88 protein-coding genes and 1 pseudogene (1 of these 89 running past the window's edge) are annotated in these 115,343 nt (G+C 70.1%); 39 read left to right on the top strand and 50 right to left on the bottom strand.

Translation table 11 applies throughout. The features are described from left to right. Nucleotides 1-1,347: the 3' portion of an AMP-binding protein gene (locus ACIGAQ_RS29225; RefSeq protein ID WP_399787981.1), read on the top strand. The gene continues 249 nt to the left of window position 1, outside the view; 1,347 of the gene's 1,596 nt are visible here — the last part of the coding sequence; the start codon falls outside the window, past its left edge; the stop codon is at nt 1,345-1,347. 105 nt (nt 1,348-1,452) lie between these two features. Here ACIGAQ_RS29225 and ACIGAQ_RS29220 read toward each other — a convergent pair whose 3' ends face one another. After that, nucleotides 1,453-3,942, bottom strand: coding sequence for a SpoIIE family protein phosphatase (locus ACIGAQ_RS29220; RefSeq protein WP_399788461.1), 2,490 nt, complete (start codon nt 3,940-3,942; stop codon nt 1,453-1,455). Nucleotides 3,943-4,359: 417 nt separating this feature from the next. Here ACIGAQ_RS29220 and ACIGAQ_RS29215 point away from each other — a divergent pair, with 417 nt between their 5' ends. Both ACIGAQ_RS29215 and ACIGAQ_RS29210 read left to right on the top strand, forming a co-directional pair. Continuing rightward, nucleotides 4,360-4,821, top strand: a complete 462-nt coding sequence (locus ACIGAQ_RS29215; RefSeq protein ID WP_362283662.1) for a MerR family transcriptional regulator — start codon at nt 4,360-4,362, stop codon at nt 4,819-4,821. A 5-nt stretch (nt 4,822-4,826) separates the two neighbouring features. Beyond that, nucleotides 4,827-5,894: an NAD-dependent epimerase/dehydratase family protein gene (locus tag ACIGAQ_RS29210; protein ID WP_399787977.1), complete on the top strand. Its 1,068-nt coding sequence runs from the start codon at nt 4,827-4,829 to the stop codon at nt 5,892-5,894. Between the two features lie 153 nt (nt 5,895-6,047). Here ACIGAQ_RS29210 and ACIGAQ_RS29205 read toward each other — a convergent pair whose 3' ends face one another. The 5 genes from ACIGAQ_RS29205 to ACIGAQ_RS29185 are packed head-to-tail and all read right to left on the bottom strand — an operon-like array spanning nt 6,048 to nt 15,010. Beyond that, entirely contained in the window at nt 6,048-9,026 is a 2,979-nt protein-coding gene (locus tag ACIGAQ_RS29205; RefSeq protein WP_399787974.1) for a glycoside hydrolase family 2 TIM barrel-domain containing protein, read from the bottom strand. Nucleotides 9,027-9,077: 51 nt separating this feature from the next. After that, nucleotides 9,078-11,810 (bottom strand): alpha-mannosidase, encoded by a 2,733-nt coding sequence (locus ACIGAQ_RS29200; protein WP_399787971.1) that lies wholly within the window; start codon nt 11,808-11,810, stop codon nt 9,078-9,080. Between the two features lie 44 nt (nt 11,811-11,854). Next, nucleotides 11,855-12,661, bottom strand: a complete 807-nt coding sequence (locus ACIGAQ_RS29195; RefSeq protein ID WP_399788458.1) for a carbohydrate ABC transporter permease — start codon at nt 12,659-12,661, stop codon at nt 11,855-11,857. 47 nt (nt 12,662-12,708) lie between these two features. Continuing rightward, entirely contained in the window at nt 12,709-13,662 is a 954-nt protein-coding gene (locus ACIGAQ_RS29190) for a carbohydrate ABC transporter permease (protein ID WP_399787968.1), read from the bottom strand. Nucleotides 13,663-13,669: 7 nt separating this feature from the next. Further along, nucleotides 13,670-15,010, bottom strand: coding sequence for an ABC transporter substrate-binding protein (locus tag ACIGAQ_RS29185; protein WP_399787965.1), 1,341 nt, complete (start codon nt 15,008-15,010; stop codon nt 13,670-13,672). A 168-nt stretch (nt 15,011-15,178) separates the two neighbouring features. Between ACIGAQ_RS29185 and ACIGAQ_RS29180 the strand changes: the two genes are divergently transcribed. Continuing rightward, the gene (locus ACIGAQ_RS29180) at nt 15,179-16,180 is read left to right on the top strand and encodes a LacI family DNA-binding transcriptional regulator (protein ID WP_399787962.1); all 1,002 of its coding nucleotides are present in this window, start codon (nt 15,179-15,181) and stop codon (nt 16,178-16,180) included. Between the two features lie 347 nt (nt 16,181-16,527). After that, nucleotides 16,528-17,106, top strand: coding sequence for a dienelactone hydrolase family protein (locus tag ACIGAQ_RS29175; protein WP_399787959.1), 579 nt, complete (start codon nt 16,528-16,530; stop codon nt 17,104-17,106). A gap of 97 nt (nt 17,107-17,203) precedes the next feature. On the opposite strand, the gene ACIGAQ_RS29170 is transcribed toward ACIGAQ_RS29175, so the two are convergent. From ACIGAQ_RS29170 to ACIGAQ_RS29155, 4 genes are all read right to left on the bottom strand, one after another. Next, nucleotides 17,204-17,860 (bottom strand): hypothetical protein, encoded by a 657-nt coding sequence (locus ACIGAQ_RS29170; protein WP_399787956.1) that lies wholly within the window; start codon nt 17,858-17,860, stop codon nt 17,204-17,206. Between the two features lie 48 nt (nt 17,861-17,908). Further along, nucleotides 17,909-20,113 (bottom strand): glycoside hydrolase domain-containing protein, encoded by a 2,205-nt coding sequence (locus ACIGAQ_RS29165; protein ID WP_399787954.1) that lies wholly within the window; start codon nt 20,111-20,113, stop codon nt 17,909-17,911. 224 nt (nt 20,114-20,337) lie between these two features. Further along, nucleotides 20,338-20,712 carry a hypothetical protein gene (locus ACIGAQ_RS29160; protein WP_362283617.1) on the bottom strand — a complete coding sequence of 125 codons (375 nt, stop codon included), beginning with the start codon at nt 20,710-20,712 and terminating at the stop codon, nt 20,338-20,340. Between the two features lie 101 nt (nt 20,713-20,813). Continuing rightward, nucleotides 20,814-21,185 carry a hypothetical protein gene (locus tag ACIGAQ_RS29155; RefSeq protein ID WP_399787951.1) on the bottom strand — a complete coding sequence of 124 codons (372 nt, stop codon included), beginning with the start codon at nt 21,183-21,185 and terminating at the stop codon, nt 20,814-20,816. A gap of 576 nt (nt 21,186-21,761) precedes the next feature. On the opposite strand from ACIGAQ_RS29155, the gene ACIGAQ_RS29150 reads away from it, so the two are divergent. Continuing rightward, nucleotides 21,762-22,940 carry a Cmx/CmrA family chloramphenicol efflux MFS transporter gene (locus ACIGAQ_RS29150; RefSeq protein ID WP_399787948.1) on the top strand — a complete coding sequence of 393 codons (1,179 nt, stop codon included), beginning with the start codon at nt 21,762-21,764 and terminating at the stop codon, nt 22,938-22,940. A 142-nt stretch (nt 22,941-23,082) separates the two neighbouring features. Here ACIGAQ_RS29150 and ACIGAQ_RS29145 read toward each other — a convergent pair whose 3' ends face one another. The 3 genes from ACIGAQ_RS29145 to ACIGAQ_RS29135 form a co-directional block, all read right to left on the bottom strand. Continuing rightward, a complete protein-coding gene (locus ACIGAQ_RS29145) occupies nt 23,083-24,123 on the bottom strand; it encodes a YncE family protein (RefSeq protein WP_399787945.1) in 1,041 nt (346 codons plus the stop codon). A gap of 993 nt (nt 24,124-25,116) precedes the next feature. Beyond that, the gene (locus ACIGAQ_RS29140; RefSeq protein WP_362283605.1) at nt 25,117-25,542 is read right to left on the bottom strand and encodes a hypothetical protein; all 426 of its coding nucleotides are present in this window, start codon (nt 25,540-25,542) and stop codon (nt 25,117-25,119) included. A 781-nt stretch (nt 25,543-26,323) separates the two neighbouring features. Beyond that, nucleotides 26,324-27,232 (bottom strand): GNAT family N-acetyltransferase, encoded by a 909-nt coding sequence (locus ACIGAQ_RS29135; RefSeq protein WP_399787941.1) that lies wholly within the window; start codon nt 27,230-27,232, stop codon nt 26,324-26,326. A 218-nt stretch (nt 27,233-27,450) separates the two neighbouring features. On the opposite strand from ACIGAQ_RS29135, the gene ACIGAQ_RS29130 reads away from it, so the two are divergent. After that, nucleotides 27,451-28,251 (top strand): class I SAM-dependent methyltransferase, encoded by an 801-nt coding sequence (locus ACIGAQ_RS29130; RefSeq protein ID WP_399787939.1) that lies wholly within the window; start codon nt 27,451-27,453, stop codon nt 28,249-28,251. A 337-nt stretch (nt 28,252-28,588) separates the two neighbouring features. On the opposite strand, the gene ACIGAQ_RS29125 is transcribed toward ACIGAQ_RS29130, so the two are convergent. Continuing rightward, a complete protein-coding gene (locus ACIGAQ_RS29125; protein WP_399787936.1) occupies nt 28,589-29,437 on the bottom strand; it encodes a helix-turn-helix transcriptional regulator in 849 nt (282 codons plus the stop codon). Nucleotides 29,438-29,573: 136 nt separating this feature from the next. Here ACIGAQ_RS29125 and ACIGAQ_RS29120 point away from each other — a divergent pair, with 136 nt between their 5' ends. Next, nucleotides 29,574-30,428 carry an NAD-dependent epimerase/dehydratase family protein gene (locus tag ACIGAQ_RS29120; protein WP_399787933.1) on the top strand — a complete coding sequence of 285 codons (855 nt, stop codon included), beginning with the start codon at nt 29,574-29,576 and terminating at the stop codon, nt 30,426-30,428. Nucleotides 30,429-30,844: 416 nt separating this feature from the next. Here ACIGAQ_RS29120 and ACIGAQ_RS29115 read toward each other — a convergent pair whose 3' ends face one another. Beyond that, complete coding sequence (locus ACIGAQ_RS29115) at nt 30,845-31,255, bottom strand: hypothetical protein (protein WP_399787930.1); 411 nt, start codon at nt 31,253-31,255, stop codon at nt 30,845-30,847. 671 nt (nt 31,256-31,926) lie between these two features. Here ACIGAQ_RS29115 and ACIGAQ_RS29110 point away from each other — a divergent pair. Continuing rightward, nucleotides 31,927-32,652, top strand: a complete 726-nt coding sequence (locus ACIGAQ_RS29110; protein ID WP_399787928.1) for a dienelactone hydrolase family protein — start codon at nt 31,927-31,929, stop codon at nt 32,650-32,652. 102 nt (nt 32,653-32,754) lie between these two features. Here the strand turns inward: ACIGAQ_RS29110 and ACIGAQ_RS29105 are convergent, their stop codons facing one another. Then, on the bottom strand, nt 32,755-33,915 hold the full coding sequence (locus ACIGAQ_RS29105; protein ID WP_399787925.1) for a DUF418 domain-containing protein: 1,161 nt from the start codon (nt 33,913-33,915) through the stop codon (nt 32,755-32,757). A gap of 358 nt (nt 33,916-34,273) precedes the next feature. On the opposite strand from ACIGAQ_RS29105, the gene ACIGAQ_RS29100 reads away from it, so the two are divergent. Continuing rightward, the gene (locus ACIGAQ_RS29100; protein ID WP_362283582.1) at nt 34,274-34,492 is read left to right on the top strand and encodes a hypothetical protein; all 219 of its coding nucleotides are present in this window, start codon (nt 34,274-34,276) and stop codon (nt 34,490-34,492) included. Nucleotides 34,493-34,568: 76 nt separating this feature from the next. Next, nucleotides 34,569-36,356 carry an ABC transporter ATP-binding protein gene (locus tag ACIGAQ_RS29095; protein WP_399787922.1) on the top strand — a complete coding sequence of 596 codons (1,788 nt, stop codon included), beginning with the start codon at nt 34,569-34,571 and terminating at the stop codon, nt 36,354-36,356. Nucleotides 36,357-36,555: 199 nt separating this feature from the next. Here the strand turns inward: ACIGAQ_RS29095 and ACIGAQ_RS29090 are convergent, their stop codons facing one another. From ACIGAQ_RS29090 to aztB, 6 genes are all read right to left on the bottom strand, one after another. Then, complete coding sequence (locus tag ACIGAQ_RS29090; RefSeq protein WP_399787919.1) at nt 36,556-37,668, bottom strand: sensor histidine kinase; 1,113 nt, start codon at nt 37,666-37,668, stop codon at nt 36,556-36,558. Then, entirely contained in the window at nt 37,665-38,324 is a 660-nt protein-coding gene (locus ACIGAQ_RS29085) for a response regulator transcription factor (RefSeq protein WP_311679261.1), read from the bottom strand. The genes ACIGAQ_RS29090 and ACIGAQ_RS29085 overlap by 4 nt, the downstream gene beginning before the upstream one ends. Nucleotides 38,325-38,575: 251 nt before the next feature. Beyond that, the gene (aztD, locus tag ACIGAQ_RS29080; RefSeq protein ID WP_399787916.1) at nt 38,576-39,778 is read right to left on the bottom strand and encodes a zinc metallochaperone AztD; all 1,203 of its coding nucleotides are present in this window, start codon (nt 39,776-39,778) and stop codon (nt 38,576-38,578) included. Between the two features lie 90 nt (nt 39,779-39,868). After that, on the bottom strand, nt 39,869-40,846 hold the full coding sequence (gene aztC / locus ACIGAQ_RS29075) for a zinc ABC transporter substrate-binding protein AztC (RefSeq protein ID WP_399787913.1): 978 nt from the start codon (nt 40,844-40,846) through the stop codon (nt 39,869-39,871). Beyond that, nucleotides 40,843-42,078, bottom strand: a complete 1,236-nt coding sequence (locus ACIGAQ_RS29070; protein ID WP_399787910.1) for a hypothetical protein — start codon at nt 42,076-42,078, stop codon at nt 40,843-40,845. The genes aztC and ACIGAQ_RS29070 overlap by 4 nt, the downstream gene beginning before the upstream one ends. A 21-nt stretch (nt 42,079-42,099) precedes the next feature. Further along, nucleotides 42,100-42,960, bottom strand: a complete 861-nt coding sequence (gene aztB, locus ACIGAQ_RS29065; RefSeq protein ID WP_399787907.1) for a zinc ABC transporter permease AztB — start codon at nt 42,958-42,960, stop codon at nt 42,100-42,102. Nucleotides 42,961-42,975: 15 nt separating this feature from the next. On the opposite strand from aztB, the gene aztA reads away from it, so the two are divergent. Together aztA and ACIGAQ_RS29055 are read left to right on the top strand one after the other, a co-directional pair. Further along, nucleotides 42,976-43,719 carry a zinc ABC transporter ATP-binding protein AztA gene (gene aztA, locus ACIGAQ_RS29060; RefSeq protein ID WP_399787904.1) on the top strand — a complete coding sequence of 248 codons (744 nt, stop codon included), beginning with the start codon at nt 42,976-42,978 and terminating at the stop codon, nt 43,717-43,719. 269 nt (nt 43,720-43,988) lie between these two features. Then, entirely contained in the window at nt 43,989-45,257 is a 1,269-nt protein-coding gene (locus ACIGAQ_RS29055; protein ID WP_399787901.1) for a cation:proton antiporter, read from the top strand. A 30-nt stretch (nt 45,258-45,287) separates the two neighbouring features. Here the strand turns inward: ACIGAQ_RS29055 and ACIGAQ_RS29050 are convergent, their stop codons facing one another. Next, a complete protein-coding gene (locus ACIGAQ_RS29050; RefSeq protein WP_311678354.1) occupies nt 45,288-45,668 on the bottom strand; it encodes a nuclear transport factor 2 family protein in 381 nt (126 codons plus the stop codon). 60 nt (nt 45,669-45,728) lie between these two features. Then, nucleotides 45,729-47,618, bottom strand: a complete 1,890-nt coding sequence (locus ACIGAQ_RS29045; protein WP_399788455.1) for an NAD-binding protein — start codon at nt 47,616-47,618, stop codon at nt 45,729-45,731. Between the two features lie 405 nt (nt 47,619-48,023). Between ACIGAQ_RS29045 and ACIGAQ_RS29040 the strand changes: the two genes are divergently transcribed. The 3 genes from ACIGAQ_RS29040 (at nt 48,024) to ACIGAQ_RS29030 (ending at nt 51,851) form a co-directional block, all read left to right on the top strand. Then, the gene (locus ACIGAQ_RS29040) at nt 48,024-48,539 is read left to right on the top strand and encodes a hypothetical protein (protein ID WP_399787897.1); all 516 of its coding nucleotides are present in this window, start codon (nt 48,024-48,026) and stop codon (nt 48,537-48,539) included. Nucleotides 48,540-48,689: 150 nt separating this feature from the next. Further along, nucleotides 48,690-50,222, top strand: coding sequence for an SPFH domain-containing protein (locus ACIGAQ_RS29035; protein ID WP_399787894.1), 1,533 nt, complete (start codon nt 48,690-48,692; stop codon nt 50,220-50,222). Nucleotides 50,223-50,789: 567 nt separating this feature from the next. Then, nucleotides 50,790-51,851 (top strand): PucR family transcriptional regulator, encoded by a 1,062-nt coding sequence (locus ACIGAQ_RS29030; RefSeq protein ID WP_399787891.1) that lies wholly within the window; start codon nt 50,790-50,792, stop codon nt 51,849-51,851. A 272-nt stretch (nt 51,852-52,123) separates the two neighbouring features. Here ACIGAQ_RS29030 and ACIGAQ_RS29025 read toward each other — a convergent pair whose 3' ends face one another. The 4 genes from ACIGAQ_RS29025 to ACIGAQ_RS29010 all read right to left on the bottom strand — a co-directional run bounded on the left by ACIGAQ_RS29025 (nt 52,124) and on the right by ACIGAQ_RS29010 (nt 55,740). Next, on the bottom strand, nt 52,124-52,987 hold the full coding sequence (locus tag ACIGAQ_RS29025) for a universal stress protein (RefSeq protein ID WP_311678363.1): 864 nt from the start codon (nt 52,985-52,987) through the stop codon (nt 52,124-52,126). A gap of 5 nt (nt 52,988-52,992) precedes the next feature. Continuing rightward, nucleotides 52,993-54,015, bottom strand: coding sequence for an alcohol dehydrogenase AdhP (gene adhP, locus ACIGAQ_RS29020; RefSeq protein WP_311678364.1), 1,023 nt, complete (start codon nt 54,013-54,015; stop codon nt 52,993-52,995). 40 nt (nt 54,016-54,055) lie between these two features. Next, nucleotides 54,056-54,961, bottom strand: a complete 906-nt coding sequence (locus tag ACIGAQ_RS29015; protein ID WP_399787888.1) for a universal stress protein — start codon at nt 54,959-54,961, stop codon at nt 54,056-54,058. 149 nt (nt 54,962-55,110) lie between these two features. Then, the gene (locus ACIGAQ_RS29010) at nt 55,111-55,740 is read right to left on the bottom strand and encodes a hypothetical protein (RefSeq protein ID WP_399787885.1); all 630 of its coding nucleotides are present in this window, start codon (nt 55,738-55,740) and stop codon (nt 55,111-55,113) included. Nucleotides 55,741-56,011: 271 nt separating this feature from the next. Here ACIGAQ_RS29010 and ACIGAQ_RS29005 point away from each other — a divergent pair. Then, nucleotides 56,012-56,993 (top strand): annotated as a pseudogene (locus ACIGAQ_RS29005) (Acg family FMN-binding oxidoreductase). A 231-nt stretch (nt 56,994-57,224) separates the two neighbouring features. Here the strand turns inward: ACIGAQ_RS29005 and ACIGAQ_RS29000 are convergent. The 6 genes from ACIGAQ_RS29000 to ACIGAQ_RS28975 all read right to left on the bottom strand — a co-directional run bounded on the left by ACIGAQ_RS29000 (nt 57,225) and on the right by ACIGAQ_RS28975 (nt 65,378). Beyond that, the gene (locus ACIGAQ_RS29000) at nt 57,225-58,982 is read right to left on the bottom strand and encodes a GAF domain-containing protein (protein ID WP_399787882.1); all 1,758 of its coding nucleotides are present in this window, start codon (nt 58,980-58,982) and stop codon (nt 57,225-57,227) included. A gap of 122 nt (nt 58,983-59,104) precedes the next feature. Continuing rightward, nucleotides 59,105-60,130 (bottom strand): type I glyceraldehyde-3-phosphate dehydrogenase, encoded by a 1,026-nt coding sequence (gap, locus tag ACIGAQ_RS28995; RefSeq protein WP_399787878.1) that lies wholly within the window; start codon nt 60,128-60,130, stop codon nt 59,105-59,107. Nucleotides 60,131-60,295: 165 nt separating this feature from the next. After that, entirely contained in the window at nt 60,296-60,994 is a 699-nt protein-coding gene (locus ACIGAQ_RS28990) for a response regulator transcription factor (protein ID WP_362284537.1), read from the bottom strand. A 93-nt stretch (nt 60,995-61,087) separates the two neighbouring features. Further along, complete coding sequence (gene pflA / locus ACIGAQ_RS28985; RefSeq protein WP_362284697.1) at nt 61,088-61,840, bottom strand: pyruvate formate-lyase-activating protein; 753 nt, start codon at nt 61,838-61,840, stop codon at nt 61,088-61,090. 5 nt (nt 61,841-61,845) lie between these two features. Further along, entirely contained in the window at nt 61,846-64,104 is a 2,259-nt protein-coding gene (gene pflB, locus ACIGAQ_RS28980) for a formate C-acetyltransferase (RefSeq protein WP_399787875.1), read from the bottom strand. A gap of 329 nt (nt 64,105-64,433) precedes the next feature. Further along, nucleotides 64,434-65,378: a universal stress protein gene (locus ACIGAQ_RS28975; protein WP_399787872.1), complete on the bottom strand. Its 945-nt coding sequence runs from the start codon at nt 65,376-65,378 to the stop codon at nt 64,434-64,436. A gap of 230 nt (nt 65,379-65,608) precedes the next feature. On the opposite strand from ACIGAQ_RS28975, the gene ppdK reads away from it, so the two are divergent. The 4 genes from ppdK (at nt 65,609) to adhE (ending at nt 72,433) form a co-directional block, all read left to right on the top strand. Then, nucleotides 65,609-68,305: a pyruvate, phosphate dikinase gene (gene ppdK / locus ACIGAQ_RS28970; protein ID WP_399787869.1), complete on the top strand. Its 2,697-nt coding sequence runs from the start codon at nt 65,609-65,611 to the stop codon at nt 68,303-68,305. Nucleotides 68,306-68,440: 135 nt separating this feature from the next. Continuing rightward, nucleotides 68,441-68,827 (top strand): hypothetical protein, encoded by a 387-nt coding sequence (locus ACIGAQ_RS28965; RefSeq protein WP_399787866.1) that lies wholly within the window; start codon nt 68,441-68,443, stop codon nt 68,825-68,827. A 90-nt stretch (nt 68,828-68,917) separates the two neighbouring features. Continuing rightward, nucleotides 68,918-69,565, top strand: a complete 648-nt coding sequence (locus tag ACIGAQ_RS28960) for a CBS domain-containing protein (RefSeq protein ID WP_311678382.1) — start codon at nt 68,918-68,920, stop codon at nt 69,563-69,565. A 225-nt stretch (nt 69,566-69,790) separates the two neighbouring features. Continuing rightward, nucleotides 69,791-72,433 carry a bifunctional acetaldehyde-CoA/alcohol dehydrogenase gene (gene adhE, locus ACIGAQ_RS28955; protein ID WP_399787863.1) on the top strand — a complete coding sequence of 881 codons (2,643 nt, stop codon included), beginning with the start codon at nt 69,791-69,793 and terminating at the stop codon, nt 72,431-72,433. A 515-nt stretch (nt 72,434-72,948) separates the two neighbouring features. On the opposite strand, the gene ACIGAQ_RS28950 is transcribed toward adhE, so the two are convergent. Continuing rightward, nucleotides 72,949-73,860, bottom strand: coding sequence for a universal stress protein (locus tag ACIGAQ_RS28950; RefSeq protein ID WP_399787860.1), 912 nt, complete (start codon nt 73,858-73,860; stop codon nt 72,949-72,951). 668 nt (nt 73,861-74,528) lie between these two features. Here ACIGAQ_RS28950 and ACIGAQ_RS28945 point away from each other — a divergent pair. Continuing rightward, entirely contained in the window at nt 74,529-75,314 is a 786-nt protein-coding gene (locus ACIGAQ_RS28945; RefSeq protein WP_399787857.1) for a DUF1963 domain-containing protein, read from the top strand. 144 nt (nt 75,315-75,458) lie between these two features. Here the strand turns inward: ACIGAQ_RS28945 and ACIGAQ_RS28940 are convergent, their stop codons facing one another. The 5 genes from ACIGAQ_RS28940 to ACIGAQ_RS28920 all read right to left on the bottom strand — a co-directional run bounded on the left by ACIGAQ_RS28940 (nt 75,459) and on the right by ACIGAQ_RS28920 (nt 80,567). Further along, nucleotides 75,459-75,584, bottom strand: a complete 126-nt coding sequence (locus ACIGAQ_RS28940) for a hypothetical protein (protein ID WP_399787855.1) — start codon at nt 75,582-75,584, stop codon at nt 75,459-75,461. Nucleotides 75,585-75,807: 223 nt separating this feature from the next. Beyond that, nucleotides 75,808-76,479 carry a hypothetical protein gene (locus tag ACIGAQ_RS28935; protein WP_399787852.1) on the bottom strand — a complete coding sequence of 224 codons (672 nt, stop codon included), beginning with the start codon at nt 76,477-76,479 and terminating at the stop codon, nt 75,808-75,810. A 12-nt stretch (nt 76,480-76,491) separates the two neighbouring features. Then, nucleotides 76,492-78,735: a glycoside hydrolase domain-containing protein gene (locus ACIGAQ_RS28930; RefSeq protein WP_399787849.1), complete on the bottom strand. Its 2,244-nt coding sequence runs from the start codon at nt 78,733-78,735 to the stop codon at nt 76,492-76,494. Between the two features lie 185 nt (nt 78,736-78,920). Next, entirely contained in the window at nt 78,921-79,325 is a 405-nt protein-coding gene (locus ACIGAQ_RS28925; RefSeq protein ID WP_399787847.1) for a hypothetical protein, read from the bottom strand. A gap of 183 nt (nt 79,326-79,508) precedes the next feature. Next, nucleotides 79,509-80,567, bottom strand: a complete 1,059-nt coding sequence (locus ACIGAQ_RS28920) for an ArsR/SmtB family transcription factor (protein WP_399787844.1) — start codon at nt 80,565-80,567, stop codon at nt 79,509-79,511. Between the two features lie 1,104 nt (nt 80,568-81,671). On the opposite strand from ACIGAQ_RS28920, the gene ACIGAQ_RS28915 reads away from it, so the two are divergent. From ACIGAQ_RS28915 to ACIGAQ_RS28905, 3 genes are all read left to right on the top strand, one after another. After that, a complete protein-coding gene (locus tag ACIGAQ_RS28915) occupies nt 81,672-82,487 on the top strand; it encodes an SAM-dependent methyltransferase (protein WP_399787841.1) in 816 nt (271 codons plus the stop codon). A 727-nt stretch (nt 82,488-83,214) separates the two neighbouring features. Continuing rightward, nucleotides 83,215-84,540 (top strand): alpha/beta fold hydrolase, encoded by a 1,326-nt coding sequence (locus ACIGAQ_RS28910; RefSeq protein ID WP_399787838.1) that lies wholly within the window; start codon nt 83,215-83,217, stop codon nt 84,538-84,540. A 692-nt stretch (nt 84,541-85,232) separates the two neighbouring features. Continuing rightward, the gene (locus ACIGAQ_RS28905; RefSeq protein WP_399787835.1) at nt 85,233-88,028 is read left to right on the top strand and encodes a glycosyl hydrolase; all 2,796 of its coding nucleotides are present in this window, start codon (nt 85,233-85,235) and stop codon (nt 88,026-88,028) included. Between the two features lie 180 nt (nt 88,029-88,208). Here ACIGAQ_RS28905 and ACIGAQ_RS28900 read toward each other — a convergent pair whose 3' ends face one another. Beyond that, nucleotides 88,209-89,975, bottom strand: coding sequence for a lysyl oxidase family protein (locus ACIGAQ_RS28900; RefSeq protein WP_399787832.1), 1,767 nt, complete (start codon nt 89,973-89,975; stop codon nt 88,209-88,211). A gap of 414 nt (nt 89,976-90,389) precedes the next feature. Here ACIGAQ_RS28900 and ACIGAQ_RS28895 point away from each other — a divergent pair, with 414 nt between their 5' ends. The 10 genes from ACIGAQ_RS28895 to ACIGAQ_RS28850 all read left to right on the top strand — a co-directional run bounded on the left by ACIGAQ_RS28895 (nt 90,390) and on the right by ACIGAQ_RS28850 (nt 102,725). After that, a complete protein-coding gene (locus ACIGAQ_RS28895) occupies nt 90,390-90,650 on the top strand; it encodes a DUF6368 family protein (protein WP_362284583.1) in 261 nt (86 codons plus the stop codon). After that, the gene (locus tag ACIGAQ_RS28890) at nt 90,560-90,835 is read left to right on the top strand and encodes a DUF6368 family protein (protein WP_399787829.1); all 276 of its coding nucleotides are present in this window, start codon (nt 90,560-90,562) and stop codon (nt 90,833-90,835) included. The genes ACIGAQ_RS28895 and ACIGAQ_RS28890 overlap by 91 nt, the downstream gene beginning before the upstream one ends. A gap of 178 nt (nt 90,836-91,013) precedes the next feature. Then, the gene (locus tag ACIGAQ_RS28885) at nt 91,014-91,775 is read left to right on the top strand and encodes an isocitrate lyase/phosphoenolpyruvate mutase family protein (RefSeq protein WP_399788451.1); all 762 of its coding nucleotides are present in this window, start codon (nt 91,014-91,016) and stop codon (nt 91,773-91,775) included. A 522-nt stretch (nt 91,776-92,297) separates the two neighbouring features. Next, entirely contained in the window at nt 92,298-93,224 is a 927-nt protein-coding gene (locus ACIGAQ_RS28880; RefSeq protein WP_399787826.1) for a LysR family transcriptional regulator, read from the top strand. 215 nt (nt 93,225-93,439) lie between these two features. After that, entirely contained in the window at nt 93,440-94,651 is a 1,212-nt protein-coding gene (locus ACIGAQ_RS28875; protein WP_399787823.1) for an MFS transporter, read from the top strand. A gap of 319 nt (nt 94,652-94,970) precedes the next feature. After that, the gene (locus ACIGAQ_RS28870) at nt 94,971-95,903 is read left to right on the top strand and encodes an NAD-dependent epimerase/dehydratase family protein (RefSeq protein WP_399787821.1); all 933 of its coding nucleotides are present in this window, start codon (nt 94,971-94,973) and stop codon (nt 95,901-95,903) included. Between the two features lie 393 nt (nt 95,904-96,296). Continuing rightward, nucleotides 96,297-98,207 carry a BTAD domain-containing putative transcriptional regulator gene (locus ACIGAQ_RS28865; protein ID WP_399788448.1) on the top strand — a complete coding sequence of 637 codons (1,911 nt, stop codon included), beginning with the start codon at nt 96,297-96,299 and terminating at the stop codon, nt 98,205-98,207. A gap of 153 nt (nt 98,208-98,360) precedes the next feature. Further along, entirely contained in the window at nt 98,361-100,223 is a 1,863-nt protein-coding gene (locus tag ACIGAQ_RS28860) for a nuclear transport factor 2 family protein (protein WP_399787818.1), read from the top strand. 190 nt (nt 100,224-100,413) lie between these two features. Beyond that, on the top strand, nt 100,414-101,457 hold the full coding sequence (locus tag ACIGAQ_RS28855) for a TetR/AcrR family transcriptional regulator (RefSeq protein ID WP_399787815.1): 1,044 nt from the start codon (nt 100,414-100,416) through the stop codon (nt 101,455-101,457). A gap of 365 nt (nt 101,458-101,822) precedes the next feature. Further along, entirely contained in the window at nt 101,823-102,725 is a 903-nt protein-coding gene (locus tag ACIGAQ_RS28850; protein WP_399787812.1) for an alpha/beta fold hydrolase, read from the top strand. A gap of 46 nt (nt 102,726-102,771) precedes the next feature. Here ACIGAQ_RS28850 and ACIGAQ_RS28845 read toward each other — a convergent pair whose 3' ends face one another. The 3 genes from ACIGAQ_RS28845 to ACIGAQ_RS28835 form a co-directional block, all read right to left on the bottom strand. Continuing rightward, nucleotides 102,772-103,512: a class I SAM-dependent DNA methyltransferase gene (locus tag ACIGAQ_RS28845; protein ID WP_399787809.1), complete on the bottom strand. Its 741-nt coding sequence runs from the start codon at nt 103,510-103,512 to the stop codon at nt 102,772-102,774. A gap of 449 nt (nt 103,513-103,961) precedes the next feature. Continuing rightward, complete coding sequence (locus ACIGAQ_RS28840) at nt 103,962-104,546, bottom strand: DinB family protein (protein WP_399787806.1); 585 nt, start codon at nt 104,544-104,546, stop codon at nt 103,962-103,964. Between the two features lie 200 nt (nt 104,547-104,746). Beyond that, complete coding sequence (locus ACIGAQ_RS28835) at nt 104,747-105,121, bottom strand: hypothetical protein (protein WP_362284613.1); 375 nt, start codon at nt 105,119-105,121, stop codon at nt 104,747-104,749. A gap of 226 nt (nt 105,122-105,347) precedes the next feature. On the opposite strand from ACIGAQ_RS28835, the gene ACIGAQ_RS28830 reads away from it, so the two are divergent. Both ACIGAQ_RS28830 and ACIGAQ_RS28825 read left to right on the top strand, forming a co-directional pair. Beyond that, nucleotides 105,348-106,577: an NlpC/P60 family protein gene (locus tag ACIGAQ_RS28830; RefSeq protein ID WP_362284615.1), complete on the top strand. Its 1,230-nt coding sequence runs from the start codon at nt 105,348-105,350 to the stop codon at nt 106,575-106,577. 235 nt (nt 106,578-106,812) lie between these two features. Then, nucleotides 106,813-107,049: a hypothetical protein gene (locus ACIGAQ_RS28825; RefSeq protein ID WP_399787803.1), complete on the top strand. Its 237-nt coding sequence runs from the start codon at nt 106,813-106,815 to the stop codon at nt 107,047-107,049. Between the two features lie 180 nt (nt 107,050-107,229). Here the strand turns inward: ACIGAQ_RS28825 and ACIGAQ_RS28820 are convergent, their stop codons facing one another. The 3 genes from ACIGAQ_RS28820 to ACIGAQ_RS28810 all read right to left on the bottom strand — a co-directional run bounded on the left by ACIGAQ_RS28820 (nt 107,230) and on the right by ACIGAQ_RS28810 (nt 111,006). After that, entirely contained in the window at nt 107,230-108,252 is a 1,023-nt protein-coding gene (locus tag ACIGAQ_RS28820; protein ID WP_399787800.1) for a CU044_5270 family protein, read from the bottom strand. Continuing rightward, nucleotides 108,249-108,845: an RNA polymerase sigma factor gene (locus ACIGAQ_RS28815; protein ID WP_399787797.1), complete on the bottom strand. Its 597-nt coding sequence runs from the start codon at nt 108,843-108,845 to the stop codon at nt 108,249-108,251. Before ACIGAQ_RS28815 ends, ACIGAQ_RS28820 begins: the two co-directional genes overlap by 4 nt. A 382-nt stretch (nt 108,846-109,227) precedes the next feature. Next, nucleotides 109,228-111,006 (bottom strand): FAD-dependent oxidoreductase, encoded by a 1,779-nt coding sequence (locus ACIGAQ_RS28810; RefSeq protein WP_399787794.1) that lies wholly within the window; start codon nt 111,004-111,006, stop codon nt 109,228-109,230. Nucleotides 111,007-111,296: 290 nt separating this feature from the next. Between ACIGAQ_RS28810 and ACIGAQ_RS28805 the strand changes: the two genes are divergently transcribed. Next, nucleotides 111,297-111,662, top strand: a complete 366-nt coding sequence (locus ACIGAQ_RS28805; protein WP_399787791.1) for a hypothetical protein — start codon at nt 111,297-111,299, stop codon at nt 111,660-111,662. Between the two features lie 237 nt (nt 111,663-111,899). On the opposite strand, the gene ACIGAQ_RS28800 is transcribed toward ACIGAQ_RS28805, so the two are convergent. Genes ACIGAQ_RS28800 through ACIGAQ_RS28790 form a run of 3 tightly spaced genes read right to left on the bottom strand, consistent with a single transcriptional unit; the run spans nt 111,900 to nt 114,695 of the window. Next, on the bottom strand, nt 111,900-112,922 hold the full coding sequence (locus ACIGAQ_RS28800) for an SDR family oxidoreductase (protein ID WP_399787788.1): 1,023 nt from the start codon (nt 112,920-112,922) through the stop codon (nt 111,900-111,902). Between the two features lie 10 nt (nt 112,923-112,932). After that, nucleotides 112,933-113,649 (bottom strand): DUF998 domain-containing protein, encoded by a 717-nt coding sequence (locus ACIGAQ_RS28795; protein ID WP_362284631.1) that lies wholly within the window; start codon nt 113,647-113,649, stop codon nt 112,933-112,935. Further along, nucleotides 113,646-114,695, bottom strand: coding sequence for an aldo/keto reductase (locus tag ACIGAQ_RS28790; RefSeq protein WP_399787785.1), 1,050 nt, complete (start codon nt 114,693-114,695; stop codon nt 113,646-113,648). Before ACIGAQ_RS28790 ends, ACIGAQ_RS28795 begins: the two co-directional genes overlap by 4 nt. Before the next feature lie 76 nt (nt 114,696-114,771). Here ACIGAQ_RS28790 and ACIGAQ_RS28785 point away from each other — a divergent pair, with 76 nt between their 5' ends. Then, on the top strand, nt 114,772-115,314 hold the full coding sequence (locus ACIGAQ_RS28785; protein WP_399787782.1) for a TetR/AcrR family transcriptional regulator: 543 nt from the start codon (nt 114,772-114,774) through the stop codon (nt 115,312-115,314). The last annotated feature ends 29 nt before the right edge of the window (nt 115,315-115,343 follow it).

Here is a 115,343-nt window from a genome sequence, read left to right as displayed (position 1 = left end):
GTCGTGCCGCTCGGCCCGGGCTCTCCGCTCGCCCGCAACGCACGGGTGACCACGGCAGCGGGCCTCGACGTGATCCTCACGGACGGCTCCTGCGACCACGCCGCGCTGTTGCCCGCGCCGGTCCTCACCCTCACCGCGACGGAGCCGGACGCGCTCGCCGCCACCCGACCACCGGGCCCGCCGGCCTTCCGTGCCGGGCCCGACGACCTCGCCTACGTGCTGTTCACCTCGGGCTCCACCGGCAGGCCCAAGGGCGTGCCGGTCAGCCACCGCAACGTCTGCGCCTACCTCACCCACGCCGTCGCGCACTACAGTCCCGGCCCGGGTGACCGCGTCTCGCAGACCTTCGACCTCACCTTCGACCCGTCGGTCCTGGACCTGTACGCGGCCTGGGGCACCGGCGCCACCCTCGTCCCCGCCACCCGTGCCGACCTGCTGCGCCCCGTCCGGTACGCCGCCACCCGCGCCCTGACCCACTGGAACTCCGTGCCCTCCGTCGTCACGCTGGCCCAGCGGTTGCGGGCCCTGAGACCCGGCAGCCTGCCCGGCCTGCGCCGCAGCGTGTTCTGCGGCGAGCCGCTGACGCTCCCCCAGGCACGGGCCTGGGCGCTGGCCGCCGAGCACAGCACCGTGGACAACGCCTACGGCCCGACCGAGCTGACCATCACATGCACCGGCCACCGCCTGCCCCGGGACCACGCGGCCTGGCCCCGGCCCGCCAACGGCACGGTGCCCATCGGTGCCCTCCACCCCACTCTGGAGGGCCGGCTGCTCGACGGTGAACTCTGCGTGCGCGGGCCTCAGCGCTTCGCCGGGTACCTCGACCCGGCCGACAACGCCGGCCGCTTCCTCACGCCCGACGGCGCCCCCTACGATTCTGCGACGCCGCTGACCGACGCCCACTGGTACCGCACCGGGGACCGTGTCAGCCCCGCCCGGGCCGCCTCGCCCCCCGCCGACGGGCCGCTTCCTCCGGGGACGGTGCTGGTCCATCTCGGCCGGGTCGACCAGCAGGTGCAGGTGCACGGCTATCGGGTCGAACTGGGTGAGGTCGAGGCCGCCTTGCGCACCCTGCCCGGCGTTCTCGACGCGGTCGTCGTCGCCCTCCCCACCCCGGACGGCAGCACCGAGCTCGCGGCCGTGCACACCGGCATGGACGGCCCACCCGCCGCAGCGCCCGGCCCGGACCTACGCGAGGCACTCCGCGAGCTCCTGCCGCCCTACATGGTGCCCTCCCGGGTGACGGCGGTTGCCGCCATCCCCCTCACCACGAACGGAAAGACGGACAGACAGGCCGTGCAGAGACTGCTCACCTCTGATGATCCCAGGCCCGGCGAGGGTTCCTGAACCAGTCGGGCTGAGACGAGCTGCGGGTTCAGCGGCCTGGTCCGCCTCCGGCAACCGTGACGAGGCGGCCTCGGCAACCGGCCCACGGCCAGCCGGCTCACCTGTTCATCGCTCGTCTGCCGACGGGCGGGTGACGCGGTTCCGCTCGCCCGACAGCGCCCCCTCGGGGAGGGCTTGTGCGCACCAGATCGTCTTGCCGTTGGTCATGTGCCGGGTCCCCCATCCCTGGGTGAGCTGGGCGACGAGCAGCAGACCCCGGCCGCCCTCGTCGAAGACACGGGCCCGGCGCAGGTGCGGAGCGGTGTTGCTGGCGTCCGAGACCTCGCAGATCAGGGAAGTGTCACGGATCAGCCGTAGCTTGATCGGTGGTTCGCCGTATCTGATGGCGTTGGTGACCAGCTCGCTGACGACGAGCTCGGTGACGAAGGACGCCTCCTCCAGGCCCCAGGCGTCCACCTGGTCGACGGCGAACTTCCTGGCGAGCGGCACCTGGGCCGGGTCGGGTTCGACGTCGCAGTCCGCGACATGGTCGGGATCCAGGCCATGAGTGCGGGCGAGCAGCAGGGCGGCGTCGTCGGTGCGGCGCTCGGAGAGCAGGGCGTCCATCACCGTGTCGCAGAGGGCCTCCAACGAGGTCGCCGAGTGGTTCAGCACCTGCTGCAGTCGGGCGAACCCCTGGCCGGTGTCGCGTTCGCGGCTTTCCACCAGTCCGTCGGTGTAGAGCGCGAGCAGGCTGTCCTCCGGCAGTTCCAGTTCGGTGGCCTCGAAAGGCAGCCCACCGATGCCGAGCGGGGGCCCGGGCTGTGCGGCCACCAGGGGCCTGGTGCCGTCCGGATGGACGACGAGGGGCAGGGGGTGGCCTGCGCTGGCCAAGGTGAGGCGCCGGGAGACAGGGTCGTAGACGGTGTACAGGCAGGTGGCGCCGGACTCGCCGGTCGGCTGGAAGTGGCTGCCGGGCTGGAGATCGCTGGCGAGGTGGAGAACCAGGTCGTCCAGGTGGGTGAGCAGTTCGTCGGGGGGCAGGTCGACGTCGGCGAGGGTGCGAACCGCGGTGCGCAGCCGGCCCATGCTGGCCGAGGCGTGCAGGCCGTGGCCGACGACGTCGCCGACGACGAGGGCGACCCGGGCTCCGGACAGGGGAATGACGTCGAACCAGTCGCCGCCCACTTCCGTGTCGGTCCCGCTCGGCAGATAGCGCGACGCCACGTCGACCGCCTCCTGGTGCGGCAGCCCCTGCGGCAGGAGGCTGCGCTGCAGGGTCAGGGCGGTCGTGCGCTCTCGCGAGTACCGGCGGGCGTTGTCGATGGCCACGGCTGCCTTTGCGGCAAGTTCTTCGGCGAGGATCAGGTCGTCGGCGGTGAAGGCCTCAGGCCTGTCCAGGCGGCAGAAGGCGACAACGCCGAGCAGCGCACCGCGCGCCTGAAGCGGCACGGTGATCCGCCCGGTCAGGCCTTGCGCGGCGAGGGACTCGTCGATCACCGGGTTGCCCGGCGGCCAGTGCGCCGGGTCGGCGGCGAGCCCGGGCCCGAAGGCCCACTCGCTGCCCTGGCCCGGTTCGGCGGCGAGTTCGACCGTGGACCTGCGGGTGGCCATGCAGCGGGCGGCGACCGAACCGGGAGCGTGCGTGACCGGTGTGGTGGGCCCCGCGTCCCGGTCGGCGTCCTCCTTCGAGGTGTATCGGGCGGCACGGCTGAGTCTTACCGTCTCGCCGGGAGTGAACGCGGACGCCGGGGGAGGCTCCTCGCCCCGCAGAACCTCGTCGAAGAGATCCACGCTGACGAGGTCGACGAAGCTCGGGACCGAGGTCCGGGCCAGTTCCTCAGCGGTGCCGGTCACGTCGAGTGTCCGGCCGATGCCGCCGCTGGCCTCGTTGAGCATGAGCAGGCGTTGCCGAGCCCAGTACTCGGCGCTCATGTCGAACCCCCAGTTGGCGACCGCGCGGATCCTGCCCTCGCTGTCTCGGACCGGCCAGATGCTGGTGGCCCAGGCGTTGGCGTAGTCACTGCCGCGGGGGCGGAAGACGGTGATCAGACGCGCGGGCTCACCCGCCCTCGCCACTTCGGAGAGCTTGTCGGTGTAGGGCTTGTCGTCCCGTTCGGGAAACAGTGTGCGGTCGAATTCGGGCAGCACCTCGCGGTACTGCCTTCCGAGTACTTGCTCCTCGGAGTGCGCTATCACCCGGCCCGAGGAAGCGTTGATCCACAAAAACCGCAGGTCAGGGTCGTAGACGCCGAGAGCGAAGGGGCACTGTTCGAAGGCTCGGTCGGCGATCAGCGGGCGGCTTTCCCAACGCTGGAAGGTCACCACGTGGCCGATGGCCCGCCCGTCGGGGCCAGCCAGCGGTTGAGTCGTTACCACGGTGTCCACGGCGGACCCGTCCCGGTGGCGCAGAGCGATGATCTCCGCGTGGCCGGTGCCATGGCCCTCGGGGAGGCCGAGGGCCGGGGGATCGACCAGCAGGTCGGTCACCGGGCGTCCCACGGTGTCCTCCGCCGTCCAGCCCAGGAGCAGGCGCCCCCCTTCGCTCCAGCCGCTCACCGTGCCGTCCGCGTCGATCACTGCGACGGCAGTCGGGGCGTCCCGCTGGTCGGCCATCTCCACGCGCCATGCCTCCGTCCGGGCAGCCGTACACGTGAGGGCTGGTTCCAGCCTAAATCTGCGCCCGCTTCACTGCCTCCGGCCGGAGCCCGTTGCCAGGCACCGGAACAACCGGGGCCTGGGCCCTTCGCTCCCCTCCGGATCGCAGCCGCGGTGTGCCCGGGCCGGTGATCTGGGCTGAGGCGGTGGCCGCGACCGTGAGGGACGGCCGATCCCCCACCTCCTCCCCCCTCCCCACCATCGAACGGATATTCGATCTCGCGTGAGGTGGCCCGACCTCTAAGACGGAGTGACCTGGTGTGACGGAGCGCTTCTTCGGCAGTTGAGCACGCAAGTCGGACCGTGAGCGGCTGCTCCAAGCCGCGGAAAAAACGAGCTTGACTTCAAGCGCTTGAAGTACCGGAGGCTGTGAGCATGGCGGGAGCACGCAGGGAACCGAGCAGGGATCTGACCATCCAGGAGATGGCGCAACGATCCGGCTTCAGCGAACCCACGCTGCGCTACTACGAGAAGATCGGCCTGCTGGGAGAAGTGGCCCGGGACGAATCGAGCGGGCATCGTCGCTATACACCCGCGACCGTGGAGCGCATCGAGGCGCTGTCCTGCCTGCGCTCGGCAGGAATGACGGTCAGCGGGATGCGCCGCTATGTGGACCTGCTGGCCCAGGGCGATTCCGCCGCTGTTGAGCAGCGGGACCTGTTCGCCTCGCAGGCGCAGAAACTGGCCGCCGACATCGAACAACTGCAACTGCGCCTGACGTATCTGCGCCGGAAGGCCGACCTGTGGGACGCCCGTGTACGCGGGGACCTGGACGCCGAGCAGCAGGCAGTCGAAGCCGTCGTACGCGTCATGGACCAATTCATGCTGAAGGACTGAACACATTGAGCACTGCAGATTCCACCGTCTCTCCGTCGCACCACGGGACGGTACTTGTCACGGGTGCTACCGGGTTCGTCGGCAGCCACTCGGTCGCCCGGCTGGTACGTGAGGGGTATCGGACCCGGGTGACGGTCCGGGAGCCCGGGCAGCAGGCCGACGTCGTGGCCGCACTCCGGCAGGCGGAGGTCGACCCGTCCGGGCGGCTGGAGTTCGCCGTCGCCGACCTCTCCTCCGACCGCGGCTGGCAGGACGCCATGGAGGGGGTCAGCCACGTACTGCACCACGCATCGCCCTTTCCGACCACCCCGCCCGAGAAGGAGGACGACGTCATCCTTCCCGCCCGCGACGGTGCGCTGCGCGTCATCTCCGCGGCCCGCGACGCCGGCGTCCCTCGGGTCGTGATGACGTCCTCGTACGCTGCGGTCGGTTACACCCTCAAGCCCGACAACCACTACTCGGAGGCCGACTGGACCGACCCGGACACCGAGGGCCTGCCCGCCTATCACAAGTCGAAGGTGCTGGCCGAGCGTGCGGCCTGGGACTACGTCCGTGCCCATGGAGACATGGAACTGACCGTCATCAACCCGACCGGCATCTTCGGCCCCCAGCTCAGCGACCGACCGTCCGCCTCCGTCGGCCTGGTCGGAAACATGCTGGCCGGACGGATGCCGGTGGTGCCGATCATGTATTTCGGCGTCGTCGACGTACGCGACGTCGTGGATCTGCACCTGCGCGCCATGGTGCACCCGAAGGCCGCAGGCGAGCGCTTCCTCGCCGTGGGCGGACCATCGGTGAGCCTCTTCGGCATGGCGCAGATCCTGCGCGAGCACTTCCCCACGGCCGCCGATCTCCTGCCCTCCGTTGAACTCACGGTCGAGCAGGTGCAGGAAGCGGCGAGGACCACGCCTGCCCTGCGGGACGCCGCAGCCCTGCACGGCCGGATCCCTGTGATCAGCAACGAGAAGGCCCGATCCGTACTGGGCTGGGAGCCCCGGGACGTCCGCGAGACGATCCTGGCGACCGCGGACAGCCAGCTCCGGCTGGGCCTCACCCTGTCCAACGGAAGCTGACCCTCAGGCCACGGCTGCGCCGCGCTCGGTGCCACACTGCGCCTCGGTCAACTTGCCGGCCGCCGGGTGCCGCGCCCGATCCGTGGAATGCCGAGCCGAAATGCCGTTCCGGCGGGCACCGCTGTCGCCGGGCGCGTCATCTGACCGGCGGGTTCACCTCGGTCCGCTGATCTGCAGCCGGAGCGTGTACGCCTCCGGGCGCAGGGCGAAGTCCGGCCAGACATCCGGACCGCAGGCCCGCGAGCCCAGTCCGTGCTGGGCCGCGTCGATGTGAAGGTGCGTCGCGACGGACGCGGGGAGTTCATGGGGGTGATCGGCTGCGGCGATCTCCTGGGGCGTGTGCCGGCTGAGGACGAAACCGGGCCGACGCCCACGGGTGTCGGGCAGCGCGACGAGGTGCAGCACCTCCATGCCGCCACTCGTCAGCGACAGCTCGCGCAGTGCGGAACGGTGCCCTGTCTCCTGGGGGCGGGCGTAGTCGACCGACAGGTCGCGGACGGAGGCGGAGAAGCGGCCGGTGCGTGCCGCCCGGATGCTGTCGGGATACGACTCCAGAGGGCCCAGCCCGAACCACTCGGCGCCGTCGATGGGCTGTGTTCCGTCGGGCAGGTCGAAGCGGATTCCGACCCGTGGCCACACTGTCGGCCAGCCGCTTGACGGCTCGATCTGCGCGCGCAGTTCGAGCTCTCCCCCGTCGAGCGTCCAGACGCACTCCACCATGACGAACAGGGCGGAGTTCGCCGCCGAGACTTTGTCGACGGTGCGCAGGGCGTCCGCGGCCTGTTCGACACGCACGCGCCGCGTCGTCAGCCGGTGCAGTCCCTCACGCCGCCACAGTTCGGCGTTCGAGACGCCCGGCACGGCGGCGTCGCTGTGCTCGACCTCGTCGGAGGCGCCCTCGTCGTTGTCGGTCGGTGCCCGGAACAGCTCCAGCCGTGGACCCGACGCGGCACGGTCGGCCAGGCGGACCAACGACCCGCCGACGAAGTCCGCCACGCCCAGGGCCAGGGTTCCGGTGCCCGCCCGCCACTCGGGTCGGGTCCGTGCGGCGGGGACGCGACGGCGGACCGAGCGGTCGACCTGGGCCGTCGCCACCACGTGCCCTTGCGGAGCCCAGGCGGTCTCCGCGGCCAGGACCGCCTCGACGGTGAGCCATGTTTCGGCGTCCGGGGCGACGGTGACCGGCGGCAGCGGCACCCGCCCCGACACTCCCGCCGCGGTGACGGGGACCTCCAGCTCGCCCGACTCCACGACCCTGCCGTCGTGCTCGACACGCCATCGGAACCGCAGGTCCGAGGTGTCGGCCGAGTGCCGCAGATTCGTGACGGCGACCTTGTCCGCCTCGAAGGAGAACATGACGGGCTGCACGACCGCCTTGAACTCGTGCAGGCTCGGCGTGGGCGTGCCGTCGCTGAGCACCATGCCGTCCATCACGAAGTTGCCGTCGTGCACGGCTTCACCGAAGTCACCGCCGTAGGCGTAGAACGGCCTGCCGTCCGCGGTCCTCGCCAGGATGCCGTGGTCACGCCACTCCCACACGAACCCGCCGTGCAGTCTGGGGTGCGCACGTACCAGCTCCTCGTACTGGTCGAAAGCGCCAGGACCGTTACCCATGGCATGGGCGTACTCGCAGAGCAGGAACGGTTTCGTGCGCTGCCGTGCTCCCTGCGCAGGGGTGCAGCCGAGCAGCGGCACCCGAGAGCCGTCGGTGCCGATCGCCTCGGTCTCCGGCACGGACGCGTACATGCGGGAGTAGACGTCCGTGTACTCACCGGCATGATCGCCCTCGTAGTGCACGGGCCGGCCGGCGTCGCGGGAGTGGACCCAGGAGGACATGGCGGCCAGGTTGCTGCCGGTGCCCGCCTCGTTGCCGAGCGACCAGAGCACGATGCTCGGGTGGTTCTTGTCCCGTTCCACGGTGCGCCGGATGCGGTCGAGATACGCCTCGCGCCACGCCGGGTCGTCGCTGGGATTGCCCTTCCAGTCGACCTTGTGAAATCCGTGCGTCTCCAGGTCGCATTCGAGAACGACCCAGAAGCCGAGCTCGTCGGCGAGGTCGAGCAACCGTGGGTGGGGCGGGTAGTGGCTGGTGCGGATGGCGTTGACGTTGAACCGCTTCATGAGGGCGAGGTCCTCGCGGGCGTGTTGCTCGTCGAAGACGCGACCGCGCTCGGGGTGTGTCTCGTGGCGGTTCACGCCGTGGAAGACGACGCGCCTGCCGTTGACCAGGAACTGATCGCCCCGGATCTCGACGGTGCGGAAGCCCACGCTCAGGGAAAGGGTCTCGGCCGCATTGGACACCGTGGCCCGGTAGAGGTGGGGGCGCTCGGCCGACCAGGGCGTGACCTCGGGGATGTCCAGGGGCGCGACGTCGTCTTTCGTGGCCCATACCTGTTCGACGCCGAGTTCGGGGATGCGCAGCGTGATCGGGAAGGCCGCAGCGTCGGCGACCACCTCGGGGTCGATGTGCCCGCGACCGGAGTCGAACCCGGTCCGCAGCCAGACGTCATCGATGCCGGCCGCAGGGCGGGCGAGGAGGGTGACGTCGCGGAAGATGCCGGGAAGCCACCACTGGTCCTGGTCCTCGACGTAGCTCGCCGCCGACCACTGGTGCACTCGCACGGCGACGACGTTGTCCCCCGGACGCACCGACGACGTCACGTCGAACTCGTGGGCGAGACGGCTGCCACTGGCGCTGCCGATCTCCACCCCGTTCACCCACACCCGGAACAGTGACTCGACACCGTCGAAGCGCAGCACGACCCGCTCCGCGTCCGTCCACCCTGCGGGCAGCTCGAAGACGCGCCGGTAGTCCCCGGTCGGGTTCTCGTCGGGGACGTGTGGCGGATCCATCGGGAACGGGAACTGGACGTTGGTGTAGATCGGCCGGCCATAGGCACCGTCACCCTCGAGCACCCAGTGCGAGGGCACCGCCATGTCCTCCCAGTCGTGGTCGTCGAAGTCCTCGACGGCAAAGTCCTCCGTCACCGACGCCGTCGGGGACAGCCGGAACCGCCAGGAGCCGTTCAGGGACAGGGAGGGGGCGTCGGAGTGGAGCCAGGAGCGGGCCGGGCGGAGTGCGCCACGCCCCGGCGTGACGTCCGACACGAGGTCGGTGAGCTCGGAAGGCAAGAGTGACAACTTTCTGCTGGCAACAGGCGTGTGGGGTGGGGGACTTGACGGTCACCTGAGCACGAGGGTCCGGATCTCCCAGGGGCCGAGGGAGAGTTCCAGGCCGTCGCGCGCCACGGGTACGGGTGCGAGGACTCTGCCGAGCAGGTCAACCGTGGTGGCCTCGGTGAACGCCCCGGTGAGCCGGGCCACGGACGCGGTGTCGCGCATGCAGGTCAGGCGGATCTCGGTGCCCGCGCCGAGGGTGTCGTCGGCGACGCGACGGACGCACGAGACGTGGATGTCCTCACCGTCGACCTGGATCCCGGTCGCGGCAGGCGGCAGCTGTCCGCCGGCGGGTCCGCTTCCGCGGGCGACGAGCACCTCGTTGCGGAACTCGTCGGCGAGGCCGACGGCGTGGGCGCCCTGCCAGCCTGCTGCCGCGGGGACGACGGCAAAGCGGTGCTCGATGCGCATGCCGAGTTCCTGCGCCCCGGGCGCGGGGATCTCGCTCGCCGCGGGTTCGTCACGCAGCGGGTGGATGTTGACACTGATCGAGCCGATGGCGCGCAGCAGGGTGATGGCGAGGGCGGCCCCGTCCTCCACCACTTCGTACTCGGTGGAGTGGTCGAGCAGCACGGTGGCCGGGCCCGCCGACACGAAGGTACTGGCGGGGAAGGTCGGCAGGGGGTACTCGCCCCAGCCGCCCTCAGCGGTGAGACCACGATCGGTGACGGCGAACTGCCCGGCGGCCGCGGAGCTGTTCACACGCTCGGGCAGCGGCACGTGCAGGCGCAGCCGGTGGTCGGCGCAGCGGTTGAGGAACGAGGTGGAGACACGGATGAACGGTTCCCCGGTGCGTACCTCCACGAGCATCTCCACCGGTGTCGGCACGTTCTGTTCGCTGCGCACGTCACGATCGCTGGACAGGCCGGCCGGCCATGCGAAGACGCGCGTGACGCGCAGTCGGGCGCGCAGCGGACCGCTTTCGAGGACGTCGACGACGACCCGAACGGGTTCGGACACGAGGACGTCGGCGGCCGGGGGTGCGTAGTTGTAGCTGTCGCCCCGGTCACCGCCGTCGACGAGTCGGCCGACGCCGTACAGGATCGTCCCGTCGGGACCGGTCACGTCCAGGGTCCCGTCGGAGGCGACTTCGACCTCGACCAGTCCGTTGGTCAGGGTGCGCGACGTGGCGGTGGCGGGGACGACCGGCGTGTCCGGGGCGGCGGACGGCTCGCTCGCCTCGACGCGGAAGCTCGTCAGGCCGAGGGCCGGGACGCGCACCGGGACCAGCGCGCTGGCGCGGGCCTGCGTCAGCGTCCGCACCTGCCACTCGCCCGGGTGTGCGGCGGCTGCGGCGGCGACGTCCCGACGCAGCACCATGAGGTCGAAAGGACCGCTGGTGGGGACTTCGGCGAGGTGGAAGACGAGCGAGTGGGGGGTGAGCTCGTACCGGTCGATGAGCCGGCCGAACAGCTCGCGGCGGTGGATGCGGCGCAGTACCCGCTCCAGCTGCGAGGCGTCCATGCGCTCGTCGCTGAGCACGGTCGGGGCCTCGGAGACCAGCTGCACGGGCTGCGCGGACCCCTCGGCCGAGCGTGCGACCAGGACCGATCCTTCGACGGGCGCCACGACGTCCACCTCGACCAGCGCGGTACGCGCCGACGTCAGCGGGTTCACGACCAGGTGTCCGTCCGCGGGCACCAGGGCGGCGGGCCCGGCGAGCGCGGCGTCCCGCACCGCACGGGCCGTCTGGGCGGCCTCGGCGAGGCGCGCGGCGACCTGTTCGCAGGTCTCGTCGGTGCCGGAGCCCACCACCGAGTCGTGTGCCGTCGATTCGACGATCTTGTGCCAGGCGAGGGTGAGGAATGCGGAGTCGTCCCGCGCGGAGCACATCGCGTTCATGCGCTCGGCGTGGTCGACGGTGCGTTCGGCGAGCGCCATCCGCTGCTTGAGGCCGAGCCGCACCGACAGCACGCCGGGCAGGATGTTCCCGCGCACGTGGCTGCGCAGTTCACCGGTGACGACGGCGCTCACTTCGTCCCGCACGTGCTGGCGGATGTATTCGTCGAGCGTCGCGACGGTGATGGCACGACCCTCCTCGGCGGCCCGCCGGAGCCAGGACGCCAGGCGCGGATCGGGGGCGCTGTGATCGGTGCCGGCCATGGCCAGCACCGGGTCACCGCCCCACCGCCGGGCTGTCATCTCCGCATACTCGCCGAGCGCGGTGCCGATCCGGTCGGGCACGAGAAGGACGTCGAGGCCGTTGTCGTAGCCGTCGAAAAGGAACTCGGTGCGGACCTCCGAGCCGTCGGGGGCGCGCCAGCGGAAGGCGTGGCCGTCGACGGTGCCGGGCACGCCCCGCCACAGCGCCGCGTGTTCGATGCCGGCGCGAGCCAGGATCTGGGGCATCTGTGCGACGTGGCCGAACATGTCGGGCAGGTAGCCGATCGGCATCGCGCCGCCCAGGCGTTCAGCGGCTGCCCATCCCATCCGCAGGTTGCGCACGATGGTCTCGCCGGAGCAGAGGAATTCGTCGAGGAGGATGAGCCAGGGGCCCACGGCGAGACGTCCCTCGCGGACCAGCGCCGCGAGCCGGTCCCGGTTCTCGGGGCGCATCTCCAGGTAGTCCTCGACGGCGGCCATCTGCCCATCGACGGTGAACCGGAAGTCCGGATCGGTCTCGGCCGTCTCCAGGACGGTGTCGAGGGCCTGGACGAGCCGGTGCCGGAAGACCTGGAACGGCTCGTACCACTCCCGGTCCCAATGGAAGTGGGGCACGAACACGGCGGAGTCGGGCATCGTCGGGGACCTTCTGTGTGCGGGGCGGGCGGTGGGGTGTGCTGTCACTTGAGCGATCCGGCGGCGAGTCCCGAACGCCAGAACCGTTGCAGCAGGACGAAGACGATGATCACCGGCACGATCGACACCAGGGAACCGGTGATCACGGACTGCTGCAGCAGGGGGGCGCGTGCCGTCTGGCCGTTCCACTGGTACAGGCCGAGCGTGAGGGGGAAGAGCGATTCCTTCTGCAGCATCACCATCGGCAGGAAGAAGTTGTTCCAGATGGCCACGAACTGGAACAGGAAGACGGTCACCAGGGCGGGCGTCATCAACTTCAGGGCCACCGAGAAGAAGGTGCGGAACTCGCCCGCGCCGTCCAGCCGCGCCGATTCGATCAGTTCCTGCGGGACTGCGGCGTTGGTGAAGATGCGTGCGAGGTAGACGCCGAAGGGACTGACGATGCTGGGCAGGAAGACCGCGAGATAGGTGTTGACGAGTCCGGTCGCCGAGAACAGCAAGAACAGCGGAAGAGCGAGCGCGGTCGTGGGGACGAGGACACCGCCGAGGATCACCGAGAACAGGAACTCCCGCCCCCGGAAGGGGAATGTGGCCAGGGCGTACCCGCACAACGCGGAGATCAGCGTCCCCACCGCGGCGCCCAGCACCGCGTAGAGGATCGTGTTGAGCGCCCACCGGCCGAAAATGCCGTCACTTCGGGTGAACAGGATGCGCAGGTTCTCGAACAGGTTGAAGTGCGAGAAGGCCAGCCCGTTGGTGGAGGCGAGGTCACCTTGCGGCTTGGTCGCGGCGACGATCAGGAAGTAGACCGGCAGCAGGAAGTAGACGGCCAGCAGCAGCATCAGCGCCATCACTGCCGTGCGGCTGACACGGCTTTCCCGCATCGTGGATCGCGTGCTCACAGCCCCGCCCTCTTCGAGGTCAGTCGCATGAAGCCGAAGCTCAGGACGAACGTGATGACCGCGATGACCACCGAAATGGCCGCGGCCTGCTGGTAGTTGTTTCCGGACGCCACCGCATAGGCCAGCATGTTCGGCGTGAACGTGCTGGAGATGTGTGAGGAGATCTGGCGCAGCACGGCCGGCTCGGCGTACAGCTGGAGCGTGCCGATGATCGAGAAGACCGTGGTCAGGACGATCGACGGGAGGATGATCGGCACTTTGATGCGCCAGGCGATCGTCCAGTTGGTCGCACCGTCGATGCGGGCCGCCTCATACAGCTCCTGCGGAATGGACTGCAGCGCCGAGTACATGATCAGCATGTTGTAGCCGGTCCACAGCCACGTGGAGACGTTGGCCGCCGACCACAGCACCGCGCCCGGACCGAGGAAGTCCGCCTCGACGCCGATGCCCCCGAGGAGTTCGACGACCGGGCTCAGCTGCGGCGAGTACAGGTACGACCACATGATCGCGGCGATCACACCGGGCACCGCGTAGGGCATGAAGGCAGTGATGCGGAAGAAGGCCTTGAACCGCAGCAGGGGGGTGTCCAGCAGCAGCGCGATGATCAGCGCGGTGAACAGCATGACCGGTACCTGGACGATGCCGAACAGCCCGATGCGGCCGATGCTGGCCCAGAACTCGCTGTTCTGGAAGACCTGCCCGTACTGCTCGAAACCGCCGAAGGTCGTGTAGGAGGTGCCGTACTGGCCACCGGTGCGCCGCACGACACGGAAGCTCTGCCAGAGCGCGTAGCCGACCGGCACCAGGTAGAACAGCACGAACGGCAGGAAGAAGGGGGTCACGAAGGCGAGGACGGTCCCGGCCCGCGGGCCGCCGCTGAGGCGGCGAGGGCTCTTGGGCGGGTGCACCGCACGGAGGGTGTGGCCGGCCTGGGTGGCGATGTCGGTCATGCCGAGGTCACTTGCCCGCTGCGGCCGGGATGGCCTGGTCCTTCATGGACTGCAGTGCGGTCGCCTGCGCCTTGGCGAGAGCGTCCTTGAGGGTCCCGTCCCCGGCCGTGGCCTTGGCCATCGCGTCCTGCAGGGCCAGGTTCACCGTCTTCTGGGTCGGGCCCCAGGCGAAGCTGGTGTCGATCTTCCGGGACGAGTCGGCGAAGACATCGAAGATCTTCTCGTTGCCGTAGTACGGAACGCCCTTGGACAGGGCGGGCAGTCGGAGCCCCGCGTGCGCAGCGGGGTAGAGACCGCCGAGCTCGTTCTCCATCGCGAGGGCTTCGGGGTCGCTGTTGAGCCAGGTGTTGAACTTCACCGACTCGTACAGGTGCCTGCTGCCCTTCATGAACGCCACGGTCGAGCCGCCCCAGTTGCCCGAGGAGTCGTTCGAGCCCCATGTCGGCATGGGCACGATCGACCATTTGCCCGCCTGCTTGGGCAGGTTGTCGCGGAACATGCTGTAGCCCCAGGCGGCGCCGACGTAGCTGGCGATCTGGTCCTTCTGGTACGCGGCGTACATCTGCGTGGAACCATGGGCCAGGTCGGTGCGCACCAGCTTGTCGGAGATCAGTTTCTGCCAGTAGTCGGCGACCTGCTTGCTCTGCTCCGAGTCGACGGTCACGTGCCACTTGTCGCCTGCGTAGCCGTACATCTTTGCGTTGTTCTGCCAGAGCAGGCCGTTGAACCACTCGGCGTTGTTCGGGTCGAAGAACGTGATGTCCAGCTTGGGGTCCGCCTTGTGCAGCTTCTGCGCAGCGGTGGCGTATTCGGCCCAGGTCCTGGGGATCGCGACGCCGTGCTTCTTGAAGAGGTCACTGCGTACGAACAGCGCCATCGGGCCGGTGTCCTGCGGCAGCGCGAACACTCCGGTTCCGCCGAAGCTGGTCTGCGACCAGGTCCAGGGGACGAACTTGGACTTGGCGGCGATGGCGCTCTTGCAGCCGGAAGCATCGACGAAGGCGCTCTGCGTGCGCAGGCTGGGCAGCTGGTCGTAGCCGACCTGCGCCAGGTCGGGCGCCTTGCCCGCCTTGAGGGCGTTGCCGAGGATCCCGTACTGGTCGTTGGAGATGTTCTTCGTCTCGACCTGGATGTTCGGGTTCTTCCGGTTCCACAGCGCGACGACCTTGTCCATGCCGGGAACGGTGTTCCAGTACTGAAGGACGACCTTCCCCTTGGCCGGGGCACACGACGCTGCGGAGGCGTTGTCCGAGCCCGTGGGCGAGGAGGAACAGCCGGCGAGGAGCGCGGCGATACCGGCGGCTGTGGCAAGGGCGGCGAGACGCGTGCGCGTAACTGTGTTGCTCATGTTTTCCGTTCCCAGAGAACGACTGGCGGCGGATGCCTGGGCGGGTTGGAACCAACGGCCGTGAGCGGTAACGTGAGCGCTCACGGGAGCTAAACGATTCAGAGTTTGCGCTTATGTGCGGACAAGAGTCAAGGCTCTGGAGTGGCACCGAACGGACAGGGGTGAGTGATGGCGTCGTCTGCGGGCGGTCCACGCAGGGTGACCATCGACGATGTGGCGCGGGCCGTCGGCGTATCACGGCAGACCGTGTCACGGGCGCTGAACGACAAGGGCGAGATCGACGCCTCCACAAAGCAGCGCGTACTGGACGCGGCCCAGGAGCTGGGCTATCGGCCCAGCCGCTTCGCCCGGGGGCTCGTACGCCAGGACTCCATAAGCGTCGGTCTGGTGATCCCCGACCTGCTCAACCCCTTCTTCACCGAGGTCGCCGCCGCGGCACTGGAGGCCGCGCGCAAGCGTGGCTGGCACGTCGTCGTCTACGACACCGGCGACCGCGCGGAGGAGGAAAGGGGCACGCTGGAGGTGATCGCCTCACAGGTGGACGCCGTCGTGGGCTACCTCAGTCTGCCCGAGGACGAGATCGACAAGCTGCTCCGCGGGCTGCCTGTCGTACTCATCGGCCGTGAGCACCGCGCCGAGCGGTTCAACGCCATCAGGATCGACGGTGAGGCGGGCGTCCACGACGCGATCCGGCACTTGGCCGACGCAGGACACCGCCGCATCGGCATGCTCGACCATGCCGCACGCTCCGAACCCAGCATCCGCTACCACTGGTACACCGCCTCCATGGCCGCCTGCGGCCTGGAACCCGCTGCGGTCAGCCGTGCCGAACAGAGCGTCGAGGGAGGACGACACGCGCTGCGTGCGCTCCTCACCGACCACCCCGACGTGACCGCCGTGTTCACGTTCAACGACATCATCGCCATCGGGGCACTGCGCGCCGCGCGCAGCCTCGGGCGTCGGGTTCCGGAGGACCTGGCGGTCATCGGCTTCGACGGCCTCCAACTCGGCACCCTCGTCGAGCCCGCTCTGACCACCGTGGCAATGGACACGCGCGAACTCGGCGCACTGGCCGTCGAGCAGGCCGGACGACTGCTGGCCCGCAGCGGACCGCTCAGCCATGACGAAGCGACGGTCAAAGCCACACTGCGGCTACGCGAGTCCGGCTGAGCCGATGCCGGGCGAGGAGCCTCATCCCGCTGCGGGCGCCGCGGGATGACCCGCGTGCGCGTGGTGCGTCGGTACACCGGCCGGAATCGTGGCCGAGCCACCCGGCAGCGATCGGCCACCCGTGCATCTCGAACCACACACAGCGCCCCGACCCTCACGCCGGCGCCCTCGCGGTGGACGAGCGAAGCCGGGATCGGCCCGGCGCAGCGGGCGGCCCGGACCGACCAGCGCGCCGGGATGAGCATCGGTCTGCACAGGAAGGCCCGGCCGAGGCGCGTCGATGTCAGTGCTGCGGCCCATACTTGTGCAGCGGCGCCGCCAGGGCATCGCAGCGCGAGGGGAGCATCATGGCTGAGGTGCTGGTCTTCCACCATGGACACGGGCTGACCGCCGGCGTTCGCAGTTTCGCCGAGCAGTTGCGACGGGCCGGACACACCGTCCACGCTCCAGATCTGTACGAAGGGCAGGTGTTCGACAGTCTGGAGGAGGGCGCCGCCTATGCCCAGAGCGTCGGGTTCGACACCATCACCGCACGCGGAGCCGCCGCCGCCGACGGAATGCCTGCGGATCTCATCTATGTTGGTTTCTCGCTCGGCGTCCTGCCGGCGCAGAAGCTGGCCCAGACTCGCCCCGGTGCAAAGGGTGCGCTGTTGCTCGAGGCGTGCGTCCCGGTCTCGGAGTTCGGCACCACCTGGCCTCGAGACGTCCCTGTTCAGATTCACGGCATGGACGCAGATCCGTTCTTCGTCGGAGAGGGCGATGCGGACGCCGCCCGCGCGGTCGTCGAGACGGTGACGGATGCCGAGCTCTTCCTCTACCCCGGCGACAGACACCTGTTCACCGACAGCAGCCTGCCGTCCTACGACGAACAAGCCGCGATGCAGGTCACCCATCGGGTGCTCGGCTTCCTCGACCGCATCAAGTAGGGCACGAACGACCTGATCCAGTCGCTGCGTACAGCGGCCAGGGTCCCGGTGCCGGCCGGAAGGTATCGGTGCCGGCACCGGTCGCGCTGCAGGGACGTCAAGCGCCCAGAGCGAGCGTCCCCGCACCCTGGCCGGGTGCGGCATCCCAGCCGCGGATCCTGGCCGCGAGTCGCTTCAGGCGGGCGTCCGAGGGAGGCACGTCGATCTGGAAGTGTGACTCGTTCGGGCGCCGGAAGTCTCCGCCCCAGGCCACGACGCCCTGGCATTCCTTGAGGATGTCTCGGAGCGTGGCCCGTTGGTGGGGAAAGAGACCGTCCTTGACGCCCTCCGGGTACCAGGTCGGGCGGATCGCGACCGCGGTCCCCGAAGCGTGGTTGGTCGCGTAACCCTTCAGCTTGCCGTCCGCAGGGCGGAAGCCGATCACCTCACCGTCGACGAGCGTGTCGATCTCGTAGTGGTAGCGGCGGATGACATGGACGAGCACGGTCGCCGCTTCGCCGATGCGCAGGGCCACGGAAACGGAACTGCCCGCCACCTTTCGGGTCCAGATGGCTCCCGCGGTGTCGGCCTGTCGTTCCATCGGCCAGCCGTTGGCGCTCGTGGGTTGTGCAGGCGGGCCGTCCGCGGCCGCCGCCCGTGTGGACGCGGACGCGGAGGAGGGGATCGCGAGCGTGGTGAGGCCCGCCGCCGTGGTCAGGCCGAGGCCGGTGCGCAGCACGCCACGGCGCGAGGGGGGTGAGGATGCGATGGTCATGCCCGTCCTGTCTGGGAGTGTGGACTGCGATGGGTGGCGATGGACGCCTCAGAGGCCGCGCAGAGGCGCGTTGTACTTCTCGAAGACCTGGTGAAGGCCGAGCATCGCCCTGCCGTAGTTCTGGGCTCGTTCGTCGGTGCCGTTGTAGCGGGCCAGTGTCAGACGGGTGTGCTCCTCACTGGTCGACATGGACGGCTGTGGGACGCCGACATCGGCGGCTCCCTCGATCAGGACCGTGGGCATCGTGCTGATGTTGTACTCGTGGTCGTTGTGCAGTCGTTGCCAGACGTTCCAGAGGTCGTTCTCGTTGGCCGCGTCCATGATGGTGCCGCCGATCAGGCCCGCCCGGATGCAGTGGTTGCGGCCGCGGATGGCGGTGGCGGCGAAGATCTGCCCGAGGCCGGTGCTGGCATCGTTCTTGGTGCTGAGTCCGGTCCCGTCGTAGTGGTCGATGACCGCCTCGTCACCGAGGACATCCAGCTTGTTGTACATCCGTGTCTCCCACAGCAGCGGGCTCTGGATGAGGGCCTTGCGCATTCTGAAGGTGCGGGCGAGCCGGGTGACCAGCCCGTCGAAGCTCATCAGGATGTCGAACGACTTGGTGGTCGACCGGTAGGTGAGGGACTGGGCGCCCTCGTCCCCGCCTTCCTCCGGTACGCCCAGGGAGTTGAGGAGATACGACTGCACGTCCGCCAGCAGGGCGTCCCGTCTGGACATGTCCATACTGACGTCCAGGTCAGCGGTGATCTGCTGGGGGTTGTACGTGTTCTGGCCGGAGTCACGGCCGGACACGATGTTGTTGTCGATCTCGATCAGGCCGCTGCCCGCCCCCACCGAGATGGTGGAGATCTGGTCGAACGCCCAGTCACTGGGCAGCGGATACCCGAGGTTCCCGGAGAAGCCCGTGGACATGTCGCAGACGAAACTGGCCGAGGTGTATCCCGCGGCGGCGACGCGACTGCACACGTTGCGGGGCCCGTAGATACCCGTCAGGTACCCCTGGCCGTGCTCGTTCATCACGTCCCGGATCGCCCGGAAGTGCGGAAGGATGTTGTCGGTGACCTCGTAGTCGAGCGCGTCGAAGTCCACAGCGAAGTAGATGCGTGTGCCCGGCTTGAAGCCGTAGTGCTTGGCCCGCTCGATGGCGGCGAAGGCGTCGGCGACGCCCTGTTCACGGCGGAAGTAGGCCGCTTCCCCGCCCCAGGTCTGGTAGATCGGGAAGCAGCTCAGGCCGTGCGCGGCCATCCGGCCCAGCTCACCGGACTTGATCTTCTTGTCGAGTGAGGTGTTGGGAACGTTCGACAGGTAGCGGCCCACGATCTGGTACCCCGCGTCCCTGAGCGCCACCGCCCGTTCGTTGGTGACCTCGGTGACGCAGTCCGCCGCAGTCCCCTTGCGGGTGGCGTCACCGGTGGACACCAGCAGCGAGGCCCAGGTCTGGAAGTCGCCGCGGCCGGTGACCGGGAGCTTCACGAAGTTCTGGAAGCTGCGTACGCGGGTGGCCAGATCCGCGTCGAACTGACTGGAGAAGAACACCCCGCCTCGCTTGTTGAAGATCATGGCGGCGGTGAAGAGACTCACCCACGTGCCCGACGACCCCTCCGACAGAAGGTTGTTCCTGATGCCCTGCTGGGTGCCCGGGCCGAAGACGCCGTTCGCGACGTCATCGCTCATACCGATCTCGTACTGGATCGCGAACATGAGGGCCTTCTGCACGTCCCGTGAGAAGTGGCCGTCGCACGGGACGATGAAGAAGTTCCGGCGGCCGACGTAGCGGCCGTTCATCCACTGCTGTACCGCGCGGGTCAGCTCGCTGCCACCCTCGGTGACGACGTAGGCGTCCATGGTCAGCAACGCCTTGAAGACCTTCGGCGTCACACCGTCCGCCAAGGCTCCGTCGACGCCCATGTTCTGCGTCAGCTCGCGGACCGAGGCTGCGACCAGGCTGTTGTAGGTGCCGTCGATGCCGCCGCCGTCGTATCCCTTGCAGTACAGCGCCGACTGCACGATCTTGAGGATCTTCTCGTGCCGGGTGCCCGCGTCGATGACGGGGTGGCGGGACTGGAGGGTGGCGAGCGTGGTGGGGCCGAAGCTGTCGGACAGGGCGGTGATGCCCAGTTCGTACTGAAGCGCCCGGGTCAGTGCGAACATGACGGCCCAGCCGGTGCGGCCGTTCTCCTCCACCTTGGGGATTCCGCCGACGTTGTAGGAGTTGATGAACTTCTGTGCCTCGATGACCATTTGATCGGCCATGCTGGGTCCTCTCACAGGCACGCGGCGGATGGCCGGCGCGAGCGCAGATGTTGGCTGCCACCAGGCGGTGCAGACGATGGGGTGGGCGGATCCGTCGTGGTTCGCGCGGATGCCGGAAGCGTGGCACGGCCGGGAACGCCTCCTCGCGGGCCGGTGCGCGCACCGGCCCGCGAGGAGGCGTTCTTCAGCAGGTCGTTCTCTCGACCATGTACGTCGCCACGGCGTCAGCAGTACTCGACGCCGTCGATCCAGTTGGTGGCGTTGTCGAGGTAGTAGCTGGCCATGTAACCGCGGTGACCGCTCGGGGTGAGCACCCACACCCAGTAGGGGTTGCCGCCCACGGTCTGCGCGCCCTCCTGCTGGCAGTACACCCACACCTTGGCCGGGTTGCTCACCGTTGTCTGCACGGAGGGACAGTTGGCGGCGGACGGGTACAGATAGCACTGCTCCCCGCCGCCGGCACGGACGTTGACGCCGGAGGCCCAGACACCGTACAGGCCCTCGCCGTGTCCGGTCGCGTGGGCAGAGCCCGCCGTGCCGAAGACCAGGCCGGCGGCGGCGATGGCCGTGGACGCCACGGCAGCGGCAGCGGCTCTCACGGAACGGATCATGTTGGTTTCCCCCTCGGGACGGTTGGACGATCGATGCCGGATCGGCATCCGTGAACGATGGCGACGGAGCCGGCCGTGATCCCTTGCTGTCACCCGGGCGAGCAAGGGATCAGGGGGTTGGTCTCGGAGCTGACGGACGTGTCCTTCATCCATCCCCACACTCCGTTGTCCGCCTTGGTCAACAACCAGCGGTTGGGGTGCGGGCCGCCCACGTAACCGCCGTGGTCGAGGCGGCAACTGAACCAACTGTACGTCGTGTACATGTAACCGACGACCTTGCCGGTGCCGTCGAACTTGTCGTAGACCTTCGCGGCGTAGACGTTGTAGCAGTAGTAGGCGTTGGTCTCGAGCGTGCACTGGTGCTGGGCGCCCGCCGAGGCTGTGGGCGTGATCAGGCCCAGGCTTCCCAGCGCGGCGGCGACGGTCAGTGCCACGGCTCGTGCCCGCAGGTGAAATTGCATGAAGTATCCCCCCTCTTCGTGCAGCCGTCGTCAGTGGTGGGCTGAGGCCGGCAGATGGGCGGGTCGGTCTCTGCCACGTACGCGGAGGTGCTGTACCCGTGCCGCGCGGCCGATCCGCTCGTGGACGGAAGGCTAGGAGAGTGCCGCCGGGTCCGGTCCTGACAGATGTCAGGGAGTCAGCAGGGACGCGGAGGGGCCGGAGGGCGGGCAGGGACGTCGGCCAGCCGGCCGGCGTGATCCGTCGGGTTGGCCGCGCGCCGGTCATCGGACGGCGTCTCCCGCACCTCGATCTCGGTCCGTCTTCCCCAAGGCCGACGCATGACACAGGGGGTGGTGCAAGCCGACGGCTGTGAAAGCAGGATGCTTCGACGGGCGTCGGTCGGGTAGCGTGCGGGACATGTCGAGTCCTGAGTCAGACAAGGTGGGGGCTTTCGGTCACGCCGTCAGCCCCCTGCACCACTGAGCTCGTAGCCCTGTCGTCACGCCGCGTTCCGCGGTGGGACGAGCGTGCGCTCGGGGCCGGCCGCGGTGACGAGATGAGTTTCCTCGTGCCTCTCCTCACCTCGGAGCCACTCGATGCCTCTCCCGCTGTACCTGCTTGCCCTGGCGGTCTTCGCCATGGGCACCTCGGAGTTCATGCTCGCCGGCCTTCTGCCGGACATCGCCTCGGATCTCGACGTCACCGTCGGGACAGCAGGCACGCTCACCTCGGGCTTCGCGATCGGCATGATCGTCGGCGCTCCCCTGGTGGCCGCGCTTGCCCGCACCTGGCCGAGGCGCCCGGCCCTTCTCGGCTTCGTCCTCGTGTTCGCGGCAGCTCACGCAGCGGGCGCCGTCACCACCAGCTTCCCCCTCCTGTTCGCCACCCGGGTCGTCGCCGCGCTCACGAACGCAGGGTTCCTCGCCGTCGCTCTGACCGCTGCGGCCGGGCTGGTCTCCCCCGACAGAAAGGGACGCGCGCTGGCCGTGCTGCTGTCGGGCACGACGGTGGCCACGATCGCCGGTGTCCCCGGTGGGTCGGTCCTCGGCGCGGCACTCGGCTGGCGAGCCACCTTCTGGGCCGTCGCCGTGCTCTGCCTGCCGGCCGCTCTCGGCATCCTGAAAGGCGTCCCGGCAGGACGTGGCGAGGACGAGGCGACCGGCAGGCCGGCGTTGCGAACGGAGCTCGCCCAACTCACCCGGCCGCGGCTGCTCCTGGTGATGCTGCTCGGCGCGCTGGTGAACGCGGCCACCTTCGGCAGCCTCACCTTCCTCGCCCCCGTGGTGACCGACAGCGCCGGGCTGGGCGAGTTGTGGATCTCTGTCGCTCTGGTGCTCTTCGGTGCCGGTTCCTTCGTGGGCGTCACCGCCGCCGGACGGCTGTCCGACCGAAGTCCCGGCCCGGTCATCGCGGTCGGCGGTCCGTTGCTGCTCATCGGCTGGCCGGCTCTGGCAGTGCTGGCCGACGAGCCGGCCGCCCTGCTCACCCTCGTATTCGTGCAGGGCGCACTGTCGTTCGCGCTGGGCAGCACCCTGATTACGCGGGTCCTCTACGAGGCCGCCGGAGCCCCCACCATGGCCGGTTCCTACGCGACGGCGGCACTCAACGTAGGCGCCGCCGTCGGCCCCCTTGTGGCTGCGGCCACGCTCGGCACCGAAGCCGGGATCCTCGGACCGCTCTGGGCGAGCGGACTCCTCGTCACGGTCGCGCTGCTCATCGCGCTCCCCCTCCTCAGCGTCGTCACGGCCCGCCGAAGTACTGAGGTACCGCGGTGACACTTGCCAACGTCCCCGTCATCGCCGCCCCCCCGACCCGCGAAAGCGGGCCCGCTGCAATGCTGTCCGGCAGCCCGGGTCGGCGGTTGTCGAGTGCTGAGGCGGGCGGCGTGTCGGCCGCCCGCCCCGCGTACCCGTGCGGTCAGTGGTGGATCACATGCAGGCTGAGCGCGACGCCGTATTGCCCGGTCAGGGCGAACAGCCGGCTGCCGTCCGGGGACCAGGCCAGCCCGTGCGGGCGCAGGTACAGAGCGGTGCCTGGATCCAGGTCGACAACCTGGGAGGGCGCGTCGGCGCCGGAGGCGAAGAGGTAGACGTCGGGGCCGTAGGAGTTGTCGATGCCTGCGGCCACCGTGCCGTCGGGCGCGACAGCAGCAGCGACCGGATAGGTGCCGGTGGGATAGACGTGCTCCACCGACAAGTCGGAGAGGCGGAAGGCCAAGTGGTGGTACGGCGCGCCGCTCACGGCGAACAGGGTCCGCCCGTCGGGCGACAGGGCCAGGTCACGGACAGCGGAGATGCCACCCGGGTTGTTCTGCGTGGTGCGCACGACGGGGGTGCCGGAGGTCACGTCATACACGGTGACCGTGCCGGCGGTCGAGTGCTGGTCGGCGGCGATCACCAGACCCGGCGCATTGGGGGCGGACAGCAGCATCGGCGGCCCGGGCCAGGTGCCTTCCGGAAGGTGGGCCAGTTTCACCCGTGGGCGGGTGCCCAGGGTGAGCGAGCCGAGGTTGCTCTCCCACTGGTCACCGTAGGAGAACCAGAGGGTTCCACCCGCCAAGGCCATGCGCAGGGGGGCGGTGCCCGCGCCGGTGGCGTAGCGCGCCGTCGTCCGGTAAGTGGCGGTGTTCACGGCGGCGATGGCATCGCCTCTGCTGAGGGCCACGTACAGCGTGCGGGCGTCGGGGCTCAACACAAGGTCGGCGGCGCCCGGCAGGCCGGTCAGTGTCCGAATGATGCGGCCGTCGAAGTCGGTGACCACGACGGAGCCGGTCACGATGTCGGCTATGTACAGCCGCTGGTGCACGCTGTCGACGGCCATGTCGGCGTGGTACTCGAACGGCAGGGTTGTGCTCGGGGCGGTCCGTGCAGCCGCCGCGGCACCGGGCGCGGCGCCGACGAGGGCGAACAGGGCCAGAAGTAAGGCACCGAGCATGGCTCTGAGCCGGATGCGTCGCATACGCATGTCGTCCTCACGTACGAGCGCCCCCCACGGGCGCGTCGGGCAGGGATCAAGCGTTGCGACCTATGCCCGCGTGCGGCAACTTCAAGCGTCACCACGGACGATGCTTTCGGCACCGGGAGCCCGTGCCGTCACCGAAGCCGGACTCACCGGCCGGTGCCAGCGAGCCACGGGCTGCAGATCAGTGAGGCCCGGGCGGTGGTCAGACGGGGCTGTCCGAGACGACATCGACGTCGTGACCTCACCAGACACCGCGAGATCATCTCAGCCGTAAGGTTCGGTGCGGTGGTCGTGTGGGTGGGAGGCTGCAGGGGTGGCTTATCGACCTCGCTCTTCGGTTGCCGGTCCGTCCGCGCTTCCCCCTTTGTCTGGGTCTCTGTTGGCCGAGGCGCGTCGTGTTCGGGCAGCCGAACCACGAGCCTGGGCACCTTGTTCCAACGCGGCGCGGACCATCTCGACCTGGGTGTCGTCCAGCTTGGGTGGGCGTCCGGTGGCTACGCGTCTCCGTAGGCCCGAAGCACCGCCTTGCTCCCGCACCCGCCGCCTGCGCCGCATAGTCTCGGCACGCGCTCCACCGCCTCGCGATTTCCGCATGCGAGACGCCGCTCCCGAACGAAGCCTGCAACGGCCCGAGCGGGGCAGTCGAGCGGGACGAACTGGAGAGCGCCCGCTGCATCGCGCACGAGTGGCCGCTCATCAAAGAGGCCGTGGATACACGTTCCTGGATCGTTTCGACGAATCAGGTGTCTCCCTGCTCCCTCAAATCTGCCGCACCTACTCGCCCCGAGGGCGGACTCGCTCCTGCGGCACCGCCTGGACGGGAAGCGCGCTTCGATGGCCGGAGCCTTGGACTCCCACTGATCCGCCCCCGCCCACGGGGCCCGCCTGTGCTTCCACCTCAAGCCCGGCAGCTACGACACCGCCTGGGCTCATTGTGGTCCTGGAGCAGGTGAAGGTATCGGACTGCAAGACGGCGTACCACCCCACGTGTCAGCCGCAGACAGTCTCGCCGCCGTAATGCTTGACGCCATTTATCTCGACCCATCCGGAAATATACGCGCAATACTTCCATGCATCGGCAACGTAGATGGCTCCGGCGTACCTGTCGTAGTAGCCGTTGTCGTACCAGGAAGTTTGCCAACCATCACGGCGAATGCGGACCTCCATGTGGTGGAAGCCGTCCATGCGGTCCATGGTCATCGCGCACAAGGTGCCGCTGCCTTCGGGTGATCGCCAGACCCCGATGTACGCGGCGGACGTACCGTTGATGCCGATGGCTTCGTATTCACTGCCCTTGCAGTACGAGAAGGGTCCGGCGTAACCAGGCGGGGCATCAGCGGGGTCGGTTGCCGACGCGACTCCTCCGCCGCCGAACAGTGAGGCTGCCAGCATCACGCAGACTGCGGCCGCGGACATCAGGTTCCTTTTCGAGCTGTTGGTGCAACGCACTGCGTTCTCCCCTGTGTCAGGCATTCTGGCGGTGGTGAGCTGCGCGTCGTACCCGCATCGCGAACAGCCGGCCAGTTCCTCGAACGCACGATCTGGCTCGTAGGACGCCTCGCTACGAAAGCGGTGCTTCCACCCAAGCCCTCCTGATCCACTCCGTCAACCCCTCCGGCATCTACAACCGTCGAAAAATCCTGACAGACGTCGTCGTTGCCGGCTGTCGACTCCGCTTTGCCCAAGCCGGTCGACCGGGTCGTCTTCGAAAATCCTCGGGTGGTCGATCATGGTGGAGTGATACGTCGTCGGAAACTCATCGATCACAGGCGCGACTTACTCGTCCCACACCACTGCTCGCGGACGGCCTCGCAGCTGCTGCAGCGGGGAGCCAGGCACATACCAAAGGCGTACGGATGACGTGCATTTGCGGTGCGCAACCGGGCGCACGTCGGTGGGGCTCCAAGGGACGGCCGCGCCACCCTCACGCTCGGCCGTCGAGAGAACGGCGTCAGCCTCGACCTCAATCGTCCAGGACGACCTCGACTTCACCGGCCTCAAGACCGCTCAGACCATCCCCAGGAGCTTCATCCGCACCCTCGGACCTGATGGGCCACCACAGCCACTGTCCTCGTCGCCAAGCAGGGGCCCTGGCATTCGGCCTTTGTTTTGCGGCGCCCGGTGTTCGCATTCCAGTGCCGGGTCGCACCCGGTAAAGGTAGGTCGGTTACAACCGAGGGTATCCTTTTACGTTGGCTCAGGTTTGTTTCACGAGTACGGCGCGCGTGTAGAGCAGATGGAATCCCTGGCGCTGTACGTTCTCCTGCGATTTTGAACCTGGTTGCGTGGTAACGACGGCGACATCACACCCTGCTGCGGCGGCTTCGGCGAGCCGGACAGCCAAAAGGGCGGTCTGAATGCCTCGGCGTCTGTGAGCCGGCGCTGTGGCCGCTCCGGTCATCTGGGCAATCCCGTCGGTCATGCGGACACTCGCTCCTCCCACGACCGCACCGTTGCACACCGCGCTGTACCGCCTCATTCCGGCAGCGCCCACCAGATCACGGACCGCCGCCGCGATCACCTCACGCGGGAACTCCTCATGAGAGGGGACGCCTTGCGTGTCCGGGTGCGCGAAGCCGTCAGCGACGACTTCCAGCCAGTCTTCGAACTCCTCCTCGCCACTGGGCCTGATCTCGATCCCTTCGGGCGCGAAGCGCTCGTGCACCGCGGACAGCGGGAAGCCGAGCACGTTCTCGTACGATGTGAGCCGGTAGCCGCGCTCTGTCAGCGCTGCACCGATGGCCGGATCAGCCACATGGGCCAACTCCACCTGCACGGGTGCGCCCCGGTCCGCAAATGCCTGCTCGACTTCGTCGAGCAGGCCGTCATCCGGCATGCCGCCGAATCCGAGCCCGGCGACCTTGTTGAGCGGTGAGGCATGCTCGGCGAAGGCAGCCACGCCTCCCGCGAGCGGCTTCAGAAAACCCCCGCCGTCTCCATTGCGGCGATGCGCGGCCGCACTTCCCTTCGTGACGAGCTGCACTTCGGCCCGCTCGATCCGCTCAGCCAGGCCGATGTCACAAAAGAGCGGTTTTCCAGTCGTATCCACCGCGGAAGAGTACACGGCAGCTCGGTTGAAGCGCATCTCCTTTTTCGTGAGATCCATTTATTCCGTAACTGCTCCTGAGCATCCGTAACTGCTCCGGAGCGTCGGCAGCCAGGCTGTGCTTGAGGTACGGCCATCGGGCAATGGAGCCACCCGCACCGCCCAGCAACGAACGGGAAGAAAGCCCGAATGCAGGCTTGGACCTCCCACCCGCGCCTCGATGGCCCCGTGCCAAAAACAGAGCCAGAGCCCGACAGGGCGCTACTAAAGTACGACGTATGAGCCAGAATCCCGTCGACCCCGTCGCGCACAACCGCCTCGCCTGGGACCGTGAGGTGGAGAAGGGCAACGAGTGGTCACGCCCGGTCGGCCCCGAGGTGATCGCGAAGGCGCGGGCCGGACAGTGGTCCATCGTCCTGATCGGGTACGAGCCGGTCGACCCGACGTGGTTCCCGCCGGACATCGCCGGTCGCGACGTCCTCTGCCTGGCTTCCGGCGGCGGGCAGCAGGGTCCGGTCCTGGCCGCGGCGGGCGCGCGGGTGACCGTCTTCGACAACTCGCCCCGCCAGCTGGCGCAGGACGAGATGGTCGCAGCGCGGGAAGGGCTCGACCTACGCACCGTGCTCGGCGACGCGCGGGACCTGAGCGCGTTCCCCGACGCCTCGTTCGACCTCGTCGTCCACCCGGTCTCCAACCTGTTCATCCCGGAGCTGGCGCCGGTCTGGCGCGAGTGCCACCGCGTGCTGCGCCCCGGCGGAACGCTGCTGTCCGGCTTCCTCAATCCGGACGTCTACCTCTTCGACGCGGAGGCCCTGGAGGCGCGCGGCGCGCTGGTGGTGCGCCACCGTCTGCCCTACAGCGACCTCACCCACCTGGAACCCGCCGAGCGGGAACGGCTGTGGGGCCTCGACGCGCCGGTGGAGTACAGCCACACGCTCACCGAGCAGATCGGCGGGCAGATCGCGGCGGGTTTCGCCATCACCGGCTTCGCCGAGGCGCCGCACCACTCGGAGGCCACCGCCGGCTGGCTCTCCGGCTACTTCGCCACGAAAGCCGTCAAGGCCGGCACCGCTCGCTGACCCTTCACCGGCCGGGTCAGGTCAGCAGTGAGGCCGGCGGGCGACTGGGCCCGGTGGGCAGCGACGACCCTGCCGACACACGACCCGGGCACATCCCGGCCTCGGCAACCCCGCGTCTCTCATCGTCGTCGCGGTCCGCGCCGCCCGGGTCAGCAGGGAGGACGGTATGTAGTGGAGGGTGCGCGGCCCGCGCACGGCAGTTCACGGGCAGGGCGCTGGAGCAGCCGGCCGTACCAGCGGCGCAGGGCCGCGCTCGAGTCCTTGTTCGCCGCCCGCCGCCTGTCCGCCCCGTGGGCGACGTGCGGTGACTGGGAGCGAACTGAAGGCGCGCACGTGGTCAGGAGCCCGTCGACGTCAGGTCCTGCAAGCCCACCACCCGCAGCAACTGCAAGCGCTCGTACGAGTCCGTGCCCGGGCGGGCCGTGTGAATCACGAGCTGCTGGTTGTGGTCGGAGTTGACGAGGACCTCACAGTCGAGCTCCAGGATGCCGATCACAGAGTGCCGGAAGCGCTTCCTGGAGGCGCGGCGTACAGCGACCTCGTGTTCGTCCCAGAGGCGGGCGAACTCCTCGCTCGCGGCGTGCAGTTCGGCGACGAGGGCGGCCGGTTCGGGGTCCGTGGGGCGGGCCGAGGCCACGGCTCGCAGGCCGGCGACCTGCTCGCGGGCGCGCTCCGGGCGGTCCTCTGGCGGGAACAGCTCCTGGGCCGCCGGGTCCAGGAAGAAGCGGCGGATCATGTTGCGTCCTCGGGGCGGGCGGGCGAGGACGTCTCCGCTCAGCGCCCGCGACAGCGCGTTCTGGGCCAGGACCTCGCCGCAGTCGGTCACCACCATCGCAGGGACGTCGTGCAGCCGGTCCAGCACCAGGAGCAGGCCCGGGCGCACGTGCGTGCCGGTCGCCTCCCGGCGCGGCGGCTCCTCACCGGTGAGGTGGAAGAGGTGGTCGCGTTCGTCCTCGCTCAGGCGCAGGGCGCGGGCCAGCGCGGTGAGCATCTGGCGCGACGGGCGCGGGCCCCGGGACTGTTCCAGCCGCGTGTAGTAGTCCACGGACATGCCGGCCAGCTGGGCCACCTCCTCGCGGCGCAGCCCCGGCGTACGGCGGCGGGCGCCTGCCGTGAGGCCCACGTCGGAGGGGGCCAGGCGGGCGCGGGCGCGGCGCAGGAAGTCGGCGAGTTCGGCTCGGTTCACTTCTCCAGGGTGCGGGAGGCCGGGCGACTTATCCAGGGACTTCCGATCCCCTGATGGAGAGGTCTCTCCCGCTCGTCCCCGCGTCGTTCGAGGCTGGTCACCGATCACTGGCGACACAGTACGCAAGGAGCAGATCATGCTGACATTGGTGACCGGTACGACGGGACAGGTCGGACGCCGCTTCGTGCCGAGGCTGCTGGCCCAGCGGCAGCCGGGCGAGCAGGTGCGAGTCCTGGTGCGGGACGCGGCCCAAGGCGAGCACTTCGCGGAGCTGGGCGCTCAGGTCGCCGTAGGAGACATGCGCGACGAGGAGACCCTCGGCAAGGCGCTCGCCGGCGTGGACGCCGTCGTGAACGTCGCCGCCTCCTTCCGCGGGGTGCCGGACGAGGAGGCGTGGGCCGTCAACCGGGACGCCGCGGTGGCCCTGGGCCGCGCCGCGCAGGCCCAGGGAGTGAAGCGGTTCGTGCAGGTCAGCACGGGCAACGTGTACGGCGTCGGACGGGGCCGCCCGCTGACCGAGGAGGACGAGAGCCGACCGGGCGGCGCGATGTGGGGCGCCTACCCTGCGTCCAAGGCCGAGGCCGAGCGCGAACTGCTCGCACTCGACAGCGTGGACGTACGCATCGGACGGCTCCCCTTCGTCTACGGCGAGGGTGACCCGCACCTCGCCGACTCCCTCCACTGGGCCGCTGGCTGGGCGCCGCACCAGCGCCTGCAGATGGCCCACCACGCGGACGTCGCCCAGGGCCTGATGCGCCTGCTCTACGCACCGGGCATCGCCGGCCGGATCTACAACATCGCCGATGACGCCCCCGTCACGACGGTCGAGCTGTACCAGCTCAACGGCGTCGAGGTGCCCGCCGGGCTCCACGAGCTCACGGACCCCGACCCGTGGCTCGGAATCATGTCCAACCAGCGGATCCGCCGGGAGCTCGGCTTCCGGCCGATCTATCCGAGCGTCTGGACGGCCCGGGACGCCGGAGCCCTGTGACGGTCACGGCGCCCGGCCAGTCCACCGCTCTGATCCGACATCACCGCCACCACCAGATACTGCATCTGGCAGCACCAGGTACCTCGTGATCGGCGCGTGCAGTTCAGTGACGCACCGGACGTACTCGTCGTGGGGGGGGCGGCCCGGTCGGGCACGGGGAGCCACCCCGGTGAGTGCCTTCTCGGGTGCGGACCCCTTCCACGCTGGCCCGCGGGGCGAGCACGGCCACCGGACCGGGCGTCCCGGGCGCGGATCCCGCCCGTGTCCAGCCCTGGCACGCGCTGCGAGATCGTGCGGCGCGGCCGTGGGGCGGGCTGACGGGCTCGGGGAGCCCCGGTGAGCCGCTGACCGAGCGGCGCCGGTCTCTCCACGCCGTGATCACCGGCCCGATCAACGACTACTGCTCGTCCGACAAGTCAGGGTGATTCGCTCCGGCCAGGCGTCTCGAGACGGTTGAAGCCGACGAGGCGGGGCGAGATGGCGAAGGTTAAGGATGCGCCGTCGGGGGTCTTGAGGGCCGTCACGATGTCGTGGTCCGGTGCACCGAATATCTCGAAGTGCTGCACGGTGCAGTGCTCCATCACCTCGCGAATGTACGGATCCGACAGCCGCCAGTGGGCGCGGATGGCATCGGAGTCGCGGTAGAGCTGGAAGCTGTGCGCCAGCATCCGTTCCTCGTCGATGAAGACGTCGACCATGAGCTGGGGGCCGTGCTCTTGAGCGAATGCCACCGCCTGCGCGATGGCGCGCCGGAAGCCGTCGAGGTGGCCGTCCGTGATGCGCATGGTGTTGCGAAAGAGAATGGTGCTGGTGTTTGTGGTCTCCATACACCGAGTGTTGTACCTAAACCAAGGTTGAGGTCAAAGGTGCAACTCAGCCGGGGAGTGCTCCGCATCGGAGATCCCCCGCGTGCCGTTCCGCCCACAACTCGTCCTGGATGGCTACGGCCTTGCCGTAGAAGGCCCCATGTCGAGATAGGCCGCCGCGGATCGTGGCGGACCTCAGCTGCGTGACCTTCATGGACTCCAGCGGCATCAACATCTTCGCCGTCGGCTGCCATCCCGCCCTCGAACAGGCCCTGACAGCCTGCCCCCTCCACTGGCTGCTTGCGCCTGAGTCGTGTCGCGGCGCCGCCGCCGTGGGGCCGGCACGACCTGGACGAGCCGCAGTGCGAGATCGGGATGCGCTCGGCGTAGGTACGCCTGGTCAGCGGACGACGGCCGGGCAGGGTGGTGCGTCGGCCAGGGGACGCCCTGGACGGCGCTGGTCAGCACTTCCAGTCACCGGCGGGCGCGCGGTGCGGTTTTGGTCTCTTCATCGAGGCCAGGCACGGACGCACTCACCCGCGAGCAGTTCGATGTCCTCCCCACGCTCGACCTGACGGAGGAAGTGACGAACGGCGCCTTGGTCAGACCCCGGTCCCGACAGGAGATCTCCCCTTCTGCCGGCAGCAGAGCACCGGCCTGAACGGGCGCGAAGGTCACTACAGTCCAGGCTCATGACGACGGTTGCCACGCGCACGATCGAATACGCCGCCGACGGCCTGACGATGATCGGGCACCTCGCGCTCCCGGCCGGTGCCGACCGCCGGCCCGCGGTCCTGGTCGGGCCCGAGGGCGTGGGGCTCAGCGACGTCGAGCGCCGCCGGGCCGACGCGCTCGCCGAGCTGGGATACGTGGCCCTGGCCTTCGACCTCCACGGCGGGCGCTATCTGGGCGACCCTGAGGAGATGCTGGCCCGTTGCCTCCCGCTGCTCGCCGACCCCGACCGGATGCGAGGCATCGGCCACGCGGCGCTCGACGTGCTCCGCGCCGAGCCACGCACCGACCCCGGCCGGATCGCAGCCGTCGGTTACGGCACCGGGGGCGCCATCGCGCTGGAACTCGGACGCGACGGCGTCGATCTGCGGGCGATCGCGACGCTCAACGCACTGACCACGGGCCGGCCAGACGAGACAGCGCGCATCCGCTGCCCGGTGTGGGCCGGGGTCGGATCGGAAGACCCGATCATGCCACCCGCGCAACGGGACGCATTCGCCGCAGAGATGCAGGCCGCGGGTGTCGACTGGCGCCTCGTGGTCTACGGCGGTGCCCTGCACGCCTTCCCTCACCCACCCGTCGACCACACCACGCTCCCCGGAGTCGGTCACCACCCGCAGCACGCGCAGCGTGCCTGGCGCGACGTCGTCGACCTGCTCACCGAGTGCCTGCCCGTAAGGGAGTGATCCAGTGGGCATCCACTCACTGCGCACTGGAGGAAGAGGTGGAGTCGTCAGCTGCGGCCGGGGCCTGGGTGGAGTGTGGTGGCGCCCCGCCCCGGCCGGGTCTCATCGGATGTGCTTCGTGGGCTTTGTGGCGGCGTTGAGCAGGTACTCCAGGGGGCCGCGGCGGAAGAAGCGGGACCAGATCGCGGCGAACAGGATGGCTCCGAGGACGTACATGATCAGGGGCAGCCAGGACTGCTGCGTGCCGGTTCCGGCGGGCGTGGACAGTGCGGACTGTGCGAGGAAGTGGCCGACGTAGGCGGTCAGGGACATGGTGCCCACGGCGATGACCGGCTGGGCCAGGCGGCGCAGTCGTGGCAGGCGGTCCATCGCCGCGGTCGCGCCCACGATCACGAGGATCGCGATTCCGACGCTGCCGATGATGTCGAACGTGGTGCCGCTGTGCGGTCCTGCCTTCAGGAGAAGCGAGGCGGACATGTCGGGGAGCGAGCCCGCGTCAGGGGGCATCGACCCGCTGCCGGTGGGCATCGCCCCGGAGCCGCCGGACGACGGCCCGTCTTCCGCGAGGCTGCGCAACGCGCCCGGGCCGGCGAGCAGCAGGGACATGCCGTAGGCGGCCGCTGTGAGGGTGGCGCCGAGTGCGGCGAGGCGCTTCCGGATGGTGGTGGAGGAGAGGTCGAGGCGGCCCAGTGCCATGCCCGCGATCACGAAGGACATCCAGGTGAGCGCCGGGTAGAAGCCGGTGAGCAGCAGATCGAGGACGCCGACCTCGCTGAGGTGGCGGAGCGGGTCGTAGGTGTTGATGCTCTGCCGGACCGACTCGGTCAGCGCCGAGGTGAGGACGAACGCCAGCTGCGGTGTGACGAGGGCGAACGCGGCCGCGAGGAAGGCGAGGGTCCTGGCGCGCAGTCGCACCAAGGGCAGGGCGAGGAGGAAGTAGACGCCGTAGAAGCCGAGGATGATCACTCCCCCGTACTCCATGGCCATCACGGTGCCCAGCGCCAGCAGGACCACGGCCCGGATCGCGATCCGCGCCTTCGCCTGCCGGCCGGCCAGGCCGGTTTTCGGCTCGCGGCGGCCGGCGAGCAGCATCAGTGAGAACCCGGCGAGGGTGGCGAACAGGATCGACGAGTGACCGTCCGATAGGTAACGGATCCAGCCGGCGACGCCGGACGTGGCCGACAGCGGGGGGCCGATGTGCACGACGTACATGCCGAACACGGCCAGCGCGCGGGCCAGGTCCACCCCGACGAGGCGTCCCATCGAGGCACCGGGCGAGGCCGGCCCGGCGGACCCGGTGGAGGTCCGGGGCGGCGGAGGCGAGTTCTCCTGAGGAGCAGACGTCTCCTGCGGAGCAGACGTCTCCTGCGGAGCAGACGTCTCCTGCGGTGGCTGTGTCTGTGTCATACGGAGAATTTCGCGTGGACGTCAGGGCGCGGACCATCCGGCAGTCTTCGGGAACGGCCCCGCCGATCGGCGGGTCCCGCCCTGCCGACCGGCGGAGCGTCGGTCCCCGGCCCGTCCGGTGGGGCCGGACGGTTGTCTTCTCCAGCCAGTCGGCGGGGGTGGACCCGACAGTTGCCGGATGGGCGCGGGGCGGACGGGCTTCCAGGCTGGAGGCATGACACACCGTGCACGACACGACGAGCGCGAGGACTTCCTCGGCGCCTCGGCCGGCATACCAGGCCGTGAAGCAGTTCCTGGCAGGGGCGAGTTCCTTGAGTTGCTCGGTATGACGCTGGCGGCGGGCGCCTTCGTGCTGTTCGTCGCCGTCCGTCCCGAGGTGACCGAGGCGCTGGTGCACAAGCTCGCCGTGGGCACCGCCGGACTCGCACACTGACCCGACCCCTGCCCATGCCTGGTCCGCCGGTCACCGTTGATGCGGTGCCCGGCGGACTGCAGAAGAAAGGAATCTCGTGAACACCGCATCCGCCCCGGCGCCGGATGAAACCTCCCTGACCGCCGGACAGACGGCCAAGGCACTGTACGCGTACGTCCGGCCGCACCGGTGGGCCGTCGCCCTCGGCCTGCTGTGCGCCCTGGTCGGGGCCGCCGGCGGACTCCTGCAGCCGCTGGCCACGAAGACACTGGTGGACCGGCTCGCCTCCGGTGACACCATCGCCGGGATCCTGATCGCGCTCACCGCGCTGGTGCTGCTGGGCACGGCGGTCGAGGCGTTCGGCGCGTACGTGCTGGAGCGGACGGCGGAGTCGGTCGTCCTGGCCGCGCGGCGCACCCTGGTGGGACGGCTGTTGCGGCTGCGCATCGCGGAGTGGGAGCGGATTCCGCCGGGTGATCTGATGTCCCGGGTCACCTCCGACACCACACTGCTGCGGGCGGTCAGCACCCAGGCGGTCGTCTCCGCGGCCACCGGCGCGGTGACCTTCGTCGCGGCGGTGGTGGTGATGGCGTTCCTGGACGTCGTGCTGCTGGGTGTGACGCTCGGTGTGGTCGTGCTGGTCGGCGGGGCCGCCGCGCTGGTGATGCCACAGATCGCGCGGGCCACCGAGCGGGCGCAGGAGGCGGTCGGGGAGATCTCCGTCGCGCTGGAGCGGTCCCTCGGGGCGTTCCGCACGGTGAAGGCGTCCGGTGCCGAGGAGCGGGAGACCGCCCGGGTGGAGGCGGCTGCACGGCGGGCGTGGCGGCACGGTGTGAAGAGCGCGAAGTGGGAGGCCGTGGCGGGCTCGGCGGACGAACTCGCCGTCCAGCTGGCGTTCCTGGCGGTGCTCGCCGTCGGCGGGGCGCGGGTGGCGTCCGGGGAGATCCCCGTGTCCACCCTCATCGCCTTCCTGCTGTACCTCTTCTACCTGATCGAGCCGGTGTCCAGGCTGGTCGACGCCGTGTCCTCCTATCAGGAGGGTGCGGCCGCGGTCTCCCGGATCGCGCAGGCGGAACGCCTGTCGACGGAGCCGGCCGAACGGCGAACGGGCGCCCTGCCCGGGCGGCTGCCGGCGGTGCCGGCTCCGGCGTCGGTCCGTTTCGAGGACGTGTCCTTCCGCTACCGCCCGGGCCTGCCGTACGTTCACGAGCAGGTGAGCTTCGAGGTACCGGGGGCCGGGATGACGGCCTTCGTCGGCCCCTCGGGCGCGGGCAAGTCGACGGTGTTCGCGCTCATCGAGCGGTTCCACGAGGTCACCGGCGGCCGGGTCCTGGTCGACGGCGAGGACGTACGGCACTGGCCGCTGCGCCGACTGCGGTCCGCCATCGGCTATGTCGAGCAGGACGCGCCCGTGCTGGCAGGCACGCTCCGCGAGAACCTGGTCTTCGCCGCGCCCGGCGTGACGGACGACGAGATCCGCGAGGTCCTGGCACGGACGAAGCTCGACACCCTCGTCGACCGCCTGCCCCACGGCCTGGACACCCCGGTCGGACACCGCGGGTCGAAGCTGTCGGGCGGCGAGCGGCAGCGCGTCGCCATCGCCCGTGCCCTGTTGCGCAAGCCCCGGCTGCTGCTCCTGGACGAGGCGACCTCGCAACTCGACGCCGTCAACGAGTTCGCGCTACGGGACGTCATCGCGGAGGTGGCGCGCGAGATCACCGTGCTGGTGGTGGCTCATCGCCTGTCGACGGTGACGGGTGCCGACCGGATCGTCGTCATGGACGCGGGCCGGGTCCGGGCCGTGGGCACCCATGCGGAGCTGGTGGACCAGGACGGGTTGTACGCGCGGCTGGCGGCCACCCAGCTCCTGGCCCCCACGCGATGACCCACCGCACGCCGGGTTGTCCGGTCGTCCGCTCCCCCACGTGCCGGAATCCTCACCGCCCCTGACGCGACACGGGGAACGGCCGGGACAGGGAGCTGGACGAGGCAATCCGGCGGAGCGCGGTCCCAGGGAGTCGGCGCCCGCTGCCGGCTGGGGTTCACGCGTGAGCCTCGTGAGCCGAGGCAGGCGGAACGGCGTGTCAGTGCGCGCTGAGGGGGACCCTCAACCGCACCCGGTAGCCGCCCTCCGCGGTCGGGCCCGCGTCCAGGGTGCCGTGCAGGATCTCGGCCCTTTCCCGCAGACCGACCAAGCCCTGCTGCGAACCGGGCAAGGAGAGGGAGGGGCGCGTGGGAGGGGTGTTGGTGACGGTCACTCCCACGCCGTCCCCGTCCTGCCACAGCTCGACGCGGGCGTGGGCGCCGGGGGCGTGCTTGCGGACGTTGGTCAGGGCTTCCTGGACCGTGCGGTAGAGGGCGCGTTGGGCGGGGGTGCCCACCGTGGGCGGCAGTTCACCGGTCAGCTCTGTGTGAGTGCCGCTGGATGCCACCAGTTTGCGCAGGTCGGCCAAAGTGGGCTGCGGGGTGAGTTCGGTGGCGTCGCCCCCGGAGGCACGCAGCAGCGTGACCATGGTGCGCAGCTCGTCGAGGGTCGTGACGCTCAGCGAACGGATCGTGCGAGCAGCGTCCTTGGCGTCCGCGTCCTTGGCGGCGACCTGCAACGCCCCGGCCCGTACGGCGATGAGGCTGACCTGGTGGGAGACCACGTCGTGCATCTCGCGGGCCAGTTGGGCGCGTTCGCGGGCGAGCACGGCCTGGGCATGCAGGTTCCGCTCGTGCTCCCTGGCCTCCTCGATCTCGGCCAGCCGGCGCGCCAGGTCCCGTTGCGCCTGGAGAAGCTGACCGAAGAGGACCGGGGCGACGCTGGTTGCCAGGCCGTACACGAAGAAGACCAGCGTCATCGTCCGGTCCGCCTCGGCCAGGGGCCACGGAGTGCTGCTCGCCACGGCGGCCAGGACGACGCACACCGTGAGGAGACGGCGGTTGCGGGAGCGTTCGGCCAGTGTGAACAGCGCCGCGAGCACAGCGACGGCGACCTCCTGCATCAGCGCGACGGGCAGGGTGAGCAGGAACACGGCGAGCGGGAACCGCCGCCGGAACGCCAACGCGACGCAGCCCACCGTGGCCAGCGCCACCTCGGGCCCCGTGTACTCCCACGTGTTCACCACCAGCACGTCCACGGCCGCCACCGCCACCAGAACGAGGTCGACGACCGGCATGGGAACCCGCTGCCACACGGCACGTGCACGGCTCATCGACCGGCCCCCGGCCGCGGGTGCTCGTCGAGCAGTCCGGCCCGCTGCGCCAGCAGCGCGGCCTGCACCCGGCTCGCCACCCGCAGCTTCGTCAGGATCGCGCTGACGTGGTCCTTCACCGTGCCCGCTCCCAGGTGGACGCGCGCCCCGATGTCCGCGTTCGACAACCCCTCCGCCACCAGGACGAGGACGTCACGCTCCCGTGCGGTGAGCAGCCGTACCCGGGCCGCCTCCGCATCGACCGCCGCCGCGGTGCCGGGGTGACTGTGCAGCAGGGCCCGTGATGCCTTGGGGGACAACACGACACCGCCTGCGGCCAGGGTCCGCACGAGGTGGGCAAGCTGCTCCGGCTCGGTGTCCTTGAGCAGGAAGCCGGCCGCGCCGGAGTGCAGCGCGGTCAGGATGTACTCGTCGGCGTCGAACGTGGTCAGCATGGCCACCACCGGCGGATCCGGCACGGTCCGCAGCTCGCGCAGGACGGTGAGCCCGTCGACGTCCGGCATCCGGATGTCCAGCAGCACCACGTCGGGCCGTTCCCGCCGGACGGTCTCCACCGCGTGGCCGCCGCTCGCGGTCGCGACGACCTCGATGTCCTCGGACGCGCCCAGAATGAGTTCGAAGCCCGAGCGGACCAGTGCCTCGTCGTCGACCACCACTACCCGGATCACGCGCCCCGCCTCACCTTCGTTCTTGCCGTGCGGCCCTGCCGACTCGACCCTAAAGCCCACGTAGAGCCCTTGTGGCCCGGCGAGCGGCAGCTCCAGCCACACGGCGGGGTGGCACCCACCACTCGGCAGGGGCGATACGGCCGGCTGCCGTACAGTCCGTGATCGGCGCGTGTCTCCCGGCAGCGGTGTGCCCTCGCCACCGCGGCACCAAGGCCGATGTGGGAGGGCACGTTGCGGAGTCAGTGTCCGGCGACGACGCCCGACAGTTCGTTCGTGCTCTTCGGCAGGGTCACGGAGGTGATCTTCTTCCCCGTCTCCAGGTCGATGGCGTGCAGCGCCTTCTTGCCGGGCTCGGAGACGTATGCGACGTGTCCGCGCACGAACAGGGTGGGCCGGGCCTGCTGCCAGTCCAGGGGCTCCTGCCACTGGCCCACCACGGGGATCTTCTTCTCGACCTTGCCGGTGTTCGGGTCGATGACGCGGAGGGCACCGTCGGTGCCCAGGACCAGGGCCTCGCCGTGCGGACCGCGGCCCAGCGAGCGGAAGGAGTAGCTCGCGCCCAGGTCGACCAGGCGCAGCTTCTTCTTGCCGGTGTCGATGAGGGAGATACGGGTGGGTCGCTCCAGCTCGGCCTCGGGGTCGGTCTTGTAGTCGCCCAGGAGCACAGGCGAGGCGTCGCTGCCCGCCTGGTTGCCGATGCGGCCGTAGTCGTCGGGTGCGTCGATCTTGGTGAACTCGCCGTCCTTGTAGATCAGAATGCCGTCCTCACAGCCGATGCCGATGGCCTCGTTCTCGGCGGCAGCCTCGCCGTGGACACCGGGGCAGTCCTCGTTGCGCGCGATCTCCTTGTTGTTCTTGTCCAGCACCAGAGCGCCGGTGCGCTTCTCCTCGGTGCCCAGAGTGCTCACGAGCTTGCCGTCGGCCAGTTCGATGGCGACGCCGTGGTGCGGCTCGGCGGAGGTGTACATGCGCCCTTGCGGCTTCTTGCCACCGCTCAGGTCGGTGGGGTCGAAGACGTTGACCTCTCCTGTGCCGTCGGTGAAGAGCACGGTCTTGCCGGCGTGACGGACTACGTGGCCGGGCTTGGCGCCCTTGTACTCGATGTCGGTGAGGGTCTGGCCGGTGGCGTCCAGAACACGGAATCCGCTGTCGGTGGAGACGACGACGTGGTCCTTGTCGCCCGCGGGATTGACCCGGTTGAAGCCGGGCAGGTCGATGGTCCTGGCGAGCTTCAGGCTCTCGCCGTCGAGGATGTACAGGCCACCGTCGAAGGTGGCGACCACCGGATCCTTGACCGTCGCCGCGGGCGTGGCGCCCGCGGTGGCGTCGGACTCGGTACCGGCCGTGGAGGAGCCCTCTCCGCCGCAGGCGGTCAGGACCGCCGACACCGCCAGAGCCAGTGCCGTGCCCGTCAGGGCTCTGCCGCGTATCGCCATGTTCATCGTTGCGTTCCTTTCTGTGCCGCGCGGGTGGCGGCATGGAGACGTGACGTGCCGGCCCGATGACCGGTGTGCCGGAAGGTTCGGGGTGGGTCAGTCGCCGGTCAGACCGGTGACCATGGCAGTGGTGTTGGCGCGCATCATCCGCAGGTAGGTGTCGGCACCCTCGCCCTTGGCGGTCAGGGACTCCGAGAAGAGCTCGACGACGCGGACCCCGCCGCCCATCTCCGTTCGCAGCACCTCGGCGAGCCGTTTGGGCTGGGAGGAGTCGGCGAAGACGGTGCGCACGCCCGCTCGCTGCATCGCCTCGGTGAGGGAGCGCAGGTCCGAGGAACTGGGTGAGGCCAACGTGGTGCCGCTGGGGATGACAGCGCCGATCACGCGGAATCCGAAGCGGTCCGCGAGGTAGCCGAAGACATGGTGGTTGGTGACGAGCGCCCGCCGGTCGGCGGGGACGCGGCCGAAGGACGTCTCCATCCGGGTGGTGAGGTCCGTCAGTTGCTTCGCGTAGCGGTCCGCGTTGGCGCGTATCGTGTCGGCGTCGACGCCGTCGACGTGGTCGATGACCTGGTCGGCTATCAGGCCGGTGACCTTGCGCACCCGGTCGGGGTCCGTCCAGAAGTGCGGGTCGGGCTGCTCCTCCTCGCCCTCGGGGCCGCCGTCGCCGGCCGTGTGGAAGGTGAGCGGGTCGGCCGCCTCGCCGGCCGCGAAGGTGGCGACGCCGGACTCGCGGGCGGCCTCCACGTGCCGCAGCACGTTCTCCTCCAGGCCCAGGCCGTTGTAGACGACCAGGTCCGCCTGTTCCAGCTCGGCGGCCTGCACCGCCGACAGACCGAAGGAGTGCGGGTCGGCGTTGGGCTTCATCAGGACGGTGACGTCGGCCTCGTCCCCGACGATCTCCCGGGTGACGTCGCCGAGGATGTTGGTCGTGACGACAATGCCGGGCTGGTCGTCGCCGGGAGTGCAGGCGGTGACGGTCGCGGCTGCCACGAGGGCGAGCAGACCCGCGATCAGGCTCCGCAGGCGCGCGATGCCCACCCTCGCGCGGTGCTTGGCCTCGGTGCGGCTCATCGGCCGGTCTCCGCCATGAGGACCGGCCGGATGTCCAGGTCGAAGGAGCGCGCGATGCGCAGGCCGTCGTTGTAGTCGATCTCGAACACCTTCTTGCCTTCGGGGTCGTTGACGTAGGCGCGGCTGCGGTCGACCTCGATGACGGGGGCGCTGTCGTCGGTGCCGGCCCGCTTCCGTTCCGTCAGCAGCGGTTCGGTCCGCGCGGTCTGCTTTCCGGTTGCGATGTCATAGCCGTGCAGCGCACCGTCGGTCTCCAGAACGAGCAGCGGGGAGCCCTCTCCGGCGGTGTTGGCCGCGACGACGTCTCCGGTGTCCACCCGCTTCCAGGTTCGGTCGGTGACGTCGAGGACCCAGACCGCGTCGTCCCCGGCCGGGGCGGTGAGGGTGTCGCTGCCGGGTCGATGCCGGAAGGCGGTGGCCCGTTGCCGCGCCGGGACGTGCCTCCCGTACGGAATTTCCTCGGCGGTGAAGGCACCGTCCTCGGTCCGGACGAGCAGGGCGCCGTCGGCGCAGCCGAGGATCACGCCGCGCCGGGTGACGGCGTCCCCTCGGGGGTCCTCACACCTCACGTCCGGTGAGGCGACACGCCCGCCCTTGCGGTCGAGGACGACGAGTTCTGTGCTACCGCCCTTGCGTGCGAAGGCAAGCAGGTGTTCCTCATACGGGACGACGGCACCGGCGTAGGTGCCCGGCAGCGTCCGTGAAGAGCTGATCGTGCCCTTCTCCAGCTCGGTCCGGTCATAGAGGACGGCGTGCCCGTCCGCGTCGGTCACCGCGGTCACGGCGACGTCGCTGCGCACCTGGGCTCCACTGCCCGCGGGAAGCTTCCCCACGTCCCGTGTCGCTGCGCTGTAGTAGTGGACGTGGTCGCCGTGGTCCACCATCCAGGTGCCGCTGTCGAGGACATGCGTGCCCCCGGGTGTGCGGAGGTAGCCGAACCTGCCGTCCGTCCCCAGCCGATCGGCGTCTTTCACCTGGGCCGTCCTGTGCACCTTGCCGGTGATGAGGTCGAGGACTCCGGTGCTGCCGCTGCCGGGGTCGTTCAGCAGGAGCCGGGACTGCTGCTCGGCGGCCTCCCGGGCTCCCTCGACGTACCCGTGCGGGGTGGCGGACGGGGAACTCGCGGCGGGCCGCGCGGCGCTGTTGCTCTCTGCCGCACAGCTCGTGGTGAGCAGCGCGGTGAGCGCCAGTGCGGCCGCTGCCCACGGAGTGACGTTCGTGCGGACGGTCATGACGATCGCCTCTGGCTTCTTTCAGTTGACTTCGGGTACGGGGACCGGGGCGTGGGCGTGGCGCGTACGGCGGTCACGCAGGGCCGACAGCACGTGGGAGATGAAGAACAGGCTCACGGCCAGGGCGGCGACGGTCGCGCCGGCGGCGGTGCTCAGGTGCCAGGACAGCAGCAGGCCGCCGAACGTGGCCAGGGTCCCGAGCAGTGCGGCGAGCGCCATGACGCCGTGCACGGAGCGCGCCCAGGGCAGGGCGGCCGCCGGCGGTGCGATGAGCAGGCCGAGGACCAGCAGGGTTCCGACGATGTGGAACGAGGCGACGATCGCCAGGCCGAGCAGGCCGAGGAGCACGGCGTGGGCCAGGCGCGGCCGCAGCCCGAGGGTGTGAGCCTTGCGCGCGTCGAAGGCCAGGGCCAGGAAGGCACGGTGACCGAGCACCGACACCAGCAGCGCCGCCAGCAAGGCCGCCGCGAGCAGGAGGAGGTCCTGCAGCCGGACGGCGAGAACGTCACCGAACAGGAACCCGGTCAGGTCGACCGCGAAGGACTGCGAGCGCGACACGATGATCACACCGAGCGAGAGCATGCCGACGAACAGCAGCCCGATGCCGGTGTCCTGCGACAGCCTCGGCGTACGGCCCAACGCGGTGACGCCGGCCGTCATGACGGCGGCGCTCATCACCGCGCCCACGAACAGATTTCCCCCGAGGAGCGCGGCCACTGCGACGCCCGGCAGCAGCCCGTGCGACATGGCGTCCCCGAGGAAGGCCATCCCCCTCAGCACCACCCAGGTGCCCGCCAGCGCGCAGAGGGCGGATACGAGGATCCCGCCCCACAGGGCCCGCTGCACAAAGGTCACCTCGAACGGGACCGTCAACCATTCCATGGCCAGGACATTACAATGAAAACCATGTTCACCAAACCGCCCTCCTCGCCCGCCCCGCCCCCCGAGCGGACCGCTCACATCCGCTTCTCGGGGCTGTGCGCCGGCTATCCAGGACGTCCGGTTCTCCACCAAGTCACCGCGGAAATACCCCAGTTCGCCACAACGGTGCTCGTCGGCCCGAACGGCAGCGGCAAGTCGACCCTCCTCGGAGTGCTGGCCGGTGTGATCAAGCCGACATCCGGCGTCCTCCTCCGCACCGGCGACCGGCCACCCGCCTTCGTACCCCAGCGCGGCGCGGTCGGCGACACCCTGCCGCTCACGGTCCGGCAGACCGTGGAGATGGGGCGCTGGGGCGATCGCGGCCCCTGGCGCCGGCTGACCCGCCGGGACCACGCGACCGTGGACGCGGCACTCGACCGGCTCGGCATCGGCGCACTCGCCTCCCGGCAATTGGGTGAGCTCTCGGGTGGCCAGCGCCAACGCGCCCTCATCGCGCAGGGGTTGGCGCAGGAGTCCGACCTGCTGCTCCTCGACGAGCCGACCACCGGCCTGGACATCGAGGCGAGGGAGCGCATCGGGGAACTGCTGACGGCACTCGTCGCGGACGGGGTGACGGTCGTCCAGGCCACGCACGACCTTGACGTCGCACGCGCCGCGGACGCCTGCCTCCTGCTCCAGAACGGACGCCTCACCGGGCAGGGACGTCCGGAGCAAGTCCTGACCACGTCGGCCCTGACCCAGGTCTGGCAAACGCTCTGAGGAGCCCGGTGGACGCACCCACGAAGGCCGCGCCGGCATGGCCCGACCCGTGCGCAGGGTCCCGGTGATTCCACCGGTACAGCGGGCCCGGTCGTCAGCGACCACTCACAGCGGCGGCGAGCGTCGTGTGCTGCCGCGACGGCACGGCCAGTTCGGGGTTGAACGCCATGGCGTGTCGGTGCCGAGCGAAGAACGGGCTGCGGAGGCGAGGCATGTGCGCACACGGGGTACACACGTGGCCTGGAGTGATGCCCGGGTAGGAGGATGCGGTGACACTTTCCGACGTGGTCTACGTCTGTCTGGGCCTCGGCGCGCTCGGGGCGGCCGTGCTGCCCCGGCTGGTGTCCAGGCGCCCGTTGTCCCTGCCCATGGTCTTCCTTGCCGCGGGGGTTCTGGTCGCCTTGGTGCCGGTGGGCGTGCCGACCGTGGATCCCGTCGGTGAGCGCCTGTGGGTCGAGCACGCCACCGAGGTGTGCGTGATCGTGTCGCTGATGGGTGCGGGGCTCGCGATCGACCGGCCCTTCGGGTGGCGCCGTTGGTCCAGCTCCTGGCGGTTGCTGGGCATCACGATGCCGCTGACCGTGGCCGCCGTCGCCCTGCTGGCCTGGGGGCTGCTCGACTGGCCCCCCGCCGCCGCTCTGCTGCTGGGGGCCGTGCTGGCGCCCACCGATCCCGTGCTGGCCGGTGAAGTGCGCGTGGGTGAGCCGCTCGGCACCGAGCACGACGAGGACGAGGTGCGGTTCTCCCTGACCAGTGAGGCCGGGCTGAACGACGGACTCGCCTTTCCGTTCGTCTACGCGGCGCTCGCCCTCGCCGCGGCGGCCGGGACGGGCTGGTCGGCGGACTGGATCGGCTCATGGGCGCTGACCGACCTGCTGGGCAAGTGCGCCGTGGGGCTGGCCGTCGGGGGCGGTGTCGGCCGGCTGCTGGGGTGGATGTTCTTCCGGGTGCGCACATCGGTGCTGCGGCTGTCCGAGCACATGGAGGGCTTCGTGGCGCTGGGCGCCACCTTCGTCTCGTACGGCATCGCCGAGGTGCTCCACGGTTACGGCTTCCTGTCGGTGTTCGTGACCGCGTGCGTCATCCGGGCCGCCGAGCGCAGCCACGGCTATCACAAGGTGCTGCACGAGTTCACCGAACAGATCGAGCGGCTGCTCACGGCCGTGCTGCTGTTCCTGCTCGGCGGTTACCTGGTGGCCGGCGCCTTGTCCGCCCTGACACCGGCGGGCGCGCTGCTGGGGGTGCTGGTGCTGCTGGTCGTACGGCCACTGAGCGGGTGGCTGGCGCAGGTACGGTCCGTCGCGGGGACGAAGGAGCGTGCCGTGGTCGCCCTGTTCGGCATCCGAGGCATCGGTTCGCTGTTCTACCTGTCCTACGCGCTGGGGCAGGGCTCCTTCGGCGGGCTGGAACGGGAGCTGTGGGCGGTCGTGGCCTTCACCGTGGTGATCTCGGTGGTGGTGCACGGGGTGATGGCGTCGCCGGCCATCGGGCACCTGGACCGGCGACGGGAGGGGGCGGAGCTCGACGAGCGGTCGTAGACGGCAGGCGTACGGGCCGCCGGGGGCCGGTCAGACGGAGGCGGACGGTTCGATCTCCCCCGCAAAGACGATGACCTGGTCGATGAGGCTCCGCCGCAGATGGACGACGTCCGTTCCCGCCAGGCGGGGACCTCCATCCGGCGTGGTGAAGACCCACTGGTACCGGGCCCACTCGTCAGGCATGTCCACCGCCGAGCAGCGCACCATCGTGCCGGTCCCCGCCGGGTGGCGCCGGATGTCCAGCACGAACCGCTCGACCGCCGCGATGCCCTCGCTGCGGCCCAACGGCCCCCAGAAGACCACGTCCGAGGTCAGAGCCTGGGACAGCAAGGCAGTCACATAGCTGTCGTCCGAGGCGTTGAACGCGGAGATGAACGTGTCGATCGCGGAGCGTGCAATCTCTTCCTGCATACCCCAGTAATACCAGCCGTTTCGCGTGCGCTCGCTCCGCGAGCAGCCGGGCGCAGCGGCTCACGACCTCGATCGTGGCCGGCGGCCGAGGAGTTGGGCCAGGCCTTGGCGCGTCGCCGCGAGTACCACGCGGTCTTCGGGGCGTAGGACGTAGCCGGGGTGCAGGTCCCATACGAGTCCGCGGGGGCGGTCGGGACCGTGGTGCGCCGGTGTGGCGGCGAGGTCCGGCAGCCTCTCCCCCGGTCCGGCCGTGTCCAGTGCCACGACGCGCCACTTGCCCGGGCGGAACGACTCGGCGACGGTACGCCCTTCCAACTGCGGGTGCCCGGCGACTTCGAGAGCGGCGAAGAGCAGGACCCGGCGTTCGACCGGGATGGCCCCGAGGACCTGGCGGCCCATCATGGCGCCGGCGAAGGCGGGGGCCGCGAGCGTGGAGACGCTGCGGCTGCGGGTGAGGGCGCCCGGGTGGGCGGTGCGCAGGGTGCGGTAGACAGCCGTGGCGAAGGCGTCGTCGTACAGGCGCAGGGCCACCCGCAGATCCGGTTCGACGGAGCGTGCGTACAGGGCGGATTCGAGGTTGGTGGTGTCGTGGCTGGTGAGGGCCAGCAGGGAGTGCGCCCGGTGTATCTTCGCGGCCTCCAGCACGCCCTCCTGTGTGGCATCGCCGACGACGGTGGGGACCCGCAGTCGGCGGGCGAGCGGGATGCCGCGCGCTTCCGGGTCTTCCTCGACGCACACCACCGGGATGTCGAGCTCCCGCAGACGGGACAGGACCCGCGTGCCTACCTTGCCGAGACCGACCAGAACGACGTGGCCGGACAGACCGCGGGGCGGCCGGCGCAGTGCGGAAGCCGCGCGGAAGGTACCCAGGGCCTCCAGGACCGCCGCGAGGAGGACGGGCATGAGCAGCAGACCGGCCAGTCCGGCGAGAAGCTGGAGCACCTGACGCGCGGTGGGCTCGTCGACGGCCGGGTCACCGATCGCGAAGAGGTCGAGAAGAGTCAGGTAGGCGGCGTGCAGCGGGTGGTCGCCGGTGGTCCACCAGGTCGCGACGGCCACCCCCAGGACACAGCCCAGGAGCCCGGCGAGCGACCAGCGCAGCCGACGCGAGAACAGGGAGCCGAGCGGCAGTCCGCGCGCCGCCGGCCGACGCGGTGCCGAAGCGGAGGCCGTGTGCGTGACCGTTTCGAGGACCACCGTGCCGCGCCCGGTGGCGCGCGCGATCGTGTCGTCGTCCGGGAGCAGGACCGGCGCCTCACGGCCGCTGGCGTCCGAACCCTCCGCCCCGGCTGGGTCGTTGATGGTCGACGACAACAGGGCCAGGGTGCACAGGCCCGGATCGGCGACCCGGCCGTGGCCGGGTGGAGTGCGTTCCACGGCACGCAGCAGCAGTCCGTCGGCCTGGATGACCTTGCTGGTGCCGGCGACGGCCGTGGCCGCGAGCGCGGGTGCCGCGGTGTCCGCGTCCGACAGGACGGTGGTGGAGGTGTCCAGAGCCTCGGGGTCCAGGCCGGGGACGGCGAGAGTGGCAGCCTGGTCGAGGAGTTCTTCCAGGTGCTGCCCGAGCTTGCGGTTGTAGAGCCGGATGACCAGGCGCAGCCGGGGGTTGAGCCGGCGGGCGGCCAGCGCGGCGTGGATGTTGGTCTCGTCGTCGTCATGCACGAGCGCGAGCGCGGCGGCCTCGCGCACACCCAGCTCGGCCAGGGCGGCCTCGTCGAGGACGGCCGTCTCGACGATGCGGGCCGTGCCCATCCCGCCGGCATCGGTCGAGTCAGCCGTGCGGTTCACGGCGGCCTGTATCCGGCCGAGCAGCGCGGCGGCCCGCGCCCTTCCGGTGCTGGTGTCGGACCGCGGCAAGGACGGCACGGCGAGAGTGACCCGCTCCCGGTACACCGTGGCGAGTTCGGCGGCCAGCCGCTCGGCGAGCGCGTCGTCCCCGCACACGATCATGTGGCCCGGGCGCGGCACGCCAGCCGCGGGCTGAGGGAACGTGATCACACCGGACGAGACCCCCGGCTCAGGTGCAGCAGGCCCCGCGCAGGGGCGCGTGCCACGCCGGAAGCGATTCTGAAGACCGTCACGCAGCACGTCGGGACCCCCGTTCGGCGAAGCCTCTCCGCCTTCTTCCGTCAAGATCGCCGACCAGACTTCCCGGCACACCGCTGGGAACGGTACAGGTTCCTGACGCAGCGTCACAGAGCCTGGACACAGGCTTCACCCGCCGACCGTCCAACTGTTCGAGGTACGGCATCAAAGCCGCGTAAAGATTGCCGGAATCAGGCAATGTCCCGCCCGGTGTCCGCGTGTGACGATGCCTGCGACAACGGGGGAAGGGCAAGGAGAGGCGGTGTGCGGATGGCCTGGTTTCTCGGGCTCGGCATAACGGGGGTCGTCCTCCTTGCCCTGTCACTCGTCCTCGACGGCGTGATCGACGGGCTGCTCGACGGGGTCGGCGTGACGGAGGGCCTGCTCGACGGGCTCCTGTCCCTGCCGGTGATCGCCGGCTTCGTGTCCATGCTCGGTTTCTCGGGGGCGATCGTGCTGGGGACGACCGGGCTGGGTCCGGTGGGAGCCACGGTCATCGGAGTGCCGGCCGGTGTCCTCACCGGCTGGTTCGCCTACCGGCTCAGCCGGGCTCTGGCACATGACTCCTCGGGCGCCGTTCCGCGTGACGCCGACTTGATCGGCGCGTCCGGCTCGGTGGTGACCGCGATCCCCGCCGAGGGCTATGGCGAGGTACTGGTGCACGTGGCCGGGCAGCCGCGCAAGTTCGCGGCCAAGAGCCCTGTTGCCGTGGGCCGGGGAACCGACGTCTGGGTCGAGCAGGCGCTGTCGCAGTCGGCGGTGTCCGTCCGCCCGGTGGAACGCTGACCCGGCGAAACAGTCCTCGCTGCCCTGGCGAAACGGTCCTCGCTGACGCAGCGAAACGGTCCTTCTTCCCGGCACCCGGCCCAGGTGCCGTTCTCATCCACACATCCTTCACCGCATGCCGTCCTCAGGGAGGGCTGAGGGGACATCACCATGAGTTCTGTTGCCATCGCGGCGGGAGGGGTCTTCGTACTCCTCGTGCTGATCGCGCTGGTCGTGGTCAGCCGGTACAAGGTCGCCGGCCCCAGCGAGGCGTTCATCGTCACCGGGCGGCGCGGCAAGAAGGCCACCGACCCGGAGACCGGCCGGGTCTTCACCGACAACAGCGGCCAGAAGGTCGTGGTCGGCGGCGGGGTCTTCGTCGTGCCGTTCGTCCAGCAGAGGTTCACCCTGGACCTGTCCTCCCGGCACATCCCCGTCGCGGTGCGCGGCGCGGTCACGCTGCGCGGGGTGAAGGCCAACCTGGAGGGCGTCGCCATCGTCAAGGTCGGCGGCAGTGAGGACGCCATCCGCGCCGCCGCCCAGCGGTTCCTGATGCAGCAGGACGGCATCGTCGGCTTCACTCAGGAGGTGCTCTCCGGCGCCCTGCGCGCGATCGTGGGCCGGATGTCGGTCGAGGACATCATCCGCGACCGGGCCGCCTTCGCCGGGCAGGTCGCCGAGGAGGCCGAGGCCAGCCTCTCCGGGCAGGGTCTGGTGCTGGACGCCTTCCAGATCCAGGACATCACCACCGAGGGCTCCTACCTCGAGGACCTCGGCCGGCCCGAAGCCGCCCGCGCCAAGCAGGAGGCCGACATCGCCGAGGCGGTCGCCCGGCGCGCCGCCGAACAGGCTCGGCTGAAGGCCGAGGAGGAGATCGCCGTCGCCCAGCGGACCTTCTCCCTCAAGCAGGCCGAGATCAAGGCCGAGACCGACGAGGCCGCCGCTCGCGCGGCCGCAGCCGGCCCGCTGGCCGAGGCGGCCCGGCAGCAGGAGATCCTCACCCAGCAGGAGAAGGTCGCCGAACGGCAAGCGGCGCTGACCGACCGTCAGCTCGACACCCAGGTCCGCAAGCCCGCCGACGCCCAGCGCTACGCCGCCGAACAGGAGGCCGAGGCCAGGCGCGTCGCCCGGGTCAAGCAGGCCGAAGCGGACAAGGCGGCCGGCATCGCGGCAGCGCAGGCGGAGGCCGAGCGGTCCCGGCTGACCGGTGAGGGCGAGAAGCAGCGCCGCAGCGCGCTGGCCGACGCCCAGGCCATCGAGGGACTCAAGCAGGGCGAGGCCGAGAAGGCCCGGCGCGCGGCCATCGCGGAAGCGGTCCGGCTGGAGGGCGAGGCGGAAGCGGCGGCGATCGACGCCAAGGGTGCCGCCGAAGCCGCGGCCATGCAGAAGAAGGCCGACGCCTTCGCCCAGTACGGCGACGCAGCCGTGCTGCAGATGCTCGTCGAGGTACTGCCGCAGGTGGTGGCCAAGGCGTCCGAGCCGCTCAGCGCCGTGGACAAAATGACAGTGATCTCCACCGACGGCGCGAGCCAGCTCTCCCGCACTGTCGCCGACAACGTGGCCCAGGGCGTCGAACTCCTCAGCTCGACCACGGGAGTCGACCTCGCCGAGCTGCTGAAGAGCATCACCCGGCGCAACGGCGACGTCCCGCCCTCGACCACGCCGGTCGCCGCCGAGGCCAACGGAAAGATCCAGATCGGCTGAGAGCAGGCAGTCGGCACCCGGGCCCGCGCGGCATCCAGCCGCCGGGCCCCGTCCTGGGGCGATCGCGGCAGACGGCGCCGCCGGTCGTTCCAGTGACTGCCGGCTCCTCCTGCGGTGCCGCGCCTGGACCCTCCCGAGCCCCCCTCGATCCCTGGCTTCGGCAAACGGGCCGGCACTCCTCCTGTTTCCCGCTCACGGCGGTCCCGAAGACCTGCCGGAAGCCTCCCCGGAGGTCCACCGGCCCGGCGATCCGAAACACCCCCGGCAGGGCATGCCGCCACCCGTCGGCATCCTGGAGCTGCGCGGCTGGTGGGAGAAGAGCGCGCCCACCGTCGTGCCATGCATCGACGGCCGTCCGTTGTGGCCGCGGTAACCGTACGAGCGTGTGAACCTCGACGACCAACGGGAGCGCGATCACTTCGCTGCCCTGCTGGGCCGGACTCTCTCAGCCATGACGTGCCGGAGGCATGAGGTGAGGTGGGAAGCGCGAGTCCGGCCGGGCGTCTGTCACTCTGGTCCGCTGTGCGCGGTGCAACGCCGGCGGAGCAGCAGCATCAAGGAGGTCGCGTGACACGGTCAGACGTACCCGACGAGTACCTGGAGGGCTATGCCGGGATCCTGGCCGACGTCTGCGCCACGGGCCGCCGCCTCACCCGGAACGAGCTGGAGTCCCTGCGTGCCCGGGGAGAGCGTGCCGCGGAGGCGGGCCTGGGACTGCGTCTTCTGGTCCGCCGGCATCTGTCCGCGGCCCGCGAGCTCTCGCCCGCCCTGCCGTCCGCCGGGGCCGACCGTGTGCTCGCCGCCGTGGAGCAGGCGGTGGACGCCTTCGCCGAAGGATACGAACGGTCCCAGAAACTCGCGGTGAGGCAGGAAGAGGCCGCGCGGCGGGAGTTCATCGACGACCTGCTCTACGGCCGCAGCGACCTCGGTCGCCTGGCCGAACGCGCCGAACGCTTCGGCCTGCTCCTCTCCCGTGCCCACGCGGTCGCCGTCGCCCAGGGCGCCGCGCCCGTCGACGACACGCACCCCGCGACCCGGCACGTGGAGAGCGCCCTGATCGCCCGGTTCGGCAGGCGCCACATCCTGCTCACCACCAAGGACGGCCGGCTGGTCTGTGTCGCCCCCGGCGACCAGGACGACGTGCTCGTGTACTTCGCCAAGCAGGCACACGCCGCCACCGATGGTGGCCGGGTCGCCCTCGGCCGCGCCCACCCCGGCGCCGGCGGGGTCGTCCACTCCTACGAGGAAGCCCTCAACTCCCTCGACCTGGCAGACCGTCTGGAACTGGAGGAGCCCGTGCTGCGCGCCGCCGACCTGCTCGTCTACCCGGTTCTCACCCGCGACCGGCAGGCCATGGCCGACCTCGTACACAGTGCCCTCGGTCCACTGCAGGCCGCACGCAACGGCGCCCAGCCGCTCCTCGACACCCTCACCGCGTACTTCGACTCCGGATGCATCGCGGCCGAGGCGGCGCGCCGCCTGCGTCTGAGCGTGCGGGCCCTGACCTACCGCCTGGAACGCATCCACAAGCTCACCGGCACCAACCCGGCCGACCCCGTCCACCGCTACACGCTGCAGACCGCCGTCATCGGCGCCCGGCTGCTCGGCTGGCCCGGCAACGAGATCTGACCTGAGTGCAGATGAGCCACTGCCTCCCCTCGCTCGCCCCGTGGGAAGCCGTATCACTCCCGAGGCGTCACATCGATTCCTGGACGCGCGTGCGGACGCATCCGTCATTGCGGTGCATCAGCCGATCGTCTTTCCGTGTGCCGTCCGGTATGTCTTCCGTCCTCGACGCGTGCGGCGGCCGGCGGGGAGGGCCGATGGTCCCTGGATGGTCGCGGTCCGGCCCTCGTCCTGACGGGCCCTGGCTGCGCAAGTGCCGCGGCTGCTCTGCATCGTCACGCCGTGTCGGGTACGACCGCGACCGGACAGGCGGAGTGGTGCAGGAGTGTGTGGGCCACCCGGCCGAGGCGGTGGCCGTACTGCCCGGGACGCCGTCGGCCCACGACGAGCAAGTCCGCTTCCTGCGAAGCGGTCAGCAACACTCGGCGGGCGGGTCCCTCGACCGTGTGGCGGTGCAGGCGCACGTCCGCCGGGGCATCGGCGAGCGCGGCCTCCAGTTCCTTGACCGCCCGTTCCTCGTGCACACGCTCGGGCGTGCCGGCGAGCAGCGGGTGGTCGACCGTGTCGTGCGTGGGGCATCGCCATGCCCGTACCGCGTCCAGAGCGGTACCTCGCCGCCGGGCCTCCTCGTAGGCGAAGCGGACCGCCGCGGTGGGGGCGTCGGCCACGCCGACGACCAGGCGGCCGTGCCGGCCGCCGGCGGCCCGGTTGTGGTGGTTTCCGCGGATCACGATGACGGGACAGGCCGCCATGGTGGCCACGGCCAGGCTGACGGAACCGAGCAGGAGGTCCGCGAGTTCGCCCCGTCCGCGGGTGCCCACGATCACGGCGGAGGCGGTGCGGGCCTCGCGCAGGAGCACGTACTCCGGTTCCTCGGCCAGCGCCTCGGTGGTGACACCGAGGTCCGGATGGTGACGGCGGGCGCGCCCGGTGGCGACGGCGAGGATGTCGTCCGAAGTCACGCGACCGGACGGTGTGCCGAGTTCTCGGGTGAGCGAGGCGCCTTCGTAGCGGTCCCAGCGGTAGGCGTGGACGATCCGCAGGGGTACCTCGTGCAGGGCGGCATGATCGGCCGCCCAGTCGACGGCCCGCAGGCTCGGTTCGGAGCCGTCGACGCCGACGATCACAGGCCGGTTCATCGTTCTCAGCCTCCCGCGTTGAGGTCGAACACGATCCGGGCCTTGACCTGGCCGCCGAGGACCTCGTCGATGCAGTCGTTGACAGCGGCGAGCGGGCGAGTCTCCCGGATGACCTTCGTGCGGCCTTCGGCGTGCAGTTGGAAGACCTCCGCGAGATCCTGCCGGGTGCCGACGATGGAGCCGATGACGGAGGTGCCGTTGAGGACGGTGTCGAAGATCGGGACCTGAAGGGTGCCGTGCGCCGGCAGGGCCACCATGACGAGCTTGCCGCCGCGCCGCAGACCGGAGTTGACGGCCTGGAAAGCGGCCGGGCTGACCGCGAGGGCGAGGGCGGCGTGCGCACCGCCGTGTCGCTTCAGCTCGGCGCCGACGTCCTGGGTGCGGGCGTCGATGACGATGTCGGCGCCGAGCTCCCGGGCGAGGTGCAGCTTGTCGTCGGTGACGTCGATCGCGGCGACCCGCGCCCCGGCGATCTTCGCGTACTGCACGGCGAGGTGCCCCAGTCCGCCCACACCGGAGATCGCGACGAGCTGGGTGGGCCTGACCTCCGCGACCTTCAGCGCCTTGTAGGTGGTGACCCCCGCGCAGGTGAGCGGGGCGGCGTCGAGGGCGCTGACGCCCTCGGGCACCGGCTGGGCGAAGTCGGCCCAGGCCAGCATCTTCTCGGCGTACCCGCCGTCGCAGCCGTACCCGGTGTTGACCTGACTCTCGCACAGGGTCTCCCAGCCGGACCGGCAGTGCTCGCACCGTCCGCACGCCTTGCCGAGCCAGGGCACGGCGACGCGGTCCCCGACGGCGAGGTGGGTCACGCCGTCACCGAGCTTCTCGACCAGACCGACGCCCTCGTGGCCGGGGACGAACGGCGGGGTGGGCTTGACCGGCCAGTCCCCGTGCGCGGCATGGATGTCGGTGTGGCACAGGCCGGATGCCTCGACGGCCACGAGCACCTGCCCCGGGCCGGGCTCCGGATCGGGCCTCTCCTCCACGACCAGGGGCTTGCCGAACTCCCGGACGACCGCTGCCTTCATGGTCCTGTCTCCTTCTGTGCTTCTCTTCGGGTGGACCGCGTCAGTCGTGTGCGACGACGGCGACGGGGGTGGTGGCGTGGTGCATGACCGCGTGGGCGACCGCTCCGATGCGTACGCCGAACGGGTTGCGCCGGACGCGGCGGCCGACGACGACGAGCGACGCCTCGTGGGCCGCGTCGACGAGGTGGTTGGCGGGGCTGCCGAGCCGGGACTGTTCGGTCACCTCGACCTCGGGGAACTTCTCCCGCCACGGCCGGAGCACTTCGGTGAGGGTGGCGGCCTGCTCGCGGATGATGTCCTCGCGGGGGTCGACACCGGCGGCCAGGCTGTAGACGTAGTAGGGCGGCAGGCTCCAGCCCGTGACGACGGTCAGCATGGCCGCTCGACGCCGGGCCTCCTCGAACGCGAAGGTGATGACCGTGTCGTCGGGGCTGTCGGTGTCGAGGCCCAGGACCACGGGCCGGAAGCCGGTCGCGGCGGAGGGTATGCCGGCGGCGTCCTTGACGTGTTCGTCGGCGGCCTGTTCACCAGCTCGGACGAGCACTACTGGCACCTCGGCGCGAGCGACCACCGACTGACCGACGGACCCGACCAGGAAGCCGGCGAGGCCGCTGAGGGCACGCGAGCCCAGCACCAGCAGTTCCACGTCGCGAGCGGCTTCGAGCAGCACCTCTGCCGGAGTGCCGGCCCGCTGCTCGGTGGTCACCTCGACACCGGGGTGTCGCAGCCGCAGACCCTCGGCGGCTTCCCGCGGGATGCGCTCGGTCCAGTGCTGGTGCGTCTCGGCACCGAGGAGCGGTGCCTGGGCCATGGGCTCCGGTACCGGCTGCCACACGTGGAGCAGCCGTACCGGCACCTGGCGCAGCGCGGCTTCGCGGGCCGCCCACTCCGCGGCTGCCCGGCTCTCGGGCGAGCCGTCCATTCCCACGGTGATCGTGCGGGCCATCCTGGCCACCTCCTGTGTCATTCGTTCTGTTCTCAGCGTCTCTTCGCGGGGCCCCGCAGGGGCAGGGCCTGTCGTCCCCGGGATGGGGCCGACGGTCCCTGCCGGCACGTGGGACGGGTCCTCGGTTGGGCCCGCCCCACGGGTCGTGTTCAGCGCAGCCACGCGTGGTCGCGGACGACCGGGAGCCTGGTCCACGGACGGCCCAGACCCAGCGCGTCACCGGCCGACACCACGGCCAGCACGATCAGCACCACCACGTACACCAGGTGGTAGTCGGCGAAGGGGTTCGTCGACATGCTCGCCGACCCGTCGGAGAGGTGCTTCGCCGGCGGCCACTCCGCCATCCACATCAACGCCATCATCACCGTCCCCGCCACCGCGGCCAGGCGCAGCGCCACGCCCGCCGTCAGCGCCAGCCCGATCCCCAGCAGACCCAGCATGAACAGCCAGTCCGCCCACGCGTCCCCGGCCCACGAGTGGAATGTCGACTCCATCGGGCCGACCGCCACATGCCCCAGGAACCCCTCCGTGGGCGAACCCCCGTCGATCCAGCCCTTGCCGGACGCGGTGGCGTAACCGAATCCGAACGTCTTGTCCAGGAAAGCCCACAGGAACACGAACCCCATCAGCACCCGGGCCGACGCGAAGACGTAAGCCCGCGCGGTGAGCGTGCCGGCCTCCACCGCCCCCGCCACCCGCGAAGAGGAAGTGGCGCCCTTACGGCGCAACGACGGCAGACGGAAACCCGAACCACGAGGCGTGGACTGGTGCACGGCCATGACAGTGACCCCTTCAGCAATGATCCGGCTCGTTCCGGACACCACTCACTCTCCCGGAACCCGGCACGCGGCACCCGACGCCGAAGGTCCACACCCGAGGGACCCAACAGCCCCGACCCACAGGGACCTTCGGCCACCACCGGACGACAAGGCCGAGCGGTGCCGGGCGGTGCCCGTACGGCCCTTACGCGTGCGCCGGCGAGGACCAAGGCCGAGAAGCGTTCACTCACCGACCCAGCCGGCCCCCGGACGTGGGCGGGAAGGAGTCCCGATGAGCTCGACCCTCGACGCCCCGGCCATGGAGCGGTTGGTGGCGGCGGCCGTGGCCGCACCGTCCTTGCACAACACCCAGCCCTGGCGCTTCCTCCTCCACATCGACACCCGCACGGTGCGCGTCCACGCCGCCGCGCACCGGGCGCTGCGCAACACCTACCCGGTGGGCCGCGCCGTGCATCTGTCCGTGGGCTGCGCGGTCCTCAACCTGCGCGTCGCCGCCGCCCACTTCGGCTGGGAGCCGGTGACCCGGCTGCTCCCGCGCCCGGACCGTTCCGCTCTGCTCGCCACGGTCCGGCTCGCTGAATCGGTGCGCGGTGCACCGTCAACCGGCCTGTACGAGGCGGTGTCGCCGGCACAGCAGTCGTTTCCCCTTCTCCGGGCGACCGTTGCCGTCGGACCTGCTCACGGAACTGGCCGAGGCGGCCCATGTGGAGGGCGCGACCCTGCGCTTCCCTGGACGCGTCGAAACGGGCCGGGTGTTGCGCTCCCTACGGGATGCGGAGTGGCGCAACCGGGCGGACGCCGACCGCGCAGCCGAGAGCCGCCGGCTGATCAGTGGCCCGCACTCCCGGTCGATGGGACTTCCGTCAGCGGCTCTGGGCCCGCAGGACGCGCTGGACCGCATGCCGATGCGGGACTTCGGGGCCCACCGGCATCCGGAGATGCTGTCCGCCCGCGCCTTCGAGAAGCATCCGACGCTCGCGCTGCTGACCACGGCACACGACCGGCGGGCGGACTGGCTGCGGGCCGGTCAGGCCCTGAAACGCGTACTTCTGCCGGCCACCGGGCGCGGGGTGCACGCGTCGCTTCTTCACCAGGCCATGGAGTGGCCCGATCTGCGCCGGGCCCTCGACGGTCTCCCGGCCGACGGCCCTCACGCGCACACGCAGATGGTGGTCCGGCTCGGGTACGGCCCCGAGGGCCCCGTCTCACCGCGCCGCCCGGCCGAGGAGGTGGTGGTGGAGGGAGAGGTTTGATCGCGCGCGCCGCTCCCGTCACGGCCGACATGGGCACTCATTGCCCCCGTCCGCCGCGTGTCGCCCGGCGTCGGCGTTCCCGTGCTCCCGGGCATCAACTTCGTGACGGCGCTACCACGTTTCCTACCCGCGAGCTTCCAGCATGCTCGTCACAGGTGCTCCGCCCACCCGAGCCAGAGCAGCGGGCCGGGACGATCCCGGCCATCGGTGCTTGCCCACCGACGCCGTGCGTCACCGGGCGGACCGGCCGCTTCCTGCCGTGTCCGGGGACTGCGCCAGCGGCGCATGCCACACCAGCCGTGTTCCCTTCCCACCGGGACTCTCCAACTCCATGCCGCCGCCGAGCTTCCGCGCTCGCTCGGCCATGTTGGCCAGCCCGCTGCGGCGGCCTCCGTCCGGGATACCGACGCCGTTGTCCGTGACCGTCAGGCGGACCTGCTTGCCGTCCGTCTCCAGCACGATGTCGACACGGCCCGCGTCGGCGTGCCGGGCGACGTTGGTCAGGGACTCGGTGAGGACGGCCATGACCTGGTCGGCGGTCTCCCTGGGCACGTGGGTGTCGAGGAGGCCCTCCATGCGAACACTGGGAGCGAAGCCCAGGAGCGGAGCGGCCTCGCCGATCGTGCGTACCGCGCGGGAACGCAGGCCGGGCGCCGTGTGGTCGTCGCGGGAACGCAGACCAAAGATCGTCGACCTGATGATCTTGATGGTCTCGTCGAGATCGTCCACCGCCCTCAGAATCCGCTCAGAGGCCATCGAATCCTGGACGCGGCGACCGGCACTCTGCAAGGTCATGCCGGTGGCAAAGAGCCGTTGGATGGCCAGGTCGTGCAGGTCGCGTGCGATGCGGTCGCGGTCCTCCAGCAGGGCGATCTGCTCCGCGTCCTCGCGTCGTTGCGCCAGCTCCATCGCGACGGCGGCCTGGGCGGCAAAGACCTGGAGCGGCTCGGTCTCCTTCTCGGAGAACTCCCGGCCGCCCGACAGCCGGACCAGCAGCACCACACCGCGGACCGTGTCGCCCGTGCCGATCGGCACGGCGACGGCCGGTCCGAGCCCTTCGAAGCGCGGCGGACCGGCTGAGATCCGGGGGTCGCACGAGACGTCCGGGCTGCTGACCGGTGCGCGCCGGGCGAACGCCTGCCCGATGAGCGTGCCTTCCGTGGGCAGTACGATCCCGCGCCATGCGTCGGCCTGTTGGCCGATGGCGAGTTCGACGGCAAGATTGTCGGTTCCGCTCACCGGCATGGCCACCACACTCAGGGCGGAACCGGTGATCTCCCTGGCCCGTTCGGCGATCAGCGGCAGCACCCCGCCCTGGTCCGCGCCGGACATCAAGGAGTGGGTGATCTCGGCGTTCACCTGGAGCCAGCGTTCGCGCAGCCGGGACTCCTCGTAGAGACGGGCGTTGTCGATCGCCACGCCGGCCGCCACGGCCAGTGTCGCCAGCACCGACTCGTCGTCCTCGTCGAACTGCTGGCCGCCGCGCTTCTCCGTCAGGTACAGGTTGCCGAAGATGTGATCGCGCACTCTGATCGGTACGCCGAGGAAGGTGTTCATCGGCGGGTGGTGGGCCGGGAATCCGTATGACGCGGGATGGTCGGAAAGCTTGGCCAGGCGCAATGGCTCGGGGTGGCGGATCAGCTCGCCCAGGATGCCGTGGCCCTCCGGGTAGGGGCCGATGCGTGCGATCTGCTCGGCGTCGACACCCACTGTGTGGAAGGCCGACAGGCGCTTGCCGTCCGGACCGATGACCCCGAGCGCCGCGTACTCCGCGTCGACCAGAGCCGCCGCAGCCTCGACGATGCTGCGCAGGGCCTGCTCCAGGTCCAGCTCGCGGCCGACGGACAGCACGGCTTCCAGCAGGCTGTGTACCCGGTCCCGGGTGCCGCGCGCCGCGTCCAGACGGGCCTGCAACTCCTCCAGCAGCTCGTCCAGCCGCAGCTGCGGCAGCCGTACCCGAGCCTCGCGGGCCTCCTCGGCGTTCTCCACCGCTGCTCCTCCAACGCCTCACCGCATGTCCGCAGCCATACTCTGCACCCGCCACGGTAGCGGTTCGGACACAGCGAGACGACGAGGAATCAGCGCCGCCGCGTGGCCGACGGCCGGAACTGTCAGCTCCGGGGCAGTCGGGCCGCGACGTACGAGGTCAGGTCGAGCAGGCGGTTGGTGTAGCCCCACTCGTTGTCGTACCAGCCGAAGACCTTGACCAGGTCTCCGTGGGTCTGGGTGAGGGGGGCGTCCAGGACGCAGGAGGCGGAATCGCCGACCACGTCACGCGAGACGATCAGGGCGTCGGACACCCGCAGGACCTCCTTCAGCGGTCCCTCGGCGGCCTCGCGGTAGGCGGCGTTGATCTCGTCGGCGCTCACGGACCGGTCGAGGACCACGGTCAGATCGGTCAGCGAGCCGTCCTCGACCGGGACGCGTACGGCGCTGCCGTCGAGCGTGCCCGCGAGCTCCGGCAGCACCAGGCCGACGGCGCGGGCCGCCCCGGTCGTGGTGGGAATGATGTTGACCGCCGCCGAGCGGCCCCGGCGCAGGTCCTTGTGGGGGCCGTCCAGGACGACCTGGTCGTTGGTGTAGCCGTGGATCGTGGTCATCAGTCCCTTGACGACGCCGAAGTGGTCGTGGAGGACCTTGACCATGGGGGCCACGCAGTTGGTCGTGCACGAGGCGTTGGAGATCACGTCGTGGCGCTCGGGGTCGTACGTTCCTTCGTTGACACCCATCACGACCGTGGCGTCGACGTCCTTGCCCGGCACGGACAGGAGCACCTTGCGCGCGCCGGCCGCCAGGTGCAGGCCGGCCTGCTCGCGGGTGCGGAAGCGGCCCGTGGCCTCGATCACCACGTCCACGCCGAGATCACCCCAGGTCAGGTCCGCCGGGTCGCGCTCGGCCGTCACCGCGATGCGGTGCCCGTCCACAGTCAGCGAGGTGTCGTCGTGCTCGACGGGGCGGTTGAGCCGTCCATACGTCGAGTCGTAGCTCAGCAGGTGCGCCAGCGCCGCCGGGGAGGTGACGTCGTTGACCGCCACCACCTCCAGTGACGGCGCCGCGGCGCCGGTCCGTTCCAGTATGCAGCGCAGGTAGTTCCGGCCGATGCGGCCGAAGCCGTTGATGCCCACTCGCACGGTCATGTCTTCCGTCCTCCCCTTTGGTGCGGCGATGCCCGCCGGTGTTCCGGGATCGCTCTCAGCCTGCCGCTCGGGTGTCCGGTCGGGCATGGGCCGGGCGGGGGTGGACTCCGGGACCTTCGGCCCCCTCCAGGACCGGGCGGGGTCGACGGGCGGCGGCCCGTCCCGCTACCGGCCCTCTGTGCGCAAGCGGTCCCGTGCCTGGGTGGCGATGACGGCGGCCTGGATGCGGCGCTCCACACCGAGCTTGGCGAGCAGCCGGGAGATGTGGTTCTTGACCGTCTTCTCGGCAAGGTAGAGCCGCTGACCGATCTGCCGGTTGGTCAGCCCCTCGCCGATCAGTTCCAGGATCTCGCGTTCCCGGTCGGTGAGTCCCGGCAGCGTCTCCGACTCCTCGGCCGGCTGCTGTCCGCCACTCCGCAACCGTGCCATCAGCCTGCTCGTGGCACTGGCGTCCAGCAGGGACTGGCCGCGGGCGACCGTCCGCACCGCCGAGACCAGGTCGGAGCCCTGGATCTGCTTCAGGACGTATCCGGCCGCCCCCGCCATGATCGAGTCCAGCAGTGCCTCTTCGTCGTCGAAGGACGTCAGCATCAGGCAGGCCAGATCCGGCATCCTCGACCGCAGTTCACGGCAGACGGTCACACCGTCCCCGTCGGGCAGGCGCACGTCGAGGACGGCCACGTCGGGTCGCAGGGCGGGGACCCGCACCAGGGCCTGCTCCACCGTCGCCGCGTCCCCGACCACGGTGATGTCCGGTTCGTCGTCCAGCAGGTCGTGCACCCCTCGCCGCACCACTTCGTGGTCGTCCAGGAGGAAGACCTTGATCGGGCTTCCCTTGCCGTCGCCCTGCTCGTCGTGCGCCATCGAGTACTCCTTGTGATGCCTCGGCCTGTGCCGGAATCCTTTCTTGCCGCAATGGCCGGGGTCCAGGGCCGGTCGGCCCTCATTTCGCCCGCGTCAGCAGGCCGGGAGGCCACGCTCGCGGAACCGGCCCCGTACCCGCTCCACCAGCGCCTTGTCGGGGACCGGGGCGTCACGCAGAGGGAAGGGGACGCCCAGGGCGTCGTACTTGGCGGCGCCTAGCTTGTGGAAGGGCAGGATGTCGACCCGGTCCACGCAGGCGAGGCCGCAGAGGAATCCGGCCAGCCCGTCGATGGCGTCCTCGTCGTCGGTCCAGCCGGGAACCAGGACGTATCTGATCCACACGCGCTTCCCCAGCCGGTCGAGCCGGGTGGCGAAGTTCAGGGTCGGGGCGAGGGCGCCGCCGGTCAGCTTCCGGTAGGTGTTGACGTCGAAGGACTTGATGTCCAGGAGCACCAGGTCGGTGTCGGCCAGCAGCGCGTCCGTGGCGCGGGCCCCGACGAAACCGGAGGTGTCGAGCGCGGTGTGCAGGCCGGCCTCCTTGCACCTGCGCAGCACCGCTGCGGTGAAGGCCGGCTGCAGCAGGGGCTCACCGCCCGTGAGGGTCACACCCCCGCCTGCCGTACGCACGAAGCCCCGGTACTTGTCGATCTCCGCCATCACCTCGTCGACGGTGGCCTCCCGGCCGTCGCGCATGTGCCAGGTGTCGGGGTTGGCGCAGTAGAGGCAGCGCAGGGGGCAGCCGCTGGTGAAGAGGACGAAACGGGTCCCGGGACCGTCCACGCCGGTGGACAGGTCCCAGGAGTGGATCCGGCCGGTGACCGATCCGGCTGCCGTGGTCGCGGGCATGGTGTTCACAGCGATCCGTGGAAGGTGCGGCTGATCACGTCGAGCTGCTGCTCGTGGGTCAGGCGGACGAAGTTGACAGCGTAGCCGGAGACCCGGATCGTCAGCTCGGGGTACTTCTCCGGGTGCTCCATGGCGTCCTCCAGCAGGGCGCGGTCGAGGACGTTGACGTTCATGTGGAAGCCGCCGGCCGCCATGTAGGCGTCGAGGATGCCGACGAGGTGACCGGCCCGCTCCTCGGGAACGTGGCCGAGTCCTTCCGGGGTGATGGTGGTGGTCAGGGAGATGCCGTCGCGTGCCGCTTCGTAGGGCAGCTTGGCCACCGAGAGGGCGGAGGCGGCCACGCCGTGCTTGTCGCGGCCGTTCATCGGGTTGGCGCCGGGTGCGAAGGGCTGTCCGGCGCGGCGGCCGTCGGGGGTGTTGCCGGTGTGCTTGCCGTAGACGACGTTGGAGGTGATGGTCAGCACCGACTGGGTGTGCTCGGCGTCGCGGTAGGCGGGGTGCTTGCGCACCTTGGCCATGAAGGACTCCACCAGCTCGACGGCTAGGGCGTCGGCGCGGTCGTCGTTGTTGCCGTATGCCGGGAAGTCACCCTCGGTGTGGAAGTCCACGGCCAGTCCGGTCGCGTCGCGGATGACCTTCACCCGTGCGTGCTTGACGGCGGACAGGCTGTCCACGGCGACGGAGAGGCCGGCGATGCCGCAGGCCATGAAGCGGTGGACCGGGTGGTCGTGGAGGGCCATCTCGATGCGCTCGTAGGCGTACTTGTCGTGCATGTAGTGGATGACGTTGAGGGTGTTGACGTACGCCTCCGCCAGCCAGTCCAGGACGCGGTCGTAGGCGGCCGACAGCTCGTCGTAGTCCAGGTACTCGCCGGTCAGCGGCGGCATCCCGCGGGTGATCTGCTCACCGGTCATCTCGTCGCGGCCGCCGTTGACCGCGTACAGCAGCGCCTTGGCGAGGTTGACGCGTGCGCCGAAGAACTGCATCTGCCTGCCCACCGCCATCGCGGACACGCAGCAGGCGATGGCGGTGTCGTCGCCGGTGCGTGGACGCATCAGGTCGTCGGACTCGTACTGGACGGCGCTGGTGTCGATGGACACCCGGGCGCAGAACTCCTTGAAGCCGGACGGGAGCCGGGGCGACCACAGCACCGTCAGGTTGGGCTCAGGGGCGGGGCCCAGGTTGTACAGGGTCTGCAGGAAGCGGAAGGAGGTGCGGGTCACCAACGGCCGGCCGTCGGCGCCGATGCCGCCGATGGACTCCGTCACCCAGGTCGGGTCGCCGGAGAACAGGGCGTCGTACTCGGGGGTGCGCAGGAAGCGCACGATGCGCAGCTTGATCACGAAGTCGTCGATCAGCTCCTGGGCGCGGGTCTCGTCGATGATCCCCTCGTCCAGGTCCCGCTGGAGGTAGACGTCGAGGAAGGTGGAGGTGCGGCCCAGGGACATCGCGGCACCGTTCTGCTCCTTCACCGCGGCGAGGAAGCCGAGGTAGAGCCACTGGATCGCCTCTTGCGCGGTGGTCGCGGGCCGGGCGACGTCGCAGCCGTAGGACGCGGCCATCTCGGTCAGTTCGCCCAGCGCCTTGATCTGCTCGGCCAGTTCCTCGCGGTCACGGATGACGCCCGGGGTGGAGGGCCGGGTGTCGAGCAGGGCCCGCTCGGCACGCTTGGCCTCGACGAGCCGGTCGGTGCCGTAGAGGGCGACGCGACGGTAGTCGCCGATGATCCGGCCACGGCCGTAGGCGTCCGGCAGGCCGGTGATGACGCCGGCCCTGCGCGCGGCGCGCATCTCGGGAGTGTAGGCGTCGAAGACACCGTCGTTGTGTGTCTTGCGATAGGTGCCGAACACCTTCGTCACGAACGGGTCGGGCTCGTAGCCGTAAGCCTTCAGCGCGGTCTCCACCATGCGCAGGCCGCCGTTGGGCATGATCGCGCGCTTGAGGGGGGCGTCGGTCTGCAGGCCGACGATCAGCTCCCGGTCACAATCGATGAAGCCCGGGGCGTGCGAGGTGATCGTGGAGGGAACGGCGGCGTCCACATCGAGGACGCCCCTGCGCCGCTCCTCGGGGAAGAGTGCGCTGACCTTCTCCCAGACCGCGCGGGTGCGGTCCGTGGGGTCGGCCAGGAAGGAGGCGCCGCCCTCGTAGGGCGTGTAGTTCGCCTGGATGAAATCGCGCACGTCGATGCGCTCACGCCACCCGCTCCCGGCGAACTGCCGCCAGGCGTCGGCGGTCCGGGGGCCGGCTGTCACCGTCGCGGTCATCACAGGTCCTCTCGTCGATCGGTCTCGTCACTGAAGATGCTCGTCGTGCGGGTCCGCGGCGAGGAGTGCCGGACAGGGCACCCGGCGGTCCCGTGCGGCCCCGGTCGGCCGGGACCTTCGGCCCCCGGCTTCCTCAGCCGCGCGCGCAAGGGGCGGGGCCGTCGTGGAGGGAGGGGAAGTCGCACCGCGACGGTCGCGCCGTGGCGGGAACGCCGCGGCGCCGGTGGCCCTTCGCGCTCGCGCCGCGGTGCCGGTGGCCCTTCGCGCTCGGCGGGCCGGTCCGGACCGGCCGTCTCGGCCGGCGGGCACCGGCCGCCCGGTGCGCGGTGTCAGTCGTGCGGGACGACCGCGACGGGACATCCGACGTGGTGCAGGACGGCGTGCGTGACGGGCCCCACGTGGACACCGACCTGGTGATCGATGCCGCGCCGGCCCACCACCAGGAGGCCTGCGTCCTGGGCGGCCTGCGCCAGGACCACCGCGGCTCGGCCCTCGGTGACCGTCTCGGTCACGGGGACGGCCGGGTACTTCTCCCGCCAGGGGCGCAGCACCGCCGCCACGGTGCGCTCCTGGTCAGCCAGCACCTGGGCCTGCGGCCGGGAAACGGCAGGAGGGCCCTCGGGGGACGCGGACACCAGGGGCACCGACGGAGCGGGGGCGGGCCGGAAAGCGGTCCGGAAGGTGTGGACCACTGCCAGGCCGGTGCCACGCCGGCGGGCGGCGTCGAAGGCAAACTCGATCAGTTCGTCACACGGACGGTCCGTCCGCAGCCCGAGAACGACCCGGCGGTAGGGCGTTTTCGGTATCTCCTCCGGGGCGACGCCGTCCGTGGGCGGCAGGTGCTCGTCGGCGGCGGACCGTCCCGCGCGCACCAGTACGACCGGGCGGGTGGACCGGCTGACGATGCGCTGGGACACGGAGCCCGTGAGGAAGCCGGCCAGGGCTCCGAAGCCACGGGAACCGAGGATCAGCAGGTCGGTGTCGGCCGCGACCTCGAGCAGTCCGGACACCGTCGCGTCGCACACGAGTCGGTCGGTGATCCGCAGTTGCGGGTGCGCGACGCGGACGCTGCGTACGGCCTCGCGAAGGACCTGGTCGGCCCGCTCGCGCTCGGTGCCGTCCATGGGGACGTACGGCGCGGGGCGAGGGTGACGGTGCCAGACGTGGACCACGCCGAGTCCGGTTCCTCGCCGCTGAGCCTCCTGAGCCGCCCAGTGCGCGGCGGCGAGCCCTTCGGCTGATCCGTCGATCCCCACCACGATGTCGTGCTGCATGACGTGTCCCCTCCCTGGTCGCGAAGCTCCGAACGGCTTCGAGCCTCACCCCGGGCGTGCCGGAGGTCCACGGGCCGTGCAGCCCCGGCAGGGCGCCGATGGTCCCCCGGACGACAGGCGCGGATCCGGGCCGACCGGTCCCTGATGCGGGACGGCCGGCACCTCGCGTCGGGCACGGCCCTCTTCGACGCTGGAGTCATCACGCCCCAACGTCTGAGGAGCACAGCGTCATGGTCCGTTACGTGTACGACTTCACGGAGGGCGGTCGTGACATGGCTGATCTGCTCGGCGGCAAGGGATCGAACCTGGCGGAGATGACCCGGCTCGGGCTCCCCGTACCGCCGGGATTCACCCTCACGACCGAGGCCTGTCGCGCCTTCCTGGAAACGGGCAGCGAACCCGCGGGCCTGTGGAGGGAGGTCTCCGCCCACCTGGCGGCCCTCGAAGCCTCCGCCGGCCGTTCACTGGGGCAGCCGGACGACCCGCTGCTGGTGTCCGTCCGTTCCGGCGCGAAGTTCTCCATGCCCGGCATGATGGAGACCATCCTCGACATCGGCCTCAACGACGACTCCGTCCTCGGGCTGGCCAAGGTCTCCGGCAGTGAACGCTTCGCCTGGGACTCCTACCGCCGCCTCGTCCAGATGTTCGGCAGCACGGTCATGGGCGTCGACTCCTCCCGCTTCGAGCGGTCCCTCGCCCTTCTCAAGGTCCGGCGCGGCGTCCAGGACGACGTGCACCTGACGGCATCCGACCTGGCCGAGCTGGTCGAGACCTACAAGAACCTGATCCACCTGGAGACCGGTGCCCACTTCCCCCAGTCCTCCGCCGAGCAGTTGCGCCGGGCGGTCATGGCTGTCTTCGAGTCCTGGAACGGCGAACGTGCCCGCCTGTACCGGCGCCGTGAGCACATAGCCGACGACCTGGGCACCGCCGTCAACGTCCAGCGCATGGTCTTCGGCAACCTCGGCTCCGACTCCGGCAGCGGCGTCGCCTTCACCCGCGACCCGGCCACCGGTCGCCCCGGCCTGTACGGCGACTACCTGCCCGACGCGCAGGGCGAGGACGTCGTGGCCGGCATCCGCAACACCGTGCCGCTGGCCGAGCTGGAGCGTCTGGACGCCACGTCCTACGACGGGCTGCGCACGCACATGCGCACTCTGGAACGCCACTACCGGGACCTGTGCGACATCGAGTTCACCATCGAGCGCGGCACCCTGTGGATGCTCCAGACGCGCGTCGGCAAGCGCACCGCCGAGGCGGCCTTCGTCCTCGCCGCCGCACTGGCCGACGAAGGGCTCATCACCCCGGACGAGGCATTGGACCGGGTGAGCGGCGAGGGCCTGGCCCGGCTGATGTTCCCCCGGTTCGACACCTCCTCGACCGGTACCGCACTGGCTCACGGGGTCCCGGCCTCTCCCGGTGCGGCGGTCGGGGCCGCGGTCTTCGACTCCGCCCAGGCCGTACGCCGCGCAGCGGCAGGCGAAAAGGTCGTGCTCGTCCGTCAGGAGACCACGCCCGACGATCTGCCCGGGATGATCGCCGCCCAAGCGGTCCTCACCAGCCGGGGCGGCAAGACCAGCCACGCGGCCGTCGTCGCACGCGGCATGGGCAAGGTCTGCGTGTGCGGCGCCGAGGAACTCACCGTGGACACCGAGGCCCGCCGCTTCACCGCCGCGGACGGCACCGTGATCAGGGAAGGCACCATCGTCTCGGTGGACGGCTCCGCCGGAGCGGTGTACGCGGGTCCGGTACCGCTGGTGGACTCGGCGGTCATCCGATATCTGGAGGACGGTACGGGTGACGGTGGCGCGCGGGGCGTGGTCGACGCGGTGGCACGGGCTCTGGTACGCGCCGACACCGTACGGCGCCTGGACGTGCGGGCCAACGCCGACACCCCCGAGGACGCCGCACGGGCCCGCCGGTTCGGAGCGCAGGGCATCGGTCTGTGCCGCACCGAGCACATGTTCCTCGGCGAGCGCCGCAAACTGGTCGAGCAGATGATCCTGGCCGGCACGGACGCGGAGCGTGAGGAAGCCCTGGCGGATCTTCTGCCGCTGCAACGGCAGGACTTCGTCGGCATCCTGGAGGCCATGGACGGTCTGCCGGTCACCATCCGGCTGCTGGACCCGCCGCTGCACGAGTTCCTGCCCGATCACACCGAACTGGCGGTGCGGATCGCCTCCGCTCAGGCCCGTGGTGAGGAGCCGGACGCGCACGATGTCGAACTGCTCAGTGCCGTGAACCGCATGCACGAGGCAAATCCGATGCTCGGGCTGCGCGGTGTGCGCCTGGGGCTGGTCGTGCCCGGCCTGGTCGTCATGCAGGTCCGGGCGATCGGTGAGGCCGTCGCCGAGCGCCTGCTGGCCGGTGGCACACCCAAGGCCGAGATCATGGTCCCGCTCGTCGGTGACGTCCGCGAACTGCGCCTCGTACGTGAGGAGGTGCAGCGAGTGCTGGCCGAGGTCTCACGGGCGGCCGGAGTCGCCCTCGACTGCCCGGTCGGCACCATGATCGAGCTGCCCAGGGCCGCCCTGACGGCGGGCCGGATCGCCGAGGAGGCCGAGTTCTTCTCCTTCGGCACCAATGATCTGACCCAGACGACCTGGGGCTTCTCCCGCGACGACGTGGAGGCGGAGTTCTTCTCCGCCTACCTGGACAAGGGCGTCTTCTCCACCTCCCCCTTCGAGACGCTCGACCGCGAGGGAGTCGGCCGGCTGGTGGGCATCGCTGTCGCCGAGGGCCGTGCCGCCCGCCCGGACCTCAAGATCGGGGTGTGCGGTGAGCACGGCGGCGACCCCGACTCGGTGCACTTCTTCCACACCGCCGGACTGGACTATGTCTCCTGCTCGCCGTTCCGGGTGCCGGTGGCGCGGCTGGAAGCGGGCCGGGCAGCGCTGGAGGGGACCGAGGGAAGCGACAGCAGGTGACCCGGAGACGGGGCCGCTCGGCCCTCAGGGCAGGGACCGACCGCTCCTGCCTCCAAGGGCCGGTCGCCCCTGGGACGAGAGCGGCCGACGCAGCAGGCTCGAGGCGACGCAGAACGATCACAGGGAGTGGAGCACATGACTGCCAAGGACATCGGTGCCCGCGGGACCACCGTCGCCGTGCTGATCCGCGCCGACGGCGAGGTGGGGCGGGAACATCTCGCCTACCTCCAGGAGAAGGTCGCCGCTGCTGTGGACCGCCCCGGCCTGCCGCCCGTGAACGGTGAGGTGCGCGTCCGGAGGGCATCGGCCCATCACATCGAACTGCCCTGGTCCGGCCGCACCGACATCCGGGTCGGCAACGACCTCGTCGTCGTCCACGCCCGCGAGGCGAGCGCCCGGGAACTCGCCGACCGGCTCCACGACAGGCTGCGCTCCGCCGTCGAACGCGTCGCCCACCGAATCAACACCGACCGCCGGGCGGCCGCCCCGCCCCCGTGGCGCGGCGGCCGCCCGCAGAAGTAGGCGCCACGCGGCGCCCTGCCGACTGGTGGGGAGCCGGAGCCGGCCCAGGCTCCGCCCCTCCCCGGCCCGCGCTGGTGAAGGAGATCCGCCATGACCGCTCACGTTGTCGGCGAGGTAATGACCAGGGACGTCGTCCAAGCACGCCGGACGACACCGTTCAAGGAGGTCGTCCGGTTGCTCGACCACCACCGGATCAGCGGACTGCCGGTGGTCGACGCCGATGACAAGGTCCTCGGCGTCCTGTCCGGCAGCGACCTGGTGCGTTGCCAGGCGTACCGGGAGGGTACGGCCCCTCCCCCGGCCGTGACCGCGGGCGACGTGATGTCGAGCCCCGCGATCACCGTCCATCCGGAGCAGACCGTGCCGGACGCCGCCCGGCTCATGGAACGCCGCGGTGTCGAACGGCTGCCCGTGGTCGACGAGGCCGACCGTCTCATCGGCATCGCCACCCGTCGCGACCTCCTGCGGGTCTTCCTGCGCGCGGACGACGACATCCGCCGCCAGGTGACCGACGAGATCGTCATCACCGCGCTGGATCTGCCGTCCGACGCGGTCCGCGTCTCAGTCCGCGACGGCGTCGTCACCCTGGAGGGCCGGGTGGACGCGCGCAGCCAGGTGCCGGAGCTCGTGCACGCCGTCTGGCGCCTCGACGGCGTGGTCGGCGTAGTGAACGGCCTGGGCTTCGTCACCGACGACTGCGAGTCGCCCACCCCGTCCCACCGGGCCGCGAGCCCGTGAGCGCAGTGGCGGAGCCCGGTCGTGCCATGGCTCCATCGGACCGGGGGCCGACGGTCCCTGCCGCGCCGGGCCGGACGGGCACGCGAGGGGCCCTTCGGCGCCTGCCACGGCACCGGGATCCGCCGCAGAGTGGAGTCGGGGAGGGGCGCCGGTCCCCCGCGCTGTTCCTCCCGCACCGAGCCGCCGCATGAGCACGGCGGCCCCTGACAACGGAGGCACACCACCATGACCCGACAGGACACGCGGGCCGAGGACCGCGCCGGGACCGACGCCCCGTCCGACACCGCGGTCGCCGTGGACCGTCTGGTCACGGCCGGTCTCAAGGCACTCGCCGACTATGAGGCCTTCTCCCAGGAACAGGTCGACCACATCGTCAAGAAGGCGTCGGTCGCCGCCCTGGACCAGCACACCGCGCTGGCCCGCCTGGCGGTCGAGGAGACGGGGCGTGGTGTCTTCGAGGACAAGGCCGCCAAGAACATGTTCGCGTGCGAGCACGTCACGCACAGCATGGGCCACATGAAGACCGTCGGAGTCATCGGCCGGGACGACATCGAGGACATGGTGGAGATCGCCGAACCGGTGGGTGTGGTGGCCGCGGTCACCCCCGTCACCAACCCGACCTCGACCACGATCTTCAAGGCGCTGATGGCGCTCAAGACCCGGAACCCGGTGATCTTCGCGTTCCATCCCTCCGCCCAGCAGTGCAGCACCGAAGCGGCCCGCGTCGTGCGGGACGCGGCCGTCGCCGCCGGAGCGCCTGAGCACTGCGTGCAGTGGATCGAGGCTCCGTCCGTCGAGGCCACCCGCACGCTCATGCGTCACGCGGGCGTCTCGCTGATCCTCGCGACCGGCGGCAACGCCATGGTCAAGGCCGCCTACTCGGCCGGCAAGCCGGCCCTCGGGGTCGGTGCCGGCAACGTCCCGGCCTACGTCCACCGCAGTGCCAAGCTGCGCCGGGCCGTCAACGACCTCGTGCTGTCCAAGTCCTTCGACAACGGCATGATCTGCGCTTCCGAACAGGCCGCCATCCTGGACACGGAGATCTATGACGCGGCGATCACCGAATTTCACGCCCTGCACGCCCATCTGGCCACCCCGGACGAAAAGGCGAAGCTGGAGACCTTCCTGTTCCCCAGCACCGGTCATTCGGGCGCCGGCTGCGAACCCAAGGTCAACGCGGCCGCCGTCGGGCAGAGTCCGGCGTGGATCGCCGAAAGGGCGGGCTTCTCGGTGCCGGCAGACACCTCGGTCATCCTGGTCGAAGCCGAACGGGTCGGCCCGGACGAGCCGCTGACCCGGGAGAAGCTCTGCCCGGTCCTCGCGGTACTGCGCGCCGAGGACGAGCACCGCGGGTTCGACCTCGCCGCCGACATGGTCGCCTTCCACGGCCAAGGCCACAGCGCCGTCATCCACACCGAGGACGCGGCGGTGGCGGAGGCGTACGGCACACGGATGAAGACCGTACGGATCATCGTCAACTCACCGTCCTCACAGGGCGCCATCGGCGGCGTCTACAACGGTCTGCTGCCCTCGCTCACGCTGGGATGCGGCTCCTGGGGCAGTACGTCGGTGTCCAACAACGTCTCCGCCGCCCAGCTCCTCAACATCAAGCGAGTCTCCACCCGCCGCAACAACCTCCAGTGGTTCAAGGTCCCCCCGAAGATCTACTTCGAACCACAAGCCATCCGCTACCTGACCTCCATGCCGGACGTCCACCGCGTCACCGTCGTCACCGACGCCACCATGACCCGCCTAGGGTTCGTCGACAGGATCAGCCGCGTCCTGCAACGGCGTCGCGAACCGGTCACCCTCCAGATCATCGACAACGTCCAGCCCGAACCCAGCATCGACTCCGTCCAGCACGGCGCCGACCTCATGCGGGACTTCCGCCCCGACACGATCATCGCACTGGGCGGCGGCTCCCCCATGGACGCCGCCAAGGTCATGTGGTTGCTGTACGAGCAACCCGGCATCGACTTCGCGGACATGCGGCAGAAGTTCTCCGACATCCGCAAGCGCGCCTTCCGCTTCCCCACCCTCGGCAGCCGGGCCCGCCTCGTCTGCGTCCCCACCACCTCCGGCACGGGCGCCGAGGTCACCCCGTTCGCCGTCATCTCCGACCCCGCGACCGGCAAGAAGTACCCACTCGCCGACTACGCCCTCACCCCCAGCGTCGCAATCATCGACCCCCTCCTCACCACCGCCCTGCCCCCGGCGCTCGCCGCCGACAGCGGCTTCGACGCCCTCACCCACGCCATCGAGGCCTACGTGTCCGTCTACGCCAACGACTTCACCGACGGCCTCGCCCTGCACGCCATCCGCCTGATCTTCGACCATCTCGAGGCGTCCGTGAACAACCATGCAGACGCCGCGGAAGCGCGGGAGAAGATGCACAACGCCGGCACCATCGCGGGCATGGCCTTCGGTAACGCCTTCCTCGGCATCGTCCACGCCATGTCGCGCACCCTCGGCGCCACCTTCCACATCGCGCACGGACGCACCAACGCCGTCCTGCTGCCGCACGTCATCCGCTACAACGGCACCGTCCCGACGAAGCTGACCGGCTGGCCGAAATACGAGAACTACCGTGCCCCCGAACGCTTCCAGGACATCGCCCGCACCCTCGGACTGCCCGCGGCCACTCCAGCCGAGGGCGTGGAGTCCCTCGCCGCAGCCGTCGAGCGACTGCGCGACTCCGTCGGCATAGAGCCGACGTTCCAGGCCCTCGGCATCGACGAGCGCGCTTTCCTCGACGCCCTGCCCCAGCAGGCCCTCAACGCCTATGAGGACCAGTGCGCGCCGGCCAACCCGCGCATGCCGATGCTCGACGACATGCAGGAGCTCATGCGCACGGCGTACCACGGCTGAACACGGCCGTGCCGCAAGCCGCCGCGCGGGAACCTGACAGCTTCCGCGCGGTGGCTCCGCCGTGCCAGGCGGGACCGACTGACGGACCGCGGGGTCGCACGGGCCCTCTTCACACGGGCCATGAGGCCTGTCAGCCGTCCCACGTCCAGTCGGCGACCTCGGGCAGGTCGACACCGTGCTCGTGGATACACGCGTGGAAGCGGAACCAGGCGCCCTCCGATTCCTGACGCACGGCCACCGCGCGCACCGCGAGACCGGGGTGACGCGGTCGATGGCCGGCTGGTTCCGGACACCCCTCACTCTCCCGGACCTCACCACCACACAACGACGCCATTGATCCACACTCCAGCGCCTCGACAACCCCGATCCACAGGGGACCTTCGGCCACCACCGGAGGAAAGGAAAGGCCCACCTGTATGCGGCGGTGTCTTACCAACCGCGTGCAGGTGGGCTGAGGATCAGTCAGAGGGGGCCCTCGCGGGGGGCGTTCGCTGTCCTGGGCGGTCCTCTCTCGATCAGTCGTGTGCGATCACCGCCACCGGGGCGACGGCATGGTGCAGCAGCGCCTGGGTCACCGGACCGATATGAGCGCCGACCGGCGCATGACGGATCTGCCTGCCGACCACCACGAGGGCGGCGTCGTAAGAGGCGTCGACCAGGTGGCGCCCGGCACCACCGATCGTGGCCTGCGCGCTGACCTCCACGGTGGGGTACTTGTCCTGCCACGGTCGCAGGACATCGGACAGTTCGCTCCGTACCTGCTCGGCCATGCCGTCATTCAGGTCGGGCATGAGCTCGCCGCCGTAGTAGTAGGGCGGCAGTGTCCAGCCGTGGATGATCCGTAGGCGTGAGGCGCGTCGTGAGGCGGCGTCGAACGCGAAGTCGATCACCGCGTCGTTGGGCCTGAGCAGGTCGAGCCCCAGGACGACGTCACGGGGGTGGGTGACGCCGGTGGCTTGGCGTTCCGAAGTCTCCGTCGGCGCCTCGTGCTCCCCGTGCTCGGCAGCACGGACGAGGACGACGGGTCGCTCGCATGAGGCCAGGACGGCATGCGAGACGGAGCCGAGCAGGAATCCGGCCGCTTTGCTCAGTCCGCGCGAGCCCAGTGCCAGCAGCTCGGCGGCCTTCAGCAGAGCCGGGACGGGCAGACCGGGTATCTCATCCGTGTCGATCCGCAGCCCGGGGTGGGCTTCGCCGACGCGGGAGCACGCCTGGGCCAGCAGTCGCTTTGCCGATGCCCGCTGCAGGTCGCTCGGCGGCACCGGCACGCCGAGTCCGGTCGTCGGCGCGAAGGCGGGGGCTTGCCATTCCCACGCGGTCACGAGTCGCAGAGGCAGGTCCCTGAGCTGTGCCTCGCGCGCGGCCCAGTCCGAGGCGGCCAGGCTCGCCGGCGAGCCGTCCAGTCCGACGGTGATAGTGCGGGTCATGGAAATCCTCCTTCAGGCTGCTTCGAGTCTTGGTCCCGTCAAGCGGTGCGGGCAGGGGCCACTGGTCCTTGCTCAGGAGCCGACCGTCCCGGAACCCGGCTCTCCGGTTGCCGCCTGCCGCTGCCACCGCCACCCGCCACGACAAGTTCGACGTGGTCATCGATGCCATCCCCTCCCCCACCATCTGGCTCCGTACATGCGTGCGACCGTCCCGGGTCAACTGGCCTCTCGGACGCCTGGAGCGCGACGACGGCCGCTGCCGCTTCGTGCTCGACAAGGTCGGCGTTGCTCTCCGGCAGTCGGAAGGGCCCGAGCACCGGGAGGCTGCGGCGCAAGTCCGTCGAGGCAGAGCTGCCGGGGCATCAGGCCTGCGTTGATGAGATCCTCGCCCTTCAACGCATCTGCGGTCAGCCGACCGTGCTTCCGTCTTGCCGCAAGTGGATCACGCCGACGTACCGGAGACCGCCATGGCCGCGGCACAGATGTGGGCGCGCGGTCCCGCCGAATCCGGCATGCGCGATCGACGAGGACATCGCCATGGCGGTGAACGACGGTGCGTTGAGGCCCGTGCCGCTCGGTCCGGCACGTCACTGCAGGTGCGCTAAGTGCCCCTGCCGACGACGGAGTTGAGTCAAGCAGTGTCAGTGGGTGCTGGAATGATCGCGAGCATGACCAATCCGATCGTGGCAGAGCTCGTTCTGAGGACGGCAGAGAAGCACGGCGTTCCCGGAGCGGTAGCACACGAACTGCTGGCGGACTCCCGGCCGTGCCTCCACCTGGTCCCCTTCCAGGACCTGACGCCCGCCCAGCAGCAACAGGCCCGGCCCGCCGCGCGCACGGGAGGCCTCCCCTGGCTGCCGGACGGCGTCGACTGGCCCGATGGGCACGAACCGCTGGTACTGACCATCGATTGCGCGGCGCTCCCCCACGACGCCCTGGACATCGAACTGCCGCGAGACGGAAGCCTGTTGTTCTTCACCGAGATCGAGTACGAGCCGGAGTCGTCGGTGATACTCCACGTTCCCGCCGGCGTGCGGACCACACAACGCTCGGCGGCGTATGAGCTCAACGGGGAGCCGGAGCAGGTCCGGGTCTACCAGCCGGACGTCCTGTATCCGGTGCCGGGACTGACCGTCTCACCCGACTGGCGCGACGCCCCGGTGACCAGCGCCTTCCTGGACAGCGACGCAAACCGCGACGACATCCTGGACGATTTCGAGGAAGCCGTGCGCACAGCGGCAGCAGGCGGCGCCTCGCACGGAGTCGCCGTCCAACTGGGCGGATACTCCACGCCTTGGCAGTCAGCGCCGGACGAAGGCGACCTCGTCCTCCTTGCGCAGATCCACGGTCAATCGATCGACCTCAACGTCTACACCCAGACCCTCGTCGTCGGCACCCGCGAGGACATCGCCGCACGCCGGTATGAAGCCTTGGAGTTCGAGCAGCAAGTCTGAACAGCCACCGATCTCCCCTCACCACTCCGGCTCCCCTGTCTGCCCACCCGACTGCCCTGCTCGATAGGGCCATTCGGCAACGTGGTCGGGGCCTTACGCACAGGGCGCCCTGCCGAAGCCTCCTCGCGACCAGTGGTGAGGCCTCTACGGCCAGCCGGGCGGGTTGGGGCCGCAGCAGGCGACCGTCTGGGACTGATCGGCGCCGGCGAGCGGCGCCACCGCCAGGACAGCCGCCAACGCCACGAACAGGCCGAATACAGCTTTGCGCACTGTCTCCTCCTGTGTTTCCGGGCCTCGACACCGCTGGCTCCCACTCCAGCCGCCGCAGCAGGCCAGAGCGTCCCCGTCGGCATTTCGAAACGTAGACCGTGCTAGGGACATCACATCCCTGACAGATGTCAGGGCGGTAGCCACACCGGAGGCTGGACCGGCAGGCCCGCTTGAGTGAGGCCTCATCGGCCCCGTCACGGCCTCCCCACCCGCCTGGACCGGGTCAGGCACCCAGCAGGAACACCCCCGCGCCCAGCCCGGGGGCCTGAGTCCAGCCCCTGATCCGGTCGGCCAGGCGGCGCAGCCGGGGATCGCCGGGGCGTACGTCGATCTGGAAGTGCGCCGCGTGCGGTCGGCGCAGCCGTCCGCCCCAGGCCACCACTCCCCCGCATTCCCGGACGATGTCCCGCACCACAGCTTCCTGGTGAGGGAACAGGACACCGGTCGCGCCGAGCGGGTAGGCGTCCGGGCGCACCGCGACCGCGGTGCCGGAGGCGTAGTTGGTGGTGTGCCCGGTCAGCCCGGCGGCGGGCCGGTGCCCGGCCAGTTCACGCGGGCCGACCTCCTCGACCTCGTAGTGGAAGCGGCGTATGACGTGGACGAGCACCACCGAAACGTCGCCCTCCCGCAGTGCGACGGAGGCCGGGGTACCCGGTACCGGCAGGGTGGTGATGCCGGTGCCGGTGACCGGCCAGCCGTTGGCGCTCCTGCCGCCCGGGGTGGCGCTCCCACCGTCCGCGGCGGCGGCCGGTGCCGGGAGGGAGGCGGTGAAACCGGCCGTCGCCCCCGCCAGTCCCGCCAGCAGGAAGGAGCGCCGTGGCAGCGCCCCGCGGGTTCCTTCCGCGGTGTCACCCGGGTCTTCGTCTCTGCTGCCCGCTCTGTCGCTGGTGTTCATGCCGGTTCCCCCTCAGGCACGCAAGGCCGCGTTGAAGCGTTCGAAGATGTTGTAGAGGTCGCGCGCCCTGCGCCCGTACTCCTGGGCGTCCTCGTTGGTGCCGTTGTAGCGGGCGAGCACCGCGACGTTGTCGGCGTCGGAATAGCGCAGCCGATCGGTGGTGACGCCGACGAGGTGGGCGGAGTGGATGTGGACCAGGGCGACGGTGCTGACGTTGTAGTCGTCGTCGTCCCGCAGCCGCTGCCAGATCTCCCGTCGGGCGCGCCAGTCCTCGGGGTCCAGGGTCGTACCCGGGATCACGCCTGCGCCGACGCAGTGGTTGCGGGCCCTGATCGCGGTCCTGCCGTAGATCTGGGCGACCCCCGTGCTGGAGTCGTCCTTGATCACCGCCGGCGCGGGGGGCGGCTGGCCGACCGGGTTCTGCTGCCAGAGCTCGTACGCCTCCCACCATCGGAAGTAGGCCGCGACCAGACCGTCCACGGCGTCGTCGGTGAAGTCCGCCTGGTACTCCCAGAACGTCACGGCCTGGATGAGCGACTTGCGCATCCGGAAGGACCGGGCGAGGCCGGTGATCAGCGCGTCCATGTCCAGGACCTTGGTGATGCATTCCCGGGGTGTGCGATCCCGGTACCAGTCGTCGTGGCCGTTGTCCTCGATGTAATGGACCAGATCGGTGGCGAGGGCACCCCATTGGGACATGTCGAAGGCCACGTCGAGTGCCGTGTCCGGTCCGCGGGGCGTGAACTGGTTCTGCCCGCGATCGCGCCCGGAGGCGACGTTCTTGTCGATCTCGATGAAGCCGTCACCTGAGCCCACCGTGACGGTGGCGATCTGGTCGAAGGCCCAGTCCTTCGGCAGCGGGAAGCCCAGGTTGCCGCTGTAGCCCGTCGACATGTCCGATACGAAACTTCCCCTGGTCAGACCCGCCTTGGCGAGGCGGCTGCAAATGTTGCGGGGGGCGTAGACGCCGATGCGGTACTCGCTGCCGTAGCCGGCCATGCGGTCGGCCAGCGCGCGGAAGTGCGGGATGACCCGGCTGGTCACCTCGTCGTCGACGGCGTCGTAATCGACGGAGAAGTAGATGGTGGTGCCGGGCAGGAAGCCGTGGCCCCGGGCTGCCTCCAGGGCCGCCAGCGCGTCCTGCGCGCCCTGCTGGGCGTTGAAGTACTCCGGGTCGCCGCCGTTGGTCTGGAAGATCGGGAAGACGGTGAGTCCGCCCGCGACGATGGTGGCGAGTTCACCGGGCTGGATCTTCTTGTTCTTCGCGTTCGGGACGCTCGCGTTGGTCAGATACCGGCCCACCGTCGTGTACCCGGCGGCCCGCAGCGCCTGGGCCCGGGCCGGAGTGATGGTGGTGATGCAGTCGCACGCGGTGCCGGGTCGACTCGGGTCGCCGGTGCTGACCAGCAGCGACGCCCAGGTGCGGAAATCGGCGCTGCCGTTGGCGGGCAGCAGCTGGGCGAACCGCTGGAACTCCGTGACGGTGTCGGCGAGCGCCCCGGAGTAGCGGCCGTCGAACGCGACGTCCCAGCCGTTGAACCGCAGGGCCGCCTGGAACAGGTGCACGAACTGTTTGCTGCCGTCGACCGAACCGATGCCGAGGACGGCCTGGGTCCTGATGCCCTCCTGGGTGCCCGGCCCGAAACGCCCGTTGGCCACGTCATCGGTCATGCCGATCTCGTACTGCAGGGCGAAGATGAGGGCCTTCTGCACGTCGCGGGAGAAGTTCCCGTCGCACGGGCAGATGAAGAACTCCCGGCGGTTGACGTACCGCCCGTTGAGCCACTGCTGGATCGTGCGCACCTGCTCGGTGCCGTTGCCCACCCGGACGTAGGGGTCCATGGTGAGCAGCGCCTTGAACACCTTGGGCTGGAGCCCGCTGCCCGGATACGCCCCGCCCACGCCCATGTCGGACTTGAGCTCGGTCACCGACTCGGCGACCCGGTCGTTGTACACGCCGTCCATGCCGCCGCCGTCGTACCCCTTGCAGTACAGGCCCGACTGGATGATCCGGTAGACATTGCCGTGCCGGGTCAGGTCGTCGATCTGCGGCCCGAACCGGGACTGGAGCGTGCTCAGCGTCGTCGGCCCGAAGCTGTCCGACAGGGCGGTGATTCCCAGCTCGTGCTGGAGCGCCCGGGTCAGGGCGAACATCACGGTCCAGCTGGTCCGCCCGTTCACCTCCACCTTGGGGATGCCGGGCACGTTGTAGGAGTTGATGAACCGCTGCGCCAACTCCACCATTTCGTCGGCCATTGCGCCTCCTCTTCGTCGGTGGGGACGTCCGGCCCGGTCCTGGTGCTCGCCGCCCGTCGCGGAACTGTGTGCTGGACCCGGCCGGCCCGTCGCAGAGACAGCACTCGGTGGCCGGGTTCTGGAAGCGGCACGTGCCCTCCGTGGAAGACGTGGGCCTCTCACTGGGCACGTGCCTGGCGGGAGCTCTAGCAGAGCGGGAGACCGGGGATACGGCCGTCGTTCACACCGCCGCTGATGTAGACGACGGGCAGCCAGACCCGCTTGTTGCCGCTGTCGTCGTCCGTGCGCGCCCAGTAGTGGTTGTAGTAGCTGCCGTAGCGGTACTCGTGGCCCCACTGCTGGCAGTAGAAGTAGTTGGTACCCGCGCGGAGGATCCCGGCCGGGATGCCGTTGCAGCTGTCGGTCTGGTCGGTCGTGGTGCACCACCAGGTGGACGCCGTCTTCCAGACGTTGCAGTTGTACTTGCCTCCGCCGATGGAGGTGCAGCCGGCGGCCGGCGCGGCCTGGGCCGTGCCGCCCAGGCCGGCCAGCGAGGCCGCGGCGATCATCGCTGCGGACGAGAGGACGGTGACAATTCGGCGCAGGGCCATGACTGTTTCCCCCTGAGAGTGTGGTCTTCGCAGTGATGTGGCGTCGTCCGCGCGTCCGGCCTGGTGTGCGGGGCGCGCACGGCGACGGTGTGGGGGTCGGTCGAGCCCCCATGCGTCCCTGCCAGCTTGGGGGTGGGCACACCGGGCGAGCCACCGTTTTCAGCGGAGGCCGAAACTCGCGGGTCAGGACGGCGAGGGCACACGAGTGCCGCACAGCAGATCCGCACCGAGCGGCGTGAGGGTGTGCAGCACCTGATTGCCGTCGCGCCGGCTGTGGACCAGGCCGGCGGCGGCGAGGACGTGCACGTGCTGGCTGGCGGATGCCGGCGAGATCCGTAGTCGGCGGGCGAGTTCGCCCGTGGTGGCGGCATCGTGGAGCGCCGCCAGCGTGCGCGCCCGGGTGCGGCCCAGCAGGGCGGACAGCGCCTGCGGGCTGGTGCCGGACGGATCGGCCACGGCCCGGTAGGTGCTGTGGTCGACGGGGAGGACGAGAACCGGGCGCAGTTCGGGATCGGCCAGCGCGATAGGCGTGCGGCGACAGAAGTAGGACGGGATCAGCCGCAGCCCTCGCCCATCGAGGCGCAAGTCGCGGTCCACGGGATAGTCGACGCGCAGTACGGGCGGTTGCCATCGCACGAGCGGGCCCAAGGAGCCGAGCAGCCCGTGCACTCCGGCGTCCCGCACCGTCCGGGCCCGCCGGGCGCGGTCTCCTTCGGCCCGGGCCTCGGCCTCCGTCCACTCCGGGACGATCACACTGTCGTGCACGGCCCGGATGACGCCGGTGAGGTCGGCCATCCCGTCGCGATCACCGCCGGCGAGGTTCCTCATCCACACGGGCACCGAACGACGCCGGGCCGCACCGTTGCCCGTGAGCTGTGCCAGCTCATCTCTCAGTCTGCGGGGCGGGGTACTGCGGATGGCCTCCAGCCCCACGCGGAGACCCTCCTGGGCGGCCGTGGGCGTGAGGAAGTCCGGGAAGTAGCCGCGTGCGGGAAGCAGTGCGCTGAGCATCCGCACGGCCCCGACGAGCCCGCGCTGCCCGACGACGCTCGTGGCCCGCCGCCGCCAGCCCTGCATGGCGGGCATCACCTGTACGGAATAAGTCAGTTGCTGAACACCGAGCATCGTTTCCCACAGCGGGTCCAGTCTGGTCGCGACGGTGACTCTTGCCAGATCCTCGGCGGTGAAGTGGACACGTAACAATGCGTGTTCCCCCTTGAAAGCGCCTCGCGTGCCGGTCATGAGTGAGACTTCCGAAGGCACCCGAAGAGTTGTACGCAGGGTGCCTCCTGGTGCGCATCGAGCCGGACCGGCCGCGCAGCAGACCGAGCAGCGACGGGGGTCATCTCATGAACGCACCACCGAGCAGCTCCTGACACGGCCTCGTCCCGGAGCATCTTCGCCACGGGACGGGTCGATGAGACTCGGCCGAAGAGGAACCACTCGGCCGCCACCATCCCGGCGTCAGATCCACCACGCAAAGCCCCCTTGCCGCAGGGGATCCGCGTCCCGCAAAGGCAAGCACGTACACGGCGAAATCATTGCACCGAACGATAGAACCTCAGCCCCTGCCCGTGACGTGACGCGTGTCGTCCAGTTGCAGTGATGACAATTCAGCGGAATGCAATCAACCACGGAGAATAAATGCTGAATGCCATGACATGGGTGTTTATCGTAGGGGCATCACTATGCTCTATTGGGTCCGTATTCCTATCCGACGCCCACCGTCGGCTGAATCACACCGACGCGGCTGAGCTGCGTCGTCGCCGCCTTCTGGTTGCGGCACTACGGAACGACGTCTGCGCCCGGCACCGTATCCCGTCGCATCGTCGGCCCGAAGGGTGCAGGTCGCCGCTCTGCGACCGTAAACCCGGGACAGCTGCGGCTGTTGACGCAGGTACGCCTGTCTGGACCGAGCCCGGCGAAAGTCGTCCACTGCCTGCCCGCCACGTCTTTCGCCGGCTGCCCCACGCACGGCAGAGCCAGCCGCCGCTTGAAGTGGTCGGTGCATACGCACCGCAGGACCGCCTGGGGCAGAGTGCCGAGAATGGATCGCTGGCCGTACGTCAGCCGGATATCCGACCGCTCGCATTCAGGGAGTCGTTGAACGAGGGCGCCGGCGGCGGCGAGCCGGGATCGGGCGTGTAGAGCACGAGGATCTCGTGGCACCTGCCGGGACGGCATCCGACCGACTGGCATCGGGCCGAGACGCGCGGGTGGCGGCGGAGCCGCTGCGGAACCCCTGCTCGGGTGCGTCGAATTCGCGAACTGCCCTACTCATCAGGGGTGTCGGACCATAGGTTGTAAGCCGAACTCCTCACCTCGGCTGAAAGACAGACGCCAGACATGACCGACCACGCGACCCCACCCGGACCGGCAGCGCATCAGAACATCGACACCTCGGTGCCGCACTCGGCCCGTATCTGGAACTACTGGCTGGGAGGGAAGGACAACTACCCGGTCGACGAGCAGGCCGGCGACGCCTACACCGCCGTGTTCCCCGGCATCATCACCATCGCCCGCAGCAGTCGCGCCTTCCTGCGCCGCAACATCACGTACCTGGTCGCCGAGGCGGGCATCCGCCAGTTCCTCGACGTCGGAACAGGGCTTCCGACCGCTGAGAACACCCACGAGGTCGCCCAGCGGATCGCCCCGGAGTCCCGGATCGTGTACGCCGACAACGACCCGATGGTGCTGGCACACGCCCGAGCCCTGCTCTACTCCACGCCGGAGGGGGCGACCGCCTACGTCGACTCGGACGTGCTCGCCCCGGACCGCATCCTGGCAGCCGCCGCGGACACATTGGACTTCAGCCGGCCGACCGCCTTGATCCTCAGCAACATCCTGGGCCACGTCCCGGACTACGACCAGGCCCGCTCGATCGTCACCCGCCTGATGGAAGCACTGCCGTCCGGAAGCTACCTCTCCATCAACGACGGTTCGCGAGGCATCGACCCGGTCTTCGAGCAGGCCCAGGACGCGTACAACGAGAGCGGCGCCGTTCCGTACAACCTGCGCACCGTCGAGCAGATCACCTCCTTCTTCGACGGGCTGGAGCTCCTGGACCCCGGCGTCGTCTCAGTCCCCCACTGGCGACCCGACCCCACCGACCCGGCCCCCGAGATCATCGCCGAACACGGGGGCCTCGCCCGCAAGCCGTGACCGCGCCATGGTGCCGTCATGCGAGGTGGCGCGGGCGCCGTCCGGGCCGCCTCGGGGCAGCCGCCGTCAAAGGTCCCCGCAGGGGTCATACCCGCACAGACGGACAGCAGGGGGCAACCGCGTCTTCCCGCGGCTGCCCCCTGAGTCATTGGCGCCAACCGGCCCGAGAGTGGGTGACTTCCGGTCAGGCCATGAGGTGCTGCGCGAAGAAGCGGCGGTCGTGTGAGCACCTCAGGAGGCCATGGCCGCCTCAAGGCTCAGAGCAGGGCGCCGACGCCGGCCTGCGCGGTCGCGTGGTCGGCTCCGTCGGCATGGTCCGGTACCTGCGCAGGTCCTCCTGAGTTCGGGGCGGCTCGTAGGTGAGCTTTTCCCCACGGTGGCCCGACGGCCCGCTTCCGCCGCGCTCGGAAGGTCCGTTGCGGTGGCGTCAGGTCCGTTGAGGTGGCATCCGGCATGACGTCTCCCCTGGCCCCTCACCCAGCCGACCCGAAGGTGATTTACCGATTCGTCGATCGACAGCCCTCGCACGGCACCTTACCGAACCGTGACCTACCGGGGGCTACCCCGGGTAACACCTCCACGACTACGGTGCTGACACTTCGTCCAACAGCGGTGTGGGGCGACGGATGGACGACCGCGGCTCCACACCGCAGGCCCCTCCTCATGCGCCGTCGTCGCCCGAGCCGCAGCCGAGAGCTCGGCCTCCCCACCGCCTCGGAGATCCGCCATGCCCGTTTCCTCACGTCTGCTGGCCGCAGCCGTCACGACCGCCACCTGCCTGTGCGCCACGACCGCAACCGCCGCAGCTGCCCCGCAGACCGACCCCGTCGTCTCGCGCGGCGTCACCATCCCGGCCTTCTACACCCCACCCGCGGACCTGCCCGCGGCAAACGGCACCGTGGTGCGCAGCGAACCGCTTCCCCTCGCGCTGAGCCTGCCCGGCCTCACCGGACCGCTGCCCGGCACCGCCACCCGCCTGATGTACAAGTCGACCGACTCCAACGGCGGCCCGGTCGCGGTCACCGGCGCCTACATCGAACCCTCGGCCACCTGGAGGGGCACTGGAGCGCGCCCCCTGGTCGTCGTGGCCCCGGGCACGATGGGACAGGGTGACCAGTGCGCCGCGTCCCTCGGCCTGCAACGCCCCCTGCTGGTCAACGGCAAGACGCTGTCGGTCGGTTACGAGAACCTGGCGGTCTACCGCCTGCTGGCCCGGGGCATCGCCGTGGTCGTCACCGACTACGCGGGGCTCGGCGCCACCGACCGGCTGCACACCTACGTCAACCGCGTGGACGCGGGGCACGCCGTCCTCGACGCCGCTCGCGCCGCGCGCTCCCTGAGCGGCGCCTCGGTCACACCGGCCTCGCGCGTCGCGCTGTACGGCTACAGCCAGGGCGGCGGCGCCACCGCGGCGGCAGCCGAACTCCAGCCCTCCTACGCCCCCGACGTCACCCTCGCCGGCACGTCCGCAGGCGCCCCGCCCGCGGACCTGATCGAGGTCACGAAGGCCATCGACGGCAGCGAACTGGCCGGTGCCCTGGGCTGGTCGGTCAACGGTTTCCTGCAGTCGGCCCCCGAGTTGGCGCCGATCGCCGACACCCACCTGAACGCGGCGGGCAAGGCGGCCCTGAAGGACCTGTCGACCATGTGCGTGGGTGACGCGCTGCTGTCCTACAACGGAGCGCGCAGCACCAGGTGGACCGTCGACGGCCGTTCACTCGCCGAGATCATCAACGCGCAGCCGGCGCTGAAGGACTTCCTCGACGACCAGCGCATCGGCACCCTGAAGCCCGCCTCCCCCGTCCGGGTCGCCACTGGCACCAGCGACAACCTCGTACCCCACGCCCAGGCGCGCCGGCTCGCGGCCGACTGGTGCACCAAGGGTGCCGACGTGACCTACGAGCCCGTCGCCCTGCCCGACCTGGGCAGCGCCCTCATCAACCACTTCACACCACTGCTCACCGATCAGGGTGACGCCATCGGCTGGCTGACCGACCGGCTCAACGGCAAGCAGGCCACCTCCAACTGCGCGAGCCTGCCCCAGCGACCCTGACGTCCCCCGAGGCGGGGCGGGAGAAACGGGTCGACGGCGAAGTCCCGTCACTCTCACCACGACGGGACACCACCGTCAGCCCCACCCCAGGGGGTCGAGGCCGCGCCCTCTCGCACGGGGTGCGATGCCGACCGGCGTCCCGGGGAGGCTCGCGCGTGGTGCCCACGACGGATACCGGGACAGCGTCTGCATTCCCGGCCCACGAGCTTGCCCGAGCTCGCCCGGCATCCAGCGGATGACGCACCGGAAGGGCAGCCGCCCGGTTCGGCGCTCACGCCACCGAACCGGGCGGGCCGGAGAACCACATCCCAGGCAAGGCCGTGAACGCCCGGGCGGCCCGCGCCGCCTCGGGCTTCGTCACCACCGTTCGCCCGGTCCCCGTCAGGGCGAGCGGGCACACCGGCGCGATCCAAGCCCACGGGCGCGCCCCGCGGCCGACGCCGCGCACGGGGGCGGCGCAGTGCACGGGGGCGGCGCAGCGGCGTGGTCCTCGCCGACCGAGGAGGCCTGCTTCGCCCTCGCCGGTCGACCACCGATCCGCATCGTCAAGCTGCGAAGGCACAGGGGGAAACATCAGCCGTCAACTATCGGCTGTGTTCAAGGCATTGACACGTGCATTACCCGGCATTTACGTTCCGGCCATCTGAGAGCGCTCTCAACGCCCCCCGCCTTTGCAGACTTGAGGTGTCGCAATGCCATCCCCACGCACGCGCACACGCACACGCACCAGACCGGCAGTGGTACTCCTGACGGCCTCGGCCCTTGCCGCCTTCGGCCTGGGCCCGGCCGCCACCCCGGCGGCCGCGGCCACCGTGCCCGTGGGCTCGGGCAGCTACTCCGACTCCCGCCCGGCGGGAACGTCGGGCCCCACCACCAACACGGGAACTCCCGTCACGCCCAAGGTGACCGCCGCCACGCGGAACCGGCCCGTGCCCACCAACGACTGGTGGTCCTCCCTCGCCTTCCAGCGCTACGGCGACAACCCGTGGTCGACCCCCATGTACGGGCACCCCCTGACCTACCAGGCCACGGCCGCCGGGCTCGACGTCGGCTACCCGACCTCCCCCTCGATCGTCGGAGACGGCCGCCAGTACGAGTACGCCCACAAGCGCGACCTCACGATCGGACTGAGCGGCCTCAACTCCCCGGACACCAAGGCCGACAACTGGTCCGACTGGACGGTCACCCCCCTGTGGTCCGACGGCGCACGCACCCTGCGCACCACCATCGGTCACGGCTCCCCGTTCGTATACGCTCAGGGCACCGGCGGCAACGCCCAGATCACCACCGCCGGTACGCCCAGCGTCTTCGCCGACCAGGGCAACGTCCTCGGCATCACCGTCGCCGGACACCACTACGCCCTCTTCGCCCCGACCGGCAGCGACTGGAACGTCTCCGGCTCGACCGTCACCACCGGCCTGGGCTCCAAGGACTACTTCTCCGTCGCCGTGCTGCCGTCCACCGACGCGCTGGCGACCTTCAAGAAGTACGCCTTCAGCTTCGTCACCGACTCCAAGGTCGCCTGGAGCTACACCGGTGGCACCGTCCGGGCCACCTACACGCTCACCACGGAGGCGAAGGAGGGCACCGAGCGGGGTACGCTCCAGGCGCTCTACCGCCACCAGTGGCTGAACACCACCGACGCCCTCACCTCCTACACCTACGTCTCCCCGCGCGGCACCATGAAGGTCCGCGAGTCGGCCTCGTTCACCACGAGCCAGAAGGCGGCCGCGGTGCTGCCCGCGCTGCCCAAGTCCAGCGGCGTGGACGCGACGCGGCTGCGCGGCTACCTCAACGAGGTCGTGAACGCCTCCGACCCCTTCTCCGGCGCCACCGACACCTACTGGACCGGCAAGGCACTCGGCCGCCTCGCCCAACTCGTCCCGGTGGCCGAGCAGATCGGCGAGACCGGCACCCGCGACCGGCTGCTCGGCCTCATCAAGGGCAAGCTCCAGGAGTGGTTCACAGCGGGCGGCGCGAACGAGTTCAGCTACGACAAGGACTGGAAGACCCTCACGGGCTATCCCGCCTCCTACGGCAGCGACACCGAACTCAACGACCACCACTTCCACTACAGCTACTACGTCTACGCGGCCGCGATCGTCGCCCAGTACGACCAGGGCTGGGCCGCCGACTCCGCGTGGGGCGGCATGGTCAAGACCCTCGTGCGGGACACCGCCAACCCCAGCCGAACCGACACCGCGTTCCCCTTCCTGCGCGGCTTCGACGTCTACGCGGGCCACAGCTGGGCCTCCGGCCACCAGGGCTTCGCCGCCGGCAACAACCAGGAGTCCTCCTCGGAGTCCACCAACCTCAGCGCCGCCCTCGTCCTGTGGGGCTCCGCCACCGGGGACGCCTCGCTGCGCGACCTCGGCGCCTACCTGCTGACCACGGAGTCGGAGTCGATCGCGCAGTACTGGTTCGACGCCGATGAACAGGTCTTCCCGTCCTCCTTCGGCCACGACACGGCCGGCATGGTGTGGGGCAGCGGCGCGGCCTACTCCACCTGGTGGACCGCCAACCCCGAAGAGATCCACGGCATCAACGTCCTGCCCGTCACGGGCGGTTCCCTCCACCTCGGCGGCGAGAAGGCCGCCATCCGGCGCAACATCGCCGAGATGGAACGGGAGAACGGCGGCCCCGCCGTCGAATGGCGCGACATCCTCTGGGAGTTCCAGTCCCTGGCCGACCCTGCCGCGGCCAAGTCGAAGTGGGACGCGGGCCACGCCGGATACACCCCGGAGCAGGGGGAATCCAAGGCCCACACGTACCACTGGATCAACACTCTGGACGCGGTCGGCGCCCCGGACGCCACGGTGACCGGTGACCTGCCCACCTCGGCCGTCTTCACCAAGGGGACGACCCGCACCTACGTCGCCCACAACCACGGCTCATCGGCGCGCACCGTGACCTTCTCCGACGGCAAGACGCTCTCCGTCCCGGCCCGTTCCACGGCGAGCGGCACCGGGTCGGGCTCCTCGGACCCCGACCCGGACCCCGATCCGCCGACGGGGAACACCTTCCAGTTGCGCAGCGGCGGAGTCCTGACCACGGCGACCGGCGGGACCTCGGGCAGCGACACGATCGCCTCCGGGGGCGGCGCCAACCACGACGGCACGCCGTACCAGCCCCTCGTCTACGAGGTCCGCGGAGTCAACGGGACGCTCACCGCCGGTGCGGGAACGACGTTCCGCCTCCAGGTGGACGCCGGCACCACGGTCGGCCTCGGCCAGCAGGCACGCATCAGCTACGACCTCACCGGTGACGGCACCTTCGACCGGACCGAGACCTACAACTACTTCGCCACCGACCCGGTCGCCGGATGGGAGGAGTACACGCAGGCGCGCGGCCTCAAGGCATCCACGGGCACCCTCGGCAACCTCAAGGGTGGCACCGTCCGTCTGGAGGTCTGGAGCGCCATCGGCAACGGCACCTCGAAGCTCCAGACCGGCACGGACAAGGCCGTGGTGGTGATCCCCTACAGCTGAACCGGCGCAGGGTGGTCCTGCGGTGGGCAGCGGCGCCACGGGCTGCCCACCGCACCACCGTTCCCGGCCCAGACCGGACACCACCAGGTACAAGTCACGTGGGCAGGCGGCCGCCACCACTCAGAGGTGAGTCCCCGCCTCGGTCCGGGGCGGGGACACACCTTTCGGGCGGTGGCAGGGTCAGTTGGCGTTCACCAGGTCGTGCGCCGGCACGGTGACCGTCCGCTTGCCCGGCTTGCCGCCGAGCACGATCTTCCGCAGGGCACTGTTGTTGTCGAGGTTGGTTTCCTTCAGGCGCTTCTCCGGGTTGGCCAGCACCTGGATGTAGTAGGTGCCGTTGGGCACGTCGGTGATGTCGAAGGACTGGCCCGGCAGGTCCTGGGTGTACGTGTCGCCCGAACCCACGTCCAGCACCTCACGCACGGAGATCGAGTTCTCCTCGCCGCAGGCGGTGGAGAGGTCCGTGTTGAACGGGTGCCAGTTGGCGTTCTTCACCGTGTAGTCGATCGCGTCGGTGTTGGCCAGGCAGAAGGCCTCCTTGCCGCTGCGCACGGCCTCCTTCTTGTCGGCCTTCAGCAGCCGGTAGCTGGCGAAGTCGGTGAAGTGCCAGTGCACGTGGCCCGGACGCGGGTCCCACTCCATGGTGCCCGTCGGGGTGTAGCCGACCTGCTTGCCCTTGGCGTCGTAGAAGTACTGGAAGGCGTCCATCTTGGCCTTGCCGGGCGAGCGGAACCCGTCCACCACGAGCTGCGCCGGACCGGCGTTCCAGACGTTGGCGCTGAACGCCAGGTAGTCCTTGCCCGGGATGTCCTTGCCGCCGTCGCTGACGGTGATGCCGTAGGCCGGCAGCGAGCGCAGGTCCGGCTTGGGGACGTCCGGGACGGCGGGCTTGCCGGTGGGCCGCTTCGACAGCGGCTTGAGCGCGGGCGCCTGACGCGAGCCGTCGGTCTGGCCGGCGGTGTCCCCGGCCTGCTGCGACAGTGCGGACTTCTGCTGCTTCTTCATAGCCCATGGCAGGGCCGGCGGGGCGGCCTTCAGCGGACCGTGGCCCACGTTGTACGAGGGACCCGCCCCACTCGTCACCGGCGCGGCAGCCTCGGCGGGGGTGGGGGCGTGCCCCGGCCCGTGACCGGAGTGCGCGGTCGGCGCGTGGTGACCGGCGGCGTGCCCGGCAGCATGCCCGGCGTGCTCGCCGGCCTGGGCGGAGCGACGCAACGCCCGGTTGGAGTTCTCGTCGTCCTCACTTCGTTCCACCACGGTCACCTTGACCGTGGCCGGCTTGTCGGCGATGCCGAACAGGTCGCGGTACTTCTTGGCGACACCGACCCTGGCCGTGTACGTACCGGCCGGCAGCTGGGCCGGTTCCGTGTAGGAGCCCGCATAGGTGTTGGCCGCCCAACCCTTCTCGATGCCCCACACGGAGCCGAGGGTGAAGGGGTTGGTGGGGCAGCTCTCCGGATACTTGGAGGTGGAGGGCGCGTCGGGGCGCACGCGTCCGCTGGCGTTGTTGGGGCAGAAGCTCTCACTGCGGGTGAGAACCTTCTTGCCGGCCTTGTCGGTGAGGGTGATCTCGGAGAAGCCGGGCAGCCCGGAGAAGTCCTTCACGGTGCCCGTGGGCAGCTTCTTCGTCTTGGCCTTGCCGCCCTCGTACACGGTCTGGGCGACGGCCACCGGGTCCTTGTAGGACTTCCGGGTCACCTTGAGCTCCAGCGGCTTCCCCTCGGAGACGAGGTAGGTGCCGAGGTCCAGATACACCCCCGGCTCCTCCTTCCAGGAGGTGAGCGTCACCGAGGTGGTCGCCGCCACGAGGCTCAGCTTGGGGCCTGTCGCGGCCTTCGCGGGCTCCTGCGCCGCGGCCACGATGCCGGCCGTCACGGCCGTCACGGCGACGGCCGTGGTGCCGGCGAGCAGCGTTCGCCGCAGCCGGGCGGTGCGCTTTCTGGTCATGGTTCCCTCGTCCTCCGGTGGTGTGAGAAGGCGGCAGGCGGCACGGCACGACCGCGAGGTCCGGGCCCGGGCCGTCGCGTGAGAGGCGCTTGCTCCGCCCGCGCTGTGAGAGGAACAGACCTGTTGCGCGGTTGCTCGGCCGAAGGAAAGGGAGGCGACTGTTGGCCGGATACCGTCGCCGTGACGGAATCCAGCCGTTGATGCGGACCCTCCTCACCCGACGGCAGTCCTTCCGGCGCCGACGCCGCTTCGATCGGGGACCGGGGACCGGTTCCGCCACGGTCCAGTGAGCGACCTCTCCGGGGTCGCAGCGTCGGTTGGCGTGCCGGCCCTGGTGCGGTGGGCGCTTCTCAGAGGCGGTGACATGAAGTAATCGGCTGGGGGTGACAGGCCCAGCCGATTAGGCTCCGGCCCATGGGCGGACCGGTATTGGTGATCGAGTCGGCGCAGGCGGTGCCCCGTGTGGCGATCGAGCGGCTCCGTGAGTTCCTGCTGCGCACCTCGACACAGTTCGAGGAGAAGCGGGTCGGTGAGTACGACCTGAGCATTGCCGCGGAGAGCCTCGGGATCTCGGATACCGGGACGTGGACGGATGCCGGCCCGCCCCCACCCACGCGGTCGACGTCATCGCGTTCTGCAACCGTCCTGTCGACCACCTCGTCACGGCCCTGCTGACCGCCGCCGTGATGGATGTCGTCGGTGGTGTCGCCCAGGCCGAACTGCGAGAGGATCAGGTTTCCATCGTGGCCGGTCTTCCCGGCATCGTCGCAACGACGACCGATCCGTGGCCCGCGGCCTATGGCTCTACGGAGTTCCTCCGCACGTGGGCCCGACAGCCCGGCTTTCGGCTCCTGAAATAGCCGGAACAGCACGACCTCTCGACCGCTGGTCACAGTGGCCGCTCTGCGAGCAAAGGCGCATATCACAGTTGGTCTGGCGCGGACGACGATCCCCGACGACGTCGGCTGTGAGAGTTCCGTCAGCGGGCAGCGCCCGTGGACATGTTGTGCGCGAGCATGCCGAGGTAGCGTGCCTGGCATGGACTTTCACACCACCGTCGAGCGCGCTCAGCGCCTCAAGAAACTGCACGCTCAGTACAAGCCGCTCGTGCTGCCGACCGTCTGGGACGTCTGGTCTGCACGCACGGCAGTGGCCGCCGGGTTCCCCGCGCTGACGGTCGGCAGTCATCCTCTCGCGGACTCCCGGGGGGCCGATGACCACGAGGGGCAGACCTTCGAGGAGGTGCTGACCGCCGTCAGGCCGATCATCGCCGCGGTCGATGTCCCCGTGTCCGTGGACCTGGAGGCCGGGTACGGCCAGAAGCCCGCTGATCTCATCACCGGGCTCATCGAGGCCGGCGGGGTCGGTCTCAACGTCGAGGACACCGTCCACTCGGACGGTGGCCGCGTACGCAGCACGCAGGAGCACGCGAGCTTCGTGGCCGACCTGCGCAAAGCGGCTGACGACGCAGGGGTCCCGGTCTGGGTGAACGCGCGCACCGACATCTTCATGCACGCACAGGATGCTTCCGGCGTCCTCGACGAGGCGATCGAACGACTGCGGGCCTTGGAGGAGGCCGGAGCCGACAGTGTGTACCCGGTGAGCATTCAGGACAACGACGAGCTGCTCGCTGCCGTGACCGGCGCCGTCAACGTTCCCGTGAACTCCACGGCCCATCCCGTCAGACACGATCTCGATCGCTTCCGCCGTCTCGGCGTCGGCCGGGTCACCTACGGTCCGCTGCTGCAATTCGCCCTGGCGGACGCCATGAAGGACATGCTCGGGCCCTGGGCGCCGTGAGGAGTGGGGCGGCGATCCGCGCATACGGCGCCGCCTGCCGCCTCATGCAACCCATAGTCGGTACGCCCACCGCACACCGTGCGGCCACCGCAGTGCTGCTGGGGGCATTAGCGGTGTCACCACCGAGCAGCGGATCAGGGAACGCCGACGTTGACCACTGGCGTCGGGCAGGCACTCCCACAGGGCCTGCCCGACGCACGGCGCGCAGTCGACTCACCGGGTGTCCCGCATCGGCAGGGACGAGTAGCCACTGGCTCCCGGGGTGCGGCCCCCTCCGGCCGGTGATCGCAGTCGCTGCCACGTCCTGCTCCTGATCGACGACCACCGCAGCGGTGCGGACGCGCCATGCTTCCCAACGCCACCATCCCGACGGTCACTGCTGCACCCCAGGTGTCGCGCCGACCGGATCCGGAAGGCTCGGCCCCTGCAGGCGTGGCTGGGATCCCCTCCCTGACATCAGACAGGTTTTCTTTCCGCCCATCCAGGCATCGATGCTTGGCTCCTTTCCCATAGAATCCATGGATGCCCTCTCTTCGCGCCCTGGAATGCCTCATCGCCGTCGCGGACACCGGGTCGATCACTCAGGCCGCATTGCTGCTGCACTCCTCGCAACCCGCGGTGTCGCACCAGATCGCCTCCCTGGAGCGCGAGACGCGCACGGCCTTGTTGCGTCGCGAAGCACGCGGGGTCAGGCTCACCGCCGCGGGGCGGGTCGCCGTCGCTGATGCCCGGCGGGCGGTCGAGGCGGCCACGGCCGCCGTACGGTCGGCACGGGCAGTGGGAGAAGCCGGGGGCGGGTTGCTGCGGATCGGCTGCGCGCAGAGCCTTACCGTCGCCTTGCTCGCCCCAGTGCTCCGCGACTGGCGCCGACGCCACCCGGAAGTGACCATCACCCTGCATGAGCTCGCCGTGATGGACGAGGCATTGAAGCTGGTCGAGTCGGATGACGTCGACGTCGCGGTGCTGCCGGACCCCCCGTCCGACCGTTTCGAGCTCACTGCCGTCGCCGAGGAGGAGATCGTGCTGACTGCGCCCACCGGCCACCCGCTGGCCCAACGGGCATCAGTGCGGATCCAGGACCTCGATGGCGCACCACTCGTGCACTACACGGCCCACAACCGCCTCGGCGCATGGCTCGACCAGTCCTTCGCCCGGGCCGGGGTGCAGCCGGAGCCGGTCATGCGCACGTCCGTCACCGCTACGGCACCCCAGCTCGCCGCCGCCGGGCTGGGTGTCGCGGTCTGTCCGGTGAGTGCGGTCAGTGCCGGCTTTCCGGGCGTGGTGCGGCGGTTCTCACCGCGGTGGACCAGGCAACTGATGGCGGTGACCTCCGGCGACACCGATCCGCTCGTCGCTCGGTTCGTCGCGGGGTTGCGCCGCCGCGGAGTGCGGGTTCCTCGCAGCGTGCAGACGCAGCTCGACGAAGGCGTCGTGGCCGGGGGCGAGTGACCGCGGACCCTCTGGGACCGGTAGGGACGCAGGTTTCTGATGGTCCCGGTCTGCCGCGCTCGACCCGGTGCCGACACCGGCGGGGGACCACCGCCCCTTTCATGCGGCGGTCACCTGCACCTATCAAGACATGGACGAGGAGACATCGAAGATTTGGATCGGTAAGGGTCGAGCCCCCAGGAATCCTGAGGTGACGCCCGAGGGTTCTGCTCGTCATGACACACGAACCCATCACCTCTGAGACAACCCACGAGGCGGTCACTCGAACCCCCAGGACACCCCTCGGGCTGTACGCGCTCGCTCTGGCCAGTTTCGCCGTCGGCCTGGCGGAGTTCGTGATCGCCGGCCTGCTGCCGGACGTGGCCACCGATCTGTCGGTCAGTGCCGGCAACGCGGGCATTCTGGTGACGACGTACGCGGTGGGCATCATCGTGGGCGCCCTCGCCCTGACCACGGCTCTCAGCCGCGTTCCACCGAAGTCGGCCCTGATACGGATCAGTGTCATCTTCATCATCGGTAACCTCCTCAGCGCACTGGGACCGAATTTCGAGATCGTCCTCGCGGGACGGATCATCGCTGGCATCACCAACGGGGCGTTCCTCGGCATGGGGCTCGTCGTCGCCGTCAGCCTTGTCGACACACGACGGCACGGCCGGGCCATCGCCACCATGCTGGGCGGCCTGACACTTGCGAACGTGCTCGGCGTGCCGCTCGGCACAGCACTGGGACAGTACCTCGGGTGGCGGGCCGTCTTCGGCATCATCGCGGCCCTCGCGGTCGTCGCGACCCTCGCCATCGTCGCGGTCGTCCCCCACGTGGCGTCCGCGCCGACGAGTTCCCTCGCCGACCTGCGGCATCTCCTCAACCGGCAGGCACTCTTGGCGGTGGGCATCGCGACGTTCGGGTTCGGCGGCATGTTCGGCGCCTTCACCTACGTGGCGCTGACACTCACGAAGGTCTCGGGCTACCCCGCCGGCGCCGTTCCCTGGCTGCTCGTGCTCTTCGGCATCGGACTCATGGTCGGCAACGCGCTGGCCGGCCGGCTCGTCGACCGCTCCCTGGACGCCACCCTGGCAGGGTCGCTCGTGGGCCTGCTGGCCGTGCAGATCCTCCTGGGAACGCTCGCCGGCCATCCTGTCGTAGCGGCGCTCTCGCTGGGCCTCATGGGAATGTTCGGCTTCGCAGCCGCGCCCGGGTACCAGCAGAAGGTGATGCGGCACGCGCGCGCCGCCGGTGCGATCGCGTCCGGCGCCCCGATCGCGGCGGTGAACCTCGGCAACGCCCTCGGCTCATGGCTCGGCGGAGTTCTGATCACGGCCGGCTTCGGCTACACCTCCCCCATCTGGATGGGCGCGGTGGCCACCGGACTCGCCCTGGTCCTCCTCGCTGTTGCCGCCCGCCCTGCGCCCAAGCAAGGCGACGACTGACGTCCTCGAATCGCCTGTCCGAGGAGTTTGTTCGGGGCCAGCGGCACGGTGTCCTCTTCGGATAAGACCGGATCCCGATTCCGCCCTTGGCGCGGACGAGGTTCTGCCGGGCGGCCGACGCGACGAGCACGACGTCAGCCTTGCCGACACCCCGAGCCAGCACCAGCACCAGCCGTAGCCATCAAAACTTTCTTTGGCTGCCCGTCTCATCATGAATGGTTTCGAGGGAACAGCACGCAGCCGGAGATCGCTGCACACCACATGGCCTCCCGCCCCCCCCAGCGAGCGGGAAGCGTCCTACACGAGAGAGAAGGCTCCCATGTCACAGGCATTCGTCACGGGTGGCTCCGGTTTCATCGGACAGGCCCTCATCCGCCGGCTTGTCGAAGAAGGCCATACGGTCCGCGCACTGGTGCGCAGCGAAGCGTCGGCCGACAAGGTCGCGGCCCTCGGCGCGCAGCCGGTGCAGGGCCGGTTGACGGAGCCGGCCGGCTGGCAGGACGCGGTGGCGGGCAGCGACGTGCTGTTCCACCTCGCCGCCGAGACAGACATCACCGCCGACCGCGAGCGCCACGAGCAGGTGACGGTCGGTGGCACCCGCGCGGCTGTGCAAGCAGCCCGTACCGCGGGGGTCGCCACCTTCGTCCACTGCGGCAGCGAGTCCGCGCTCCTGGCCGGCGACCCGCTGCTGGACGTGGACGAGACCGCACCGCTGCGGCCGGACTCCGAAGCCGCCTACTGCGCGGCCAAGGCCGTCTCCGAGCAGATCGTGCTGGACGCCGGCGCCCCGGGCTTCACCACCGTCTCCATACGGCCGCGGTTCGTCTGGGGCCCCGACAGCAGCCTGACCGAAGGCCTGGCCGCTGCGGCCAAGGCCGGGCAGTTCGCCTGGATCGACGGCGGCCGTCACACCACCGATGTGACGTACGTGGACAATGCCGTCGAGGGTCTGATACTCGGATGGCGGCACGGACGGCCTGGGCAGGCGTACTTCGTCACCGACCAGCACCGGGTCGTCCTGCGGGATTTCCTGGAGACGGTTTTCTCGCTCTACGGCGTCGACGCGCCCATCCCCGACATGGACGCCGACACCGCTGCCAAGGTGGTGCCCGTACCCGCCCGGTGGTTCGTCGGACAGCCGTGCACGCTGCGCACCGACAAAGCCGTCGCCGAGCTGGGATACCGGCCCATCGTCCCGCACGCCGCCGGTCTCGCCGCCGTGAAGGAAGCGCTCGCCTCCGACGCCGCGTGACGGCCCCCTGGGGTGCAATCTGACCCTGGTGTCGGCCCTCCCGGACGGTGGAGCCGGTGCGGGTGGGTGTACGTGCGTGGGTTGCCTGGCGCGGGGTGCCCGGGCCGATTCGTGCTCGGTGCCGCGGCAGGCGATCGACGGCTCACCGGGGTATCGCGGACCAGGCGATGACATCTGCCGTGGCCATGGTCAAGGTCGGCCCTGGGTGGGTCCGCTCAGCGACCGCCGCGCGCGGCACGGACGGCGGCGGGCCCGCCGGGGCGGTCCGGGCGACGGCCCGCCCGCCGGGGCGGTCCGGGCCGGGCTGGCAGGACCATGTGCAGGGCCGGCCGCCGGGAACCCAGGCCGGTGATGTGGGACCCAAGTCGGCACCGGTTCATAATCGGTCGCGTGATGCGTCTTGCGATTCTCGGTCCTGTCCGTGCATGGCGACGGGACGAGGAGATCGATCTGGGATCTCCACAACAGCGTGGTCTGCTCGCGCTGCTGCTCTTGCACGAAGGACGCCCGGTCGAGACCGAGGCCATAGTGGAGGCCTTGTGGGGCGAGCACGGGCCCAGAGGTGCTCGGGGCACCGTTCGCACGTACGTCTATCGCCTGCGCCCGATCCTCGGCGACATGGCGGTCATCGAGTCGACCGGCAGTGGCTACCGTCTGACGGTTCGTGACGGGACCTTGGACCTGAGAAGGTTCCGGGAGCTGACCGCCCAGGCTCACAGAGCGCGCCGCGACGGCGCCGCGGCGCGTGCTGCCGACCTCCTGCGCCAGGCCCTGGGCACATGGCAGGGACGGGCCCTGTCGGGTGTCCGGGGCCCCTTCTTCGATCTTGAGCGTGATCGGCTGGAGGAGTTGAGGCTGGCTGCCCTGGAGGAAGTGTTCGATCTTGAGCTGGAGGTCGGAGGGCAGTCCGATCTGACGTCCGAGATCCGGGCGGCCGTGATGGAGCACCCGCTGCGGGAGCGCCTGCACGAACAGCTCATGCTGTCGTTGTTCCGTGCCGGACGGCGGGCGGAGGCTCTGGCCGCCTACCAGCACGCACGGCGGCTTCTGCGCGAAGAGCTGGGTGTGGACCCCGGGCCGGCACTTCGATCTCTCCACAGCCGTATTCTCAGCGAGAGTGAGGATTCGCCCGCTCCCGCAGGCCGCGGGCTGTCCTCCGCCCTCGCGCCGGCGCCGGTTCCGGCCCAGCTCCCGGCGGACCTGGCAGTGTTCACCGGGCGCCGCAGAGAGATCGAGGAACTGTCCCTGGCACTGCGCGATGCGGCCCACGCTCCGGTCGTCGGCATCACCGGCTTGGGCGGGATGGGCAAGACCGCGCTCGCCGTACGTCTCGCACACACCCAACGTCATCAGTTCCCTGATGGGCAACTCTTCGTCGACCTCGGCGGCTTCAAGGCTCCGGTGAGCCCGCTGGAGGTGCTCGGCCAGTTCTTGCGAGCGGTCGGGGTGTCCCGGCTGCCGGCGTCGCTGGACGAACGTGCCGCGCTGTGGCGTACGACAGTGTCCGGACGCCGCATGCTGATCGTGCTGGACGCGGCCTCCACCAGTGAGCAGGTACGTCCCCTGCTGCCGGCCTCCCCGGGTTGTGCCGTCATCATGACCAGTCCGCGTCGCATCGTCGACCTGCCTGGCATCCCCTGGCTGCGTCTCGGCGTTCTGCAGCCCGAGGACGCGTTGCAGCTGCTCGCTGCCATCTCCGGGGCCCGGCGGGTGTTCGCGGAGCAGGAAGCGGCCATGCGCTTGGTGCAGGCCTGCTCCTGTCAGCCGCTCTCGGTACATGTCGCGGCCGCCCGGTTGGATGCCCGGCCGTCGTGGACGATCGACCAGATCTATGCCCAGCTCGAGGACGATCTGCGCCAGCCGGTCGTCATGCACGAGGACTGCAAGATCGTCGATCGGCCGTTCCGTGAGGCTCAGGCACGCATGGACGCCTCCCACCGCGACGCGTTCCACCTCGCCGCCGTTCCCGCCTGCAGCCGGCTGGATGCCGCCATGGCTGCGGCAGTGCTGGATCTGCCGGTCAACGAAGCCACGGCCGTCATGGAAGCCCTGGTCGACGCTCACGTGGTGGAGATCGGCGAGGACGGCGCCTACCACTTCCTCGGGCTCGTCAAGGCGTTCGCACGGCGCCAGGCCCTCAACGGGCTGGGACACGAGCACTGCCAGCAAGCGCTGCACCGGCTGCTGCGCCACTGCCTGACCGACACGCACACGGTCGGTGAAGAGGACCTTCGCGCGGTACTGGATCAGATCACCGATCTCCCGGACACCCTCGTGGACATGGTGTCGCTCTCGCTGCCCTGACCCCCGCAGCGGCCCGCGAGGTGACACACGCGCACGAGCCACCGCCAGCACGCGCAGCGAGAACGTGCGGATGACGACCTGCGGCCCGAGCGCGAATCGGCCCGTCGACGCACCATCGACGCCACGTCGACACGCGTTCGATGCAATGCACGCATGCTCGATTCACCAACGCGCGCCGCCCTGGCAGCGCAGATCACCGGGCCCGTACTCGGGCCGGAGGACGAAGGGTTCGCCGCGGAGTGCGCGCCCTTCAACCTTGCCGTGTCCCACCTCCCTCATGTCGTCGTCGGAGCCGCGACCGATGCCGACGTGCAAGTCGCCGTTCGCTTCGCCGCACAGCGGCGTCTGCCGGTCGCTGTGATGGCCACCGGCCACCAGGCGACGCTCCCGGCCGACGACGCGGTCCTCATCACCACTCACCGCATGGCGCAGGTGAGCATCGACCCCACCTCCCGCACCGCCCGTGTGACCGCGGGAGCCCGCTGGCAGCAGGTGATGGACGCGGCGACTCCGTTCGGGCTTGCCCCGCTCAACGGCTCCTCGCCCCTCGTCGGGGTCATCGGCTACACGCTCGGCGGGGGCCTGAGCCCCACCATGGGCCGCGCCCACGGATGGGCAGCTGACCACGTCACCTCCCTGGAGGTCGTGACGGCCGACGGCGAGCTTCGCCTGGTCGACGCCACGTCGGACCCCGACCTGTTCTGGGCGCTGCGCGGAGGAAAGAGCAACTTCGGTGTCGTCACCGCCATGGAGTTCGCCCTCTTCCCGGTGGACGAGCTGTGGGCGGGCGGACTGTTCTTCGACGGTGACGACGCAGCGGCTGTCCTGCACGCCTATGCCCAGGTCACGTCCGAGGCCCCGGATGAGCTGAGCTCGTCGATCGCCCTGCTGCGCCTGCCGGCACTGCCCGGCGTGCCCGATTTCCTCGCCGGCCGGTTCGCCGTGCACGTCCGCATCTCCTGCCTCGGCCCGGCCGCGGAGGCAGCCCGGCTGGTCGCGCCGCTGCGGGCGGCCGCACCCGTCCTCGTGGACACTCTCGGCCCCATGCCGTACGCATCCTTCGCCCAGATCCACAACGATCCGACCGACCCGGCACCGTTCATGGAACGCACCGCGATGCTGCGCTCCCTGTCCGCCGAGGCCGTCGAGGAGCTCCTGGCCGCCGCGGGCCCGACCGCCGACTGCCCGCTGCACTTCGTCGAGTTGCGTCACCTCGGTGGTGCCCTGGCCCGCCCCGCCGACAACGCCGTCGGACACCGGGACGCCCAGTTCGCACTCTGGGCCGTGGGAGTCGGGGCACCCGATGCCTTCGCCCCGATGAACGCCTACGCCGACGGACTCCTGCAGCGGATGCGTCCCTGGTCCACCGGCGGACGCTATCTGAACTTCATGGCCGCCCAGGACATCGCAGTCTCCGATGTGAGCGCGGCCTACGAGGAGGGCGACTACCGCAGGCTCCGCAGCATCAAGAGGCGCTTCGACCCGCACAACCTCTTCCGCCTGAACCACAACATTCCCCCCGAGGAGCGCCCGATGCCCGACGACAAACTGCAGCTCTTGCTGGACCACGCCGCGATCGCCGATGCCCTGCACCGCTACACAGCCGGACTCGACCACGGCGACGCCGATCTGCTCGCCTCGTCACTGACCGAGGACGCCATGGTCGATCTGACACCGGCCACGAGCAAGATCGGTCTCGACTTCCCCGTGCTCAAGCCGCGCGACACCATCGTCGGAGCGCTCATCCCGGCGGTCGGCCCGCTCGACACCAGCCACGTGATCAGCAACATCCGCGCCTCCGTGGACGGCGACACCGCCCACGTGAACTGCTACGCGATGGCTCAGCACTACCTGCCTCACGAAGGCCCCAAGCCGGACCGGACCCGCCACGCGCTGATGATGAACCGCTACGACGCGGACCTGACGCGCGACGGCAGCACATGGCGCATCAGCCGGCTGACGATCGACAACGCCTGGTTCGAGGGCGACGAAACCGTCCTGCTTCCCGGCGACTGATCGCAGGGTCAGACGGTCCCCCTGGGGTGGCGCCCTTCCACCGCAGGACGCCACCCCCGGGACCCGTCGGCTCCGGCATCACCGCCGCGGACGCGGCTCCACGGCCCTGACTCAGGAAGCCACCGTTGACGGCCGGCTACCCCCTTAGCCCCAACCCCCGCACTCCACCACCCGTTTGTGAGCGTTCTACGTGTCCACCACCCATGAGCCTGACCGTCCTCAGCACCCACATCTCGACAGCGTCCAGGAACAGCTCAAGGCCCTCATACGGGACTTCCGGCACGGCGCCTGGCAGCCGACCGCCCTCGAACATCGCCTGGCCGAGCTTCTCGCGCACTCGGCCGCCGGGACCGGGTCGCTGAGTGCGGCCGCTATCCGGGCCGCGCTGTGGGAGGGCTCGATGGCGGCCGTCCACGAGAACGGCGGACGCTTCATCACCCTGCTGGCCGACCTGCTGCCGCTGATCGAGAAGCCCGACGCGACCGCGCTGCACACGGCCGGTCTCGGCCTGGACCTCGTCGAGACGATCACACAGACGGAACCGCACGCACGAACCGCTCCCCCGCCGCGAGCCCGCCCCTGTCCGAGCCGGGCAGACGGCGATCGGAGTGAAGTGACCCCGCCCCGGTCTCCGCGTCCCACCGAGGACGGCAGACGCATGCGCGTGGACGCGGCACGCAATCACGCCCGTCTGCTCAACGCCGCGGCACATATCTTGCGGGAGCGTGGACTGCAGCACCTCACCATGGAAGCGGTGGCCACCGCGGCAGGTGTAGGCAAGGGCACCGTCTTTCGCCGCTTCGGCGACCGCACAGGTCTGCTGCAAGCCCTGCTGCAGCGCTCCGAGGATGCGTTCCAGGCCGCTCACCTCAACGGCCTGGATCAGGCCGTCAGCCGCGCCAAGGCCATCGAGCAACTACACGCCTTCGGGGTGACCGCGATACGACGCTACGCCGAGGAGATGGAGCTGCAGCTGGCTGCCGAGCCCTCCCCCCGCCAGCGCCACCGGCGCGCACCCCGCCGCACCTACCATGAGCGGGTCAGCATCCTGCTCAGCCTGGCTGCACCGGAAGCAGACGCAGAACTGCTCAGCCACGCGCTGCTGGGTTACCTGGAGCCCGCCCTCCTCTGGCACCTGAGCGACCAGTGCAACGTACCCCTCCAACGGCTGGAGAGCGGCTGGCTCGAACTGGTCGCCCGGCTCACCCAGGATGCGCGGCCCCACACGACGTGACCCGCGGACCGTGCTCGGTCCCATGTCGACTGCCCCCTCCTCCCGGCGCGCGGACGTACCTTGCACGCCGCCCTGGTCCGCGAGAAGAGGCCTCTGCCGGCGCACCGGACCGCTATGCCCTCGGGCGGCCCCGCGGCGGACTGACCACGAGGATCCACCTCGCCGCAGACAGCGCTGCCGCTCGCCGGTATTCGTCCTCGCACTCGGCCGGCACATGGCTCGTCTGCTCATGCCGGGGCCAGCCCGCCCCCGAGCGCCCCGCATCCGCTGTCTTGGCCACCGCGAATGCGTCGATCCGCCCACGGTCATCGGCTGTTGACGGCAGGCGTCGTCACGCAAAGAACATCGAGAGAAACGAGCAAGCAATGACTTTCGTAGGTGGCTCCAACCCCCACCTGAACCAGGGCGAGCACACGGCCGAGATCAACGGTTTCACCCTGCACTACACCGTGCGCGGCGCCGGCCCTGTGCTCCTCTTCCCGTCTCCCGGATGGGGCCCCGCGGTTGCCTCTTACATCCCGATGCCGGGACTGGAGGAACGGTGCACGGTCGTCTATTTCGACACCCGGCACAGCGGTAGATCCTCCGGGCCGGAGGATCCGGGCCAGTACACCTTGGAGCACTTCGTCGCCGACATCGACGCGCTCCGCATCCACCTCGCGCAGGATCGTGTGTTTCTCGCAGGTCACTCGGGAGGCGGTCACCAGGTCCTCGCCTACGGCATCGCCCACAGTGACCGACTCCTCGGCATCATCGCGATCGACGCGATCATCGCCGCCGACGACGTCCGCATGGGCGAGATGATGCGACGGATCAACGAGCGGCGGACACAGCCGTTCTACCTGGAGCACCCGGCCTACATCGACAACGCGATGGCATTGATGAGCGGCACGGGCGCAGGCACGCAGCCGACGATCGAGCAGGTTCTCGACGCGACCGGAGCGTTCTACTTCCACGACCCGAAGCTCGCTGCCGACGCCTTCGCGGCGATGGAGTTCGACGACCAGGTCCTCGCGTACACCCAGGCGTCGGGGTTCCAGAGCAGGAACCTGCTCCCGGAACTCCCCCGGATCACCGCTCCCACTCTGCTCATCTACGGTGACGACGACTTCCAGTGCGACCCGGTGTCCCAGGGGGAGCGCGCCCACGCGGTTCTGCCCACCTCGCAGCTGGAGATTCTCGCCGGTGCTGGCCACATGCCCTGGATCGAGCAACCTGCCCTGTTCGCGGCTGCCTGTGACGCCTGGCTGGATCGAGTGCAGGCCTAGGAGGTGCCGTCGGATGTCACGCCCACATCAGCACTGATCGGCGGCTTCAGACTGGCTTGCGCCACACGGAGATGTGCTTAGTCGAGTCCTGCGTGAAGGGGGACCCGTCCCAGTCGGCGACTCGACGTTCCAGCTCCAACCCGGCGATCCGCGCCATCAGGTCGAGTTCTGCCGGCCAAGCGTACCGGTGCCGGGAGTTGTCGCGGCGGTAGTGGCCGTCGTCGCCGTCGCGGGTGAAGTGGTGCGAGACGAGGATCTGCTCGACCAGGTCGAAGGTGTCGAAGCCGAGATGCTGCTCGGAGACGTCGAACGGCACCGCGACCTGGCCGGGCGGCAGGAGCCGCAGCGGCGGCACACCCAGTTCGATGACGAATCGGCCTCCGGGCTCCAGATGCCGTGCGGCGTTACGGAAGCACTCGACCTGCTCGTCCTGAGTCAGCAGGTTCGTGATGGTGTTGTAGACGAGGTAGACCAGGGAGAACTCACCGGGAACGGCGGTGGTGGCCATGTCTCCGATCACCACCGGGAGCGTGTCCTCGTCGATCTTGCGCCGCAGCACCGCTGCCATGTGCTCGGACAGTTCGATGCCCACCACCGGCACGCCGTGCTCCCGGAGCGGAACTCCCACGCGTCCGGTTCCGATGGCGAACTCCAGCGCCCTGCCGTCTCCGGCGAGCTCGGCGAGGAAGGCGAGAGTCGGTCCGAGAACGTCAGCCGAGGACATCTCGGTTTCCTCGGCGTCGTAGCGGTCGGCGGTCGCACGGGTCCACAGCTCACTGCTCGTCACGGACGGCCACTTTGCCGGATATCCCGGGGCATTGTCGACGCATTTACGTAAGCGGCTCTTCCGGGCAGGCTCTGATGTCGGGGTTGCGCTGTAGCAGGTCAGGGCAGCGGCCAAGCCGAGGAAGGCGAGCAAGTGCGAGCGCGCTCGTTCGTACCGGATGGCCAGACGGCGGGAGCCGAAAAGCCATGCGATCACCGCTCTGTCTTCCAGCGGTGCTGGCGGAGGCGTTCCCCCGACTCGACGCCTGGCCGAGCGATGTGCGCGACGAGCCCGCCCTCGTGCGACCAGATGGTGTGTCCGGCGGATAAGTACGCCCTGTCCGCGCCGAGTTCGTAACGGAGGGGATCAGCTCCCAGAGTTCATCGAATACCAGACGCTTCGACAGATCAGCACACGCGGCTGGCACCACACCACTCGACCATCAAGCATCACGCATGGCAGACAGCCTTCTACGCCTCGGCTGATGCGGCCGATCTGGCGGCCCGCTCGATCTTCGCCCAGTAGGCGGTGCGGGCGTCCTCATCGATCTGCATCTCGTGCTCGGGGCGCATCCCGGTTCGGCCGTCCACGCCTTCGCGCAGGATGTCGGCGTGCCCGGCGTGCCGGTTGGTCTCGCCGAGTACGTGGACCAGGACGGCGAACAGGTTCGTGCTGGAATAGGGCTCCGGCCACCACGGCACGTGGCCCGGGGCATCGAGGGCAAGCTCGTCGATCGTCGCGTCGGAGTGTTCCCACGTGCGCCGGCAGAACCCGATGATCTGATCGCGCGCCTCGTCCTCGGCCGCCCACAGATCGCTGCCGTCGTGGTCCTGCCACCGGGGCAGCGGTTCCGGGGACGGCCGGTCGAAGACCTCGCCCAGATATCTGGCCTCAACGCTGGCCACGTGTTTGACCAGGCCGAGGAGGTTGGTTCCGGTCACTGTCAAGGGTCGCCGGGCGTCGTATTCGGACAGGCCGTCGAGCTTCCACAGCAGCGCCTTGCGGTCCCGCCGCAGTCTCCCATGCAGGGTGTCCTTCGCGAATTCATCGATCATGCGGCATGAGCCTGCCATGGGAATTGCCTCCGCATGAACCGCATGGCGAAGCTCGTGCCCGTACGCCGGCTGGGCAGCATCCGGGCACGGTCGGGGCCGTCGGTCCGGCGAAATGACGCGGTTCCCCCCCTCCCCCCCGTCAACTAAGGAAGTAGGCCGCGCACTTGGTTCCCGTCGCTGCGTAAGGCCATGTCCGCTCCTTAGTTGTAGTGCGGCCTCAGGTGGAACGAGTTGATGGGCGTCAGATCGCGATACTCGCCGTGTCCGGCCGGGATCGACGACGTGCAGTCGTTCGCGTTGTAACTGAGGCACAGCTCCACCACCGCGCCGTCGTACTGGTTGTTCAGTACCCAGTGGTTGCCCACCTGGTTGCTGAGGTTGTGGGCGCCATAGGTCCAGTAGATGTGGCTCGGCGACACGGCCGGGTTCTGGTTCTGGGGGTAGATGCAGACCGCGCCGTACGGGCAGCCTGCCCAGGTGTCGGCGGACTTGGCCTGTGCGGTGCCCGTCGCGACGATGACTGCCGTCATGCCGGCGAAGGCCAGCGCGGCGGCGCGCCTCAGCTTGGTGCGCATGGAAGGTGATTCCTCCGCTGTGGGATGGGGTGATGATCGGGGACCTTACGGAGCGGGTGGACGCGGCAGGTCCTGACAGATGTCAGGGCCCCTTCGGCGGCGCGAGTGCGTACGTTCGCGGGAGACCGTCGAGACCAGGGGGAGTGCCGTGGACAGAGTGCACAGATCTTGGAGATCGGGTGGAGCGGGACGGGGTGAGCGGCGATGGGGGCGCCGGGTTCGGCTGTTGCTGGCCGCGCTTGTGACGGTGGTGAGTCTCGGCCTGCCGGTCGCCTCGGCCGCTCCCGCGACCGCCGCGACGGGATGCGCGCCGTTGCAGTCCGGTGCGAGCCAGGCGGCCCAGGCGGCCGTGCAGGTCGCGTGCCGTTACGTCGGGCAGCAGTACGCCTGGGGTGGCGGTCACGCGCAGGGGATGCCCGGTCCCAGCCAGGGAATGTACGACCCCATCTACCCGGAGACCGCCGCGGACCCGACGTACTGGAGTTTCGACTGCATCGGCCTGGTGCGCTGGGCCTGGTACAAGGCGACCGGCCGGGACATCATCACGGAGCGCACGACGCAGGCGACCTTCGCGGCGCCGGGGTACGCGCACACGAAGCTGCTGAAGTCGCAAGGGTCGGCCGTGCTGTTGCCCGGCGACATCATGTACTTCGGCCGTGACGGCTTCGGGCCGACGCACGTCGCGCTCTACCTCGGCAACGGGATGATGGTCGAGGCACCGGAGTCCGGCGCGAAGATTCAGGTCAACACGATCAGCGCTCGCTGGGACCGCTACCAGGGTGCGTTCCGTCCGCATGCCGACGCTGTGCCGATGGTCTGGACCTGGGACGGCCGCGGTTCGTACCACAAGACCTGGGGCCAGCCCAATCTGCGGCAGGACTCGAACACCAGCAGCGCGATCAACTTCACCAACGGCAACGGCATCTCCGTACAGGTGCGGGTGCTGTGCCAGCGGGTCGGCGAACGGGCCACGGTCGACGGCATGGTGAACAACGTCTGGTCATACCTGCCCGACTATCACAGTTGGATCAGCAATCTCTTCGTCCAAGGGCCGGCGTTGCTCAAGGACGTACCGTCCTGCGGTGACTTCCCACCGATCGGCGGGACCCTGGCCGGTGCGGAGAACAACACGTCCTGTGGCGACGGTACTCAGCCCGACTCCGCGGGTGCCTGGACGGCCAAGTCGACCACCGTCTTCGGCCGTACCGTGGAACTCCGCTACAACAGCACCACCCAGTGCGCATGGGGCCGCATCATCGGAGGCACGGTCGGCGACGAGATCTGGGTGGACCGCAGTGCCGACGGAGGGAACACCTGGGACTCGATGCTGGGCTACACCACCGTCACCTCGGGCAATGACGCGCACACCACCCAATGGAACGACGCCGGCCTCGTGATGCGCGCCTGCGGCACGAACGGCCGCGGCGGCAGCATCGAGTGCACGGGCTGGTTCTGACCTCAGGTACCCGACGCGGTGGCGGCGCCCCACCGTTGGGCCGGTAATCGCGCGCCAGGCCGTCCCGCCGTGCGAAGCATGGGCAGGCAGGACGTAATCCGATGCGGGCCCTGATCGAGCGCCCGACCCACCTGACAGGGTCGGGCGCTCTTGCACGGGTCGGGTCACGGGGAGGCAGCACGGTGTCTGCTTGTCGATCAGGGCGTCCGCCAGGTGCACGAAGGATGGGTGAGCGATGTGGCTCCTGTTGGACGAACACGTCGTCCAGCTCTGGACCCCGCGGATCAAAGCTCTGGACGACCGGTACAAGGCCGTGACCGTCGACGACGACGGCCAAGCACTCGACCAGTTCCACGGGCTGCCCGGCCCCGACCTCTGGTGGTGGCGGAGGCACCCCCGGATGCTCACAGGAGACCTCGGGAGCTCACTGCGCTCCGTCGGTGCCACCGGCACCGCCCCGGACACGGCATGACCCTCCCTCAGCCTCGTGAACTCGCCCGTGAGCAAGCCAACCGCTCCGACGGCGGCAGGCAGGCAGGCAGCGACGGGCTGCGGCTGCGGCCGCCCCTATGCCCGATGCGGGGTCCGGGGCGCCCGAGGCATGAAATCGGGCACCGCACCGGAGACCGCACCGGGCGCCACTCGCGAGTGCTCAGGGGCGGGCGCCGGGCTTGTCCACGACGCCCCAGGCGTCGCGGGCGCTGACGATGAGCCCGTCGTCCTTGCTGTCTCCGAGGTAGGCGTAGCTCTCCGGGTCGAAGAAGATCTCCTGCTTGCCCTGCCAGCCGGACGGGATCTTCTCGGGATAGTTCACGCTCACGCTGATCGCCGCACGGCCGAGCGGGTCCTTCACACCGGTCGTCACCCGGGCACCGGGGATCTTCGCGAGCGCCCGGAACAGGCCCGCCTGGACCTTCGGCGGGATCAGCACCGACCGGTACAGCACGTTGATCTCCCGCCAGTCGCGCTGTGCGCGCGTCTCCCCCTTGATGTCTCCGATGGCATGCTCCTCGCGGATGCGCTTCATCATGCGGTCGGGGTCGCTCGGCAGGGTGTCGAGGAAGCGGTAGAACTGCCGCTGGGAGCGGTCGTCGTAGCCCTCCTTCTTCCATTTCTCCTCCTGGTTGGGGCCATACCAGACCTGGAGCTCGTCCGGGTCGAAGTCCGAGACGTCACCGGCCGGGGGGATGCCGGGCAGATTGGCGTGCCCGGTGCCGTCCCAGCGGGTCCACTCCTCGCTGGTGCGCGACTTGTCCTGGCTGGAGACGATCCCCTTGTCGCTGATCTGCTGCCGCCCGCCCTGGCCGAAGACGGTCTCCTTCTCGTACACCCACTGCTTCGGGCCGGGTTCGGTCCCGTCGTGCTTCTCGACGGTGGCGGCGGCCAGTTCGAGCGTGTCGGCGGCAGCTCCTGCCGACAGCACCTGGGGGCCCTTCGGCGCGGAGGCGCCGGTAACGTCTCCGGGCAGGGCCGTGATGATCCCCGCGGTCACGGCCAGGGCCCCTGCCGTGGCGGCGCCGACCAGCATCATCCGGCGCTGGGGAAGTCCGGCGCGTCCTCGGGAGGTGTCCCGGTGGATCGCCGCGGTGAGGCGGGCGCGCGGCGAGACGAGCCGGTCGGCGCCGGAAGGGGGCGTGTCGGCGCGCAGGCCGCGGAGTTCGGAGAGCTCGTTCATGCGGGGTCACCTTCGTGTATGCGAGCGTCGACGAGAGGGGTGCCGGCCGCGCTGGTCGCGGTGCGCAGTTTGCGGCGGGCGCGGTTGAGGCGGGAGCGGACGGTGCCGACAGGAATGTCGAGGGCTTCGGCGATCTCCTGGTAGCTGAGGTCGGCCCAGGCGAACAGCAGCAGGACGTGCCGGTCGCCCGCGGAGAGCCGGGCCAGCGCTCCTGCGAGGGGGCGGGCGGCGGCTTCGGCGGCGAGACGATCGTCGGCGGAGTCGGTCCAGCTCTCGGCAACGGGGTCGTGGCCGGTGCGGGCGAGCAGTTTGAGTGCCTTGATCTCCTGCCGGCGGTGCCGGCCGATCTCCTTGGCGGCGATGCCGTACAACCAGGGCCGCACCCCGGCCCGGGCCGCATCGAACCGGGACCGTATCCGAAAGGCCGTCAGGAACGTTTCCGCGGTGACGTCGTCGGCCGCATCCCGGCCCAGCCGCCGGGTGACGTACTGGTGGATCGCCGGGGCGTGACGGTCGAAGAGCGCTGCGAAACGCTCGGGCTCCTCCAAAGAGGCCGCGATGAGCTCGGCGTCGCCGCCGGCCTGGTCGGTCATGGACAGTCCGTCCGTCGGTGGGGTCGGTGAGTGTCAGGATGGCGGGTGTTCACACCCCGTACTCGCCACCTGACGACGAACGGGTTCACGGCGTCGGCTCAAGGACGCCGTGAACCTACGCGGCCCGCCGCGGCGCAGCCGGCTCCCCGACCCGTCCCGGGGCCTCATGGACACACTGCCGTGCTGCTTCGGCGCGGGTGGTCAAGGGCCGTTTCGCACGCAACCGAGACCTCGCGCCGGGTCTGCTGGGCAGCGCCGTGCCTGCTGCACCTCATCGCGCTGGAGCCATCCGGTGCTTGGCGGCGACGGAGTGGAGCGGTCAGCGGCGGGTGCCCAGGGCAGGCACGACGGCCACCTGGGGATGTTGCCGTACAGGAGCCTGCTAGCCCAGGTCCAGTGCGTTGGGCAGGCCCCAGCGGTAGCGGGTTCGGTCGTGGCGTTTGAGGGCCTCGAACTCCGGCGCCCGGTACAGCGGAGTGATCGTGCAGCGCGGTGCGCCCGAACCCGTGCTGTCCAGCAGCGCGTTGACCGCCGCGCGTGCGGAGGCGTTGGCGCCTTCCATGGTCGCCAGGTCGATGTCGACGGAGACGTAGTCACCGGCGAGGTAGAAGTTCGGGATCTTCGTCGCCGCCGTGGGGCGGTTGTGGAAGGTGCCCACGGGGTGGATGAGCAGTTCGTCCTCGTTGACCGGGTGCGGGGTGCCGATGCCGTCGACGCCGGGGTCGAGGAACCACGAGTGCAGGGTGCTGTCCTTCAGCACCACCTTGCCCGTGTCGTTCAGCGCCGCCTTCAGCTGTGCCCAGACCTCCTTGGCGACCTCGGCCCGGGTGCACTGCTTGGCCGTCTTGCCGTACAGGATGCCGGGCTTGTCCCATTCGGAGATGTCGACGGAGAGACAGTCGGCGACGGCGCCGTCGCCGTAGTCGGCGGGGAAGTTCCGTTCCGGCCAGTGTCGGGCCTGCTGGATGGCCGTCAGGGCCCAGGGCGAGTCGACGCAGTTGAGGTGCCCGTCGAGGAGGGGTGCAGACTGGGTGAGGTAGAACTGGATGCCGGTCATCCAGTCCGTGGCCAGCTTGTCGCAGCGCGCGAGTTGGGGGTCGGCGGCACGCAGGGCCGGACCCCAGGTACGGCGGGCGTGCTCCACGGGCATCGCGCAGACGTAGTGGTCGGCGGTGACGGTCCGCGTCCGGCCGGCCGGGTCCGTGATCAGCGCTCCGGTGACTCTGCCTCCGTCGTACAGCACCTCCCGGACGGTCCTGCCGACCTCGAACACGACACCGAGTGAGGTCAGATGGGCAACCCACGGGTCGATCCACGCCTCGTTCGTGGGTGCGTTGAGGATGCGGTCGAGCGGGCCGTCCGCGCCTCGTCCCAGCCCGTTGAAGACGAACGCCTCCAGCAGACGGGCGACCGTGCGCGTGCTGGCCTCCTCCGCCTTGGTGGCGACGATGTTGCGGGTGACGCCGACCGCGAGGATGCGCCGGTAGTCCTGGCTCATTCGCCCGGCTCTGATGTAGTCCCACCAGGGTGTGTTCTCCCAGACCTCGTTGCGTCGCTCGTCGCAGCTGGTGAGGAAGACCAGGACGCGGTTGACGAAGTACGCCGTCTCGTGCGGCGGTATGCCGCGCGCGGTCTCCATGACGGCGGTCAGCGCGCGGCGGACGTCGTCGAGTGTGAGGTCGGGCGGCTGGTGGCCGGGCCAGGGAAGAGGAAGGCGTACGTCCTCCCGGCCGGTGCGGGCGAAGGACATCTCGGAAGGGGCGACGAGGTTGTCCCACACACCGTGGGCATTGCCCGGGAACGGGATGCGCCGCATCGTGTCGGGCAGGTTGTGGTAGATGCCCGGGATGAAGCGGAAGCCGTGCTCGGCGGGTAACTCCCGGCGACCGCCGCGCGCGCTGCCCGGCACCCCCATGCTGCGGGCCTTGCCGCCGAGCGCCCGGCGCTCGTAGACGGTGACGCGGAAGCCGCGCTCGGCGAGTTCGTGTGCGGCGGTCAAGCCGGCCACTCCGCCGCCGAGCACGGCGACCGACTCCGGAACGCGCGCCAGGGGGGCGTGTGCCGCCGCCTGTGCCGAGTGGGCGGTGCCCAGCGCGGCAGTGCCACCGACGGCAGCGGTCCCGGCCATGAACGTCCGTCGTGAGGAACCTGAGCCGACCATCCACTCCCCCTCTTACCGCAGGTAACCATCGCGTCCGCCGCAGGAGCATACGAACAACCCGTGCGACCCGGAAGGTACGTGCGGACCCATTCCGTCGTTGGCCGGAAACCGAGCCGACCAAGGGCGGACGGTTGGCCGACAAGCTTTGCCCGCCAAGGGCCTGTAATCCGGCTCGGATACTGCGCCGATAACGGCCGCGGCTAGGTTTGCGGCTCCCCTGTCACGTCAGTGAAAGGAACTCCGTGAACAAGCTTGCCTGCGCCTTGCTTTCCGCAGTTCTCCTGGGTGGCGTGTCCGTCGCCGCCGCACCCGCGGCCTCGGCGGCCACCGCGCCGGGCACCACCGTCTCGGCGGCGCCCGGCTGCGTCACCGAGACCCAGGAGGTGAGCGACGGCTACGGAACGATCACCGTGTGCGTGAACGAGGACGGCTCCGCCCGGGCCTACGGCGACGTCCACTGCACCGCGTTCGGCGCCACCCTGGTGATGTGGGAGATCGGCTGGCAGACCACCTCCGGCGTCAAGTACTCGACGGTGGCCATGGCCGGCTGGGGCCACGACGACATCGAGTTCGACGTCGACCCCTCGGCAGGCCCGGACGGGATCAAGGGGATCACCGGAGTGGACGGGATCTATTTGTCCACGATCTACATGTGACCCCGTTCCGAGGGTGGTGCCAGCTCACACCCAGGACGCGATTCGAGGGGGGACGTTACCGTCCTCGCCGAAGGGGACCTTGTGGGATCCCGGCGAAAGGTTCCCTTCCAGGTGTTTCGGTCATGGCGGGAAAGGCCCGACCGACGTGGTGGTCGTGACCGACTTTCCGATTCCCAGGAGAACGCTTCTGCCTTGAGCGTGGGAGGCCGCTGCTAGGGGGTGGGCTTTCGGCCTTCGTCAGGTGCCGATGCCGTGGGCCAGGAGGCTTTCTGCCGTGTCCGCGATGGTGTCGTCGATCGGGCGTGCTTTCCAGCCGAGGACGGTTTCCGCCTTGGCGCTGGTGGCGTCGAGGTCGCGGCCCAGTTGGTGCTTGAGCAGGCGTAGTTCGGGGTTCACGGTGGCCAGGGCGCGGGTGAGCCAGACGGGCAGTTCGCGGGTGGGGGCCTTCGCGGCACGTTCGCCCAGGCGGTCGCGCAGGATGCGGGCGATGTCGGCCACGCGCAGGCTGGGGCCGGCGACGGCGAGGAAGCGTTCGCCGGCGGCCGCGGGGTCCGTCATGGCGCGCAGATGGAGGTCGGCGACGTCGCGGACGTCGACGTAGCCCATGGCGAAGGGTGGGCTGGCGGGCATTTTCCCTTCGAGCATTCTGCGTATCAGGCGCAGGGAGGGCGGGTCGTCGGGGCCGAGGAGGGGGCCGAAGACGCCCGTGGGGTGCACGGCGGCCAGTTCCATGCCTGCCCCTTCCTCGGTGATGAACCGCCAGGCGGCGCGTTCGGCGAGGGTCTTGGAGCGTTGGTAGGGCGGGATGTCGGCGTCGGTGTTGGTCCAGTCCGCCTCCGTGAACGGGGTGATGCGGGGCGGGTGTCCGATGCCGATGGCGCCGAAGGAGCTGGTCAGGACGGTGCGGCGGACGCCGGCGTCGCGGGCTGCGCGCAGGACGCGCAGGACGCCCTCTCGGGCCGGGGCGATGAGTTCGTCGTCGGTTGCCGGGGTGTGGCGCAGGGTGGGTGAGGCGACGTGGAGGACGTGGTCGCAGCCGGCGACTGCGGCGTCCCAGCCGTCGGGGTGCTGGAGGTCGGCGCGGACGACGGTGAGACGGTCGTCGTCGAAGGTGGCGGCCTGGTGCAGCCAGGAGCGCAGGTCCGGTTCGCGTCGCAGGTCGCGGACGGTGGCGCGGACGGTGTGGCCGGCGTCGAGCAGGGCGAGGATGCACCAGCTTCCGATGAAGCCGGTTCCTCCGGTGACCAGGACCGGTGTCATGTGTGTCTCCTCAGCTTGCGGCATGGTTGGGGAGCGGAGTGGGTGGGGGCGTCGCGGGCAGGCGCCGGGCGGCGATGCTGCTGGCGAGGAGGGCGTGGCTGATCATGATCGGGTAGATGACGGCGCGTTCGAGCAGGCCGATGTTCCACATCCAGCCGGTCAGGGCGTCCGCCATGAAGAGGGGGAAGGCGATCAAGCCGGCGGTGCCCAGGGCGATGCTCGCGGTGGAGCGGCGGCGGCTGAGGCCGATGCGGGCGCCGTTGGCTCCGGCGGCGATGGCCATGAGGTTGCCGGCGACCATGACGGTCTGCGCACCGAGGGTGTGCAGGGCGATCAGGCCGTTGTCGACGTTGGCGTTGGAGCCCTGGAAGATGCCGACGAGGCTGACTCCGGCGCCTGCCAGGACGGCGAGGATCACGATGACGGTCGGGCGGAGGCCCTTGCGCAGGTCGAACACGAGGAAAGAGCCGACGGCCAGGAGGACGCCGTAGGCCACCCAGCCGGTGTTCATGACGGCGCCGAGGGGTGAGTTGGCGACTTGCCCGAACGCGGTCTGGGGCGGGCCGGTCAGGCCGAGGTGGCTGACCCAGTTGTGGAAGGGCGAGTACGGCGGGTCCTGCCATGCGGCAGCGGTGACGAACTCCGCCAGCCAGGACACCAGCGGACCGAGCAGGATGAGGAGGCCTCCGGCGCGGGCGGCCGGGCCGGAGCGGACGATCGAGCTCATGACAGGGCCATTCCGGGGACGCGCCGGCGGATGGCCTCCAGCTCCGCCTCGTCGGAGACGCCCTGCCAGTCGTGGCGCGGGGTGTAAGGGGCTTCCAGGGTGCGTACCTCGTCGTCGGTGAGGTCGATGTCGAGGGAGGCCACGGCCTCGTCGATCTGGCGGATGGAGCCGGCGCCGACCAGCGGCGCGGTCACGACCGGCTGCCGGCGCAGCCAGGCCAGCGCGATCTGGGCGCGGCTCACGCCGTGCGCGTCCGCCACCTGGCCGACCGCGTCGATGATCGCCTTGTTGGAGGCTTCCTGCGCGGGCGAGTAGAGCAGGTCGGCGTAGGCCGCGTCGGTTTCGGAGCGCTGGGTGGAGCGGGCGTCGCCCCAGGCCCGAGCCAGGCGGCCGCGGGCCAGAGGGGACCAGATGAGGGTGCCGACGCCTTCGTCCAGGCACAGCGGGATCATCTCCCGTTCCTCTTCGCGGGCGAGGAGGTTGTAGTGGTTCTGCATCGACACGAACCGCGCCCAGCCGTGCCGCTTCTGCAGGTGCAGCGCCTTGGCGAACTCCCAGGCGTGCATGGAGGAGGCGCCGAGGTAGCGGACCTTGCCGGCCTGCACCACGTCGCTGAGGGCCTGAAGGGTCTCCTCCCAGGGGGTGGAGTGGTCGTTGCGGTGGATCTGGTAGAGGTCGATGTAGTCCGTGCCGAGGCGGCGCAGGGAGTGGTCGACCTCGGTCATGATCGCCTTGCGTGACAGTCCGCGGCCGTTCGGGCCCGGCCGCATCGGGTGGCGCAGTTTCGTGGCGATGACCACGGCGTCGCGGTCGGCGTAGTCCTTCAACGCCCGGCCGAGAATCTCCTCGCTGGAGCCGTAGGAGTACAGGTTCGCCGTGTCGAAGAAGTTGATGCCCACCTCGAGGGCGTGCTTGATGAGCGGGCGGGCCTCCTCCTCGCCCTTCGACCACACGGGGTGTCCGCGGTCGGGTTCGCCGTAGGTCATGGCGCCGATGGCGATCGGTGACACGTCCAGGCCGGTGGTGCCGAGCTTGATGTAGCGCATGGTGCCCCTCTAAAGTAAGTGGAGAGCTCTCCGAATAACGTAGTGGAGAGCTCTCCACTTAGCAAGGGGAGATCTCGTGGTCCGATCCGACGCCCGTGAGAACAGGGCGCGCATCCTCGCTGCCGCCCGCGAGGCGCTGGGCGAGGACGGCGCCACGTCGATGAACCAGATCGCCCGGCGCGCCGGCGTCGGCCCGGGCACGCTGTACCGCAACTTCCCCACCCGCGAGGCGCTGGTCCTGGCCGTCTACCAGGACGAGGTCACCCGCATTACCGGCACCGTGCCCGACCTGCTCGGTGAGCTGCCGCCGCTGGAGGCGCTGCGCACCTGGACGCTCGATCTGGTCGAGGCCATGCGCAGGAAGCACGGCCTGGGCGAGGCCCTCAGCCCCAGCGCGCACCAGGCGATGAGCGAACAGAGCTACGGCCCGGTCATCACGGCCATCACCGAGCTCCTCGACGCCGGCAAGAAGGACGGAAGCATCCGCGCGGACGCCGAGCCCGGTGACTTTCTCCAGCTCACCGGCGCGCTGTGGCGTGCCGCCGCCGTCCCCGAGGACCGCGCTCCCCGCATGCTCGCGCTCATCCTCGACGGGCTGCGCGCACAGCCGCAGCGCTGAGGCCCGGTCGGAGATCGATGAGGACCGGC

Origin of the sequence: Streptomyces sp. NPDC085932 (assembly GCF_044540525.1) — a bacterium.
Taxonomy (GTDB): domain Bacteria; phylum Actinomycetota; class Actinomycetes; order Streptomycetales; family Streptomycetaceae; genus Streptomyces; species Streptomyces levis.
This window is presented reverse-complemented; position numbering and strand designations above follow the sequence as displayed.

Excerpts from the sequence above, each read along its gene's own strand:
- ACIGAQ_RS29220 (WP_399788461.1), bottom strand. The coding sequence starts at position 3,942 with ATGGCCGACCAGCGGGACGCCCCGACTGCCGTCGCAGTGATCGACGCG.
- ACIGAQ_RS29215 (WP_362283662.1), top strand. The coding sequence starts at position 4,360 with ATGGCGGGAGCACGCAGGGAACCGAGCAGGGATCTGACCATCCAGGAG.
- ACIGAQ_RS29200 (WP_399787971.1), bottom strand. The coding sequence starts at position 11,810 with ATGCCCGACTCCGCCGTGTTCGTGCCCCACTTCCATTGGGACCGGGAG.
- ACIGAQ_RS29195 (WP_399788458.1), bottom strand. The coding sequence starts at position 12,661 with ATGGCGCTGATGCTGCTGCTGGCCGTCTACTTCCTGCTGCCGGTCTAC.
- ACIGAQ_RS29190 (WP_399787968.1), bottom strand. The coding sequence starts at position 13,662 with ATGACCGACATCGCCACCCAGGCCGGCCACACCCTCCGTGCGGTGCAC.
- ACIGAQ_RS29185 (WP_399787965.1), bottom strand. The coding sequence starts at position 15,010 with ATGAGCAACACAGTTACGCGCACGCGTCTCGCCGCCCTTGCCACAGCC.
- ACIGAQ_RS29180 (WP_399787962.1), top strand. The coding sequence starts at position 15,179 with ATGGCGTCGTCTGCGGGCGGTCCACGCAGGGTGACCATCGACGATGTG.
- ACIGAQ_RS29175 (WP_399787959.1), top strand. The coding sequence starts at position 16,528 with ATGGCTGAGGTGCTGGTCTTCCACCATGGACACGGGCTGACCGCCGGC.
- ACIGAQ_RS29170 (WP_399787956.1), bottom strand. The coding sequence starts at position 17,860 with ATGACCATCGCATCCTCACCCCCCTCGCGCCGTGGCGTGCTGCGCACC.
- ACIGAQ_RS29165 (WP_399787954.1), bottom strand. The coding sequence starts at position 20,113 with ATGGCCGATCAAATGGTCATCGAGGCACAGAAGTTCATCAACTCCTAC.
- ACIGAQ_RS29155 (WP_399787951.1), bottom strand. The coding sequence starts at position 21,185 with ATGCAATTTCACCTGCGGGCACGAGCCGTGGCACTGACCGTCGCCGCC.
- ACIGAQ_RS29150 (WP_399787948.1), top strand. The coding sequence starts at position 21,762 with ATGCCTCTCCCGCTGTACCTGCTTGCCCTGGCGGTCTTCGCCATGGGC.
- ACIGAQ_RS29145 (WP_399787945.1), bottom strand. The coding sequence starts at position 24,123 with ATGCGACGCATCCGGCTCAGAGCCATGCTCGGTGCCTTACTTCTGGCC.
- ACIGAQ_RS29140 (WP_362283605.1), bottom strand. The coding sequence starts at position 25,542 with ATGTCCGCGGCCGCAGTCTGCGTGATGCTGGCAGCCTCACTGTTCGGC.
- ACIGAQ_RS29135 (WP_399787941.1), bottom strand. The coding sequence starts at position 27,232 with ATGGATCTCACGAAAAAGGAGATGCGCTTCAACCGAGCTGCCGTGTAC.
- ACIGAQ_RS29130 (WP_399787939.1), top strand. The coding sequence starts at position 27,451 with ATGAGCCAGAATCCCGTCGACCCCGTCGCGCACAACCGCCTCGCCTGG.
- ACIGAQ_RS29120 (WP_399787933.1), top strand. The coding sequence starts at position 29,574 with ATGCTGACATTGGTGACCGGTACGACGGGACAGGTCGGACGCCGCTTC.
- ACIGAQ_RS29115 (WP_399787930.1), bottom strand. The coding sequence starts at position 31,255 with ATGGAGACCACAAACACCAGCACCATTCTCTTTCGCAACACCATGCGC.
- ACIGAQ_RS29110 (WP_399787928.1), top strand. The coding sequence starts at position 31,927 with ATGACGACGGTTGCCACGCGCACGATCGAATACGCCGCCGACGGCCTG.
- ACIGAQ_RS29105 (WP_399787925.1), bottom strand. The coding sequence starts at position 33,915 with ATGGGACGCCTCGTCGGGGTGGACCTGGCCCGCGCGCTGGCCGTGTTC.
- ACIGAQ_RS29100 (WP_362283582.1), top strand. The coding sequence starts at position 34,274 with ATGACACACCGTGCACGACACGACGAGCGCGAGGACTTCCTCGGCGCC.
- ACIGAQ_RS29090 (WP_399787919.1), bottom strand. The coding sequence starts at position 37,668 with ATGAGCCGTGCACGTGCCGTGTGGCAGCGGGTTCCCATGCCGGTCGTC.
- aztD (WP_399787916.1), bottom strand. The coding sequence starts at position 39,778 with ATGAACATGGCGATACGCGGCAGAGCCCTGACGGGCACGGCACTGGCT.
- aztC (WP_399787913.1), bottom strand. The coding sequence starts at position 40,846 with ATGAGCCGCACCGAGGCCAAGCACCGCGCGAGGGTGGGCATCGCGCGC.
- ACIGAQ_RS29070 (WP_399787910.1), bottom strand. The coding sequence starts at position 42,078 with ATGACCGTCCGCACGAACGTCACTCCGTGGGCAGCGGCCGCACTGGCG.
- aztB (WP_399787907.1), bottom strand. The coding sequence starts at position 42,960 with ATGGAATGGTTGACGGTCCCGTTCGAGGTGACCTTTGTGCAGCGGGCC.
- aztA (WP_399787904.1), top strand. The coding sequence starts at position 42,976 with ATGAAAACCATGTTCACCAAACCGCCCTCCTCGCCCGCCCCGCCCCCC.
- ACIGAQ_RS29050 (WP_311678354.1), bottom strand. The coding sequence starts at position 45,668 with ATGCAGGAAGAGATTGCACGCTCCGCGATCGACACGTTCATCTCCGCG.
- ACIGAQ_RS29045 (WP_399788455.1), bottom strand. The coding sequence starts at position 47,618 with ATGATCGTGTGCGGGGACGACGCGCTCGCCGAGCGGCTGGCCGCCGAA.
- ACIGAQ_RS29040 (WP_399787897.1), top strand. The coding sequence starts at position 48,024 with ATGGCCTGGTTTCTCGGGCTCGGCATAACGGGGGTCGTCCTCCTTGCC.
- ACIGAQ_RS29035 (WP_399787894.1), top strand. The coding sequence starts at position 48,690 with ATGAGTTCTGTTGCCATCGCGGCGGGAGGGGTCTTCGTACTCCTCGTG.
- ACIGAQ_RS29025 (WP_311678363.1), bottom strand. The coding sequence starts at position 52,987 with ATGAACCGGCCTGTGATCGTCGGCGTCGACGGCTCCGAACCGAGCCTG.
- adhP (WP_311678364.1), bottom strand. The coding sequence starts at position 54,015 with ATGAAGGCAGCGGTCGTCCGGGAGTTCGGCAAGCCCCTGGTCGTGGAG.
- ACIGAQ_RS29015 (WP_399787888.1), bottom strand. The coding sequence starts at position 54,961 with ATGGCCCGCACGATCACCGTGGGAATGGACGGCTCGCCCGAGAGCCGG.
- ACIGAQ_RS29010 (WP_399787885.1), bottom strand. The coding sequence starts at position 55,740 with ATGGCCGTGCACCAGTCCACGCCTCGTGGTTCGGGTTTCCGTCTGCCG.
- gap (WP_399787878.1), bottom strand. The coding sequence starts at position 60,130 with ATGACCGTGCGAGTGGGCATCAACGGCTTCGGCCGCATCGGCCGGAAC.
- ACIGAQ_RS28990 (WP_362284537.1), bottom strand. The coding sequence starts at position 60,994 with ATGGCGCACGACGAGCAGGGCGACGGCAAGGGAAGCCCGATCAAGGTC.
- pflA (WP_362284697.1), bottom strand. The coding sequence starts at position 61,840 with ATGCCCGCGACCACGGCAGCCGGATCGGTCACCGGCCGGATCCACTCC.
- pflB (WP_399787875.1), bottom strand. The coding sequence starts at position 64,104 with ATGACCGCGACGGTGACAGCCGGCCCCCGGACCGCCGACGCCTGGCGG.
- ACIGAQ_RS28975 (WP_399787872.1), bottom strand. The coding sequence starts at position 65,378 with ATGCAGCACGACATCGTGGTGGGGATCGACGGATCAGCCGAAGGGCTC.
- ppdK (WP_399787869.1), top strand. The coding sequence starts at position 65,609 with ATGGTCCGTTACGTGTACGACTTCACGGAGGGCGGTCGTGACATGGCT.
- ACIGAQ_RS28965 (WP_399787866.1), top strand. The coding sequence starts at position 68,441 with ATGACTGCCAAGGACATCGGTGCCCGCGGGACCACCGTCGCCGTGCTG.
- ACIGAQ_RS28960 (WP_311678382.1), top strand. The coding sequence starts at position 68,918 with ATGACCGCTCACGTTGTCGGCGAGGTAATGACCAGGGACGTCGTCCAA.
- adhE (WP_399787863.1), top strand. The coding sequence starts at position 69,791 with ATGACCCGACAGGACACGCGGGCCGAGGACCGCGCCGGGACCGACGCC.
- ACIGAQ_RS28950 (WP_399787860.1), bottom strand. The coding sequence starts at position 73,860 with ATGACCCGCACTATCACCGTCGGACTGGACGGCTCGCCGGCGAGCCTG.
- ACIGAQ_RS28945 (WP_399787857.1), top strand. The coding sequence starts at position 74,529 with ATGACCAATCCGATCGTGGCAGAGCTCGTTCTGAGGACGGCAGAGAAG.
- ACIGAQ_RS28935 (WP_399787852.1), bottom strand. The coding sequence starts at position 76,479 with ATGAACACCAGCGACAGAGCGGGCAGCAGAGACGAAGACCCGGGTGAC.
- ACIGAQ_RS28930 (WP_399787849.1), bottom strand. The coding sequence starts at position 78,735 with ATGGCCGACGAAATGGTGGAGTTGGCGCAGCGGTTCATCAACTCCTAC.
- ACIGAQ_RS28925 (WP_399787847.1), bottom strand. The coding sequence starts at position 79,325 with ATGGCCCTGCGCCGAATTGTCACCGTCCTCTCGTCCGCAGCGATGATC.
- ACIGAQ_RS28920 (WP_399787844.1), bottom strand. The coding sequence starts at position 80,567 with ATGACCGGCACGCGAGGCGCTTTCAAGGGGGAACACGCATTGTTACGT.
- ACIGAQ_RS28915 (WP_399787841.1), top strand. The coding sequence starts at position 81,672 with ATGACCGACCACGCGACCCCACCCGGACCGGCAGCGCATCAGAACATC.
- ACIGAQ_RS28910 (WP_399787838.1), top strand. The coding sequence starts at position 83,215 with ATGCCCGTTTCCTCACGTCTGCTGGCCGCAGCCGTCACGACCGCCACC.
- ACIGAQ_RS28905 (WP_399787835.1), top strand. The coding sequence starts at position 85,233 with ATGCCATCCCCACGCACGCGCACACGCACACGCACCAGACCGGCAGTG.
- ACIGAQ_RS28900 (WP_399787832.1), bottom strand. The coding sequence starts at position 89,975 with ATGACCAGAAAGCGCACCGCCCGGCTGCGGCGAACGCTGCTCGCCGGC.
- ACIGAQ_RS28895 (WP_362284583.1), top strand. The coding sequence starts at position 90,390 with ATGGGCGGACCGGTATTGGTGATCGAGTCGGCGCAGGCGGTGCCCCGT.
- ACIGAQ_RS28885 (WP_399788451.1), top strand. The coding sequence starts at position 91,014 with ATGGACTTTCACACCACCGTCGAGCGCGCTCAGCGCCTCAAGAAACTG.
- ACIGAQ_RS28880 (WP_399787826.1), top strand. The coding sequence starts at position 92,298 with ATGCCCTCTCTTCGCGCCCTGGAATGCCTCATCGCCGTCGCGGACACC.
- ACIGAQ_RS28875 (WP_399787823.1), top strand. The coding sequence starts at position 93,440 with ATGACACACGAACCCATCACCTCTGAGACAACCCACGAGGCGGTCACT.
- ACIGAQ_RS28870 (WP_399787821.1), top strand. The coding sequence starts at position 94,971 with ATGTCACAGGCATTCGTCACGGGTGGCTCCGGTTTCATCGGACAGGCC.
- ACIGAQ_RS28865 (WP_399788448.1), top strand. The coding sequence starts at position 96,297 with ATGCGTCTTGCGATTCTCGGTCCTGTCCGTGCATGGCGACGGGACGAG.
- ACIGAQ_RS28860 (WP_399787818.1), top strand. The coding sequence starts at position 98,361 with ATGCTCGATTCACCAACGCGCGCCGCCCTGGCAGCGCAGATCACCGGG.
- ACIGAQ_RS28850 (WP_399787812.1), top strand. The coding sequence starts at position 101,823 with ATGACTTTCGTAGGTGGCTCCAACCCCCACCTGAACCAGGGCGAGCAC.
- ACIGAQ_RS28840 (WP_399787806.1), bottom strand. The coding sequence starts at position 104,546 with ATGATCGATGAATTCGCGAAGGACACCCTGCATGGGAGACTGCGGCGG.
- ACIGAQ_RS28835 (WP_362284613.1), bottom strand. The coding sequence starts at position 105,121 with ATGCGCACCAAGCTGAGGCGCGCCGCCGCGCTGGCCTTCGCCGGCATG.
- ACIGAQ_RS28825 (WP_399787803.1), top strand. The coding sequence starts at position 106,813 with ATGTGGCTCCTGTTGGACGAACACGTCGTCCAGCTCTGGACCCCGCGG.
- ACIGAQ_RS28820 (WP_399787800.1), bottom strand. The coding sequence starts at position 108,252 with ATGAACGAGCTCTCCGAACTCCGCGGCCTGCGCGCCGACACGCCCCCT.
- ACIGAQ_RS28815 (WP_399787797.1), bottom strand. The coding sequence starts at position 108,845 with ATGACCGACCAGGCCGGCGGCGACGCCGAGCTCATCGCGGCCTCTTTG.
- ACIGAQ_RS28810 (WP_399787794.1), bottom strand. The coding sequence starts at position 111,006 with ATGGTCGGCTCAGGTTCCTCACGACGGACGTTCATGGCCGGGACCGCT.
- ACIGAQ_RS28800 (WP_399787788.1), bottom strand. The coding sequence starts at position 112,922 with ATGACACCGGTCCTGGTCACCGGAGGAACCGGCTTCATCGGAAGCTGG.
- ACIGAQ_RS28795 (WP_362284631.1), bottom strand. The coding sequence starts at position 113,649 with ATGAGCTCGATCGTCCGCTCCGGCCCGGCCGCCCGCGCCGGAGGCCTC.
- ACIGAQ_RS28790 (WP_399787785.1), bottom strand. The coding sequence starts at position 114,695 with ATGCGCTACATCAAGCTCGGCACCACCGGCCTGGACGTGTCACCGATC.